We start from the raw sequence: 92,299 nt of genomic DNA, 5'->3' as shown, positions 1-92,299 counted from the left end.
TCGTTGCCCTTGGGTCGTGCTTCGGCGCGGTCCGGGGGTGGGGGTCCGGGGGGTCGTCCCCCGAAAAAACAAAGGACGACCCTGCTCGCACGTGAACGCGCGAGCAGGGTCGTCCTGAGTCCGTGGAGGTGGCGGGAATCGAACCCGCGTCCTTCAGCAACGAGCCAGGGCTTCTCCGGATGCAGTCTGTGGTGTCGTTCTACTCGGCCTCAGCGCTTGCACAGACACATCGCTGACAGGCCCAGCCACGAAAATGTCCCACTCAGGCCCCGTGGCCTGATCTGAGCGGTAAGTCATCTAAATGGTGCCGGATCCCGAGCCGATGACGAGCCCGGACCGACAGAGTCACAATCGCTTAAGCAGCGAGAGCGAACTCAGTGCGCTTAGAATTGGCACTTGAATTTATGCGAATGCAGGATTAACGAGGTCACACACGCAACCCTCGATCCGCTTCCCCTGGAACGACTACCGAAGTCGAAACCGATCACCCCCTGTGAAGTTGTCAAAGCCTACGCGGAACCCGTACCTACGGGGCCCGTGTGGGCCGACATGCGAGCGGCGAACCACTTGCGTGTTCGTCACTCTACCGCGTCAACGTTGTAGGGACCAAGCTGATTCCCGGTGCGGGGGACGAAGTCAGGGAGAAACCCCCGTGAGGCGGACTCAAGATCTGGTCGACGCGGCTCACGGGGGCGGTCGGCAGGGTCTGGCCGACCTTGGGAAGCGGCAGGGCCTCCCCCGAGACGAGGTCCTGCCTCATCTAACTGGTCCGCTACCCCCTGATGCGGTTCCAGTTACCCGTGAAGACGCCGCCGGAGCATCCGTGGGTTGCTCCGGCGGCGTCTTCTTTTTTCACGGCATCAGTTCAGGTCGGATTCGGTCTCCGGCATGACCTCCGCGAGCGGCTGGTCGTCGGTGAGCGGCTGCTGCTGCCCTTCGGGGTCACCGGCGAGGAAGCCGGTGGCGGAGGTGACGGCGTACTGCTGCCACATGGTCATCTCCGGGTCCACCTCGGCGAGCACGGCGAAGGCGACGTCGCCCTGGTAGCCGACGAACCAGTGCAGGGCGGTGTCGCCCTGTTCGGCGCGGGCGGCCTGACCGTACACGGGTTCCTCACCCGAGCCGACCTCGGGGAAGCGGTTGACGACGGCGTCGCGCATCCCTTCGCGGATCACTTCGAGGTGGGCCTCGTCGAGGTCTCCGACGCCGGCCGGGGCCGGCCCCTCCTCACGGACGAGGGTCGGTGCGTTCCAGGTGCCGTCGGCGATCGCCGCGGCGGCCAGGGCCATGGAGAGCGGGCTCACCTGGACACCGTGCTCGCCGACCATGGCGGCGGCCACGTCCGCTTCGTCGTCGTTGATCTCGACGGTTCCGGAGTCGGCCGGCAGGGGCAACTGCCAGTCGGCGCCCAGCCCCAGGGCGGCCGCTGATTCGGTGATCTGGTCACCGCCCACGTCGGAGGCGATGTCGACGAAGCCGACGTTGCACAGGAAGCTCAGGTTGCGGCTCAGGTCCGGTTCCCCGGCCAGGAACCCACTGCTGGGGTTGGTGAAGGTCCGGTCACCGATGTCGGACTGGTAGCCGCAGGGCATCGGGCTGCCCGGACTGACCGCTCCGGAGTCCAGGGCCGCCAGGGAGGACACCAGGGTGAAGGCGCCGCCGGGCGTGTAGCCACCGGTGAACGCACCATCGTCCGAGGCCTGGCCGGAGGCGTTGGCCGCGGCGAGCACATCGCCGCTGCCGATGTCGACGGCCACGAGGTAGCCGTTGCCCGGCAGGTCCTCCAGGGCGCTCTCCGCGGCGTTCTGCAACTCCAGGTCCAGGGTGGTCTCGACGCCACCGCTGCGCACGCCTTCCCAGGACTCCAGGACGGCGGTCTGCTGCCCGTCATCGCCGAGGGTCACCACCTGAGTGGTGGCGGTCCCGGCGAGCTCGTGCTGGAAGATGTTCTGCAGACCGCTCAGTCCGACGGTGTCGCCGGCCTGGTAGGCACCGGCGACACGGGAGGACACCCGGTGCTCGGCGGTACCCGCGACCTCGCCGAGGAGGAACGGTGCCACCCGCGGCGACAGGTTGATCTCGATCTCCTCGGTCTGCACCCCGGAGATCTTCCCGGCCTCGTTCAGCAGGGTGCCGTCGACGCTGTTGTCGCGCATCAGCACCAGTGGCTGGAACTGTTCGGGCGGGGCGGAGCGCACCCGGTTGAGCAGTGGATCGGGGTCCTCGTCGAGGAGTTCGGCGAGTTCGGTGACCCCGGCCTCCTTGTCGTCCATCTCGGCGGGAAGGACACCGAAGGCGGTGACGCTGTCGCCGGAGACGAGTGGTTCGCCCTCCCGGTCGAGGATCTGGCCGCGTTCCTCGATCTCGTAGCTGACGGCGAGCCGCTCACCGTCCTCCAGTTCGGGGTGGATGACGCTGGGAGACCAGTCGATCTGCCAGCCCTCGGGGCCGTCGGTGAGCGGCATGCTGCCGGTGTAGGTCCACACCGGGTCACCGATGCCGAGGTCGGCGGAAGCCTCGAACTCCGCGACGGCCTGGTCTCCGTCCTGGGAGATGCCGCCCAGGTCGAACCGGACCGAGGCCAGGTCGAGCTGGTCGTGTACGTCGGCGAGCGCCGCTTCCACCTCGGCCGGGTCACCGTTGGTGAACCGTGCGGCGCCGGCGTGGTCACCGCCCTGCCAGGAGAGCAGGAAGGACCTGACGGCCACCTCCGGGCTGGGGTGGGTCGTACAGGCCACGAGGGACAGGGCGACGACCAGGCCGCTGCTTGCGGCCGCGATCCTGCGGCCGAGGGGACGGGGGGACACCTTGTGTGTTCCTTTCAGGCGCCTCAACGAAGAAGACCGCTATCGCCGACGGCGAAGCGCGCGTTCCATGTCACGCTTGGCTTCACGTTCGGCGATGGCGTGGCGCTTGTCGTACTCACGCTTACCGCGCGCCAGAGCGATCTCGACCTTGGCCCGGCCGTCACTGAAGTACAGGGACAACGGGACCAGTGTGCGTCCGGGCTCCCGGGTCTTGCCGATCAGCCGGGCGATCTGCTCGCGGTGCAGCAGTAGTTTACGTGATCTGCGGGACGAGTGGTTGGTCCAGGTCCCCTGGGTGTACTCCGGGATGTGCACACCTTCGAGCCACACCTCACTGTCGTGGATGTGCGCGAAGCCGTCCACGAGCGAGGCGCGTCCTTCCCTGAGGGACTTGACCTCGGTCCCGGTGAGGACCAGGCCCGCCTCGTAGGTCTCGTCGATGTGGTAGTCGTGCCGCGCCCGACGGTTCTGGGCGATCAGCTTGTGCCCGGTTTCCTTGGCCACGGATGTATCCCTTCATGAGTCCGGGGGGCCACTGGCCCCCCGGTGTCCCGCGCCCGCCCATCCGACGGTGGAGCCGTCAGACCTTCAGGTAGCGGCGCAGGGTGAGGAACGAGGTCACGGTACACAGGAGCACACCGAGGATCATCGACACACCGATGACGGACAACAGTGGCCCTGTGCCCAAGGCCACGTCGAACTGGAACCACTCCTCGATCTGGGTCAGCAACGAGAACCTGGTTGCCACGATGAACCCGGACGCGACCACACCACCGATGAAACCGGAGATGGCGCCTTCGAGGAGGAAGGGCAGTTGGATGTAGAAGTTCGACGCACCGACCAGACGCATGATGCCGGTCTCTCGACGGCGGCTGTAGGCCGACAGTCGGATGGTGTTGCCGATGAGCAGCGCGGCGGCGGCCAGCTGTACACCGGCGACCATCAGCGCGGCCCACTTGAGACCGTCGAGCAGACCGAAGAACTGCTCCAGGACGCGCTGGTCATTGGAGACGGAGTCGACGCCGTCGGCTCCGTCCACGGCCGCGCGTACCGCGTCGTAGTGGTTCGGGTCGGTGAGCTGCACCCGGTAGTTGTCCGGGATGTCACCTTCCTGGGCGGCCTCGGCGAGGGCTTCGTTGGAGGAGCCGATGCGCTCCTGGAAGTCCTGCCAGGCTTCGGCCTCGGTGAGGTACCGGTAGGTGTCGACCTCGCTGAGCGAGTCCAACTGCTGCTCAAGGGCCTCGCGGTCACCCTCGCCCGCGGCGCCGTTCTCCTGGCACGCCGTGGTCGGCGAGATGTCGTTGCACATGTAGATGGTCAGCGTGATCCGCTGGTCCCAGTAACTGCGCATCTCGGCAACCTGCTGGTTGACCAGCAGACCGGCACCGAACAAGGTGAGAGAGATGGCCACCGTCGTGATGACGGCGATGGTCATCGTCAGGTTGCGACGCAGGCCGATCCACGTCTCGGAGAGAACGAATTGTGCTCGCATGATCTGTTAAAGGTCCATCCTTCGGGGCTTCGCCATGCCGCTGGTCTCGGGGTCGCCGACCGAGGCCCGGCGACGAACGTACCAGGGGTCAGTACGCCTGGCCGTAGACGCCACTCATCTGGTCGCGCACTACCAAGCCCTCTTCAAGCTCGATCACACGCTTGCGCATGGAGTCGACGATGGCGGCGTCGTGCGTCGCCATGACGACGGTCGTTCCCGTGCGGTTGATTCGGTCCAGCACCTTCATGATGCCGATGGAGGTCGCGGGGTCGATGTTGCCGGTGGGCTCATCGGCCAGCAGGATCTGCGGGCGGTTGACGAACGCGCGGGCGATGGCCACACGCTGCTGCTCGCCACCGGAGAGCTCATTGGGCATACGGCCGGCCTTGCCCTCCAGGCCGACGAGTTCGACGACCTCGGGCACGACCTTCTTGATGAACCGCCGTGGCTTGCCGATGACCTCCAGAGCGAAGGCGACGTTCTCGAAGACGTTCTTGTTCGGCAGCAGGCGGAAGTCCTGGAAGACACAGCCGATGCGGCGACGCAGGTGCGGGACCTTCCAGTTGGAAAGTCGCGCCAGGTCCTTGCCGGCGACGTGTACACGGCCCTTGTCGGGCTTCTCTTCCTTCAGCACCAAGCGCAGGAAGGTCGACTTACCCGAGCCGGACGGGCCGACCAGGAAGACGAACTCGCTCTTGTCCACGTCGATGGAAACACCGTCGAGCGCGGGGCGCTTCTGGGTCGGGTACTGCTTGGTGACGTTATCGAAGTGGATCACAGGCGCATCACAAGGCTCTCGAAGGTATGGGCACCCGGCGGAGGTGCTCCGCACGGGATCGTACCGGCCGCATGGCCACCGACAGTTTAGAGGGGACAGCGGCCCGGATTGTCCAGGTCCCGTCACGCCCAAGTGATCTGTGGAGATCAGTGCACTATCGGACAACAGCCACGAGCATATCGGAGGTGTCAACCGATGATAACGTTCACATATAGCAGTTTCGGTAAAACTGCGGAGTCGCGGTCATCACCTTTGGGACACATCACCCCGGTTCGCCCATTTCGACGACCCGGGGTGACCGACTCACGACCGGGCGTCCCCCTGTCGGTGAGAGGGGACACCCATGGGAGTCCGGGGCGGCTCGCCCCTACTCTTCCTTCTCCTGGTTGCGCATCCAGCGGATCTCCGAGTCGATGAAGCCATCGATCTCACCGTCGAGCACCGCCGTGGGGTTACCCGTCTCCATGCCGGTGCGCACGTCCTTGACGCTCTGGTACGGGTGCAGGACGTAGTTGCGCATCTGGGTGCCCCAGCTGCTCACCGAGTCACCGCGGATCTCGTCCAGGGCCGCCTGCTCCTCCTGACGCTTGCGGGCCAACAACTTGGCCTGGAGCATCGTCATCGCGGTCGCCTTGTTCTGGAGCTGGGAGCGCTCGTTCTGACAGGAGACCACGATGCCGGTCGGCATGTGGGTGATGCGCACCGCCGAGTCGGTCGTGTTGACGCCCTGACCACCGGGACCGCTGGAACGGTACACGTCCACGCGCAGTTCGGACTCGTCGATCTCGATGTGGTCGCTCTTCTCCACCATCGGCACCACGTCCACACCCGCGAACGAGGTCTGTCGCCGGTTCTGGTTGTCGAACGGTGAGATCCGCACCAGTCGGTGGGTGCCGTGCTCCCCGCGCAGGGTGCCATAGGCGAAGGACGTCTTGACCGCGAACGAGGTGGACTTGATGCCCGCCTCCTCCGCGTAGGAGGTCTCGTAGACCTCCGTGGGATAGCCGTGTCGCTCCGCCCAACGCAGGTACATGCGCTGGAGCATCTGCGCCCAGTCGGCCGCGTCGACACCACCCGCCTGGGAGTTGATGGAGACGATGGCCTCGCTCTCGTCGTGCGGGCCGTTGAGGAGCGTACGCACCTCTAGTTCGCCGATCTCCTTGCGGAGCTGTTCGAGCTCACGATCCGCCTCGGCACGGGTGTCCGGGTCGTCCTCGGCCTCGGCGAGCTCGTAGAGCACACCGACGTCGTCGAGACGCTGCCCGATGCCGTTGACCTTGTTGACCATGGACTCCAGTGTGGAGAGTCGACGCGTCACCCTCTGCGCGTTGTCCTGGTCCGACCACAGTTCGGGGTCGGCGGACTGCTCGCGCAGTTCGGCCATCTGCGTCTGCATCGCCTCCAGGTCCAGCACCGCGGTCACACTCGCCAGGGTCGCCGCGAGTTCCTTGATCTTCTCTACCGGGTCCATTTCTGCCACGCACCCAGTGTAGGACCCAACGAAGGAGCGGGCCCCACACCGGACGGTGCGGGGCCCGCTCGGGACACTTCCCTAGATGATCAGGGAACGGATGGAGCGCAGGGCCACGGACAGGGTGGCCAGGTCGAAGCGTTCGTTCTCCTGGATCTCCGACAGGGTGATCCCGGCCCGCTCCACGGCCTTCTCGTTCTCCTTCGCCCAGTCGGAGATGAGCTCACCGCCGGAGGCGGAACCACCGGACTCCAGGACCCGGGCGGTCAGGTCGGCGTGCGCGGCGTACAGGTCGTCGCGCAAGGCCCCTCGGGCCATGGTCGCCCAGCGGTCGTCGCGCGGCAGGTCGATGATCCGCTCACGCCACCAGCTGAGGTTGAACCGGTCGGCCAGTTCGAAGTAGAGCGCGGCCACCTCGCCGACCGGGCGGCCGGTGCGGTGCGCGATCTCCACCAGGTCCAGGGTGGAGTAGGCGGGCACCATGACCGCGATGCGTTCGGCGAGCCCGGTGGGCACCCCGTGGGAGACGTACCGGTCGCGGCGCTCCTCGAACGCCTCCCGGTCCCGGCCGCGCAGCAGGTCGACCAGCTGCGGCAGCACCTCGCCCACACCCTCGGCGAAGAAGCCGATCTCGGTGCTGATGTCGAACGGGAAACTCCGGTTGCGCAGCAGCCACCGGGTGGAACGCTCGGCGAGCTTGCGGGCTTCCAGCGACAGGACGAGTTGGCTGTCCACGGAGATCTCGTGGTCGAGTTCCTCGATCTCGCTCCACAGCCCCCGCAGCCCGAGCACCTCCTGGACCACCAGGTAGGCCCGGGCGATGTCGGCGGCGCTGGAACCCAGCTCCTCGTTGAGACGGAACGCGTAGGTGATCCCGGACCGGTTGACCAACTGGTTGGTCACCTGGTTGACGATGATCTCCTTGCGCAGCGGGTGCGCCGCCACCTCGTCGGCGAAACCCTCCGCGCGCAGCGGCGTCGGGAAGTAGCCGGTCAGGGTCGGCGCCAGGTAGGGGTCGTCGGCCAGGTCCGAGAGAGCGATCTGTTCCTTGAGGCTCATCTTGGTGTAGGAGAGCAGCGTGGCGAACTCGGGGCCGGTCAACCCCTTGCCCGCGGCGCGGCGCTCGGCGATCGCCTTGTCGGAGGGCAGGTCCTCCAGCTTGCGCTTGAGGACCTTGGTGCGCTCCAGGTGACGCATGTAACGGCCGTGGACGTGCAACATCTCGTAGCTCTGCTTGCGCGCGGCGGCCAGCACCGTGTTCTGGGCGTAGTTGTTGTCCAGGACCAGCGAGGCGACCTCGTCGGTCATGTCGATGAACAGCCGGTCGCGCTCGTCCTTGTCGAGCTCACCCGCCCGCACCTCGCGGTCGAGCATGATCTTGATGTTGACCTCGTGGTCGGAGGTGTCCACACCGGCGGAGTTGTCGATGAAGTCGGCGTTGAGCCGGCCGCCGTTGCGGGCGAACTCGATCCGCGCGGGCTGGGTCATGCCCAGGTTGCCGCCCTCGCCGATCACCTTCACCCGCAGGTCCGTCCCGTTCACGCGCACCGGGTCGTTGGCCTTGTCGCCGACCTCCGCGTGGCTCTGGGAGCTCGCCTTGACGTAGGTGCCGATGCCGCCGTTCCACAGCAGGTCCATCGGCGAGGTGAGGACGCGTTGGATGAGCTCGTCCGGGGTGAGTTCGGTGACGCCCTCGTCGATGCCCAGGACCTCACGGACCTGTGGAGTGACCGGGACCGACTTGGCCGTACGCGGGTGCACGCCGCCGCCCTCGGAGATCAGGTCGGCGGAGTAGTCCTCCCAGGTGCTGCGCGGCAGGTTGTACAGACGCTCCCGCTCGACCCAGGAGGTGTGCGGGTCGGGGGCGGGGTCGAGGAAGACGTGCCGGTGGTCGAAGGCCGCCACGAGTTTGATCCGCTTCGACAGCAGCATGCCGTTGCCGAACACGTCACCGGACATGTCGCCGATGCCGACGGCGGTGAAGGGCTCTTCCTGGACGTTCACGCCCATCTCGCGGAAGTGGTACTTGACCGATTCCCAACCACCGCGCGCGGTGATGCCCATGCCCTTGTGGTCGTAGCCCACCGAACCACCGCTGGCGAAGGCGTCGCCGAGCCAGAAGCCGCGTTCGGCGGAGATGCCGTTGGCGATGTCGGAGAAGGACGCGGTGCCCTTGTCCGCGGCCACCACCAGGTAGGAATCCTCACCATCGTGCCGAACGGTGCGCTCGGGGTGGACGAGTCGTCCGTCGACGAGGTTGTCGGTGATGTCCAGCAGGGCGCTGATGAACTGCTTGTAGCAGGAGACGACCTCGGCCATCACCTCCTCACGGCCACCGCCCGAGGGCAGGCGTTTGCAGACGAACCCGCCCTTGGCGCCGGCGGGCACGATGATGGAGTTCTTCACCATCTGGGCCTTGACCAGGCCGAGGACCTCGGTGCGGAAGTCCTCGAAGCGGTCGGACCAGCGCAGACCACCGCGGGCGACGGTTCCGAAGCGCAGGTGGACGCCCTCCACCCTCGGCGAGTAGACGTACATTTCGAGCCGGGGACGCGGCTGGGGCAGGTCCGGGATCTGCTGCGGGTTGAGCTTGAACACCAGCCGTTCCTCGGAACCGTGCTGGTAGTGGTTGGTGCGCAGGGTGGCCTGGATGACGGCGAGGAACGAGCGCAGGATGCGGTCGTGGTCCAGGCTGGCCACGCCCTCCAGTTCGGCCTCGATCTTGGCGACCAACGTGTCGGCGCGCTCGGTACGGCCCTCGTCGGGCCGATCCGGGTCGAAGCGGGCCTCGAAGAGCCGCATCAGCAGGTCGGTGACCCCGGCGTTGGCGACGAGGACATCGGCCAGGTAGTCCGGGGTGAAGGTGGATCCGGTCTGGCGCAGGTACTTGCCGTAGGCGCGCAGGACGGTGAGTTGGCGCCAGTCGAGTCCGGCCCGGGCCACCAGGGCGTTGATGCGGTCGGATTCGGCCCGGTTGCGCCAGGAGGCGTCGAAGGCCTCCTCGAAGAGCGCCCTCAGGCGCTCGGGGGAGAGATCCGAGACGGGGAACGCCCCGAGCCCGAAGTCGTAGATCCAGATCCTGCCCACGCCCTCCACTTCGAGGGAGTAGGGGCGTTCGTCCACCACCTCGACGCCGAGGTGTTCCAGGACCGGCAGAACGCGGGAGAGCGAGAGGGGCTCGTCCAGACGGACCAGGCGGAACCGCCAGGCGGAGTCGTCCCTCTCGTCGTCCCGGTAGAGCGCGGCGGAGAACTCGCCACTGCGCTCGGCGGCCGGGACCCGCTTCAGGAGGTCCTCGATGCGCTCGATGTCCTTGGCCGCGGTGACCGGGCTGTTGTCGACCTTGTAGGCCTCGGTGAGGCTGGCGCCGTAGCGCTCCTTCAAGCCGGTGGCGCGGGTGGGTCCGAACTCGTCCACGAGCGCGTCGTCGAAGTCGACGTCCCAGGACCTGGCGGCCTCGCGGACCTTCTCCTCCAGGGCGACCTGGTCGATGTCGGCGAGGGTCTGTCCGTGCTCGGCCCGCGCGACCAGGTACAGGCGCGCCAGCGGCGCGGCGCCGATCATCACGTTGTGGTCCATCGTGGCGCCTTGGAAGGCGTCGGTGAGGACGTTCTGGATGTCCAGGCGCACCCGGGTGCTGTACTGGTCGCGCGGCATGTACACGAAGCAGGACATGTACCGGCCGCCGTAGGGGTCGCGGCGCATGAACAGCTTGGTGCCACGGCGTTCGCGCAGGCGCAGCACGCCCCGGACGATGCTGTAGAGCTCCCCGACGGGGATCTGCAGGAGCTCCTCGCGGGGGAAGGTCTCCAGGAGCTCGATGACGTCCTTGCCATTGTGGCTGTCGGCGTCGAACCCGGCCCGGGAGAGGACCTCGGCCTGCTTGCGGCGCAGGATGGGGATCTCGCCGATGCCCATGGTCTCGGCCTGGGAGGTGAACAGGCCGAGGAAGCGGCGCTCACCGATGATGCTGCCCTGGGCGTCGAACTTCTTGACGCCGATGTAGTCGAGGTACTTGGGGCGGTGGACGGTGGCCCGGGAGTTGGCCTTGGTGAGGACCAGGATGTAGGGCTCGCGGGCCTTGGCGCGGATCTCCGGCGGCAGGGCCGCGAAGCCGGTGGAGGACGGCGAGTCCATGCGCAGGAGGCCCAACCCGGTGCCGGGCTCCGGACGCAGGGAGTCGTCCCCGTTCTCGTCGGTGACCAGGGAGTACTCGCGGTACCCCATGAAGGTGAAGTGACGGTTCTCGATCCAGCGCAGGAAGTCGACGCTCTCGTCGGCCTCGCGGGGGTCGACGCCTCCGGCGGCCAACCGGTCGGGGTGGGCGGAGAGCTCGTCGGCGATCCGGGCGACCCGGTCGCTCATCTTGGCGGAGTCCTCGTCCACCTGGCGGACATCGCCGAGGACGGTCTCCAGACGTGAGGTGATCTCCTTGACGCGCTCCGGATCGCTCTGCCGGTCGATCTCGATGTGCATCCAGGACTCGTCGATGGGCAGCAGGCCGTCGCCACCGGCCTCCGGGTCGACCTCGATCAGGTGGCCGGAGAGGTCGCGCCCGACGGTCATCTGGGGGTGGATGACGGCGCGAACGCCCGCACCGAGATCGGCGAGGGCCATGGTCACCGACGAAACGAGGAAGGGCGCGTTGTCGGTGATCACCTCGACGACACTGGACTGCTGCTCCCACCCGTCACGTTCGAGGTCGGGGGTGTAGACGCGGACCTTGGCGCGCCCGGGGGTGCGCTCGGCGCCGAAGGAACGGTGCGCCTCCGCGGTTCCGCAGATCTGTTCGGGGGAACGGCCGCTGATCTCCTCAGGGTCCGTGTGGCGGTAGTAGAGGGGAAGGAAGCGGCGGACCGTGTCGGCGGCCTCGGGACTCAGACGAGTCCCCGGTTTCCACCGAGAGGCCGCGTCTTTGAGCAGCTTCTGGAGAATGACGTCGGATTGCCCGGACATAGGGATCTCTCACTCCTTTGTGAGCAGCGTCGGACGAGCGTCGCGAAGAACAGCCGATCATGTGACGTGTCGGTCGGTCGCCCCACCGAACCGTCGGATCCGTGAACTTCTGCGCTGGGTTGTGAGTTCTCGTGAACCCTTCGGGCGCAAGGGGCCCGAAGCCGTCGTGGTCGGGTCGCCACCTGCGCGCAGGTGGCGTGAAGCGAGGCCGGAACTCCGTTGTTCCCACCTCAAGGGACCCCGCGGACGGGAACCCGGCCCCCACCGTAGCGGGGCCCCGACCAGGCTACTGGGTTTCGTCGCCGAGAACAGAACCGACACCGTTACACGGTGGTTACCGTTGCTGTGGACGGAATTGCGGTGGTTCACACCAGCGCACAAACGGGACACGACCTTCTCTCCGACGATGCTCGCTGTCGTTATGGAGACGTTACCCCGGATTGACGTTCCGGGGGTCGATCGGGGCCGGGACGATCGGGACGACCTGTGGCTCCGAGCCGATCGCGGAACACGCCCTAACGGGTGGTGGCCTGGTGCACGGCGGTCATCACGGCCCGAGGGTCGCTCAGGTCGGGCAGGACGATCTGCGCCCCGGCGTCCCGCAGCTGCCCCTCGGTGGACGAGTCGCTGAGCACCGCGATGGGGGTGGCCCCACCGATCAGCGCGGCCCGTACGTCCGGGACGGAGCCGGCGATGAACACCGTCTCCTCCTCCGTGTAGGCCCGCCCGCCCTCGCCCGAGGCGTGCAGGCGGATGGACTGGATCAGGCTCGCCTTGGGGTAGTTGACCGAGCCGAACCCGCCCACGGCCAGGTTGAGGTAGGTGTCCAGGCCGAAGGCCACCAGCTTGGCGGTGGCGTTGACCCGGGTGCTGCCACTGACCACCGTCTGGAGGGTGTCGGGCATGGACGCCACCGCGGCCAACGACGCCGAGGCACCGGGCAGGGCCCGGCCCTTGGCCAGCAGTTGGTCGCCACGGGAGGCGAACGCCGTCTCCAGGGCGGCCAGGAATTCGGCCAGCGTCTCGGTGTCGGGTTCGAGGTCGACGTAGTTGCGGGCACAGAACTCGAAGAACATCTCCGAGTCGGTGCGGCCCGCGGCCGACGTCAGGTAGACCAGCGGTTCACCGGTGACCTTCTCGAAGGCCTCCGCGTAGGCGACCCGCGTGACCTGACCGACGTCGAGGAGGGTGAGGTCGATGTTCCATAGCACCAGGCGGCTGATGGCTTACTCCTCGGCGTTCGGGGGTTCGGGACGCATCCATTGTGCCGGATGGCCGCATAACAGGGGAAACCGCGTCCGGCTCCGGCCAGAGCGCCCTGTGGACCAGGGCCCCGGTGAACGGACCACGGTGGTGCGGCCGGCGCCCGCCGGGCTCGGCCGTCACCCGCGGGTCACCCGTGGGAGCCCTCGACCAGGTAGCGGATCTCCTGGACGGCGAACCACAACAGCTCGTGGTCGTCGGCCGCGCCGGACCCGGGGTCCTCGATCGCCTTCGCGACGTCCGTGACGGCTCGCTCATCGTCCACGTGCGCCGACTTCAGCTTCTTGTAGGGGATGGTGGCCCGGACGCTCACCCGGGCCACGCCGTCGTCGTGACGGGCCTCGTGTTCGACGACGTGGTCGGGCATCTCCGCGGTCAGGACCACGCGACGGCGAGGGGCGTCGGGGGTGGCGGCCAACAACCGCAGCGACTCCTCGGCGGCCGCGTGCATGGCCTCGTACTCGACCTCCTCGGGGTCGCCGTCCGGCCCCGGGTCGGCTGTGAAGGCGGTCAGGGGTTCACCCTCCAAGCGCCCCTCGTCGAGAAGGGCCGCCAGGGCGGGGACGGTGCTGGGCAGGAAGACGTACATCGAGACTCCAAGGCGCGATCGGGTTCACCACGAGTTTCCCAAAGAACCCGAGGTGACCGGACCCGTGCCCGCCCCCGTTCCCATCGTGGATCAGGCCGGTTGGTGCTCGTGGTCGCCCTCGGGGGTGAGGAAGCGGTCCAGCGCCGCTCGGGTGCTGTCCACGTCCGTGTGCAGGATGCCGGTCATGCCGAGGGACTCGGCCGTGGTGACGTTGTGTTCGAGGTCGTCGATGAAGACGCACTCCTCGGGCGCGAGTCCCAACCGTTCACAGGTGTGCAGGTAGATGCGCTCCTCGGGCTTGCGCATGCCCACCTCACCGGAGATGACGACGGTGTCGAAGGTGGCCGAGAAGCGCTCACGCGGGTAGCCGTTCCCCCACGAGTTGGACAGCAGCGCCGTGGCGTGCCCGCCCGTCCGGGCCGAGAGGAGCGTTTCGTACATGGGGTGGATCGGTTCGAACCGGGAGAACATCCGGTGGATGAGCCCCTCGGCCTCGATCGGGCCACCGTGGGTGGAGCGCAACAGCGCGGCCAGGTCACGTTCGAACTCGGCGGTGTCGATCTCGCCTCGTTCGAGGGCGTGCACGGGGTTTTCGGCCAGGCTGCCGTCGAAGTAGGGCCGCGTGACCTCGTAGTAGTGGTCGATGTCGATCCGGTCGGACAGGAGCCAGGCCCGGATCCCGTCGGGCAGTGGCGGGGTGAGCACGCCGCCCCAGTCGGAGATGACCCCTCGTCGGGTGGTGCGGTTCATCCGATCGCCTCCTCAGGTGAGCCGTAGGAACCACCCGCCCGACTCCTCCGTGATCCGAGGGGCCGGGCGGGCAACCGTTCTTCCCGTTCCCCGCCCGGTTCAATCTCGCGGACGGAGCGGAGCATCCCGAGGACTCCGTCGGCGGGCCTCAGTAACCGAGACCCGTGCCGGCGCTCACGTCCGCGCCGGGGATGTCCACCGGAAGCTCGCCCGACGGGGAGACCTCTCCGGTGATGACCTTGGCCGCGGCCGCTCGGGAGACCTCCACCGCCGAGTACAGGGCGAGGTAACCCTCGACCTCGGGGAAGGCTTCCAGGTCGTAGGGGCCGCCCTGGGACACCGCCACGACCGGGGTGCCCGCGCCCTGCGCCGCGGAGACCAGGCCCTGCTGTTCGGTGGAGCCGCCGGCGCCCTCCGTGCCCACGACGAGCACCTCCTCGCCGCCGTCCACGACCTCCAGGCCCGCGTCGGACAGGGCCGGGGCCAGACTTTCGGAGCCCACCCCCGCCACCCGCACCTTGGTGCCCTCCGCGAGCGGCAGGAGGTCGCCCACGTTCTGCACGAGGGTCACCGACGCCTCGGCCACCCGACGGGCGGCCTCGGCGTGCTCGGGGGCCTCCATGACCGCGGCGGCCGCGGTGGGGTCGACCGGGTCGGCCTCCAGGATCCCGCGCTTCTCCTTGAGGGTCAGAACCCGCAGCACCGACTCGTCGATGCGCTCCTCGCTCAATCGACCGCTCTCGACGGCCTCGCGGATCGCGGAGACCGCCGCGCCCGGGTCCGGCGGCATGAGGAGCTGGTCCACGCCCGCCTCGATCACACGGACCGCGACCTCCCCGTCGTCGTGGCGCTGACGCACGCCCTCCATGTTGAGGGCGTCGGTGGTGACGACCCCGTCGTAGCCGAGCTCGTCGCGCAGGATCCCGTCGATGATCGCCGGTGAGAGCGTGGCCGGGTCCGGGTCCTCGGAACCGTCCAGCTGCGGCATGAGCACGTGGGCGGTCATGATCGAGTCCACCCCCGCCTCCACCGCGGCCCGGAACGGCGGCAGGTGCTCGGCCTCCCACTGGTCCCGGGGCAGGTCGATGACGGGCAGCCCGGTGTGGCTGTCCACGTCGGTGTCGCCATGCCCGGGGAAGTGCTTGGCGACCGGCACCACACCGCTCTCGGCGTAGGCACCCGCCTCGGCCAGCACCATCTCCGACACCTTGTCCGGGTCGGAGCCGAACGAACGGATGCCGATCACCGGGTTGTTCGGGTCGGTGTTGACGTCGGCGTCCGGGGCGTAGTTGAGGTTGATGCCCACCGCGGCCAGCTCGGTGGCGGTGGTGGTGGCGCGCAGGGCCGCGAGTTCGGTGTCGCCGGTGGCCCCGACCGCCATCGCGTCGGGGAAGTGCGTGCCCACCGGCATGCGCACGACCCGGCCCTGTTCCTGGTCGATGCCGAGGAACAGGGGAATTCCCTGGCCCTGTTCAGCGGCCATCTCCTGGACCCCCGCCGACAGTTCCGCGATCTGTTCGGCGTCGCTCAGGTTGGCGTCGAAGTAGATGAGCCCGCCGGGGTTGTAGGACTCGATCAGCTGTGCGTTGTCCGCGGCCGTGGTGCCCTGGGCGGTGAGGACCATCAGCTGGCCGATCTTGTCGTCCAGGTCCATTCCGGCCAGGAGTTCGGGGGCCAGGACCGGTTCGAAGGGCTCGGCCGAGGCCTCCGGTGACGGTTCGTTCTCTTCGGGCGAGGGTCCCACCTCCTCGGGTGTCGTGGTGCAGGCGGTGATCATCAGGGCGAGGCCTGCGCAGACCGGGGCCAGGGCGTGCGGTTTCATGTGGGGTGTCATCTCCGACGGATCGCTTGGTGCGGCCGGAGAATACCCTGTCGAGCGTGGTGTCCGTGCTCACCCCGCCGTGGGCCGGGTGCGGTCTCGGATCATTCGGTGCGGCGGGTGGTCAGGATCTAAGCCGGGGTCCACACGAAGAGTTCGTCTCCGGCGGCGACGGCGCCGTTCACGCTCTCGCTCAGTGCGTCGGCGCCGGCGTCGAGCGCGACCACCGGCACCACGGAGGGTTTGCCCAGGGAGGCGACCAGCCCCGGTGACCACTCGATCACCGGGGTGCCCGCCGTGACCTCGGAACCTTCCGCGACGAGGAGGTCGAACCCCTCCCCCGCGAGTTGCACGGTGTCGATGCCCAGGTGGACCAGGACACCGCGTCTGTTGTCCGGAGCCATGACCACGAAGGCATGGGGATGGAGCTTGACCAGGGTCCCGTCGATGGGGGCCACCGCCTCCTGTCGGGCCTCCTGGCCGCCCTCCTGACCTGGTTCGGGGTGCACGGCCAACCCGGGGCCGACCATGCTCTGGGAGAACACCGGATCGGGTACGGACTCCAGGGACATCGCCGTCCCCGGGACGGGGGAAAGTACGCGCAGCGCACTACTGTGGTCTGACATGGAGGAGATCTTCCCTACGGACGCGACTTAATCCAGGATCACACCGACCAAAAGGGCCTAAGGGCCCTTGTTTTCTCCCCCCACCTCATCCGACCCGATCCGACGGTCTCCCCGGCGGTTGTTCCGGTGCTCGGACCAGGGCTTACTCCAGCAGGTCCTGGATGTCGTCGGTGAGGCTGTCGGCCTCGGGCCCGACGACGACCTGGACGACCCTGCCGGAGACCAACACCCCGTGCGCGCCCGCCGCCTTCAGGGCCTCTTCCTTCACCAGCCCCGGGTCGGCCACTTCGGTACGCAACCGGGTGATGCAGGCCTCGATGTCCTCGATGTTGGCCGCTCCGCCCAACCCGGCGACGATCGCCTCAGCCTTGTTGGCCATGTACCCCTCCGCGCTCTGCTCTCGCGTGCCCGACGGGCACGTTCACGAATCTGAGCCGAGCTTAGAAGGTGAGCGACCGCACACGCCAGGGCCGACGCCGACCGGTGCCCGGCGAAAGTCCCCCGGGCACCGGTCGGCGGGGTCGGTCGGTGGGGTCAGTCGGCGGGGTCCTTACCGGTCCCGGTCGATCCACCGTCCCCCTTCGGTCCGCTCGTCCCGGCACGGTTCTCCTCGTCGGCCGCCGAGGTGGTGTGCGCGGCGACGTTCTCCTCCGGATCGGTCTCCCGACCCGGGGTGGGGATGTTCAACTTCTTGATCAGCAGGTAGAAGATCCCGAAGTAGACCAGGAAGTACAGCACCCCGAACAACAGCAGGATGCCCAACCCTTCCGTGTTGCCCTTGGTGGCGTTGAGCAACAGGTCGATCAGACCCGCGGAGAAGCCGAAGCCCAACTGCACGTCCAGCGCGTTCAGCACGGCCATGGAGATACCGGTGAGCACGATGTGCACACCGAACAGCAGCGGGGCCACGAAGATGAACGCGAACTCCACCGGTTCGGTGATGCCCGTGACGAACGCGGTCAGCGCGGCCGGGATCATGATCGAACCGATCTGGGCCCGGCGGGCCGGGGACGCCGTCAACCACATGGCCAGAGCCGCACCCGGGAGACCGAACATCAGTACGGGGAAGAACCCGGACAGCAGGCCGCCGGCGTCGGGGTCGCCCGCGAAGTAACGGGTGATCTCACCGTGGGAGACACTTCCGTCGTCCGCCGTGTAGCTGCCCGAGACGAACCAGATGAACGAGTTCACCACGTGGTGCAGGCCCATCGGCAGCAGGATGCGGTTGATGATCCCGTAGATGCCGGCGCCCAACGCGCCCGCGCCGATGATGGTCTCGCCCAGGTTCTGGATCCACGTGCCGACGATCGGCCAGATCAGGCCGAGGGCCACGCCCAGGAGCAGGCCGGCCAGGGCGGTGATGATGGGCACGAAGCGGCGACCGCCGAAGAAACCGAGCCAGGTGGGCAGTTTGATCCGGTGGTAGCGCTGCCAGAGCACGGCGGCGATCAGACCGATGGCGATGCCGCCGAGCACGTCGGTGGGGTTCTTGACCGCGTGGTCGATCATCGGGGCGACCGCGTTGACCGACTCGGGATCGGTGACGGGTTCCCGGGTGACCGGGTCGATCGCCAACGGATAGGCGGTGACCTGCGAACCCAGATCGCCCTGGGGTCCGTCGAAGGTGGCCATCGTCCAGGTCGAGACCCGGTCGAAGACCAGGTAGCCGACGACCGCGGCCAGCGCGGTGGAACCGTCGGCGCGCTTGGCGAAACCGATCGCCACACCGATGGCGAAGAGCAGCGGCAGCGCCTGGAAGATGGCGTCACCGGCGGTGCCCACTGCCCCGGAGACCGGGTTCATCCAGGACATGCCCGGCAGCCCACCGAGCCCCTCGGCGCCGAGTAGATCGTCCTGGCCGAGGCGGAGCAGGATCGCGGCGGCGGGCAGGACCGCGATCGGCATCATCAGGCTGCGGCCGAGGCGTTGGAGGAGGGCCAGCGCGGACGAACCGCGTTTATCCCCTCCCCCGGTACCACCGGATGGTTTCGGTGGGGTGTTGGCGGCTGTTGGGTCCGACATGGCGGGGGGCCTCCCTTAGCGGCGCGCCGACGGGCGCGGGGGTGTCAGTCGCCGTGTCGCCGCGGGTCCAACCTGGAGTGCAGCTGGTAGCGGTCGGCACGGTAGGTGGACAGTGCAAGTTCCACGCACTGTCCCTTGGCGAAGCTGCGGCGCTGCATGATCAGCACCGGGCTTCCAGCGGGCAGACCGAGGAGACGGGAGTCGGCCGAGTCGCAGATCCCGGCCTCGATGGTCTGTTCTCCGGAATCCAACAGGATGTCGAACTCGTTTTCCAGAACCTCGTAGAGAGATCTCTCGGCGAGGTCGTAGTCCTCCAACCCCGGCACCATCGCGGCCGGGATGTTGGAGCGTTCCACCGCCATGGGTTCATCGTCCGCGGTACGCATGCGTTCGATGTGGTGGACGAGGGTGCCGGGACCGATGTCGAGCATGCGCGCGGTGTGGCCGCTGGCCGGGATGACCTGGCGGATGAGTTCGCGGGCGCCCGGTTCGAAGCCGCGGGCCCGCATGTCCTCGCTGTAGGAGGCCAGGACCAGGGACATCTCGATCTTGGGGCGGGCGACGAAGGTGCCCTTGCCGGGGACCCGGTAGATCTTGCCCTCGGCGACCAGGAGGTCGATGGTCTGGCGCACCGTCATCCGGGACAGGCCGTAGACCGCGCTGAGCTCACGTTCGGAGGGGATCATGTCGTCCACGCCCAGCCCGGTCGACGTGATCCGGTCCAACAGCAGCTCGCGCAGTTGCACGTACTTCGGCATGGGGTTGGTGGGATCGATCGACATGGGCGACCTTCTGTTCTGCGGTCGGGGGTCGGCGTGGAAAGACCCTAACTCGCGACCCGCCTCCGCATTCGGGCTTCTCCGGGCAATTCATCTCTGACTGGTATAGTCCGGACTAGACCATAGCCTTCGACTCCGTGTCAATCCATTGCCGGCGACGTCGAGGCGGGCGCGGAACCAGCGGAACCACGGGTTCCTCGCCGTTCACCGATCTTCGGTGCGGCACCCGACGCCCGTCCAGGGCGACCCGCACACACCCTGGGAAGGTTGTTGCACATGACCACCACGACGAGCGTGATGCGAGCGGAGATCGCCGAGCAGCCCGATGCTCTGCGCCGCACCTTCGCCGAACTCCTCCCCCTGCGCGGGGAGATCGAGGCGCTGGGCCGTCGCACCAAACACGTCCTGTTCATCGCACGCGGTTCCTCCGACAACGCCGCCGTCTACGGCGGCTACCTGCTTCAGGCCCACACCGGCCGTCTGGCCACCCTCGGCTCCCCGTCCATCGCGACCGAGTACGGGGCGAAGGTCGACCTGTCCGACGTCCTGGCCGTGGCCATCTCCCAGTCCGGCAAGACCGAGGAGATCGTCGAGACCATGCGGTGGGCCGCGAGCTGCGGAGCCCGGACCCTGGCCGTCACCAACGGCGCCGACTCGCCGCTCGCCACGGAGTCCGACGTCGCCCTGGTCACCCGGGCGGGCAACGAGCTGGCCGTGCCCGCCACCAAGACCTACAATTCCCAGCTCGCCGCCCTCGCCGTGCTGGCCCTGGGACTGGGCGCCGACCTGGATCCCGGCGAACTGGACCTGGTGCCCCAGGGTATCGAGGAGACCCTGGCCGCGCCCACGGACGCCCTGGAGGAGATCGTCGAACGGATGGTCGCCGTGCAGGGCATGGTGGTCTCCGGACGCGGCATGGTCTACTCCACCGCCTTGGAGGCCGCTCTGAAACTCAAGGAGGCCTGCTACCTGCACGCGATGGGGTTGTCCTACGCCGACCTGCTGCACGGGCCCATCGCGGTCCTGGGCCCGCGCACTCCGACGCTCCTGGTCGCTTCCTCCAGCGGTCCGACCCTTCAGGGCACGGTCGCCCTCGCCGAGCGGGCCCGCTCGGCGGGTTCCCCGGTGTTCGGTTTCGGCGGTGGCAAGGCGTTGGCCGCCGCCAGTGATCTTTCGGTGGACGTCCCGGACGTACCCGAGTGGGTCTCGCCGATGAACCTCATCGTCCCCGCCCAACTGCTCACCGAGCATCTGGCCCGGCGACTGGGCTACGACCCCGACGTTCCCCGCGGACTCAACAAGGTCACCCAGACCGGCTAGGTTCCTCGGCTCCGGGCCGCCCACGTGCCCGGAGCCGCCGCCCTCGCCCCCGCCCCCGGCATGGGCGTGCCCGGGGTCAGAGCAGGCGCCCCGCCATCAGCCCCACGCCGATGAGCACCATCGCGGCCCCGGAGACCCTGGTGACCACGCGGGCGACCGCGGGCCTGGCCCCCAGCACCTGGCGGGCGAGCACTCCCACCCCCAGGTAGACCACTCCGCAACTGACGGTGTGCACGAGCCCCAAGGTGCCGATCTGCGCGGCCATCGGCCAGCCGCCTTCCGGGTCGGTGAACTGCGGCAGCAGCGCGAGGAAGAGCAGCAACGCCTTGGGGTTGAGACCGCTCACCCCCGTGCCGGTCACCATGCGCGCCACCCACGTTCCGGAGCCCTCGTCTGAGGAACCCGCGCCGGGCACCGACGGACGCGCCAAGGTGGCCACCCCCAACCAGACCAGGTAGAGGGCGCCCAGCACCGTCAGCCCGGTGAGGACGGCCGGGGTACGTGCGACCAACGCGGCGACCCCCGCGGCCACCACCCCGGTGAGCACCACGTAGCCGGTCAGCAGCCCGCCCACCGCCGGCAGCACCGAGCGGTCCCGCAGCCCGGCGGCGATCGCGTAGGCCCAATCGGCCCCCGGCACCAGGATCAGCAGGACGGACACCGTCCAGAACGCCGCCACCGAACCCGCGTCCACAGCGGACCCCCCTTTTCCCCGAAACAGCAGCTCAGGGGGAAGAGTAGCCGGAAACGCACCGAATATGGTTCCACTATTTGCGTCGGAGCCGGGATCACGTGGAAGAATCTTCTACATGGACATCGTCGATCGAAAGATCCTTGCCGAGCTCCAAGAGGACGGTCGGCTGAGCATCACCGAACTCGCCAACCGCGTCGGTCTGAGCGTCTCTCCCTGTCACCGTCGCCTCCGTGAACTGGAACGTTCCGGGGTGATCAGCGGCTACCGGGCGGTGGTGGACGCGGAGGCGGTCGGCCTCGGGTTCCAGGCCCTGGTGTTCATCACCATGCGACAAGGGGACCGCAATACCGTCGCCGCGTTCGAGGAGGCGGTGGCGACCATCCCCCAGGTGGTCAGCGCGGAACGACTGTTCGGCGACCCCGACTACCTCCTGCGCGTGGTCGGTGCCGACCTCGCGGCCTTCCGCGCCCTCTACGACGAGGACCTGGCCACCCTCCCCGGGGTTCGGAACCTGAGCTCGACCCTGGTCATGAAACACATCGTCCAGGAACGCCCCCTGCCCACCTGAGGGCGTCCGGGCACCGGACACGCGTGTGGGCGCGGCCCCCTCGGGGAACCGCGCCCACGCGCTCGATCACTGTTCGGGAACCACCGGCTACTTGACCGAGGCGTCCCCGTGGCACTTCTTGAACTTCTTGCCGGAGCCGCAGGGGCAGGGCGCGTTGCGCGCGGTGCCCGCGTACTCGTCGTTGGCCTCGCTGTGCCGCTCGACCGTGCCGTCCTCGCTGGGAGCCGAGTACTGGAGCCGGCTGGGCCGGTCCTCGCCGAAGCCCGGGACCACGACGTCCTCGGCCGGAGCCTCGGTGTCGGGGGCCTCCGCCTCGGCGGCCTCCTCGTCCTCCGCCACCGCGGTGGCGACGGCGGTCGCGCTCGCGGACCCGCCGACCGTCGCGGCGGTCTGCGCGGCGGCGGTGGCGGTGAGGCTCGGCTCGGCCTTCTTCTGCACCTGGACCTCGACGTTGAAGAGGAAGCCGACCGACTCCTCCTTGATGGCCGCCAGCATCTCCTGGAACATGTCGAAGCCTTCGCGCTGGAACTCGATCAGCGGGTTGCGCTGTGCCATCGCGCGCAGGCCGATGCCCTCCTGGAGATAGTCCATCTCGTAGAGGTGCTCACGCCACTTGCGGTCCATCACCTGCAGGATGACGCGGCGCTCGACCTCACGCATGGCGTCCTCGCCCAGCTCCGACTCGCGGGTGTCGTAGGCGCTCTTGGCGTCCTCGACCACGCTGTCGGCGATGAGCTCCTTGGTCAGCGTGTGGATGTCACCGTTCTCCTCGACGAACTCGTCGACGGTGAAGCTGATCGGGTAGACCTGCTTGAACGCCCGCCAGAGCCGGTCGAGGTCCCACTCGTCGGCGTCGCCGCGGGCGGTCTCCTCGGTGACGTAACCGCGGAGCACCCCCTCCAGCATCTCGATGACCTGCTCGCGCAGGTTCTGGCCTTCCAGGACCTTGTGGCGCTCGGCGTAGATCACCTTGCGCTGGCGGTTGAGGACCTCGTCGTACTTGAGGACGTTCTTACGGATCTCGAAGTTCTGCGACTCGACCTGACCCTGGGCGGAGGCGATCGCCTTGCTCACCATGCCGGACTCGATCGGCTGGTCGTCCGGGATGTTCAGCTGGTTCATGAACACCTCCAGACGGCTGGAGTTGAACAGACGCAGCAGGTCGTCCTGGAGCGACAGGTAGAAGCGGGACATGCCCGGGTCACCCTGACGGCCGGAACGACCGCGGAGCTGGTTGTCGATCCGGCGCGACTCATGGCGTTCGGTGCCGAGCACGTACAGACCGCCGGCCTCGACGACCTTCTCGTGCTCGTCCTCGAACTCGGCCTTGGCCTTCTCCAGGGCGTCCGGCCAGGCCTCCTCGTACTCCTCCGGGGTCTCCAGCGGGCTCAGGCCACGGTCCTGGAGTTTCTCGTCGGCGAGGAAGTCGGGGTTACCGCCGAGCATGATGTCGGTACCGCGACCGGCCATGTTGGTGGCGACGGTGACGCCGCCGAGTTTGCCGGCCCGGGCGATGATCGAGGCCTCACGAGCGTGGTTCTTCGCGTTGAGGACCTCGTGCGGGACACCCTCGCGCTTGAGCATCCGGGACAGCAGCTCGGACTTCTCCACGCTGGTGGTACCGACGAGGACGGGCTGGCCCTCCTCGTGACGCTCGGCGATGTCCTCGGCCAGGGCCTGGAACTTGGCGTCCTCGTGCTTGTAGACGACGTCCTTGACGTCCTCACGGATCATCGGCTTGTTGGTGGGGATGGGCACCACGCCGACGCCGTAGGTCTGGGTGAACTCCGCCGCCTCGGTCTGGGCGGTACCGGTCATGCCGGCGAGCTTCTCGTAGAGGCGGAAGTAGTTCTGGAGCGTGACCTTGGCGAGAGTCTGGTTCTCGTCCTTGATCTTGACGCGTTCCTTGGCCTCGATGGCCTGGTGCATGCCCTCGTTGTAGCGACGTCCCGCCAGGACACGACCGGTGAACTCGTCGACGATGAGGACCTCACCGTCCTTGACGATGTACTCCTTGTCCTTGCGGTACAACTCCTTGGCCTTGAGGGAGTTGTTGAGGAAGCTGATCAGCGGGGTGTTGACGGCCTCGTAGAGGTTGTCGATACCCAGCAGGTCCTCGACCTTGGCCACACCGGCCTCGGTGATGCCGACGGTGCGCTTCTTCTCGTCGACCTCGTAGTCGTCGTCCTGCTTCAGGCGCGGGGCGATCTTGGCGAACTCGGAATACCAGCGAGAGTTCTGCTCGGAAGGACCGCTGATGATGAGCGGGGTACGCGCCTCGTCGATGAGGATGGAGTCGACCTCGTCGACCAGGGCGAAGTAGTGCTCGCGCTGGACCGTGTCCTTGAGGGACAGCGCCATGTTGTCGCGCAGGTAGTCGAAACCGAACTCGTTGTTGGTCCCGTAGGTGATGTCGGCCTGGTAGGCCTGGCGGCGCGCGGCCGCGCTCATCTGCGGACCCACCACGTCGACCTCAAGCCCGAGGAACTGGTAGACGCGGCCCATGTTCTGGGCGTCGCGTCGGGCGAGGTAGTCGTTGGTGGTGATGACGTGCACACCCTTGCCCGCGAGGGCGTTGAGGTACACCGCGAGGGTCCCGGTCAGGGTCTTGCCCTCACCGGTCTTCATCTCGGCGATGTTGCCCAGGTGCAGGGCGGCACCACCCATGACCTGGACGTCGAAGTGACGCTGGCCCAGAGTGCGCTTGGCCGCCTCACGGACGGTCGCGAAAGCCTCCGGCAGGAGATCGTCCAGGGACTCGCCGTCTTCGTGGCGTTCCTTGTACTCCTGCGTCAGGGCCCGCAGTTCGTCGTCGCTGAGATCGACGAAGTCATCCTCTAGGAGGTTGACCTGGTCCTTGAATTTCTTGAGCCGGCGCAGGATCTTTCCTTCACCCGCGCGCAGGAGCTTATCGAGTATGCCTGGCACTTCCTATGCGCTCCTCGCAGATCGCGGTCGTCTCCACCTACGGTGGAGGGTCAGATCTTGGCCCGCTGACCGCACTTGTTCTCATGTGGGAGGTCAGGGGAGAATCCTGGGTCCTCGGGCCTACATCCTAGAGGACCCGACCCGCTCCCCGTCCTACCGACAAACGAGTGGGACGGGGGTGGATGTTCCCGCCCTTTTCACGATGTTCGTGCAGACTCGCGCATTTCTTCGGGTAGTGCAATGGGTACAGGGTGTTCCGAACGCGGGTTCGTGCCCGCACGTTCCCGCGAAGACACCCGGACGGAAAGGCGCTACCGAGGGAGGAGCCATGCGAGCCGGCAAGAAGCACGCGGGATCCACCGCACGGGACTTCGAGAACGAACGTCCACCGGGCCCCCGAACCCCGGCCGACGCGATCGAGTCCGCGGTCGAGAAGCCACACGGGACGCGCTCACGCCCCGCTGAGGAGGACGACCCCGCGCTCGCCTGGGAGCACCACCACCCGAGCGACGACGAACAGAAGCGCCGAGGGCGCATCCGAGGGTTCCAACGTCAAGGCGGCGCGTTGGCGCCGAGCAACGGGCACCGCGGCAGCGCGGCCTCATGGGTCGTCGTGGCGCTCGCCTGCGTGGGGTTCGCCCTGGGTGGTCTGGCGATCGCCCTGGGCGGTTCCCTGTGGCTGTTGGTGGTGGCCGGTCTGCTGATGCTGGCGGCGCTGGTCGTGGCGGTGTCCTGCGACATCCTCTCCGACGTGGTGCTGGACCCGCCCCGTGTGGAATCGGAGGAACCGCACCAGACGCCGTTGCACCGCATCAAGCAGGCGGATGAGGAAGAGCGACCCGAGGGTTCCGACGGTTCCAAGGGAGTCGAAGGCTCCGCGGGCTAGTCACCGTCTCGAAGGTCCGGAGAGGCGATGCTTCGGACCTTCGCTCAGGAACGCGGCGGGCCCGTCCGGGCCCGCCGCGACCGCTACGTCCCCACCCCCGGTATCACCGGTTCCGGGAGCGAGGCCGGAATTCTTTTAGTCGACCAGTCGCAGGACTCCGTAGTCGAAGCCCTTCCTGCGGTAGACGACGCTCGGGGTGTCCTTGACTTCGTCGTGGAAGAGGTAGAAGTCGTGGCCGATCAGCTCCATCTCCATCAACGCCTGGTCGATGCTCATCGGCTTGGCCCGGTGGTACTTCTCCCGAACGATCACGGGAGCGTCCCCTTGGGTGTCGAGTTCGACGAACTCGTCGGAGAAGCGACCGTCGACCGCGAGGCCGTCGATCTCCTCATCCCCACTGCGCTGCGCAGGGGGCGCCGTTTCACCGATCGGGGCGAGTGAGGGCAGGTCTCCAGGGAGGTCGGCGGTCGCGGCCGCCACGGAGACGGGAGTGCGATTGCCGCGGTGCACCTTGCGGCGGTCCGCGGACTTGCGAAGACGGGCCTCGATCTTGTCGAGGGCGAGGTCGAGGGCTCCGTGACGGTCCACGGACGCGGCCTCACTCCTGATGGTCGGGCCGTCGGAGTGGATGGTCAGTTCAACCCGCTCGCGAACATCGGCGAGCTTGGGGTTGCGCTCCTGGGACACCTCCACATCGACGCTCATGCCCTTGCGCTCCCACTTGGAGAGCCTGTCGAGCTTGGTCTCGACGTGCTCTCGGAACTTCTCACTCACACCGGTGCGTCGACCCTTGACGATGATGTCCATAGGACCCCCTTCATCGCATGGCCGCCGTGAAGGCGACGGCCAGGCTGGCTCTGCTCCCTCCCCGGGTAGGGAGGGGTGTGACGCGTCGGCCCCCTTCCGTCGGCGGCGCGAGCCGGTGTACGGCCCGCTTGGAAGTGCGTATACCCATCCGGGGCAGGGTCATCACCCGCCCTGAGAACATGATTGTCCGGGGTAGGTGAGCTGCGAATAAGGACCTTCTCCAGGTTTGGGCCATGTGTGGGCAAGACGCCTGGAACGGTCATGGAAATCCGTAGCGGGAAGAGTGCCCTGACCCCGGTGAAGGACCTGACGTGAACGTCGGTACGGTCGAAGCGATGGGTGTCGGGACCGGCGGGACCACCGCGCTCGTGGGGCACCACGAGGAGCGCGAGGAATCGGGCCCCGGGTAGGGAACGGCAGGGGGCCCACGTCCACGGGGTTCTCACCCCGGACACGTCGGACCCCCGCACGTCGGTATGCCACCCGTCCGGCCGACCTGGTCTTCGTCCCCACATCCGCCTGCTGAGAGTGTCGCCGCTCTTGATCGCGACTACTGCTCTTCTCCCTGTCATGAGGGACATCGGGACCCTCCGCGGGGCAGGACTTACCTCTAAGGCGCACCGTGATCGGTCGACGAAAAGTCGCCTTACGTGGGCCGTTTCGCCTGCGCCTGGCATCGGCTTGCCGGAGGAGCTCCCCGGTGTTCCCGGAGGCTCAGAGATTCCGACGCAACCACGGACCCGGACGGGTGCCATACCTGGACCGTAACCTGTCCAGGCCCGTATGTCAGGTGGAGAACGGACCGTCGACCCGACGACCAGGCCCGCAAAGCCTTACGGAAAGGCACCTTTCGCCTGTTCAGGGACGTTTGTAAAACCTTGGTCTCCGGACATTACCGGTGCCCGAAGTCGCCCCCTCCGACGCGCGTCCCCGTTCCGCCGACACGACCGCGCCCACGACCCGGGCGCCCTCCGCCCGCAGGGCACGGGCCGCCTCCGTGAGCGTCGCCCCGGTGGTGAGGACGTCGTCCACGACCACGACCGGCCGGTCGACCAGTTCGACCCGGCCTCCGTGTTCGAACGTCGCGTGTGGGCGGATCACGAACACGCCTGCCCGGTTGGTCAGACGTCGCGCCCGCCCCAGCCCCACCTGACGTCCGGCCGGGTGTCGGTACCTCAGGACGGGTGCCGTCCCGGCCGTGCCCGAGGGCCCCGCGCCGCGGGCGCACTCCCGCGCCAGCCGTGCCACCCGACCGCTTCCCGCTCTGGTGCCCCAGCGTCCCGGGACCGGGACGAGCAGCACGTCCGGCCCGGACCACCCCGAAGCCCGCAGTGTCCTGGCGAGCCTCTCCCCCAGCACACCGGCCAGCCGCCCGTCCCCGTGTTCCTTGTAGGCGAGCAGGACCCGGCGTTCCCGTCCCGCGTGCCCGCCCGCCGCCCAGGTCGGTGGGCAGCCCGGCCGTGGCACGCAGGGTCGCGGCCCATGGGCCAGCAGTGTCCGACAGTCGGGACACAGCGGCCCGTGAGGCGCCGAGCAACCCGCGCAACGCTGTGGCAGCAGGAGGTCGAGGAGTGCGGTGAGGAGGGCCGACAGGTGGCCTCGGAGCCCGGACAGCAGGCCCGGAGACCACCCTCGGGAGGGTGCGCCGTCGTGGTCCATGTCCTCAAGGGTGCGGGGTCGGAGCCCACTTCACCAGAGCCGATTTCGCGCCTGTGGACAACCCCGCGCCCGGCCATTGCCGAGGCGTGTTCGTCCACGTGGTCCGCGGCTCAACCCGGGAAGGTCGGCGATCCGCCCTCGACGACGTTCTGCCAGTTCAAGGGGTCGTTCGAAGCCCAGATGTTGCCGTCGTCGGAGCCGGCGAGCAGCGGCTGTCCAGGTGCTCCGGAGATGGTGACCATGCCCGCGGCGGGGGTGCCCGCGCTGGCCGCGGGGGTGCCGCCGTCCAACGCCACCAGCATCGCCTGGTGCGTGCCACCGTCCCTGCTGCCCAGCACCACCAGTTGGTCGCTGGAGCGCCATGCGACCGCGGTGACGTCCTCCACCTCTTGGGCGAGGGTGATGAACTCGCCCACGGAGACCTGACCGTCCCGGTCGTCGACCACTCGGCCGACCTTGAGCGCGCGCTCACCGTCCTGCTCCGTGATGACCGCGGCGCGTGCGCCGTCCCGGGAGATGCGGAAACTCACCAGGGAGTGGTCGCGCAAGCCGCTCACCTGGGCTCGGACCACTTCGTCACCGTCGCGGAGCAGCCACAGGGTGCTGTCGCCCGGTTCGGGTGGTTCCTCGGCCCCCGAACCGCTGAGGTTCGGGTCTCCTTCGGCCTCCCGACCGGCACCCTCGTCCTCTTCCTCGTCGTCCTCGTCCTCGTCGGGGGTCTCCTCCACCACCCAGAGGTTGTTGTCGATGTCCCAGGACAGGTCGGTGAACAGGCCCTCGTCGAGGACCTCCCGGGTTCGGGCGCCCGGGTCGGCGAGACTGGTGACGACCTCGCTCCCACCGAGGGTGATGCCGGCGATGGTGCTCTGGTCGAGAGAGACCGCGAACCGGTCCAACTGCAGGTCACCGCGGCCGAGCGGTCCGGGGACCGGTTCGGCGTCGCCGAAGTTCTCGGCGGTCCAGTCGGAGGCCGACCACAGCTGCCCCGCCTGGGTGTAGTAGCCGCGGATGTCGGCGGACGTCGCACCGGGGCTCACCCTCGACCACAGGTCGCTGCCGGGGCGCGGCCGGTCGGCGCTCTCCCCGTCGGAGTCGGGGAACGCGACCTCCTCACCGTTGACCTTGAGGGTGAACTCCTGGACCTCGGGTAGTTGGCGCAGTGTCCAGGCGATCTGGGCCGCCATGTCGTACTCGTCGATCTCGGCGATACCGCTGACGTTGATCACGGCGTGCTCGGAGTCGACCTCCAGACGGGTGACGGCCTCTTCCGGGAACGCGGAGGACACCGCGGGAGCGAGCCAGTCCGTGGGACCGGCGATGAGCTTGCGGAGCAGACGCTCGGCCAGTTGGTCGGGGCTCACGGGCAGGTAGACCGGGTCGGGGACCAGGGCCGTGCGCTCGGAGTTGAAGTAGTAGAGGTTGAACGGGCGGTGGGTGCGTTCGATGTCGAGCGCACTGAGCAGCAGCTCGTCGGGCAGGTCCTGGATCCGCCATTCGCCCTCGGGGTCGCCGTCCTCCCTGACCAGGGTGAACGTCTCCTCCAGGAGGGTGGCCGGGGACTGGGTGGGGACGTACTTGCCGCTCTCGTCGATGGTCGCCACCTGGTTGCTGCGTACCAGGACGTTGGCGGTGAGGCCGTCGTCGCTGATCTCGGCGTCGAAGTCGGCGGCGTCGAGGTCGTTGAACACGCTCACCGCGCCGTTGGGGGACCACGTCTCGGCGGTCTCGGACTGCATGTAGCTGCGCGCCGCCTTGTGGTCCTCCTCGAAGCTGCCCATGTCCTTGAGGAAGCCGTCGACCAGTCCTTCGGGGGCCACCCCGGGCTGCGGGCCCGCGGGCAGCAGTCGCACGTAGCCGTCATAGGGGTCGCCGGAGACGTCGCCGCCCTCACCGGGGACGACCGGTCCGGTCATGGGGACGGTCGCGCACGCCGCGAGGGTCACGCAGGCGAGCGCGGCGGCGGCGAAGCCGCGCGCGGACCGGGACAGCCCCTGCCGGGGCCGTACGCCCGGGGAGAGCGCTCGCGGGAACGACGCGACCCTTCGTGCCTTCTGGCTCACGAGACCTCCTCGTCTTCGGTGCCACCGCGCACCTTGGCGGACGGTTCGCCCAAGGAGGTGAAGTTACGGCCCAGGGCGATCTCCGGCGGCACCAGCGGCAACGGGGAACCACGCAGCTCGGTACCGGAGCGTCGGGGCAGGGACAGCCGGAACTGGGAGCCCTGGCCCGGCATGCCCCACGCCTGGAGCCAACCGCCGTGCAGGACGGCGTCCTCCTTGGCGATGGGCAACCCGAGCCCGGTGCCTCCGGTGGTGCGCACCCGGGAATAGTCGGCCCGCCAGAAGCGGTCGAAGCACAGGTGCTCCTCCCCCTCCTTCAGACCCACCCCGTAGTCGCGGACGGTCACCGCGATGGCGTCGCGGTCACCTGCCGCGGCCACCACGACGTCGCGCCCCTCGCTGTGCTCGATGGCGTTGACCACCAGGTTGCGCAGGATGCGGTTGATGCGCCGGGTGTCGAACTCGGCCATGCAGGGGTCGGCGGGCAGCCGCAGGATCACCTTGATGCCGCGGCGTTCGGCGATCTGCTCGGCGTCGCCGACCGCCTTCATCACCGAGTCGCGAAGGTCGGAGGACTCGATGCCCAGGGTGGCCGCGCCCGCGTCGTGCCGGCTGATCTCCAGAAGATCCGAAAGCAGTTCCTCGAAGCGTTCCACCTGGCTCTGGAGCAGTTCCACGGAACGCCGGTGGGAGCCATCGAGCGTTTCTCGATCGTCGAAGAGCAGGTCACCGGCCATACGGATGGTGGTGAGCGGGGTGCGCAGTTCGTGTGAGACATCGGAGACGAACTGGCGCTGCACCTTGGACAGCTCCTCCAGCTCCTGGATCTTCTCCTGGAGGTTGCCGGCCATGTCGTTGAAGGACATCGCGAGCCGGGCGAGGTCGTCCTCGCCCCGCACGGTCATGCGTTCGGCGAGGTCGCCGGAGGCGAGCCGTTCGGCCGACAGCGCCGCGGACCGGATCGGGGTGACCACCATTCGGGTGACCATGAACGCGATGAGTCCGAGGAGGATCACGAGCAGGGCGCCGACGAGCGCGACCGTGTTCTGGACCAGGTCCAGGATCTCCTGCTCGTGTTGGAGCGGGAACACGTAGTAGAGCTCGTAGGCGTGGGTGAGTTGGGCGCCCACGACCAGGGCGGGTTCGATGGAACCGTCCTCGGTCTCGATCCGCGTGTACGTGTGGTACTGCTGATCGGGCACTTCGGAGTGGCGGACCTGCTCGACCAGGCGTTCGGGCACGCTCTCCTGGACGGTGTCCTCGTCGACGGTCGCCCAGCCGCGTTCGTCGCTGACCGAAGGCAGCACGATGACGCCGTACAGCCCGGTCTCACCGCTGCGGCTGGTCAGCTCGCGCGCGAGGTCGTTGAGCAGGCGGTCGCGGTCGCTGGTCTCGTTCTCCTGCAACTCCGCCACGGCGTAGCTGAGGCCGGCGCGGTGGTCGTTGACCGCCCCGTTCACCTTGGCCTCCAACAGCCCGCCGCGGACCTCGGAGATCAGCACGTAGCTCAGTCCCACCAGGACGAGCATGGACAGGAGCAGGGTCGTGCTGATGACCCGTAGGTACAGCGAACGGCGCCAGTTGCTGTGCACCCCGCGCACCAGTGCGCGCGCGGCGCGCTGGGCGAGGAGGTAGGCACGGGTCAGGCCCGAGTTGGATTCACTCGGAGCGTCCTCGGAAGCGGGCAGCCCTGAGGAGGGGACCGGCCGATCCCCTTCGGGGTCGGCCTGTCGCCCCTCCTCGGGTTCGGACACGGTCATGGGGATCTCGGTCGGATCAGGCGGTACCGGCCTTGTAGCCGACGCCGCGTACGGTCACGACGACCTCGGGGTGTTCGGGGTCCTTCTCGATCTTGGCGCGCAGCCGCTGCACGTGCACGTTGACCAGGCGCGTGTCGGCGGCGTGTCGGTAACCCCAGACCTGTTCGAGCAGCACCTCGCGGGTGAACACCTGACGCGGCTTGCGGGCCAGGGCGACCAGCAGGTCGAATTCGAGCGGGGTGAGGCTGATCTGCTCGCCGTCCCGGCGCACCGCGTGCCCGGCGACGTCGATGTTGATGTCGCCGATCTGCAGGACCTCGGGGGCGGGCTCCTCGGTGCGGCGCAGACGCACGCGCACGCGGGCCACCAACTCCTTGGGCTTGAAGGGCTTGACGATGTAGTCGTCGGCCCCCGATTCAAGTCCCAGCACGACGTCGACGGTGTCGCTCTTGGCGGTGAGCATGACGATGGGCACCCCGGACTCGGTGCGGATCTGACGGCACACGTCGATGCCGTCGGCCCCGGGGAGCATCAGGTCGAGGAGGACCAGGTCAGGCTTGGTCTCGCGGAAGGCTTCCATGGCCTTGTCCCCGTCGTGGACGAACGAGGGCTCGAACCCCTCACCCCGGAGTACGATCCCCAGCATCTCGGCGAGGGCGAGGTCATCGTCGACAACCAGTACACGTCCCTTCATCGGTGTGTCCGGCGCCGTCGGGCCTGCGTCGCCTCAGGGGCGACGCGGGATTTCGGCGCCTACTCCTCTCTCCTGGAACACTCAAGCGGCGTCAGTGGTTCGGTCCCCATGCTCCCCGGTCAGGGGATTTCGGGAACCGCGTTTCATCTTCTCCAACCTTGCCGGCTCCGGGCACGGTGGGAAGTGCGGTCAACGGTGTTGGACCCTTTTTGGCGGTTTTCGGCCACCTGCGGCGTCGCCCCTGGCCAGGAAGACCTGGAAAGCTCCGAGACTTGGCCGGTTGGTAACAGAAAGCATACAAAAGGAATGAAGTGCGTCGGTTGTCATAGGACACACTCCGATACCACTGAAGAGCGGTGGAACCGGCCGGTAGGTTGGTTTCCGACAGATCAGGATGAGAGCGAATACGCTCGCGCAGAGTAACCGAACCTCACGGAGGGCGGAACGGATGAGCCAGGAGGACGGCCACCGGGACACGTCCGGGGAGACCCCGGACGGCACCGAGGAACAGCGGTCGCCCGGCTCCGGGACCCCCGGCGGGTCCGAGCACCCGACCCCGGGCCCCGCCGACCCGAGCCCCGCGGCCCCTTCCGGGTGGGCCGCCCCGGGCCAGGGGGCGACGCCTCCCCCGGAACGGACCGATGGCCCCGGCTTCGCACCCCCCGCTCAGCCCGGATACGGCGCACAACCCGGGCACGGACCACAGGGGTACGCACCCCCGGGATACGGAGCTCCGTCCTACGGTCAGGAGCAGTACGGTCCCGGGCAGTACGAGCAGGCCCAGTACGGACAGGCTCAGTACGGACAGGCCCAGTACGGTCCCGGGCAGTACGGACAGCCGGGTCACGGACAGCCCTACGGCGAACAGCCCTCCTACGCTCCCCCGCCCGGAAACGTCCCGCCAGGTTACGGACCTCCCCCCGGGTACCCGCCCGGTTACGGACCTCCCCCCGGCCACGGACCGCAGGGCGGCTACGGACACGGTCCCGTGCGACCCGACGCGCCCAAGCCCGGTGTGGTGGCGCTGCGGCCCATGAGCCTCGGCGACATCTTCAACGGGGCGTTCAGCTACGTCCGCAACAACCCGAAGACCACCATGGGGTTGGCCCTCGTCGTCATGGCGCTGGCGACCATCCTCAGCTCGATCGCCTCGACGCTCTTCCTGGACGACTACACCACGTTCCTGGACGAGATCATGGCCGATCCGGCGGCCGTCGACCCGAACTCACCGCTCTTCCCGTCCTCACCTCTGGTCATGGGTCTCATGTACCTCGGTGAGCTGATCGTCTACCTGGGCGCGGCGATCCTGCTCGGCCTCCTGGCCGCGGTCGCGGGCATGGCCGTCCTCGGCCACAAGCTCACCCCGAAGCAGGCGTGGGAGGCCGCCCGTGGTCGCATCGGCGCCATCCTCGGCCTCGCCCTGCTGAGGTTGGTCATCGGGTTCGTCATGGGCCTGGTGTTCTTCATCGCCCTGTTCGTCGCGATCCTCGTCGGCGTCATGGTCGGCTACGCCTCCGGCGGTGGGGCCGGTGTGGCCGTCGGCCTTCTGGTCGGTCTGCTCGGAGCGGTCGCGGTGGCCCTGCCCGCGCTCTGGATCTGGATCCGGCTGTACTTCGCCATGCCGATGGTCGTCCTGGAGCGGGTGGGCCCCTTCCAGGCCATGGCGCGTTCCTGGCAGCTCTCCCGGGGCAGCTGGTGGCGCACCCTGGGCTACTGGCTCCTGACCCTGCTCATCGTCATGGTGGTGCAGATGGTCCTGAGCACCCCCGTGAGCCTGATCACCGGCTTCATCGGCGCGACCTCCCCCGACGCGGCCTGGCCCATGATCCTCGCCGGCGCGGTCACCTACCTGCTCACCGTGCTGATCTACGCGGTCACCCAACCGTTCGTGGCCGGGGTGAACACCCTGCTCTACGTCGATCTGCGGATGCGCCGTGAGGGGCTCGACCTGAAGCTGCATCAGGCCGCCCAGCGGGGCGAGTCGAGCGGTCCCGAGATCTACCTGCCGGAGCCGCGCACGTGAGGCCCACGACGACCGCGCCCCTGGAGGTGACCCGGGACGAGGGCCGCCGTCGCGCCATCGAGGAACTCTCCGACCCCCTCTACGGCGAACACGAACCCTCGATCATCGACCGTTTCCTGGCCTGGGTGGAGGAGTGGTTGAGCTCTTTGCTCACGGCAGGCGAGGGGTTCCTGCCCGGCCAGGTGTGGGCCGCCCTGCTCCTGCTGGTCGTCGTGATCGCCGTGGTGGTGCTCATCGTGTACCTGCGTCCGACGCGCAACCGTCGTCTCGACGCCCTCGTCCATGAGGGGACGGTCCGGTCGGCGACCGACCACCGTGCCTCGGCCGACCGACACGAGACCGCCGGCGAGTTCGCCCAGGCGGTCACCGAACGGCTGCGCGCCATCAGCGTGGACCTGGAGGACCGGACCATCATCGCCCCCCGGGCCGGGCGCACCGCCACCGAGCTCGCCGACGAGGCCGCCGGCGTGCTGCCCGGCGAGGCCGAGGGGCTGCGCGAGGGCGCCCGCATCTTCAACGACGTGGTCTACGGCGACCGTGTCGCCACCCCCGAATCCGCCCGCACCCTGCGCGAACTGGACGTTCGGCTCAGCGCCGCCCGTCCGGTGGTCACCGGGGACGAGACCGCGGCGGAGGCACGATGACGTCGACCGCACCGACCACCCCCGCACCCTCCACTCGGGAACGGCCCCGACCCGGAGCCGAACACGACTCCGGCGGCGTCCGGCGACTGTGGCGTTCGGTACGCGTCCCCGTGGTCCTGTTCGCCGCGCTGCTCCTGGTGGGGGTCCTGCTGTCCCTGGGCGGTGAGCAGTTCCCCTCCGGCCGTCTGGAACCGGGCAACCCCGAGCCCAGCGGAGCGCGGGCCTTCTCCCGGCTCTTGGCCGAGGACGCCGACGTCACCGTGGCGCGGGACTCCGCGTCGGCGGCACAGGCCGTGGAACGCACGGGCGAGGACACCGTGCTCCTGGTCTTCCTCGACCACCGGATGCTGCCCGAGGAGCTGGACACCCTGTCCGAGCTGGGCACGGACACCGTGCTCGTACAGCCCTCCCTGCGCTCCCTGGAGGCGTTCGCTCCGGGCACCGACGTGACCGGTCGAGCCGACGACGAGGACTCGCTCGAACCGGAGTGCGCACTGCCCGCGGCCGCCGCCGCGGGATCCGCCGAAGTCGCCGGCGAGTTGTACTCCGCCGACGACGCTGTGGTCGCCCAGACCTGCTATCCGTCCGACGACGGGTCCGCACTGATCAGGGTGGACTCTCCGCACGGCGGCACCACCACCGTGGTCGGCACCGGCACCTTCCTGACCAACCGTGACCTGGACGCCGACGGCAACGCCGCGCTGGCGCTGAACCTGACGTCGGCGGAGCACGTCGTGTGGCTGCGCCCGGACGCTCCCCAGGAGGCCGGCGGCTCCGACATCCAGGACCTGCTCCCGGCCGGGCTGCTGTGGTCCGCGGTGCCACTCGCGCTGACGCTGCTGCTGCTCGCCCTCTGGCGGGGCCGGAGGTTGGGCGCCCTCGTCCACGAGTCGCTGCCCGTCGTGGTGCGCGCCTCGGAGACCACCGAGGGGCGGGCCGGGCTGTACCGATCGCGGAGCGCCCGGGACCGGGTGGCGGCCGCCCTGCGGACCGGTTTCCTGGAACGTTCGGTGCCCAAGTTGGGACTGAACACCGATTCCGGGTCTCAGGCCGTGGTGGCGACACTGGCCGCACGCACCGGCGACGACCCGCACCACCTGGGGCAACTGCTCTACCCGGGGCCGAACGACCCGTACGTGGCCGACGACGACGCCATGCTCGGGCTCAGTGAAGCGTTGGACGAACTCACCCGGAAACTACGGTGACCGGCCACGCCCCCAAGGACCCGGCCCGAAGGGTCGCGCGTTCCCCCCACAGACCAGAACCGACAAGGGATCGAGAGAGGTAGACGGCACGTGAGCGCGTTCACACCCGAGGCACTGCCCTCCGCCGACGAGGCGCGGGCGGCACTGACCGACCTGCGCCGTGAGGTGGCCAAGGCCGTCGTGGGCCAGGACGAGACGGTGACCGGTCTGGTCGTGGCACTGCTGTGCCGGGGCCATATCCTGTTGGAGGGTGTGCCCGGTGTCGCCAAGACACTGCTCGTGCGCACCGTCTCCGCCGCCCTGTCCCTGGACAACAAACGGGTCCAGTTCACCCCCGACCTGATGCCCGGCGACGTGACCGGGTCACTCGTCTATGACCAGCACACGGCGAAGTTCGAGTTCATGCGGGGCCCCGTCTTCACCAACCTGCTGCTGGCCGACGAGATCAACCGGACCCCTCCCAAGACCCAGGCCTCCCTGCTGGAGGCCATGGAGGAGCGACAGGTCACCGTGGGGGGCGATCCGGTAGCGCTGCCGGACCCGTTCATGGTCGCGGCCACCCAGAACCCCGTCGAGTACGAGGGCACCTACCCGCTGCCCGAGGCCCAGCTGGACCGGTTCCTGCTCAAGGTGACGATCCCGCTGCCCGAACGCAACGCGGAGATCGACATGCTGGGCAGGCACGCCGCCGGTTTCGACCCGAGCGACCTGGCCGCCGCCGGGGTGACCGCGGTCGCGGGCGCCGCCGAACTCCAGGCGGCCCGCAACGCCGTCGCACAGGTGCGCGTGGCCCCGGAGGTCCTCGGTTACGTCGTGGACCTGTGCCGGGCCACCCGCTTCTCGCCCTCCCTTCAGTTGGGCGCCTCCCCCCGTGGCGCCACCGCCCTGTTGCGCACCAGCCGGGCGTGGGCGTGGCTGTCCGGACGTGACTACGTGACCCCGGACGACGTCAAGGCCCTGGCCAAGGGCACCCTGCGGCACCGGATCGGACTGCGCCCGGAGGCCGAACTGGAGGGTGCCACCACGGACGGAATCCTGGACGGTGTGCTCGCCTCCGTCCCGGTACCGCGCTGATGGTGGTCACCGGCCGGGCCGTGCTCCTGGCGCTCCTCGCGACGGGCGCGGTGGCGATCTCCGGTCAGATCGGCGAGACCGTCACCTACGTCGCCGTGGGTCTGGTGGTGCTGCTCGTCGTGCTGGACGTGGCGCTGGCGACCTCCCCTCGACGGATGCGACTGACCCGGGAGGGCGAGACCTCGCTGCGCCTGGGCGACTCCGCGTCGGTGTCGGTACTGGTGGGCAACCCGACCAAGCGGCGCCTGCGCGGTTCGGTACGCGACGCCTGGCCGCCCAGTTCGCACAGTGCGCCCAAGGCACGGCCACTTCGTGTGGACGCCGGTGAACGACGTCGGATCACGACCACGCTCACCCCGACCCGCCGGGGTGACGCCCGTTCCGCCGGAGTCACCGTGCGCAGCGTCGGCCCGTTGGGGCTCGCCGGGCGTCAGGTCACCCTCCAGGCGCCGTGGACCGTGCGGACGCTGCCGCCGTTCCACAGCCGTAGGCACCTTCCGGGCAAGTTGTCCCGCCTGCGCGAGCTGGAGGGGCAGCACACCGCGATGGTGCGCGGTCAGGGCAGCGAGTTCGACTCACTGCGCGACTACGTGCCCGGCGACGACGTTCGCTCCATCGACTGGCGCGCCACGGCCCGGAACGACGGTGTGGTGGTGCGGACCTGGCGGCCCGAACGCGACCGGCGCATCCTCATCGTGCTGGACACCGGCCGCACCTCCGCCGGTCGGGTGGGCGACACCCCCAGGCTGGACCACGCCATGGACGCGGCCCTGCTGCTCACCGCGCTGGCGGGCAAGGCGGGCGACCGGGTGGACTTCATGGCCTACGACCGGGCCGTCCGAGCCCAGGTGAAGGCCTCCGGCAAGGGCAGCCAGGTGCGTCGGGTCGTGGAGGCCATGGCGCCGTTGGAGGCCGAGCTGGTGGAGTCGGACCCGGCGGGTCTGGTCAGCACGATTCTCTCCCAGGGCCGTAGCCGTCGGTTGGTGGTGTTGCTGACCGACCTCAACACGACCGCCCTCGAAGAGGGTCTGCTGCCGCGGCTGCCGCTGTTGTCCTCGCACCACCTGCTGCTGGTGGCGGGGGTCAAGGATCCGAAGGTGGAGGAGATGGCCGCCGAACGGGGCAGCGCCGCCGCCCTGTACCGGGCGGCCTCCGCCGAACGCACCGTGAGCGAGCGGCACCGGATCAGCGCGGAACTGCGCCGGATGGGCGCCGAGGTGGTCGACGCCGACCCCGAGCACATCGCACCGGCCCTGGCCGACGCCTACATCAACCTCAAGGCCCAGGGCAGGCTGTAGCACCCAGGTCGTCGAAGAGTCGTCGAAGGAGCCGCTCCCCTCACGGGAGCGGTTCCTTCGTGCACTATGGGGTTCATGGCCTCACCCCCCGACGCCCACAACTCCGCCCACGGCGCCGTCTACGGGCAACTGCTCCAGGTGCACGACATCCACGGTGACATCACCGTGAACCCGCCCCAGGCGCCCACGACCGTCGCGGACGTGTCCCTGGACCCTCCGCGCCCGGCCACCACCGTGCGAGGACGTGACGGGCTCCTGGAGACCCTCCGGAACGCGATGGTGCGCGGGGCGCCCGTGCCCCATGTTCTGACCGGGCCAGGAGGGTTCGGCAAGACCACCGTGGCGGCGGCGCTCGCCGAACACGCGCGCGCCGAGGGATGGACCGTGTTCTGGGTTCGCCCCGACGCGATCCTGCCGAGCATGCTGGAAATCGCCGTGGAGATGGGCGCCCCGCGCACCGAGGCCGATCAGGTGAAGGGCGCCCCTCGATCGGCTGCCCGCTGGGTCTGGCGACACCTCGACGCCGCTCCCCGTCCCTGGCTGCTGGTGCTCGACAACGCCGACCGACCCGAGCTGCTGGACCCGGAGAACCGCCCCGGCGAACAGCGGGGGTGGATGCGCTCCAGCCCCGGCGGATTCGTCCTGGTCACCAGCCGTGTGAACGACCCCGCGCTCTGGGCTCCGGCGAAGGTGCACCGAGTGGAGGTTCTGACCCACGAGGACGCGAGCCTGGCGCTGAGCGACCACGCCGGGGCCGAAGACGTACCCGGGGCCGAGGCCCTCGCCGAACGCTTGGGTGGTGTGCCGATCGCCCTGGCACTGGCCGGACGCATCCTGGCGACCCACGGACTGCTGTTCCCCGACGCCCGATCACTCCTGGAACGGTTGAAGGACGGTGTCACCGGGCTGGACAGACTCGCCTCACCGTTGGTCGCCGGAACGAACAGCGAGCGCGAGCTGCTCTCGGAGGTCTGGAGCCTGTCCCTGCGACTGATCGGTGAGCGTTTCCCCAAGGCCGAGCGGCTGCTCAAGTTCCTGGCCCTCCTGGGTCCCGAAGGCATGCGCGTGTCGGTGCGCAGACTTCCGATCTCCGCGCTTCGGGGCGGGGTCCTCGACGATCCCGCGTCCCCCTTGGACGAGGCGACCCTGGCCCGTTCGATCAACGCCTTGATCGTCCAAGGACTGGTCCGGTCGGACCATGGCAGAGGTGAGCCGGAGGTGCACCTGCACCCCCTCGTGGCGGAGACCGTACTGGAGGGGCTCACCCCGTCGGACGCACCGCTTCTCGACGAGGTCACCTCGCTCCTGCGTCGACAACACGGGCGCGATCCGTTCCAAGAGGCGACAGCCCACCTGAGTGTCCTTCAGCACCGCGTGCGAACGAGGTCCTCCCCGCCGACCGAGGACACGCGTGTTCAGGAGGCCGTAGAGATCGTGCATCTCCTCAATCTGGCGGGCGAACACGAGGAAGCCGAGTCGATGGGGCGAAGATTCGTGCGGAAGATGGAGCAAAGTCTCGGCCCCACCCACGCGGACACCCTCAAGACGCGGCACGGTATCGCCGAAGCCTGGCTCCAACAGGGAGAACTCGCCAACGCCGAAGCGGCCTACCGTGAACTCCTGGAAACCAACCTCGCAGTTCACGGCGCGGAGCACGACGCCACCTTGGACGTGCGTTTCATGCTCGCCCTCATCCCACTGCGCCGCGGTGAGTGGGAGGCGACCATCGCCGGGTTCCGTCCCCTGATCGAGTCGAGAACGCGCCGCTACGGCCCCGAGAACGATCGGGTCCTCCTCGCCCGTGAGAACGTGGCCTTCGCCCTCATGCACCTGGGAGAAGCACGCCGAGCCGAGGGCGAGTTCCTCGCCGTTCGAGAGATCCGACTGCGAACACTGGACGTCGGCCACCCCTTGGTCGCGATGTCCGACTACTACCTGGGGCGGGTGATGTCGATGGCCGGAGACGGAGACCGGGCACGGGAACACCTACGACGCTGCGTCGATGTGCGTGTGCGGACCTTGGGCGACGGCCATCCGGACACCGTGGACGCGCGCGAGTGGCTGGCGAGGGTCAACGAAGGGTCGAACTGACGAAGGCCCGCCATTCCACTCCATCGAAGACCAGAAGATCGTCCTCCGGCCGTCGGGAATCACGCACCAAGATCAGTGCCTCCGAATTCGCCGCTTCGAGGCAGCAGCTCACAGCCGCGCTGTAACTGCTTTTGAACCAACGGAGGGAATCGTTCATGGCTTCGATCCTGCCATCAACGGTGTTCGCCTAGCCGGCGACGGGGACGGCGGCCGGGGCGTTCTCGATGTCGCCGGTCTCGCCCGCTCGGTGGGCACGCTTGCCGACGGTGAACACGTACAGGAAGAACAGCGCCTCCGCGATCACACCGATGCCGATGGCGGCCCAGGTGTTGGTGATCCAACCGGTCACCAGGCCCTCGATGAGACCCGAGATGAACAGCACCACGACCAGCCCCAAGGCCACGCCGATGGCGGCTCGGGCCTCCTCTCCCAGGGCGCGCAACCGGGTCCGGTCGCCCGGGGAGATCAACGTCCACCCGATCTTGAGCCCCACGCCCCCGGCGACGAACACCGCCGTGAGCTCCAGCAGGCCGTGCGGGAGGAGCAGCGCGAAGAAGACATCGCCGCGACCGTGGGCGAACATCATGCCGCCGGCCATGCCCACGTTGACCGCGTTCATGAGCAGCACCCAGAGGGTCGGCAGACCGAAGGCCACTCCGAAGATGATCGCCTGTGCCGCCACCCAGGCGTTGTTGGTCCACACCTGCGCGGCGAACGACCCCGCCGGGTTCTCCGTGTAGTAGTTCGCGAACTCGTACTCGACGTAGCGGGCGATGGATTCGGGCGTACCGAGCGCCGCCAACACGTCCGGGTTGGCGGCGACCCACCACCCCGTGACGGTGGCGATCGCCAGGGTTCCGACGGTGACACCGATCCACCACCAGCGCAGTCGGTACAGCGTGGCCGGGAAGCTTCGGGTGAAGAACCCGCCGACGTCCGCCCACCCGGAGGAGTGCGCTCCGGTCACCGCCGACCGCGCCCGGGCCACCAGGGACGACAGTCGACCCGAGAGCGCCGGATCCTGACCGGAGGTGCGCACCACCGACAGGTGCGTGGAGACTCTCTGGTAGAGCTCGACGAGTTCGTCGATCTCCTCACCCGTGAGCGAACGGCGCTTGCGCACCAGTTCGTCCAGCCGATCCCACTCCTGCGCGTGCACCGCGGAGAACACGTCGATATCCACGCATTGGACACTACTGGATCGTGACGCGACCACCGTGCTCCCCCGCGACCAGGGTCGGCCCGGTCCGGGTAGTGTCGGTGGAACGGTTCCAGAACACCCGGCGAGGGAGCGTGTACAGGTGTCCTACCCCGGCGGCGATGCCCGCGGCGACGTCTACGGCGTGACGCCGTTGGTCACGGGGGACGCGGTGGTGTTGGAACTGCGCCCCGCGGGGTTCGCGACCCGCGTCGCCGCCCTCGCCATCGACGTCATCCTCCAGGTCGTCGCGCTGCTCGCGCTGGCCGTCGTGATGATGCAGATCGGTGCCTCCGTGAACCCGGCGGCGACCGCCGCGATCTCCCTGGGGCTCACGATCCTCATCCTGGTCGGTTACCCGACCGCGTTCGAGTCGCTCTCGCGCGGGCGTTCCCTGGGCAAAATGGCACTGGGCCTGCGGGTGGTCGGTACCGACGGATCACCGGAACGGTTCCGTCAGGCGCTGGCCCGCGCGCTCAGCGGGGTCGTGGAGTTCTGGATGACCTCGGGTGTGGTCGCTCTCATCACCTCGATGATCAACCGGGAGGGCCGCCGCGTCGGCGACTTCGTCGCGGGGACCATGGTGGTGGAGGAGCGTTCGACCTCCCGCAGGCAGCAGGAGATCCCGATGCCGCCGCAGTTGGCCGGGTGGGCGGCCCAGGCCGAACTGTCCGGGCTGTCCTCGGAGACCGCGGACGCCGCCCGTCAGTACGTGCTGCGCTACGGCGAGCTGGCCGAGCACACCCGGCACGAGATGGGCGCGCACTTGGCCGACTCGGTCGCCGCACAGGTCAGCCCGCCTCCTCCGCCCGGGACCACCCCTCCGCTCTTCCTCGCCGCGGTGTTGGCCGAACGTCGCCGCCGTAGCCTGCGCACGATGACCGGGACGGGCCCGAGCGCGGCCGGCCGGCAGCAGCCGGGCCCGCGGTACCCGGCTCCCCACTACCCCGCTCCGACGCACCCGGGCCCGCAGTGGTCCGGTGGCCCTGGTCGGGCGCCGGCACCCGACGGTCACACCCCGCCCCACAGCCCCGAACCACCACGGTGAGTCAGGGGCGCCAGGAGGTCAGGTAGGCCTCCTGTTCGGGCGTGAGGGTGTCGATTCCCACCCCCAGGGCCGCCAGTTCCAGCCGGGCGACCTCGTTGTCGATCTCCTCCGGCACCTCGACCACGCCCGGGGCGAGCTCTCGGTGCGCACCGGCCAACCACGCCGTGGTCAGGGCCTGTACCGCGAAGGACATGTCCATGACGGCGGCCGGGTGCCCCTCGGCGGCGCCGAGGTTGACCAGCCGCCCCTCGGACAGCAGCAGGATGCCCCGCCCGTCCTCGAACACGTACTCGTCGGCCTGCTCCCGTACTCCGTGGTTGACCCGCACGGCCAGCGATTCCAGGGCCGGCAGGTCGATCTCCAGGTCGAAGTGGCCCGAGTTGGCCAGGATCGCGCCGTCCCGCATCCGCGCCAGGTGCTCTCGGCGGATCACCTCCCGGTTTCCGGTGGCCGTGACGAACACGTCGCCGACGGGCGCGGCCGCGTCCATGGTGGCGACCGTGTAGCCCTGCATGACGGCGTCCAGGGCCTTGACCGGATCGACCTCGGTGACGACCACGTTCGAGCCCATGCCTCGGAAGCGTTCGGCGAGCCCACGGCCGCAGTAGCCGTACCCGGCCACGACGACGGTTCGACCGGCCAGCAGGGTGTTGGTGGCCCGCAGGATCCCATCGACGGTGGACTGCCCCGTGCCGTAGCGATTGTCGAACATCCGTTTGGTGCGGGTGTCGTTGACCGCCACCATGGGCAGCCGAAGCTCGCCGGCGGCGCTCATCCGACGTAGCCGGATCACGCCGGTGGTGGTCTGCTCACAGCCGCCCATCACCCCTTCGATCAGATCGGGGCGTTGGGCGTGGACCGTGTTCACCAGGTCGCAGCCGTCGTCCAGCAGCAGGTGCGGACGGGCCTCCAACACGGTGACCAGGTTGCGGTCATAGGCGACGGTGTCCATCCCGGCCCAGGCGTGCACTCCCACCCCGTACTCGGCGACCAGGGCGGCGGCGGTGTCGTCCTGGGTGGACAACGGGTTGGACGCGGCCAACCACACCTGGGCGCCGCCCGCCCGCAGGGCACGCAGCAGGTTGGCGGTCTCCGCGGTGACGTGCAGGCACGCCACCACTCGCAGCCCTTCGAGTGGGCGTTCGGTGGCGAACCGTTCGCGCACGCTGCGCAGTACGGGCATGGAACGTTCGGCCCAGGCCACGCGACGGACCCCGGCCTCCGAGAGGCCGAGGTCCGCGACCTCGTGTGAGGGCGCTGTCATCGGTGGAAGGCCATCAGTAGCGGTAGTGGTCCGGCTTGTACGGCCCGGCCACGTCCACGCCGATGTAGGCGGCCTGCTCCTTGGTGAGCTCGGTCAGCCTGACACCGAGCGCGTCCAGGTGGAGACGGGCGACCTTCTCGTCGAGGAACTTCGGCAGCGTGTAGACGCCGGTCGGGTACTCGTCGGTCTTGGTGAACAGCTCGATCTGCGCGATGACCTGGTTGGTGAAGCTGTTGGACATCACGAAGCTGGGGTGGCCGGTGGCGTTGCCCAGGTTGAGCAGGCGGCCCTCGGAGAGCACCAGGACGGACTTGCCGTCCTCGAAGGTCCATTCGTGGACCTGCGGCTTGATCTCCTTCTTCTTGATGCCCGGGATCTTCGCCAGGCCGGCCATGTCGATCTCGTTGTCGAAGTGGCCGACGTTGCCGACGATCGCCTGGTGCTTCATACGGGCGATCTGGTCGGCCATGATCACGTTGAAGTTGCCGGTGGTGGTGACGAAGATGTCACCGGTGTCCAGCACGTCCTCCAGGGTGGCGACCTGGAAACCGTCCATGGCGGCCTGGAGGGCGTTGATCGGGTCGATCTCGGTGACGATGACGCGAGCGCCCTGGCCGCGCAGCGCGTCGGCGGAGCCCTTGCCGACGTCGCCGTAGCCGCAGATCACGGCGACCTTGCCGCCGATGAGGACATCGGTGGCGCGCATGATGCCGTCCGGCAGCGAGTGACGGATGCCGTACTTGTTGTCGAACTTGCTCTTGGTGACGGAGTCGTTGACGTTGATCGCCGGGAAGGAGAGCGCGCCCTCACGCTGCATCTCGTACAGACGGAGCACACCGGTGGTGGTCTCCTCGGTGACGCCTTGGATCTCCTCGGCGAGCTTCGACCACTTGCCGTTGTCCTTCTTCAGGCTCTCGCCCAGAAGCTTGAGGACGACCGCGAACTCCTCGCTGTCGGCGGTGGAGGGGTCTGGCACGACACCGGTCTTCTCGAACTCGGCGCCCTTGTGGACGAGCATGGTGGCGTCGCCACCGTCGTCCAGGATCATGTTGGGGCCCTCGCCCGGCCAGGTGAGCGCCTGCTCGGTGCACCACCAGTACTCCTCCAGGGTCTCGCCCTTCCAAGCGAAGACCGGGACACCCTTGGGGTCGTCGACGGTGCCGTCGGGGCCGACGACGATCGCGGCGGCCGCGTGGTCCTGAGTGGAGAAGATGTTGCAGCTGACCCAGCGGACCTCGGCGCCCAGGGCGATGAGGGTCTCGATGAGGACGGCCGTCTGCACGGTCATGTGGAGCGAGCCCATGATGCGGGCGCCCTGGAGGGGTTTGCTGTCCCCGTACTCGGCGCGGGTGGCCATGAGTCCGGGCATCTCGTGCTCGGCGAGGCGGATCTCGTCGCGGCCGAACTCGGCCAGGGAGAGATCGGCGACCTTGAAGTCGAATGCCATGCGTTCCTCATTCATCAAGTCGTGGTGGCGACCTCGATTCTAGGGCCGCATCCCGACCCTGGTCACAAAGCTGACGCTCGACCGTCAGATTCTCCCCGTGCACAGGTGGGAGTGGGTTACAGTCGCGTGCATGGCCGCCCGCGACGATCTCTCCAGCGAACCCAGCGATCCCACCGATCCCGCCCCGGTGCCGATCTCGGCGGCCGCCGAACGCGTCGGGAGCACGGCCCGCATGCTCCGCTATCGAGAGGCTCTCGGGCTGCTCCCCCGCACCCAGGACCCGCCGACCGGGCGCGGCCACCGCCACCGCCGATTCACCGAGGAGGATCTGCGGACCATACGCGGCGGACTGGAGCTGGAGCGCGAGTTCGACATCCCTCCGGCCGCCCTCTCCTTCGCCCTGCGGGTCCTGGCCGAGCCCGAGGTGCTGGCGCGGGTACGGGCCCATGGTGAACGTCTGGGCCGACTGACTCCGGCACCCGCGCGTGCCCTGGACTTCGAGAAGGAGAAGGCGATGCGTCTGCTGCGCGTCCGCAGACCGCCCACGCCCGGTACCTAGAGTGCTTTCCGGGGCCTCCTCCGGCGCTTCGGCCCGTGTCCGGGTAACCCCCGTGGTTCTTCACCGATGAGGGCCTGGTTTCCACTGGGCCCCGCTCGTCCCAGGACGCTCTTGAAGCTCTCTGGTTGTCCCGGATCCACGGCCGTCACCGGACACCCAGACCAACCGTTCGGCATGTTTTGGCAAAGTGCCCACGGGCTACGTCAACACTCGTGGACAGCCAACTCGGCGCCCCCGTCCGGCAGGCACTTCCGGACCATGTGCGCGTAGATCTCACGGACGTCGACCGCCTACGGGCGCTCTGGGCCGAGCACCGCCGATGCCAGACCCTGGAGGCTCGGGCCGCGGCCCGACGCACGCTCACCCACGACCGGGTCCAGGCGTGGGGTGGCGAACCGGCCCTCGCGGATCTGCTGCTCATCGACCCGGTCGAAGTCCATCCCCCACTCACCGCGGCCCACATCGCCGCTCTCGCCGGCCGAGTCGGCGAGCCGTCCGCCGCCTCGGACGCACCCGAGGCGCCACTGTCCTCCGAGCACACCCGTGCCCTGGCCGAGGCCGCGATCGTGCCGGCTCACCCGGTGGTGCGCGCCGCCCACGTGTACGCGGAGTGCGCGCGGGTGCTGGACGAGCTGAACGGACCACCCCGGAACGTTTCGGAAGGTGCGCCCTACCGGATCCTGCCGTGGGTACTGGCCTCCCTGGTGCTCCAGCGCGCCGACCATCCACCGCTGCTCCCGGATCCGCGCGCCCCCGCTCCGCGAACGCGGGTCGGCCTGACAGAGGCCGAACACTTCGCGGAATTGGTCTCCCACTTCTCCCGGTTGGTCACCGAAGCGTTGCGCGCGGAGATCGGGTGGGGTCCGAGGGTGGAGCCGGTGCCGGCCGCTCCCGTGCCCCCGCTGAGCGCGGTCACCCGAAGAAGGGTTCTGAGTTACGTGCGTTCCCGCGGCGTCCCGGTCGAGCTCATCCTGCGAGCACTCGACCCGCGGGCCCGCGCCACCGTGACCTCCGGAGACGCCGGCTCCGACGCCGGGATCGCACCGCGAGCGCTGCTCACCCCGGGCGCCGCCCACTGGTGGGCCCGTCTGGACCTGGAGGTCGGTGAGGCGTTCCTGTCCCTGTACGTGGTGGTCCAGGACGTGGGCAGACCGCCCTCGGGTGTGCTGGCGGTGACCGCGAACGCGCGCCTGACCACGACCGACGGTGTACGGGAGGTCCTGGAGATGTCGGGCAGCGACAGCGTCACCGTGATGCCCAGCGACTGCGTCGACGATCGGTGGCCCCAGGTGCGCGACCTGGTGGACGAGGCGGTGTCGCGTTCGATGAACGAGCTCACCCGGTCCTGAGGGGGTGATCCGGCTCCGGGTGCCGGTCAGCCGCTGATCGCGAGGATCAGCACGAGCAGCAGCAGGATGACGATGGTGATGAGCACGAGCGGGATGACCCAACCCTGTTGCAGCACCGAATCCTTCTGTTGCTGCTGGTACCGGCCCCCGTAGGTCTGGTTGGGGTGGAGTCCGCCGGTCAGCATCGGGTTCACGCCGTGCTGTGGTGCCTGCGGCGGCATGGGTTGCCGCGGAGGCTGCGGGCCGAGCATCCCGGGGCGGGGGTTGGACATGCCCGGCTGCATGGCGTAGCCACCGTGCCTGGGATCCGAGCTCATGGGGTGCCCCGGCATCCCCGGCCGCGGGTCGGACACACCGGGGGTGCCCATGCCCGGAGTTCCCATGCCCGGGGTGGGGTTGGAGATCCCGGGGTTCTGGCCCGTTCGCGGGTCGGAGACCCCCGGCGGGTAGGCCATTGCGGGGTACGGTCCGGTCGGCGGGTACGGACCCGGCTGCGGCTGGACCGGGGGCAGGCGCGACCCGTTGAGCAGACCGGTCTGGGCGACCTGTTCACCCCGCTCGAACGCGTCGGAGGTGTCGGAGTCGTCGTCCTCGTGTCCGAGCAGCCGCATGAGGAGCTGTTGGGCGTTGGGGCGCTTGTCGGGGTTCTTGTCCAGGCACGACTCGACGATGCCGCGCAGCAGGTCGTCGATGCCGTCCAGGTCCGGCGGGGCGCTGACCACCCGGTGCACCACGGCGGGCACGGTGTCGGAACCGAAGGGGGCCCGTCCGGTGGAGGAGAACGCGATCACGCACCCCCACGCGAAGATGTCGCACTTGTCGGTGATCCCGCGCCCCTCGATCTGTTCGGGCGCCATGTAGGAGGGCGTGCCGATGATCGAGTTGGTCATGGTGGCGGTGCCGTCGTCGACCCGGGCGATACCGAAGTCGATGACCCGCGGCCCGTCCGGGCCCAGCAGCACGTTGCCGGGCTTGAAGTCGCGGTGGACGATGCCCGCCTTGTGGATGGCCACCAGCGCGGTCGCGGTGGACACGGCCAGCCGCTGGAGCGCCGCCCCACGTACCGCGCGCCCCTTGGCCACGGTCTCCTGGAGGTCCTTGCCCGGAACGAACTCGCTCACCACGTAGGGCGGATCGTGGTCGAGCCGGGCTTCGATGATCGCCGCGGTGCAGAAGGACGCGACCCGCTGAGCGGCCCGCACCTCCTTCTCGAACCGCTTGCGCAGGTCGGAGTCCTGCGACCACTGGTCGTTGAGGACCTTGACCGCGTACTCCTCGCCCTCGGTGTCCTCGACGAGGTAAACGACGCCCTGGCCGCCCTTTCCGAGCCGCCCTGTCACGCTGTAGTCACCGAACGAGGGGGGATCGCTCGGCAGTAGCGATTCGGGACCGGGCATCGGTGTCCTCCAGGGAGGTCGTCTTGTGCGGGGCGCGCAGGACCAGGGTACGGGCAGGGTACGCCGGTTACGCGTGCTGTGACCGGCGGGGCCCGAGGGGCCACCGTCCGACCGGCGTACCCCCTATGACTGCCCAAACGAGAAGAACGTTCCGTTTCGGCCCGTACCTTTTTCGCTCCTGTCGGGGGGTACCTCGTGCAGGACCCTGGGTGAGGGATCAGGATCTAGGGCTGAGAGACCTTGCGCGCCTCGTCGACCAGCAGGACCGGGATGCCGTCCCGGATCGGGTAGGCGAGGCCGCTCTCGTCGCAGACCAGCTCGTCGGTCTCGGGGTCGTGGCGCAGCGGTGCCTGGCTCTGCGGGCAGGCCAGGATCTCCAGCAGCCAGCCGTCGATCTTCGTGCTCATGGTTCTCGTTCCTCGTGTGCCGGCCTCGTGTGAGGTCGGGTCAGGCGCGGACAATGTCCAGGACCTCGTCGCGCAGGCGCGCGACCTCTGTGTCGTCGGCGGCCTCGATGTTGAGCCGCAGGAGCGGTTCGGTGTTGGAGGCGCGCAGGTTGAACCAGGCCCCCTCGGGCAGGGCGACGCTGAGTCCGTCGAGTTCGTCGACGGTGACTCCGTCCCGCCCGATGAACGCCTCGCGTACCGCCGCCATGCGACCGGGAGCGTCGTCGACCTTCGAGTTGATCTCACCCGAGGCCGCGTAGCGGGAGTACTCTTCCGTGATCTGCGAGAGCGGCCGTTGGTCCGCCCCCAGAACGCGGAGGACGTGCATCGCCGCGAGCATACCCGTGTCCGCCCGCCAGAAGTCCCGGAAGTAGTAGTGGGCGGAGTGCTCACCACCGAAGATGGCCCCGGTCTCGGCCATGGTCGCCTTGATGAAGGAGTGGCCGACCCGGGTGCGGAGAGGCTTGCCACCGTGCTCGGTGACGATCTCGGGGACCGCCGCCGAGGTGATGAGGTTGTGGATGACGGTGGCTCCCGGTTCGCGCTTCAGTTCCTGGACGGCTACCAGAGCGGTGACGGCGGACGGGGGGACCGGTTCGCCCCGCTCGTCGATGACGAAGCAGCGGTCGGCGTCGCCGTCGAAGGCCAGACCGATGTCGGCCCCGGTCTCGCGCACCTTGGCCTGGAGGTCGACCAGGTTGTCGGGGTCCAGCGGGTTGGCCGGGTGGTTGGGGAAGGTGCCGTCGAGTTCGAAGTACAGGGGCACGATCTCCAGCGGCAGGTCCCGCAGGACCGCGGGGACGGTGTGGCCGCCCATGCCGTTGCCGGCGTCCACCACGGCCTTGAGCGGGCGGGAGACCGACAGGTCCACCAGGCCGCGCAGGTACTCGGCGTAGCCGGGGAGCAGGTTCTTCTCGGTGACGCTGCCCTTCGGGCCTTCGTGGTCCAGGCCCCCGGACCCGTTCAGGCTCTCCTCGGCGAGACGACGGATGTCGTCCAGGCCGGACTCGCCGCTGATCGGCGCGGCCCCGGACCGGCACATCTTGATGCCGTTGTACTCCGCCGGGTTGTGGCTGGCGGTGAACATGGCGCCCGGCATGTCCAGGGCACCGGAGCCGTAGTAGAGCAGGTCGGTGGAGCCGAGTCCGGCGAACACCACGTCCACGCCTTGGGAGGTGACTCCCTCGGCGAAGGCGTGGGTGAGTTCGGGTGAGGAGGGGCGCATGTCGTGGGCGACCACGACGGAGGAGCCGCCCACCACGCGGGCGAAGGCCGCACCGATCGCTCGGGCGATGTCGGCGTTGAAGGTGTCCGGAATCACACCGCGCACGTCGTATGCCTTGAAGATGCTTCCGAGGTCAGCCACGTCTGCTCCGGCCAGGTCGGTTCTGCCACGAGTTCGGTCCAGCGCCCGGATTCCGGACGCCGTACAAAGCTAGCAAGGTACCGGCCGAGGACCCCACGGGCATCGCCCGAAGGGGCCCCGTTCAGCCGTGTGGTCGGCGAGGGTCTCGCTGTTCGGAACGATCGGACTTGACCACGCGCAGGTGACCGCGGCGCAGGGTCTCCTGGCCTTCACCCACCGGTTCTCCGGGGGACGGCTCGGAGCGCGCGGGCGGCCTCGCCGCTTCACGTACGGCGTCGGCGAGCGCCTCCAGGTCATCGCTGCCGGGACCTCCGCCCGACGTCTCGACCGGGAGCCGGACCACCTCCCACCCACGCGGGGCGGTCAGGCGCTCGGCATGCATGGCGCACAGGTCGTAACAGTGCGGTTCCACGTAAGCGGCGAGCGGACCGAGAACGGCGGTGGAGTCGGCGTAGACGTACGTGAGCGTGAATACGGCAGGCTGCCTGCACGCGGTGCGGGAACAGCGTCGAACATGGCTCACAGCGTTCGACTGTATGCCTTTACCGAGGGACACGCCAGCATCGTGTCATGAGCTGTACGTTTTCCGGTGCCACTTGCCGGCTCCGAGCGTATTCACGGGCTTCACGGCCTCCCCGCACGGCCTCCGGCCCCGAATCCGAGGGGGGCTACGCGAGGGGCCCGTGATGGCTTAGGCTCGAAGTGTGCGACGAGTGCGCCTTTCCAGTGGCCAACCAGATCGAGTCCGGCGCCGGGACCGCCGCGGTCGAGGCATCCGCGGTCCTCTCGTGCCCTCCGACCTGCCGGTATACCGCAGCCGAGCGCAGGCCTTCGACGACCTTGTCCTGGACGCGGTCGAACGCCTCGAACGGTTGTGGGCGCGAGAGCTGGCGAACGTCGACTTCCTCGTGGAGGACGTTCCCCCGGTCCCGCCCCACGGCGAGCTGTCCGAAACGATCCCCTTCTCCCGTTTGGAGACCGGTCCCGAGGACCGGGCCAGAATCGTCGTCTATCGCCGTCCCGTGGAGATCCGGACCAAGGACCCGGACGAGATGGCCCTCCTGGTCCACGAGGCCGTGGTCGAGGAGGTCGCCAACCTGCTCGGGATGGAGCCGGAGTCGGTCGACCCGGAGAACTGAGCCCCCGCCCAACCGTCCCGAATCCGGCCGTGCCATCCCGCGGGACCGGCTCCCACCCCTGCCCGCCCGACCAGGATGCCCGAGGCGAGCACTCCTTCAGGGGACCACGCCGGTCATGCTGTCTCGAACGACCGGTAGGCGGACCTCGGTCGGCGCGGGCCGCACGGGCAGGACACTGATCCCCGAACCCGAGCGCAGCACCCGGGCCACGTACACCGGACCGGAGTCGTCCAACAGCTCCAGGCGCACCGCGTACCCGTCCTCGGGGTCGGCCCCGGGGGGCGGACCCCAGCCGTCGGTGTCCGTTCCGAAGACGTGCGTGGTGCCGGCCGCCACGTCGGCGCGCACCGCGTCGCCCATACTGCCGTCGGCGGAGATGGGGGTGGCCACGACCCTGGCGTCGTGGTCCGGTGCGCCCAGGACGAGCTCCACGTCGACGTCCTCGGGTACGTCCGGGATGACCGCGGTGTCGTCCAGTGGGGCCGTGAGCGGATCCACCGCGGCCGTGTAGGCGGTCTCGACGACGTCCGAATCGTCGTCGGAGTCGACCTCCTCGATGATCACGCCGGCGGCCACCGGGGCGTCGGACTCCACCACGACAGTGCCCGGGAGGCCGCCCAGGGCACTCTCCAGGGTCATCCAGGCGGAAGCGGCGGGCGGCACGTTGAGGACCATCGGATCCTCCGGGGTGCCCTTGCCGTCGTTGCCGTCGTCCTCGGCTTCCTCTTCCTCCTCTTCGTCACCGTCCTCGTCGGAACCCTCCTCGGGGACCACGTACGCGCGGACCTCGACGGGTTCGTCGCCGGGAGCGGCCACGATCAGACGTCGGACACCGTCACCGGCGGGCAGCCCGGGGATGACCTGTTCGACGTCGGGGGCCCGGGTGGGGGTGACCCAGTCGGTGTGCCCCTCGGGGTGCTCGGCGAGCAGGGACGCGGCGACGCGTCCCGTGCTGGTGCGCACGTGCACGCCGATGGAGCTGGTGTTCTGGATGAGTCCGGTGACGTCGACGGTGGTCGACTCCCCCGGTTCCAGACCGATCCCCCGACTCTCCGGTGAGTACGAGGGCCCCTCGGCGGTGTAGATGTCGATGCTGGTGGTGGCCCGGAACTCTTCGGGGTTGGTCAGGTGCACGGTGAGGGTGTCCAGTTCGACCCCGTCGGCGCCGCCGGCGCCGGGCAGGGCGAACCAGGCGCCGATGCCGGGTTCCCCGCAGCGGACCTCGGTGACGGCGTCGTCGGACACGGTGGTCTGGGCGACGTCCAGGCCCGAGGCCAGGGAGCCCTCGGCCTTCAGCGCGGTGGGCAGGGAGACGTCCCCCGTGTCGGTCCGCCAGATCTGGCCGGGTTCGGTGAGTTCCTCGCCGATGAGGTCACCGCGTTCGTCGGTCTCCTCGTCGCCGGCGCTCGGGGACTCCTCGTCCCTGTCGCCGGTGTCCTCGTCGTCGGAGTCGGCGTCCTCCTGCGGGGCCCCCTCGATGGGGACCGCCCACAGGGCTCCCTCGTCGTCGCGACCGACCCGGGGCGCGAAGGCGGCCATCGAACTCTCCGCACCGTCGTCCTCGGACTCGTGGGGCGCCGGGCACACGCGTGTGGCGAGCTCCGGGCGGACGGTGTCGGATCGGGACACCCCGAGTTCGGGGTTGACCGGCCGGATGACGAAGGCGACCCCGAACAGGGCGAGCAGGGCCAGCGCGACCAGTCCGAACAGGGCGAACCGGTTCTCCACGATCAGCCGCATCTAACCCTCCTTCTCATCGTCGGTGGTGTCCGCGTCGTCGCGGGACTCGCTCGTACCCCCGGTACGGCGTTTCTTCGAAGCCCTGCGGGTACCGGCACGCCTGGTGCCGCGTTTGCCACGGCGACGGCCACCGACCACGGGAATGGATCCGGTGGTGGTGGGCTCGACGTCGGGCTCGTCCTCGGTGTCGTCCAGGGAGATGGGCTCCGTGGCGGTGTCCTCCGGTGAGGTCGCGTCCTCGACCGTCGTGCCCCTGCGGGCTCGTCGGCCCCGACCCGGTGTCGGCGGCCCCTTGCGGGGGCGGCGCGGACTCGGCATCGGGGTGGCCTCGATGAGGCGACGTTCCTCTTCGGTGCGCACGCCGGGCGCGGCCAGCACCGTCACGAACAGCAGCAGTACGCCCTGGGTGAGGACCCAAGCCCGCTGCACCAGATCGGTGTGCCAGACCCTCAGTTCGCCGCCGTGCACCGGCAGGGTCCAGGCCTGGGTGCCGTTCTCTGTGTTCACCGGGCTGAGCTCGACACCGTCGAGGCTGGCCTTCCAGCCTTCGGCGGCGGTTTCGGCCAGGGCCAGACGCCGACCGGTGTGCCCTTCGTCGATCTCGGCGCTGAGGTCGTCGGCGGCACCGTCCACCGTGAGCGCCTCGGCGGTCACTCCGTCCTCGGAGACCACGCGCAGCGCACCGGCGGGTTCGGCGATCCGCCAGAGACCGTAGTGGTGGGAGAGCGATTGCCGGCCCAGGCCGGGGGTGCCGTCGAGGATGTCGACCATGGTGGCGTCCGCGGGGCCGCCCAGTTCGGGCCGTGGGTAGAGCACGTACTGGATGCCGTGATCGAGCAGGGCGACCAGCTGGTCACCCTGGCCGGCGGCGAGTTCGGCCACCGCCCGATCCATGACGGCGCGGGTCTCCGGTTCGGGCACGAGCCGTTCCTCGCCCAGGTGGGGTTCACGGCCTCGCGCCACCACGTAGTCGAAATCGCCGTCCCCGGTGGGGGTGACGATGAGTGTGCGAGGTTGGGTTCCGTCACCGCTGACGCTGATCAGGGCGCCGGGGACGGCAGGGGTGGCGTCCGCGGTGAGGGGTCCGTCGACCCCCTCCCACATCCACAGGCCGGCCGCGGTGAGCGGGGTGGCCAGGGCGAGGGTGGCCACGCCCAAGGCGAAGTACCGCTTGAGCCCTCCTCCCTTGATCATGTTGCCGAAGGCTCGGGCCGCCGTGGCCGCCGTGAGCAGCACGGCGGTGGCGGCGAAGGCGAGCGCGACCCCGGGCCAGACCTGGGCCGGGGGGCCACCGAAGTAGGGCTCGATCACGATCCGACTGGTGAGGATCGCGATGAGCAGACCGAACAGGGCGAGCGACCAGCCCGCCGCCACGATCATCCGGTTGCGGAGCAGCAGCAGTGAGCACAGCGCCGCCGCGATGAACCCGGCGGTGACCCAGTACGGCGGGGTGCCGGGGCCGCCCGGGGACAGCATGAGCAGTTCGACGGGGGTGGCCCCGGGATCGGACAGCTCGGGCCGGTGCAGCCCCGACTCCAGCAGCCACAGGCTCGGATGCAGCAGCAGTTCGAGGGACCACGGCATGAGCAGCACCAACGGCACACCCAGACCGATGCCGATGCTGACGTAGACGCGGCGGCCCAGGTGACCGAAGGCCACTGCGACGAGCACACCGGTGACCAGACACAGGAGCCATACGAGTGGAACGAAGGCGGTGGCCACGGTCAGGGTCAGACCGAGCCCCCAGGCGGCCCGCCGGGACGACTTGGGCGGCATGGACACGAGCCGGACCAGCAACAGCCCGAGCACCGGCAGGAGGGCGTGCACCAGGGCGGTCCCCAGGCGGCCCTGGGCGACCGCGCCGGTGGCCATCGGCAGCAGCGCGTAGGCGCCGGCCATCCACAGGCGGGCCGGACGGTAGCCCAGCACCTCCCGGGCGAGCAGGTAGGCGGTCAGACCGGCCAGGGGCACGCATCCCAGCAGGATCACCATGACGGCGACCCAGGGCTGCCCCAGGGTGAGGGTGGACAACAGCGCCAGGAAACCCACGTAGGGCGGGACCGGGCCGTCGACGCCCACACCGCTGTCGGGGTGCCCGGACAGGTACAGGTTCCACAGGTCGGCGGCGTTGCCCGCCACCGCCGGCAGCGCGCCGCCGGCGAGCAGGGTGCCGAAGAAGAGCGAGCGTTCGGCGATGATCGTGACCACGGTCAACCCGATGACCAGCATGGGACCGGGTTGCAGGATCACCCGTCGCAGGAACGAGGTGGAGTCGTCGGCCACCCCGTCCTCTTCCTCACCGGGTGGAGTGGTCACGGCCTGGTGCCGGCCGGCGGTGTTGGTGATGGGTTCGCCGGTGAGGACTCCGGTGAGCGCGTCGGCGAACTGCCGGGCGGCCACGCCACGGGCGAGGAAGGGGCGGATCGCGCTGTAGGTGCGCCGACGGTCGCGCCGGCGCCGGTACCGGGCCTTGACCAGCCGGAACGGCCTGCCGTAGACCAAGGTGATCGCGGCCGCCTCGTCCAGTGCGTTCGCCGGCTGCTTGATGAGCAGGTACAGCAGCACGCGCAGCAGTGAGGCCACCGAGTTGCGCAGCAGGGCGAACACCATGCCGCCGACGGGCAGGTTGGCGAGCAGCACGAACACCGCGTGCCTGCGGTCGACCCGGCGGGGATGGTTGCGGGTGGCCGTGATGCGCCTACGACGGCGGGACGAGGCCTCGGCGTGGTAGGCGACGGCCTCGGTGACCAGGCGGACCCGTAGCCCGGCGCCGCCCACACGCCAGCAGAAGTCGATGTCGTCGCGGAACAGGGGTAGCGCCGGGTCGAACCCGCCGAGGCGCTCCCAGACGTCGCGGCGGACCAGCATGCCCGCGCTGGAGACGGCCAGCACCTGGCGGGTGCCGTCGTGTTGACCATGGTCGAACTCACGCTGTTCCAGGCCGGTCTCGCGACGGCCGGCCCCATCGATGGTGACCCCTGCCTCGACCAGGAGCCTGCGGTCGAACCAGTCGCGGAGCTTGGGACCCAGGACCGCGGTGCGGGGATCGTTGTCCGCGGCGGTCAGCAGCTGTTCGAGGGTGTCCTTCTCCGGGGTGAGGTCGTCGTGGATCAGCCAGATCCATTCGGTGGCGTCGTCGTCGAAACCGCGTACCCCGGTGGTGGAACGCGGTAGGTCCAGGGCGGCCCGGATCGCGTCGCCGTACCCGGTGTCGTCGGGCAGGTCGATGATCGCGTCGTCGGGCAGGTGGTCGGCGAGGACGTCGGTGCTTCCATCGGTGCTGCCGGTGTCGGCCGCCACCACGCGCTGGACGGGTCGGGTCTGGGCACGCAGTGCGGACAGGGTCTCCGGCAGCCAGCGCGCGCCGTCGTGGGACACGATGACAGCGGTGACGACGTGACGGGCGGAATCCAGGTCATGCACGACTGTGGTGGGTTCTCTCCGGGAGAAGGGGCGGCGCCCGTGCTGCACGGGGCCGGGAATGTACTACGGCCGAACCGGCCGGACCGGCCGGTGAGCGCGTGGGTGCGCCGGGCGACTCGCGAGCGCGAACGCGGGACATCACGATACGCCACGTCCGACCATTACGGGCCTATTCGGACCGAGGTGACGGGGCGACCATATCGGAGCATTCATGTCATCGGTGGATGGAGGGTGCCGCCCACGGGAACATCCCGGAGCGGCCCCGACAAGAGAAAGGCGCGCCCGGGCTCGTGGCCCGGACGCGCCATGGCGATCGCTCCTCAGAGCATGTCCGCCAGGAAATCGAAATCTCCGCCGGCGGCTTTCTTCAGCCTTCGGCGCTCGCGCTCGGAGAGTCCCCCCCAGATGCCGAAGCGTTCGTCATGCTCCAGCGCGTATTCCAGGCACTCCGCACGTACCTCGCACGACTGACAGACCTTCTTGGCTTCCCTGGTCGAGCCGCCCTTCTCGGGGAAGAACGCCTCCGGGTCGGTCTGCGCGCACAAGGCACGTTCCTGCCAGCCCAGATCTTCATCCGAGCCGTGCGCCAGCGGGATGACCTCGCTCATGCGCACCTCCTGTAGCCCCCCAATAGATGTCCCGACCCTTTACATCCCCCGGGTCGGGCGGAAATTCCACATTGGAATTACACGTGAGTGCTCGACCTGCGGTCGAGCGCCCTGCGTGGTAATCCACTGAATATCATGCAACGAGCCTCCAACGGCAGGCCCGCGATGTCCGTTCTGTGGATTACCACGCCATTCACGTACCTTCCAAGGTGCGCTACTGGGAGGCGAACCAGGGTGGATCAGCGCTGACCGTCGTTGCCGTACCAGTTCTGTTGGTTGTCGGCCCCGCCCTGTCCTTGCTGGTCAGAGCCGTAACCGGCGCCCGATCCGTACTGGCTCCCGTAGGTGCCGGCGTTCGGATCCGACGACTCGGCACCATTGTTCTCACCGGAGTTAAAGAATCCTTCAACTCCACCCTCGGCGGGCGGCTCCTGTCCCGCCGGGGCCTGGTTCTGGTACCAACCGTTCTGGATGGCGTCCTGAGCCTGCTGGTCGGCGGCCGGCTGGCCCTCGTAGGGCTGCGGGGCGTACTGGGAGGGGTCATAGCCCTGCCCGTACTCGGCCGGCTGCGCGGCCTGCTGGGCGCCCGTGCCGTACTGCTGGCCATAGGCGTCGGCGTTGTACTGCTGCCCGTAGGAGTCGGTCCCGTACTGCTGGCCGTAGGCGGCCTGCTGCTGCGCGGCCGGGTCCTGCGGCTGGCCATAGGCGTCCTGGCCGTAAGCGGCCTGCTGAGCGCCGGTTCCGTACTGCTGCCCGTAGGCGTCCTGACCGTAGGCCTGCTGAGCACCGGTCCCGTACGCCTGCTGGGCGCCGGTTCCGTACTGCTGCCCGTAGGCGTCCTGGCCGTAGGCCTGCTGGGCGCCGGTCCCGTACTGCTGGCCATAGGCGTCCTGGCCGTAAGCGGCCTGCTGAGCGCCCGTGCCGTACTGCTGGGCCGGGTCCTGACCATAGGCCGCCTGCTGCTGCGCGGCCGGGTCCTGCGGCTGGCCGTAGACGTCCTGGCCGTAAGCGGCCTGCTGAGCGCCCGTGCCGTACTGCTGGGCCGGGTCCTGACCATAGGCCGCCTGCTGCTGCGCGGCCGGGTCCTGCGGCTGGCCGTAGACGTCCTGGCCGTAAGCGGCCTGCTGCTGAGCGGCGTCCTGGCCGTACTGCTGCGCGTAGGCCGCCTGCTGGGCCGGGTCCTGACCATAGGCCTGGGCCGGGTCGGCCGAGGGGTAACCCTGCTGGGCGAAGCCCTGCTGCTGGAAGCCCTGCTGCGCGCCGGTGGCCGGCGGGAACTGCTGCGGGTACTGGGCCTGCTGCGGCTGCGCGCGCGGCACCAGGTTCGGGTCGTTGAACGCCTTCAGCAGGGCGAACCCGAAGAATCCGAGCACGGCACCGAAGGCCGCCCTGGACAGGAAGCCGGCGAACGCCAGACCACCGTTGTTCATGTCGATGAACCCGCTGATCAGACCGATCAGGCAGAAGAGCAGCCCGACACCGACCATGATCATCGCGGTGAGGACCACCGGGAAGGAGTTCGGACGAGTGCGCTCACCGGTCAGCACCAGGGCCACCGCCGCGACCAACAGCAGGGTGACGTTGATGCCGTAGAAGGAGGAACCGGCCCCTCCCATGGCACCGGCGAAACTCCCGCCGATCTCGCTCGAAATGATGATCAGATCGATGAGACCTGAGAGCATCGTGACACCCACGGCCCCCAACAGGACCCAGGCCCCTGGCAGGCGCAGGCGTTCTAGTGTTTCGTTTTTCAAGAGAGGTTCCCCTCTGCTGCTGCTTCGCCATCGGGTCGGAGGAAGCTTGGCATATCGTCGGACTGTCGGGTGAATCGGCTCGACCGTGCGTGGGCGGGACTTAAGGGACACCGAACGCGGAGCCGATGGGGTGGGATGGTGACCGCCGCCAGAAGGTTCGCAAACCGCTTGCACCGGATCGGTCACTATGGATCGCGCCCACCATGGGGCAGACGACCCATACACCTCACCAGCCTGCCAGACTTGGGCGCATGCGGATAGTCGTACCGGCCGGCGGTATCGGCGGCGCACGTTTCCTCCGCGGCCTCAAGGCCGCCCTCGGAACGGACGCGTCGACCGGCCCGGACCAGGCCACAGACCACGAGATCACCGTCATCGGCAACACCGGTGACGACATCACCCTCTTCGGCCTCCGGATCTGTCCGGACCTGGACACCGTGATGTACACCCTCGGCGGTGGGATCAACGAGGAACAAGGCTGGGGCAGGACCGACGAGACCTTCACGGTCAAGGAGGAACTCGCCGCCTACGGGATGAAGCCCACCTGGTTCGGGCTCGGTGATCGAGACACCGCCACGCACATCGTACGGGCGCAGATGATCGCCGCGGGTTTCCCCCTCTCCGCGATCACCGAGGCGCTGTGCGACCGCTGGAAGCCGGGGGTGCGACTGCTCCCGATGACCGACGACCAGGTCGAGACGCACGTGGTCGTCGAGGACGAGCAGGGACGCCGGGCCATCCACTTCCAGGAGTGGTGGATCAAGCACCGGGCCGCACTGCCCGCCGCGGAGATCATCGGTATGGGAGCGGACACCGCCAAGCCCGCCCCCGGTGTGCTGCGCGCCATCGCCGACGCGGACGTGATCCTCCTGCCGCCGTCCAACCCGGTGGTCAGCGTGGGTTCCATCCTCGGTGTCCCCGGGATCCGCGAGGCCCTCGTCGACAAGACCGTGGTGGGCGTCTCCCCCATCATCGGCGGTGCGCCGGTACGCGGGATGGCCGACGCCTGCCTCACCGCGATCGGGGTGGAGACCAGCGCCAGGGCGGTCGCCGAGCACTTGGGTTCGGACCTGCTGGACGGTTGGTTGGTCGACGATGCCGACGCCGGCACCGAGGTCGACGGGATCGAGGTCCGCTCTCGGCCGCTGTACATGAACGACGCGGAGACCACCGAGGCGCTGGCCCGCGCCGCCCTGGACCTGGCCCTGGAACTGCGCGGGGACGAGGTCCGATGAACGGCGCGTTCCGGGTACGCGGCCTGGCCGGGATCCCCGAGGTACGCGAGGGCGACGACCTGGCGGCCCTGGTCGTCGACGCGCTGGCGGCCTCCGACGAACCCTTGGTCGACGGCGACGTGTTGGTCGTCACGTCCAAGATCGTCAGCAAGGCCGAGGGGCGCGCGGTGCGGATGGACCGCGAGGAGGCCATCGACGCCGAGACCGAACGGGTGGTGGCCCGCATGGGCCGGACCCGGATCGTGCAGACCCGGCAGGGTCTGGTGATGGCCGCCGCCGGGGTGGACGCCTCCAACGTCGAGCCCGGGACGGTGCTGTTGCTGCCCGAGGACTCCGACGTCTCCGCGCGTGCCCTGCGCGCCGGGATCGCCGAACGTCTGGGCGTGCGCGTGGCCGTGGTGATCTCCGACACCTTCGGCCGGCCCTGGCGGGTGGGACAGACCGACGTGGCGATCGGGGTGGCGGGACTGCGCGCGGTGCAGGACCTGCGCGGCACGGTCGACACCCACGGCAACCTCATGGAGGCCACGATCAACGCGGTCGCCGACGAGATCGCGGGCGCCGGCGAACTGGTCAAGGGCAAGACCAGCGCGGTCCCGGTGGCGGTGGTGTCGGGACTGGGCGACCTGGTCACCCGGGAGGACGGACCCGGCGCCGTGGAACTGATCCGTCCGGCCGACGCCGACCTGTTCCGGTACGGGTCGCGGGACGTGGTCCCGGCCCGACGGACCGTGCGGTCCTTCTCCGACCACCCGGTCGACCCGGCGCTGGTACGCCGTGCCGTGGCCACCGCGGTGACCGCGCCGGCCCCGCACCATACGACCCCGTGGCGATTCGTCCTGGTGGAGTCGGCCCCCACCCGCAAGCGCCTGCTGGACGCGATGTTGCGGGCGTGGGTGGCCGACCTGCGCGGTGACGGGTTCACCGAGGAACAGATCGCCCGACGGACCAGGCGCGGTGACGTGCTGCGCCAGGCCCCGTACCTGGTGGTGCCGTTCCTGGTCGCGGACGGAGCGCACCCGTACCCGGACGAGCGCCGCGCCGACGCCGAACGGTCGATGTTCCAGGTGGCCATGGGCGCCGGTGTGCAGAATCTGCTGGTGGGGCTGGCCATGGAGGGGCTGGGTTCGGCCTGGATCTCCTCCACCATGTTCTGCGCGGACGTGGTCCGCGAGGTGCTGGAGGTACCCGACGACTGGCGTCCGATGGGATCGGTGGCCGTGGGGTACGCGGCCGAGCCGCCCAAGGACCGCCCGCCCCGGGACCCCGACGACTTCGTCGTGGTGCGCTGAGCCCTCGCGCCTTCCGCTTCCCCTGACACATGTCGACGCGCCGCCCGGTCCACGGGCGGCGCGTCCTCGTGTCGTGGCCGCCCGACCGCTGCATGCTGGTCCGGTGCGCGACCGACGTTAGGGGGTCCGGGTGCGCGTGGAGGAGTACGTGATCGCCACGTTGGTCGTGGTGGTGGCGGTCATCGTGGGGAAGGTCGTCTCCGGGCGGATTCGGGTGCCCGGCGCCGTGGTGCTGGTGATGCTGGGGATGCTCCTGGGTGTGGTCCCGTGGATGCACTCGCTGTCGATCACCCCCGAGATCATCCTCCTGGTCTTCCTGCCGCCGCTGATCTACAACGCGGCGTTCTTCTCCTCGCCCAAGGACATGCGCGACCTGCTGCGGCCCATCATCGTGCTGTCGGTGGGGATGACCCTGGCGACGGCGTTCGGGTTGGCCGCCATCATCCACCTGCTGTTGCCGGACACCGGATGGCCCGCGGCGATCGCTCTGGGGGCGGCGATCGCCCCGACCGACGCCGTGGCGGCCTCGGCGATCCTCAAACGCGTGGGCACCCCGCGCCGGGTCCTGACGATCCTGGAGGGCGAGTCCCTGATCAACGACGGGGTGGCGCTCACCCTGTTCGGTCTGGCGGTCACCGCGATGGCGCACCCCCTCACCCCGGGGGACGCCGCCTTGGAGCTGGGCAAGGTCGTGGTGGGCGGGCTGGCCTACGGGGCGCTAGTGGCCGTGACGGTCGCCTGGGCCCGGGGCCGGATCCGGGACGCCTCGTCGCAACTGATGGTGTCGCTCGTCATCCCGTTCGTGGCCTACATACCCGCGGAGATGGCGGGCTTCTCCGGGGTGCTGGCGGCGGTGGTGGCCGGGTTCTACCTGGGCACACACGGGGAGGGCCTGTTGCCGCCCCGGGTGCGGGTGAGCGGCCGGACCATCTGGGGCACGTTGGTGACCCTGTTGGAGGCGATGCTGTTCGTCCTCCTGGGGTTGCAGTTGGACGCGGTGGTCACCAGCGTGCGGGAGAGCTTCGACTTCCTGTACCTGGCGTCGGTGGCGTTGGCGGTGACCGCGACGGCGATCGTGCTGCGCGTACTGCTGATGCTGTTGATCAGCCCCCCACGGCGTCTCGTACCGCGGCTGAGATCGGACCTTCCATCGTTCCGTGAGCGCGTCGCGATCGGGTGGAGCGGCATGCGCGGGGCGGTGTCCTTGGCGATCGCGCTCTCGTTGCCCGCGACCTTGGACGGGGACCCGTTCACGGATCGGGGCGGGCTCATCTTCGTCGCCGGCGTGGTGGTGATGGTGACGCTGGTCGGGCAGGGGACGACACTGCCGTGGTTGCTGCGCCGGTTGGGACTGACCGACGAGGGGACCCGGCGCAAGGAGTACCTGCGGGCCGAGTACGAGATGGACTGCGCGGCGGTGCGCAAGGTCGACGAGCTCCTCACCGAGGGCGACATGGAGGACGAGAAGGCGGACGTGGTTCGGGAGAGGTACTCACGGCGGATCGGTCGGTTGAAGAGGCTGCTCGACACCGAGGAGGACGACCTGGACCGGATCAAGCGGGACGCCCGGGACCGGGGCGCGGCGCTCGGCCAGATCGACCAAGCGCGCCGGGACGCGTTGATGGCGCTGTACCGCTCGGGGGAGATCGACCACGACGTGTTCACCGAGATCGGCAGGGAACTGGACCTGCGCGACAAGGGCGGCGGTTTCACCCCCTGATCACGGTCGGTACCGAGTACCCAACAAAACTACAAACTTTCTTAACCGTTTCCGTTGACGGGCCTGGACAGCAACTCTAAGGTTTCCTAACAATTACCGGATCACCGAGCACCTTCGTCTCCCCGCTCGACGAAAGGAACGACCCCCTCATGCTCACCAACCGAAAGGCCCGGCTCACCCTCATCGGTGGCCTCGCCGCGGTCACCACCGCGCTCGTCTCCTCCTGCGGCGCGACCGCCGAGCCGGCCGAGAACGTCGCCAACGCCGAATCCGTCGAGGTCCAACAGACCGACCAGTGGCTGACCGGTTACTGGCACAACTTCGACAACGGCTCCACCGTGATGCCGCTCGGAGACGTGCCCTCCGAGTACAACCTGGTACCGGTGTCCTTCGCCGACAACCACCCCGAGCTCGACGGCGGCATCACGTTCGACCTCGCCACCGACGAACTCGGCGGGTACACCGACGAGCAGTTCCGCGAGGACATCACCTCCCTGCAGGCCGAGGGCCGCAAGGTGATCATCTCCGTGGGCGGCGAGCTCGGCCACGTCGACGTCACCAACCCCACCCAGGCGCAGAACTTCGCCGACACCACCTACGAGCTCATGCAGGACTACGGGTTCGACGGCGTCGACATCGACCTGGAGCACGGCATCGACGCCCAGCACATGAGCGACGCCCTGCACGACCTCAGCGGCCAGGCCGGTCCCGACCTGATCATCACGATGGCCCCGCAGACCATCGACTTCCAGAGCCCGGACGCCGGGTACTACCAGCTGGCGGAGAACATCTCCGACATCCTCACCATCGTGAACATGCAGTACTACAACTCCGGTTCGATGCTGGGTTGTGACGGCAACGTCTACGAGCAGGGCACCAGCGACTTCGTCGCGGCGCTGGCCTGCATCCAGCTGGAGATGGGCCTGAGCGCCGACCAGGTCGGCCTGGGTCTGCCCGCCACCTCCGACGCGGCCGGCGGCGGGTACATGCCGCCGAGCGACGTCGTCGCCGCCCTGAACTGCCTCCAGACCGGCGAAAGCTGCGGCGCGTACTCCCCGGAGAGCCCCTACGGCCAGATCGGCGGCGTGATGACCTGGTCCGTCAACTGGGACGCCGCCAACGGCTACGACTTCGCCCAGACCGTGTCCGCGGCCCTGGTCTAGAAAAGGACGATCCGCGGGACCACTCCCACCCGCGTCCCCGTGCGGCCCGCGCCTCCCATCCCGGGGCCGCACACCACAAGGGGCGGGACGCCATCACCGGCGTCCCGCCCCTTCGGGTTCGGACCTCAGACCACCGGGAGGCCGCGGCGCAGGATGCTCGGGGCGACACCGTCGCTGGCCTCGGCCACCTTCTGGCGTTCCTCCGGAACCGGACCGTAGGTGGTGGTGCGCTGGCGCACCGGGCGGCCCGTCGGCTCCACCAGGGCCTTGATGTCGCTGATCGTCTTGTACGAACCCTGCCCGGAACCCGCCATCCGACTGATGGTCTCCTCCATGAGGGTGCCGCCCACGTCGTTGACACCGCCCTGGAGCAACTGCCGGAAGGTGCCCTCGGCGAGCTTGACCCAGGAACCCTGGATGTTGTCGATCTGCCCGTGCAGCAGCAGCCGGGCCAGGGCGTGCACCGCACGGTTCTCCCGCACGGTGGGACCGGTACGGGCCAGCCCCGCCAGGTAGATCGGGGCACTGGTGTGCACGAACGGCAGCAGCACGAACTCGGTGAAACCGGGCCGGCCGTTGCGTTCACGGGACCGTTCCTGGAGGGAACGCAGCAGCTTGATGTGCGCCACCCAGTGGTGTGGGGAATCCACGTGCCCGTACATCATCGTGGACGTGGTGGGGATCCCCAGGTCGTGCGCGTTGGTGATGACGTCGACCCACTCCGAGGCGGGCAGCTTGCCCTTGGTCAGGACCCACCGGATCTCGTCGTCGAGGATCTCCGCGGCGGTGCCGGGGATGGAGCCGAGGCCGGACTCGCGGGCGCGGGTCAGCCAGTCCCGGACCGACATGTTCGTGCGGGCGGCGCCGTTGACGACCTCCATCGGGCTGAACGCGTGGACGTGCATGTCCGGGACGCGTTCGCGGACGGCCGCGGCGATGTCGAAGTAGGCGGTGCCGGGCAGATCCGGGTGGATGCCACCCTGCATGCACACCTCGGTGGCGCCCGCCTTCCACGCTTCCTCCGCGCGGTCGGCGACCTGGTCCAGGGAGAGCGTGTAGGCGTCCGCGTCGGTGCGACGCTGGGCGAAGGCGCAGAACCGGCAGCCGGTGTAACAGACGTTGGTGAAGTTGATGTTCCTGGTGACGACGTAGGTGACGTCGTCACCGACGGTGTCACGGCGGACCCGGTCGGCCAGACCGGTGAAGGCCTCCAGGGCGTCGCCGTCGGCGTGCAGCAGGGCGAGCGCCTCGGCGTCGCTCAACCCGGCGGGGTCGCGTTCGGCGCTGCGCAGGGCGGCGGCGATCTCGGGGTCCGTCCGACGGGGCACCGCGCCTTGGCGGTCGACGATGGGGGTGAGTTCGTCCCAGTCCCCGTAGACCGCGTCGAAGTCACTTCGCCGGTCCTCGGTACGGCCCTCGGTGTCGATGTCGGTGTGCAGGTCAGTGCGGCCCGAGGAGACCATGACCGCCTCGGGCGCCTGCCAGGGGCGGCCCACCAGGGGTGCGTCCTCGCGGGCCAGGCCGGTCTCGGGGTCCACCAGGGCGTCGACGTGCGCGCGCACGCGCGGGTCGATCCAGGGTTCGCCGGCCCGGATGTACTCGGGGTAGACGGTGAGGCGCTCGCGGAGCGTGAAGCCCTGGGCCGCCGTACGGGCGGCGAGGTCGTCGATCTGGGGCCAGGGGCGTTCGGGGTTGACGTGGTCGGCGGTGAGCGGGGAGACCCCGCCCCAGTCGTCGATACCCGCGCGGATCATCAGCGCGTACTCGTCCACGCTCCCGTCCTCCGCGCCGATGAGGTTGGGCGGTGCCTGGATGTGCGCCTTGGGCCCCATGACCAGGCGGGTGACGGCGATGGTGGCGGCCATCTCCTCGCGTTCGGCGTCGGGGCGGTGCATCATCGCGGTGTCCGGCTTGGCGCGGAAGTTCTGCACGATGACCTCTTGGAGGCCGCCGTAGCGGCGGGAGACCCCGCGCATCGCGAAGATCGAGTGCGCCCGGTCGGCGAGCGTCTCGCCGATGCCCAGCAGCAGGCCGGTGGTGAAGGGGACACTGGAGCGACCGGCGTCCTCCAGGGCGCGCAACCGGACGGCCGGGTCCTTGTCGGGGCTGCCGTAGTGGGCCTGGCCCTTCTCCTCGAACAGGCGCCGGGAGGTGGTCTCCAGCATCATGCCCATCGAGGGTGAGACCGGCTTGAGGCGTTGGAAGTCCGACCAGGTGAGCACCCCGGGGTTGAGGTGCGGCAGCAGGCCGGTCTCCTCCAGGATCATGATCGCCATGGCGCGCACGTACGAGAGGGTGTCGTCGTAGCCGCGCGAGTCGAGCCATTCGGCGGCCTGCTTCCACCGGTCCTCGGGGCGGTCGCCCAGGGTGATGAGGACTTCCTTGCAGCCCATCTCGGCGCCCTTGCGGGCGATCTCCAGAACCTCGTCCGGGGACATGTAGGGGGATTCGAGCCGGCCGGGGACCGTGGCGAAGGTGCAGTAGTGGCAGCGGTCCCGACACAGTCGGGTCAATGGCACGAAGACCTTGCGGCTGTAGGTGATGACGTTTCCGCGCCCGGAGGCTTCCAGGCCGGCGTCGCGTACCCGTCCGGCGTGGTCGAGGAGGAGGTCGAGGTCTTCGCCACGGGCGTGCAGGAGGATCTCGGCTTCGGTGGGGTCCAGGGTCTTGCCGTCACGCGCTCGGGCCAGCGCCCTGCGCATGGCGGACGCCGTGGGCGTGGGGATGGGCTCCGGGTCGTTCGCACCGCTCATACCGGCCCACCCTACGCGTCGGTCTTTCACGGATCCTGGCCGCCACCCGCTGATCCCCCGGAAAGGTGGGATGACCGGGCGGGGGGTCGGCCTGTGGACAACCCGGTTCGGTCGGGTGCGCGCCGTTAGGCTGGCCGGGTGCTGACTCGGCTTCGACGTAACACGTGGGTGCGGCTCACCCTGCTGCTGGTGGTGTGCGCCTGCGCCGGGATCGCCTTGTACGCGAACTGGAATCAGGCGCGCGAGGCCGTCGCCGAACTCCCCCTGTGGGTACTGCCGACCGCCGTCCTGGCCGGGATGCTGGGGTTGGCCGCGCAGATGCTGGCCTGGCGTTCGCTCCTGGCCGGGCTGGGTTCACCACTGCCACGTACGGTGGCCGCACGCGTGATGTTCGTCGGTCAGCTCGGCAAGTACCTGCCGGGTTCGGTGTGGGCCTTCGTCGCCCAGGTGGAACTGGCCCGGGACTGGAACGTGCCCCGCTCACGTGGTGCGGCGGCCACCCTGGTGGCGATCGCGGTGACGGTGGCGGTGAGTCTGGCCGTGGCGGCGGTGGCGCTGCCACTGTCATCGGCGGAGGCGGCCCGCCGCTGGTGGTGGGCGCTGGCCGCCGCCCCGGTGTTGCTCGCCTGCCTGCACCCACGGGTGTTGGGGTGGGGCATCGGGCTGGCCGCACGGCCCTTCGCCCGCTTCCGAGAGGTGGCCGAGGCCGGTCCACTGCGGATCAGCGGGGGCGCCGTGGCCGCCTCGGTGGGGTGGACCCTGGTGGCGTGGGTGCCCTTGGGCGCGCACGTGTGGCTTCTGACCTGGGCGGTGGGTGGGAACGCCCTGGCCTCGATCGGTCCGGCGGTGGGCGCCTACGCGCTGGCCTGGACCCTGGGTCTGCTGGTGGTGTTCGCCCCGGCCGGGCTCGGGGTGCGCGAGGTGGTGTTGGTGGTCGCGCTGGCCCCGGTGGTGGACGCGGGCGCGGCCCTGGTGGTGGCGGTGTTGTCCCGCCTGGTGATGACCGTGGCGGATGTGGGCTGGGCGGGTCTGTCGCTGTTGCTGTCCCGCTCCTCGATCCGACCAGCCGCGCACGACCCGGCCTGATCGGGTGAAGTCCCGTCACCGTCGCCCACCGCTCGGTCACCGACCCTGCCCCGAAGGTCGCCGAGCAGCGGCTCGTTCGCGTGCTGCGCCCCTCGACTCGGGCCATGCCCAGAACCCTGTACCTGGTGTTGCCCGGAGCCCTACAGGTACGAACTTCCACGACAGAGATCGGCTCCCGAGCTCCGGAGGTGCTCACGTGAGCGGGCGTACCCCGCGCACGCGGCCCTCGGCCATCAGCGGGCGAAGCGTTTGAGCGGCTCGGTGCCCAGGACGACCCCGGTACCCGGGATCGGGACGGCCTCGCCGTAGGGATGAGTGCTGCGGTCCAGGTACTGACCCTGAACGGGGCGGCTGTGGACCACGAGTGCGTTGGCGTCGCGATCCACCAGCAGGTAGACGCCGATGTCCGTCGCCGCGTAGGCGGCGGGCTTCTCGACACGGTCCCGGGCGTGGGTGTCAGCGTCCCAGGAGGTCACTTCGACAACGGCGAGGACACCTTCGGGGTCGGCCCATACACCCGCGTCGTCGAAATGGCCGACCGGAGCGAGGATCCCGTCAGGGCGGGCCCGACCTTTGCGGTAGGTATCGACCTTGAGCCCCAACCCACTGGTGATGAGGTCGAGGTCGGGACGATGAGCGATGAACCCGCGCATCAACCACGTGAGGATTCCGGCGTGCGCCCCCTCGGTCGCCTTGTGGACCCAGACCTTCCCGTTGAACATCTCCATGCGAACGCGGTCGGCCTCGAACGCCTGCCGGGCCAAGCGCTCGAACAATTCAGGGCTCATCGGGAGCGCCGGGGTCTCGGGTGGTGAGCGATGTTCGGCGATGGTCATGCGGCTCCTTGAGCGGTGCCAAGAATCGGCGCCATGAGTCATGACCCCGGCCCGGCAAGCGTCGGAACGAAAGCCGGGGGCAGCGACCAACCCTCCTCAGGAGTCGAAGCGTAGATCCGGGATACCGGACAGGTCGATGCCGTAGCGGTCGTAGACCTTCGTGGTGTTCTCACCTGTCAGGGACGACTCATCGAATCCGAGCAGCGCGGCAACTCGCACCACCTCGGTCCGGCTATCTGCCTCGATCTCCAGATACACGGGGATACGCGGCCAGGTGTCGATCTCCAACTGGGCACCTTCCAGCGTGAAGCTGTGGCGCCGGTTCTCCTGGTAGGCCTTGGGGGCGTAACCGAGCTTGCCCAGCAACGTGTTGGCGGTCTCGAAGTCGCCGACTTCCGTCTCGGTCTCGCGGGTGCCGCCGATGGCGTCCGAGTCGATCTCCTTCACCGTGAGCGTGACCTGGCTGCCGGTGTCGCGTAGACGCGCCCACCGGGACGCGTCGCCAGGTTCGATGTCATACACGTAGCGCCGCTGAAGCACCTCGCCCAGGTCGGCACCGCCCTTGTCGAGAATGGTCCGGGCCACCTGTTCGGGGTCGATGTCCAAGACCTTGGCCTCGTACTCGATCATGCTCATGTCGTTGAGTTCCCTTCCTTCCCTGGGTTCAAGGCACCCGTTCACCCAGAGAGTCGGCCCGGTCCTTGTAGATCAGGCGTAGGTCCCGCCGGTCTTATGAGCAGGGCCGAGGCTCCCTTCCTGTGGTTGATCACCGACCAGATCGTGCCGGCGCGGCGATCCGATTTCCCGGAGATTCAACGAGTGCGTCGAAGCCGAGAGCACCAGGCCGGGGCCGATGTGCGGAACACCCGAAACAGGGAGTCGGGCCACCTGTCCTTCACTCGCGAGGAGTGGAGCACCTTCGTAGAGACCATCTTGCACAGCCACCGGCAACCCGTTAAGCGACGACCTCACCACTTTCCAGGTAGATCGTGGTCCCCTCACGCCGGGCGCGGTCCCCCTGAACGATCCTGCGAGCGAGCCGGGGGATCGTCACCGTCTCTGCTGAGGACACATCGTGGAACTCGTACCCTGACAGTTCGGCCGGGTCGAGGACGACCTGGTCCAGCCACTGCCGGCCGAGCACTCCCCCATCGAAGACGAACAACTGTTTGTCTCCTTCAGAGGGGTTGGGCGCCCAGTCCACGACCAGAAGTCGGCCGATTGGCGGGGCGATCCCCAGTTCCTCCTTCACCTCACGTACCGCAGCCTGGGTCGGTGTCTCTCCGTGTTCGATGTAGCCACCGGGAATGTCCAGATAGTCCTTGTAGGTGGGGACCACCATCATCACCCGACCTCGCTCATCGAAGAACAGGGCTCCGGCCGCAACCCGGGGACGAGCGAAGGATTCAGTGGGATCAGAGACCATGCTCCGACACTAACGGTCTCCGAATCAGAACATCCCCATCCGATGGGCCAAATCCGCCAGCCTCCTGTCCCGCCTACCTGTCTTGGTCCGCATCATGCGTCCCACGATCTGATGGCTCATCACGTGCTGGTGGACTTGGGATGCTGCCAACCTCTCCGCTTCCAGCATCCGCTCAATGGCCGACGGGATCTCGTTGACGCTGGTGAATGCCCCTGCCACGTCGAAGAGGTGACGTACCCGTCTCTCCCGTGGCAGCGCCGCGGTATCGACACCGGCCCCCAACTTGAGGACAGCACGGGGATCTCCCAAGCCGGCGGCAACGGTCACTCTGTGTAGAACCACGTTGGTCGGCCCGAACGCCGTCCACAAATGATTGGCATCTTGCCCCAACCGAGAGGCGATGCGCTCGGCCTCGTCCAGATATGCGACCGCACTGGCACGATCCCCGTGGCGTGCCGCCGCCACGGCTCCCGGTAACAACAAGGTGCCGTAGACGGACAACAGGCGCGCGGTGCTGGGACGACCACCCTGTTCGCGACGCAGGTACGAGACGGCTTCCCCAGTCAGTGCGACGGCCGTCTCATGTTGCCCTCGCGAATGGAGGGAGTGCACCCCCGAACGCATCAGAGAGCCCTGTAGAGCCAGGTCGTCGCAGTCGAAGGCCGCTTTCATCCCTCTGTCGGTCGCGATCCAAGCCAGGTCAGGTTCTCCAACCTTAGTGAGGATCATCGCGCACGCTTGACATGCCATTGCGAGTAGAGCTCCGGCACTCCGTCTCTGTTCTCCCCCGTATACACACACAGCGGCCTGGGTCTGGGAAAGGAGGTCAGGGAGTCTACGCAAAACGCGGCCATAGTCGGATGCCTGGTAAGCATCCATGACCGTTTCCACCTGTTTGCGAAGGAAGCGAAGGTCAGGCTTCCCTTCCTTGTTCACTGCGAACGGAAACCCCGGCATGATCTGCCGGTAGTCCATCAGGGTCGATCGAATCTCCTCGACATGCACATGTTGATTTCCATGATGGCCCTGGTCCGGGCGATCTCCGATCAGCATGGAAACCGGAACACCGAGTGCATCGGCCAGCGACCGGATCACCGAAAGTCGATCCAAGGGTGCACGGTCGTTCTCGACCTTGCCCAACCAGTCAGTAGTTCGCCCGACCAATCCGGCCAGCACTTCCTGTGACAGGCCACGTCGAAGCCGGTGCCAGGCGACCCGCTGGCCAGGGCTGAGCTGAGGGGAATACGGAGGCATCGGGATTCTTCCTGGACACCCCGGATTTTTTCTCCGGGTCATGTGGAGGACCTGACCTTAACTTCCTAACACCAACCTTCCCGAAAAGGGGGCCCGGCCAACTCCGTTGCCAGGCATTCCTTGAGATCGTTCACGGTCATGATCAAAGAGGAGTCAGTCCATGCGCCTCACCTACCAAGAAGAGCATTTCCCCGCAGAAAGCTCCGGCTTCAACGTGGTCGAACGCAAAGGCATCGGCCACCCTGACTCGCTCGCCGACCTCATCGCGGAGGAGTTCTCCCGCCGCTACTCGCTTCACGGACTCGACCTCTTCGGCGCGGTCCCGAACCACTGGGTGGACAAGGTCGCCCTGGTCGGCGCTGAGGCGGAGGTCGGCTTCGGCGGCCACACGATCCGCAAGCCCATCAGCGCCTACCTGTTCGGCAAAGTGACGCGCGCGGTGGGCACCGAGGCCCTCCCCGTCGAGGACCTGTTCAAAGCAACGGTCGAAAGCGTGCTGGTGGAAGCGACCGGCTGCGACCAGATCATCGGCTCCGTGCGCAGTTTCGTGGAGAACACCGCAGGTGTCGGAGTAGACCATCCTGCCTCGTTCTACCGTCCCTCGGCTCATGACGAGTGCCGCCTCGCCACCGTGAACGCTCTGGCCAATGACACGGCCTTCTGTAGCGCCTACTCACCGGCTGATCCTCTGGACGTCTTGGCAATCGACGTGGAGAACCACGTCAACAGCCCTTCCTTCAGGAATGCGATCAGCAGCCTGGGTTCCGACGTCAAGGTGATGTTGACCAGGGCGGCGGATGTTCTGGAAGCGACGGTCTGCTTGCCGGTGTATCCCCATGCGGTCGGCTCGCACCGTGAGTACACGACCCTGATCTGCGAAGCGTATGAGCGCCTCGACAGCTTCATCAATGAACACCCGGCCGTGCGACAGCGTCCGTGGCTCACGCGGCTGAGCGTCAACACCAAGGACCACGGCAGCGGCGCCTATCTTGCGCCGTTCGGCACCTCCTTGGGCAAGGGCGACTGCGGACTCGTCGGACGCGGCAACAAGGCCAACGGAGTGATCTCCGCCAGCGGCGGCGCGGGGGTCGAGGCCCTGGCCGGAAAGAACCCGGTGCACCACACCGGCAAGCTGTACACGCTCGCCTCCGCGCAACTGGCGGACCGCATCCACGCCAAGTTCGGCCTACCCAACGAGGTCGTACTCGTGTCGCGCAACGGTGACCGCCTGGACGACCCGTCGTTCGTCGGTGTCCGGATCGCACAGCGAGGCAACCGCCTCGACCGCAGCGCTATCGAGGAGTTGACCGCCCAGACCCTGGCCGAACTTCCCCTACTCTCCGAGCGCCTACTCGCGTTGTCCCCGATCGACCGTTTCCGAGACCCGTCTCTGATACTGGAGGTGTGAGGCGATGACGAACTCCGATCTGGCCGACCGCAGCGTCGTCCTCGTCACCCTGGACTCCTGCCGCTACGACGTTGCGGCAAGTGCCCGGACCCCGAACCTGGCAAGGCTCGGGCCACTACTGCGGGCCGAGAGCGCGGGGACCTATACGCTTCCCGCCCACGCCGCGTTGTTCAACGGCTACCTGCCCCGCCCGGTCTCGGGGCCCTTCACACTCGGCGGGCGCGTCGTGGACGCGATCTGGCGTTCAGCGGCGGCCCGACCTTTCAAACGGCACTCCGCCATTCCCTTCGGTGGCCCCACCTTGATGGATCACTACAGCCAGAAGGGTTACAGGGTGCTCGGGGCGGGCGGTGTCACCTTCTTCAACGCCTCCGACCCCGCCAACAGCCTGCCGAGCCTGTTCCCTGAGTTCCTCTATTTCGGCCACCCCTCACGATCGGCCGGAACCGCGCAGAGCCGCATCCTCGATCGCGAGGAGCAACTATCTCTGTCCCACACACTCAAACTCGCAGACCTGTGTTTGGAGGCCAAACGGTTCTTCCTCTTCGTCAACTGCCCCAGCACCCACGTCCCCTATACGACACCGTGGAGCCCTCTCACCGAACGAAACCGGGAACTCCTTCGACACCTCTATCTGCTGCATGACGGTAAGGTCGGCAGGTCGAGGGCGGACGTTCTGGGGGTCGAAGACGTCCAGATGCTTCTAGAGATGCAGAGGCAGGCCCTGGAGTGGGCTGATTCTCGTCTGGGCGACCTTTTCTCACGGCTGAGCGGGAGACGCCCTCTGGTCGTGGTCTGCGCCGATCACGGCGAGGAGTTCGGGGAAGGCGGCAGGTTCGGTCACGGGCACCCACATCCGACGGTCTCCACCGTGCCCCTGTGGTGCGGTCTCCTGGGCGAGGGGTGACAAGGATGGCCTCCCTCAGCTCATGGTTCACACATCCAGCGCTCACCCATGCGGGCTCAGAGGAGATTCGCACCCGGTTGGGCATCTCACCCAACCACTCCTCGTTCCGAACCGGAGTGCTGCGTACCCACCTCCTCACCGCCCTGTTCACTCACAGCGCCGCACGACACCTCGGCTCTCGGGCACACGTGGTGGTCCGGTGGGATGACAGTGACAACCGACGCAGCCGCGACGAACACCGGCAGGATCTTCTAGACGAGCTCACTCAGATCGCGCGGGTACCGATCGTTGGGGAGGAGAACGCCTTTCGGCAGAGCCGACGTGGTGACCGCTACCGCGAGGCGCTACGGCATCTGGCCGCGTTACGGCTCCTGGTTACGGTGCGAGGGCTCCCCTGCCTCGATGTGGCCGCCGTCGATCGGTTCATGGAGGCGGAAGGGGTCTGCCCCGAGTCTCTGACCGCGTGCACGTCCGTGAACGCCTCCGTCCCCCGCGCTCCCGCCCAGGACATGGTGCCTCTCATGCGCAGCGACGGCCGTGCCCTGTGGCACCTGGCCACGGTGGTGGACGACATCGACAACCGGACCAACCTCGTCATCCGGGGAACGGACAAACGCGGTGCCACACCCATCCAGGTCCGCCTGTACTGGGTTCTCAGCGGTGGGTGGATCCCTCCGGCCCACCTGTTCCTACCCAAACTGCTGGAACCAGGACCTGCGGCACCGCGCGTCGCCGACCTCCTCGGGCAAGGTATTCGTCCCTCGGCGCTGCGTTGCTTCCTAGCCCAGCCGTACCTGTCCGACTCGACGCAGACCACGGGAGGTACGGATTTCTCTGCGTTGGTGGACCGGATGCGCACCATTTTTCCGTTGCGCGGCGATAGTTACCTGGATGAAGAGCACCTCCGATCCTTAGATCGGAAGGTCTCGGCGGCTCTGAATCCGGAGGAGGCCCAGCAGGAACTACGCACCCTCTGCCCCGGCCGCCCCTTACATGTCATCGCGTGGGTGGCCCGTCACCATCCGAGGCCACTCCCCCAGCAGAGTCGGCTGTGCCGAGCACTCACCGATGCGGTGATCGACTACGAACCACCCCCGAAGCGATCCGAAGAGGCTGTGCGATGGCTGGATGCCTGGTCTCGTGGACGTGCGAAGGGCCCAGTTCCGCATCCGGTGCGCTGGGTGCTCACCGGTCAGCGGAACGGGCCCCGAGCCTCAGAACTCCTGGAGGTCCTTCCTGCTCAACTGCTGTCCGTACGTCTGGTGTCGGCTCGTCAGGCGTTGAGCCGCTCCAGCGCTGCCCGGAGGCGCTCCAGTGTGCGTTCCCTGCCCAGCAGTTCCAGGGATTCGAAGAGCGGCAGCCCGACTGTGCGGCCGGTCACCGCAACTCGCACGGGAGCCTGAGCCTTGCCAAGCTTGAGCCCTTGGGCGGCCCCGGCCTGCTCAAGGGCTCCCTTGAGGGTCTCAGCCTCCCAGTTCAAGGACTCGTCAGAGTAGGTGGCGATCGCTGCGGTGAGCATCTCCGCACCGATGCCGGGCTTCATGGCCTTGGCCCAGCTCTTTTCGTCGAAGACCGGGGTAACCAGGAACAGGAAGTCGACGTTGGGCACGACCTCGCTGAGCACCGCCACCCGGCTCTGCGCCAGCGGGGCGATCTGCGCGAACACATCCGGATCGAAGTCCTCCGGGCGCCACGGCACGTCCTCCCCTTCCAGGTAGGGAGCACAGCGCTTGACGAACTCGCCGGAGTCCAGGGCTCGGATGTAGTCACCGTTGAAGGCACGCAGCTTCTTCTCGTCGAAGAACGCCGGCGAGGAGTTGACGTCGGCCAGGTCGAAGAGCGGGATCATCTCCTCGATCGGCATGATCTCCCGGTCCTCGCCCGGGGACCAGCCCAGCAGCATCAGGTAGTTGACCATGGTCTCAGGCAGGAAACCCTCGGCCTGGTAGGACTCCATGGCGACCTTGTCACGCCGCTTGGACAGCTTCTGGCGCTTCTCGTTCACCAGCACGGGGGCGTGCGCCCACACCGGCGCGGTGTGGCCCAGGGCCTCCCACAGCAGTTGCTGCTTCGGGGTGTTGGACAGGTGCTCCTCGCCCCGGATGACGTGCGTGATGCCCATCTCGACGTCGTCCACCACGTTCGCTAGGACGAACAGGGCGGTGCCGTCGCCACGGGCGATGACGAAGTCCTCCAGGGCCTCGTGCGGAAACTCCACCCGGCCCCGGATCTGGTCCTCGACCACGGTCGGGCCACCCTCGGGGATACGGAAGCGCAACGCCCGCCCCGGTCCGGCCTCCAGACCTCGGTCCCGACAGAAACCGTCGTAGCCCAGGTTGGGGTTGTCCCGGCGGGCCTGGACCTGCTCGCGCCGGCAGTCGCAGTAGTAGGCCGGCCCTTCCTTCAACAGGCGCTGGGCGGCCTCGGTGTGCTTGTTCGCGTAGTCGGTCTGGAAGTAGGGGCCCTCGTACTGGGTGGAGTCCACTCCCAGCCAGGCCATCGCGGAGAGGATGCCTTCGGTCCACTCCGGGCGGGAGCGGGCGGCGTCGGTGTCCTCGATCCGCAGCACCATCGCGCCGCCGGATTGTCGTGCGACCACCCAGTTCAGCAGCAGGGACCGGGCGTTGCCCACGTGGAACATGCCGGTCGGGGAGGGTGCGAACCTGGTGCGAATCGAGGTGTCAGTCACCCCACAAACCCTAGCGCGATCCACAGCCGTAACAGGTCTGAACAGCTTCCGGTCCACCTATCCACTGAAGTGGCACGGCTCCAAGAACTGATCGTCACCCCGCAGCGGTCATACGGCCTCGATAGCATCGGCGGTACTACCGAGCCGTCAGAACCCACGTCTACAGGTACATCCCGGAGGTTCAGCGTTCATGGCCCCCAGCAACGCTGGCAATGCGATCGATCAGCTACGCAAGCACCTGACCGGCGCTACACGTCTGGACACACTTGCAGAGTCGTTCTCCCTTTTCGTTTATGAAGCGCTACAGAGCGAGCTGGCCCAGGTCGACCTGCGTCTGCTTCTGCATCAAGAGAGCCAGGAGGGCTTCACCCTCAACGGTCGCGAGAAGGAGAACCTCAAGCGTGCTCGGCTCGATCAGCACCGGCTCGCCCAAGCGTTCGTCGGCTGGGCCGAAGAACACCTCCGGGTAAGGGCACTCAACCGACGGACACGCAACACTTGGACCAGCATTGAGGGGCCATTCCCTTACGCGGTCGAACAGGCCGGATTCGATGCTGAGAGTCTCGGTCTCGTGGCATCTGATGATCTGCACTTCCTTCACCCGTTCACCGACGCGGACAAGGTAGAGCAGACCGTCGTCAACTTCGATCGGATGTGGCACGACGACGCGAACTCTCAGCCGATCCAGGAGGAGTTCCTCGAGGCCGCTCGAGCCCTGTTCGAAGATCGAGCCCCAGAGTCCGTCTACCTGCGCATCCTGATCGCCTTGTTCAAGGACTTCGTCGAGGAATCCGGTGAAGAGACCGCCGAACGCGGTAAGACGGGTTTCTATGACTCCGCTGTCTGGAACAAGCTCTACAAGTTCCAGCGTGACGGTGTACTCGGCGCGATCGAGAAACTGGAACGGCACAACGGCTGCATCATCGCCGACAGTGTCGGCTTGGGGAAGACCTTCGAGGCACTCGCAGTCATCAAGTACTACGAGCTTCGGAACAACCGGGTCCTCGTTCTGGCTCCCAAACGGCTCAGGGAGAACTGGACGATCTATCGATCGAACGACACCCGCAACCCATTGAGCAAGGATCGTTTCCACTACGACGTGCTCAACCACACCGACCTCAGCCGCACGCACGGGTTTTCGGGCGACATCGACCTCGCCAACATCAACTGGGGCAATTACGACCTCGTGGTGATCGACGAGTCCCACAACTTCCGAAATAACCCGCAGGTCAAAGACCGCAAGACACGATATTCGCGCCTCATGGACGAGGTCTTTAGAGCTGGTGTCAAGACCAAGGTCCTCATGCTCAGCGCCACACCGGTCAACACCCGCCTGGCCGACCTGAAGAACCAGGTCCTGTTCGTCACGGAAGGCGACGACCAGGCGTTGGCCGATGACGGGATCAAAAGCATCGGTTCGACCCTGTCCAAGGCCCAGCGGCACTTCAACAACTGGCAGAACACACCCGCACAAGCCAGGAGCGCGAAGTCTCTGGTCAACACACTCGGCATGGACTACATCCGGCTGCTGGACCTGGTCACGATCGCCCGTTCACGCAAACACATCGAGAAGTACTACGGGATCGAGGACGTGGGGAAGTTCCCCGAGCGTCTGGCCCCGATCAACCTCAGCCCGCCGATCGATTCGGACAACGCGATGATCCCCCTAGAGGAGATCAACCAGTCGATCCTGCGCCTGAACCTGGCAGCGTATAAGCCCATCTCCTACGTCAACGCGAAACACGTTCAGCGTTATGCGCAAAAGTACGACCAGCGGGTGCGTACGGGCGGTCAGCGGGTGTGGAAGCAGACCGACCGCGAGAACAACGTGGTGCACCTGCTACGGGTGGGGCTCCTGAAACGCCTGGAGTCCTCCGTCAACTCCCTGGGCGAGACCCTCGGTAAGATCCTCGGCACCATCGATATGGCGATCACGAGCATTGACACCTTCGAGGCGTCCGGTGCCAAGGGAACTTCGATCGACGGTTTCGCCGGCTTGGAGCAGATCGACCTCGATGACCCCCAGTTCGAGGACACCGTAGGCGGCAAGGTCAAGGTGTTCCTGGCCGACATCGACCGGATCCGCTGGCGGCAAGAGCTGGAACAGGACCGCAAGACGGTGGAAGCCCTGTTGACCGAAGTGCAGACCGTCGAATCCCCTCGCGACGCCAAGCTCGCCGAGCTCAAGCGGTTCCTTCGTGACAAGGCCGAGCACCCCACCAACGGCGACAACCGCAAGGCCCTGGTGTTCACCGCGTTCAGTGACACGGCCGAATACCTCTACCAGCACGTGGCCGGCTGGGCCCGTGACGAGCTGGGTGTACACGTAGGGCTGATCACCGGGCAGACCTCCCGAACCACTCTCCCGATGAAGCGCAAGCACATGATCGACGTGCTCACCGCGTTCTCCCCTCGTTCCAAGGGCGGCGAGCCGGACTCCCCGCAGATCGATATCGTGATCGCCACGGACACGATCTCCGAAGGTCAGAACCTTCAGGACTGCGACACCGTGATCAACTACGACATCCATTGGAACCCCGTCCGCATCGTGCAACGGTTCGGGCGCGTGGACCGGTTGGGTACCACGAACACCAGCGTCCAGCTGGTGAACTTCTGGCCCAACATCGATCTGGACGCCTACATCAACCTCGAATCCCGCGTATCCAGTCGAATGACACTCCTCGACGTCTCCGCCACCGGCGAAGAGAACCTCCTGGACGTCAATTCCGACGATATGAACGACCTCGACTACCGGCGCAAACAACTCGAGCGGATGCAGGCCACCGCCCCCACCATGGAAGACCTCGCCGGAGGTCTGAGTATCACCGACCTCACCCTCTCCGACTTCCGGATGGACGCGGCGGCACGCCCGCGCAAGGAGGTCCAGGAGATCGCGAGGTGGCCCAAGGCACTGTTCGGCGTCACCCGCTTCGACAAGACCCTCACAGACGACGGCCTCTCCCCCGGTGCGGTCTTTCTACTGCACGTGCGCGACGACGCCTTTACCTTCTCCAAGGCCTACCCGCTGGCCCCGTACGTGCTCGCCTACGTGACCGACGACGGCGAGCTCGCGCATCCCATCGAAGAGCCGAAGATGGCCCTCGACGTACTGCGCCGCCACTGCCACGGCAGCACCGAACCCGAATCCACCGTCCTCGCTGACTTCACCAAGGCCACCAGGTCCGGAAAATCCATGCAGCACTACCGCGACCTGCTGGACGCCGCGATCCGGGCCGCCTCCGGCAAGGCCGAAGAGAGCATGGTCGCCTCTCTCTTCTCCGCGGGCCCCTCCCAACTGGGCGCGGAGAAGGCCGTACCCGGGCTGGAGGCCGTCGACGTGATCGCCTGGGTGGCGGTGATCCCATGAGTGACGTTTCCGCAGGTCGCAGCGCCGCAATCCTGCTAGGTTTGCCGGATACGGCGCGGCTACGGCAACGCGTCACCAAAAGGATGCTCGCCGCGCAATTCGAAGAGCAATCCCCGGCTGACGCACGGCTGATCAACAAGGCCGTTCACTCGGCGTGGGTGTCCGGCATGCTCCGCCCTTCGACCATCCAGGTGTCTGCGTACGAGGATGACGAACGCGCCATCACCGACATCCCGGTATTGGACATCTCCCTGGCCGACAAGGTCACCGGTAGCAAACGCAACCGTGTGATCGAACTGATCCACCGCAGCATGGCCAGACCCGTGGTGTTACTCGTTTCCATGCCCGACGGCACAGAAATCCTCTCCCTCGCACTCACTCATGTCAGCCGGACCGACCCCACTCGTTCCTCCTCTGTCATCGAGGAACACCTCATCGTGCCGACCGATCAGATCGCTCCCGGCTCCCTCCACCTGGAACGACTCGACCGCTCGAACATGTGGGCTCTGTACCGTGACCTCGCCCGCACGGCCGCAGCCGATGGTCACCCCGCGAGCGCGGCTTTGCAGGCCGACGCAGCCATCGGGTTACGCAGACAACTGACCGAGCTGGAGGCTGAGATGGTAAAACTCCTGCGTGAAGCCGGTCAGGCGAAGAACACACAACATCGCATCGATCTGAGAATTCAGTCGAAGCAGACTCGCGCGAAGATCGATCGTGTCAGGGGTCTCCTCTACCGTCCTGACCACAACGATGACCGCCCCTGAGGGACACTCCCTCGCCCCATATCAGCACAAGAAGGACACCCTCGTGACTCTGGAATTCGAACCGGTCAGCGATCTGTCCGGCCCGGGAGAGGCCAAGTCGAACCTCGATCTTTTGGCTCGCCTGTTCCCTGACGCGATGGTCGACGGCACCGTAGACCTCGACGTACTCCGGGACTTGTTGGGCGAGGACGCTTCTTCCCCCAGCACCGAGGCCTTCGGGCTGCGCTGGCCGGGGATGGCCGAGGCCCGGCGCCTGTCGACGGTCCCCGCCACAGGAACACTTCTGCCGAAGCCAGAGGAATCCGTGGACTGGGACGCCACACGAAACATCGTGATCGAAGGTGACAACCTCGAGGTCTTGCGCCTGCTGCGCCGTGGCTACACGAACAAGGTCGACGTGATCTATATCGATCCGCCCTACAACACAGGCAACGACTTCATCTACGACGACAAGCGCACCACCACCCAGGCCGAGCACGAGACGGCAGCCGGTCAGCGAGACGAGGAGGGCGTCCTCCAAACCGGTGTGGGATCCGACCGCGCCGAGGATCGTAAGGCCGGCGCTTCCAAGCACAGTGCGTGGCTGTCGATGATGTATCCGCGCATGCTTGTCGCTCACCACCTCCTCAAGGAGACAGGTGTCATCATCGCGGCCATCGATGACACCGAACACGCACGCCTCAAACTGCTGATGGATCGAATCTTTGGCGCCGAGAACTTCGTTGCCAGCGTGACTTGGGAGGGTGGCCGCAAGAACGATGCCCACCTCCTATCACCTTCCACCGACTACATGCTGATTTACGTCAAAAATATCAGCACCCTATCGGATGTGCGATGGCGAGAGCCAAAGCCCGGACTCGAGTCAATCCTGGCCGCCGGGAAAAAAGCCTGGGAAGATTCGGGAGAAAATGAGTCCGACGCGACAAAAATAATGAAAGAATGGTGGAAAAGCCTCGATCCAAATGACCCTCGCCGGGCATCCGAACACTACAATCAGGTGGACGGCAACAGCGGCCGACCAGGAGTCGTTTACTTCCGTAGTGATCTGAGAAGCCCTAACCCCCGAGCCAACCTGTGCTACGACCTTCTCCACCCGGAGACAAAGCAACCCGTTAACATGCACCCAAACGGTTGGGCATTCGAGAAGTCACGGATGACGCAGATGCTCACAGAGGGACGTATCAGGTTCGGATCCGATGAGACAACACGTCCTACATTGAAGCGTTATCTCGACGAAACCAGCACCCAGAGCGTGCTACCAGTTTTCTACATGGACCGGAGAGCGGCATCAAAGCGACTGGATTCCCTTTTGGGAAAGGGAATATTCACCTTCCCCAAGGACGAGAGTGTAATCGCCCGTTGGGTCAATCTTGTCACGCAGTCAAAACCCGAAACCCTTGTCCTTGACTTCTTCGCGGGATCTGGGTCAACAGGCCATGCCGTTATGGACCTCAATGCTGCCGACGGTGGCAACCGCCGTTACATCCTGGTTCAGCTCGATGAGCTCATCGATCGGGACGGTTACAAGACCATCGCGGACATCACCCGCGAACGACTGCGCCGCGCTGGAGCTCAGATTGCTTCAAAACTGACCCTGGACACCGCGCACGTGGACACCGGTTTCCGCTCCTACCGCCTGGCATCCAGCAACGTAAAGCCCTGGGACGGCTCCCCAGACCAGCTCAACCTGTTCAAATCCGTCGACAACCTTGTCGAAGGCCGCACCACGAACGACCTCCTCGTCGAGATGATGCTGCGCCTGGGTGTCGATCTGACCACTCCCGTGGAAACCCGTGAGGTTGCGGGCAGCACCCTCTACAGCCTTTCAGGTGTTCTGTTCGCTTACTTCGGTACTCAGATGAACGTTGACCGGGCCAACGAGATCGCCAAGGCTTTGACTACCTGGCGCGACGAAGATCCTACGGACGTCGATACCACGGTCGTTGTTCGTGACACGGGTTTCATCGACTCCGCCGCCAAGCTCAACTTCGCTGCGGCTCTCGAACAAGCCGGGTTCACCAAATTGCGGAGCATCTGATGAAGTTCTCCTTCGATGCGGACCTCGACTACCAACGCCAGGCCATCGACGCCGTCACCGGCCTTTTCAAGGGCCAGGAGACCCTGAGCTCCCAGTTCACCGTGCACGCTCACCCCTCTGCCCGTGCGGGGATCGAGGGGATGTCCGAGCACGGTCACGGCAACATGCTGCACCTGGACCCCGAGACAATCCTGGCCAATATGCGGGAGGTACAGAACCGTACCGGCCTCGTACCGGAACCATCGCTGGACTCGATGAACTTCACCATCGAAATGGAGACCGGCACCGGTAAGACGTACGTCTATTTGCGCACCATCTACGAACTAAACCAGATCTACGGGTTCACCAAGTTCATGGTGGTGGTGCCCTCGGTGGCCATCAAGGAGGGTGTCGAAACATCCATCCGAATGCTACGAGACCACTTCGCAACCTTGTACGGCAATCCCCCGATGAACTCTTTCCAGTTCGATGGTGGCAACCCGTCCCGGGTGCGTTCGTTCGCTACCTCGCCGAGCATCGAGATCATGATCGTCACGATCGCCTCGATCAACAAACAGAGCAACAAGGTCTATCAGCCAGCCGAGGATCTCGACTTCGAGGTTCCCGCTGATCTGATTCGCGCCACGAATCCGATCATCATCGTAGACGAACCGCAGAGCGTGTACGGCGACACCGGAAGCGGCAAGAAGACGGGCGCGGGCCGGAAGGCGTTGGAAGGGTTCAACGCTCTGGCCACACTGCGCTACTCGGCGACCCATTCCAGGGACGACAAGGCCAACCTCGTCTACCGTCTGGACGCCATCGCCGCCTACGAGAAGCAGCTGGTCAAGCAGATCGAGGTCGATTCCCTGGAGACCTCCGCCAGTGGAACCATCCCTTACGTCAAGCTGCTTGATGTGAAGCGAAACCTCACGGCTCGTGTCCAAGCGGATGTCGAACAGGGCAACGAGATCAAGCGCAAGACCATCACGGTCGATACCGGGACACGCAGTAATCTCGCGGACGTGACCGGCCGTGACCTGTACAAGGACCTCACGGTAACCGCCATCAACGCGGCCTCAGGACAGGAAAGCATCTCCTTCGATACCGTCGCGCGTCCGTTGAGGGCCGGCGACAGCATCGGTGACGAGGTCAGTGTCGAAGAACGCGCGCGTCAGATGATCGCCCAGACCATCCGGCAGCATCTGCGCAAGGAGCAGGATTTCGCTCTTCACGGGCGCGAGATCAAGGTCCTCAGCCTCTTCTTCGTCGACTCCGTTGCCAAATATCGCGAATACGGACCCGACAACGAACCGCTTCCTGGCGAGTACGCGCGGATCTTCGAGGAGGAGTACACACGCATCGCCTCCGAACCAGAGTTCAACACCCTGTTGGGCGAATCCGCAGCCGAAACGGTCGCGAGACAAGCACACCAAGGGTACTTCTCCGTGGACCGCCGCAAGGGTGGCGCCGAGGTTCTGGTGGACACCAAGGAGAGCTCGGAGAAGGGGCGTCAGCAGGCCGGTCGCGCCTATGAGCAGATCATGCGGGACAAGGTCGGTCTGACCACACCAGGTACCCCGCTTCGTTTCATCTTCAGCCACTCGGCCTTGCAGGAAGGGTGGGACAACCCCAACGTCTTCCAGATCTGCGTCCTGCGGAACATGGGCACCGAGCGATGGCGGCGTCAGTCCATCGGCCGTGGCCTACGCCTGTGCGTGGACGGTTCCGGCGATCGTGTGCAGGGCTTCGACGTCAACCGCCTCACTGTGATCGCGAACGAGTCATACGAGGAGTTCGCTGACCGCCTCCAGCACGAGATGGCTGAAGACCTGGGCATCCGTTTCGGGTACATCAGCATGGAGGGCCTCTCCCGTCTACCCGTGAAAACCGAGGACGGAAGCAGCGTGCCCGTGGGTGCGGCCGCCGCAGAGGGTCTGTACCAGGCGCTGCTGCATGAGGGCTACATCGATGGCAAGGGGAAGGTTCAGGAAAGCCTGCGTCTCACTGTGCGGGCGGAAGACTCGAACCTCGAAAATCTCGTGAGTGGTGTTGTGGACTCCCCGGCCGCTGTCAATGCGGTACTCGGGTTCATCAAACGTCTGGTCCGTCCTGTCGACGTGAAGAAGGCTGGGGAACGTGTCCCCGTACCTCTCGTCAAGGAGCGGCTGGAGAGCCCGGAGTTCCAGGAACTGTGGAACCGCATTCGGCACCGCACGGAGTACCGTGTCGAAATCGACGAAGCGGATCTGCGTGCCTCGATGCTCAAGGCGCTGCGCGACATGCCCGCGGTGCCCAAGCGTCGGGGTGAATGGACCACGCACCGCGTGGAACGGATCGATCAGAGCGGGCTGGCTTCGGAGGCCTCCGAGACACGGCGCGCGGACGTCACCTACGCCGACAGTGAGAACCTGCCCGACATCCTCTCCGTTCTCTCAGATCGCACTCAGCTGACCCGTGCCACTCTCGCCCACGTACTCACGGAGTCCGGTACGCTCCCACAGTTCCGCTACAACCCGCAGGCCTACATCGATCAGGTGACCCGACTCATCAATGTCACCAAGGAGAACTTCCTGGTCGAGGGGCTGCGTTACGAACTGGTGGACGCCTCACGGCCAGATTCCGAACGCCGATACGCGCTCGCTCTGTTCAGCGAATCCGAGACCGCCGGCTATACCGGTGTTGGAGGCAACATCGTCTCCGACGCCGACGGTAACGCCATCTCCTTCGAGAAGAAGTCCGTCTATCAGTACCTGGTCGTCGATTCGAAGACTGAGAAGGACTTCGCGCTAGAGCTGCTAAAACGCTCCGAGGTCAAGGCGTTCGTCAAACTTCCAGCCTCGTTCACGATTCCCACTCCTCTGGGACGCTACAACCCCGACTGGGCGTTGACGGTGGAACGTACCGACGGAAGTCGGTACATCGTGTTCGAGACCAAGGGCGTCAGCGAGGAAGCCCTCCTTCGCCCTATGGAACAGGGCAAGATCGCCTCCGCCCGCATCCACTTCGATGCGGTGAAGGACGGCGTCGGCATCAACGATCTTGAGTACGCGGTCGTCAGCGGTATCGAGGGAGCAACAGCGGTGATGGAGTAGCGCCCAACGCTGCCGCACCACAAGTTCCTGTGGTTGGGGTGCCTCGTCGTAGCCGAGCAGCGCGGCACCCAACCCGCACCACCTCGGCCCGCTGCCCGCGTCCAAGGCGTTCAACCAGATCGCGGAAGTGTAGCCGACGCTGGTGGTCGACGGTCAGGTGGTCGGAACTTGGGTGTGAGACCAGAAAGGCCGTCGGGTACGCCACAGGCTCATACCCGCGCCGATGCCCCAAAGTGCTCGTCTCCAGGTTCGCGCATCCACACAACGGATGAGTGCGGTCCTTCGTGCGGGCCTGGAACTAAAGGAGCCGCTGCCCGTTCCACCCTCTCTTCATCTGCGAGCACACCCCGACGCCTGCCTTGGTATAACGGGCGCCGGGGGTACCGGGTCGGTCAGTGTTGGAACTGGAGGTTCCGGGGCAGTAGGCGGCTCTGGGATTGGGCCCACAGGTGGGCGAGCAGGTCATCGAAGGTTTCGGCCTCGTACATGCCCGTGGCTGAAGCGACCCAGAAGGATTGCGTGGCCTCGCCCCACCACACGAGCAAACCCCGGTGGCGGGCCTGGAGCGCGGCGGCCTGGTGGTGTTCGCGGGCGAACTCGGCGCGGTGTCCACCCAGGCGGGGCAGGGTACGGGCGCGCCTGGTGCGGCAGGTGGGGTGAGTGCAGGAGACACAAGCCGCCGGGGCGGGTTGAGTGATCGGCTGGGCCGAAGCAGCGGGTCGCGTGTCCACGGGGCGACGGGGCGCGGGGATAGGGTGGCTCATCAGATCCTCTTTTCCTTGCATATGAGCATGTGTGGGTTTTGGGGGTTCAGGGCCCGGAAGAGCGTTGGCGCGCTCTCCTGGGCCCGTCTCATGTCCGTGACATGTCGTTTAGTTGGGGTTGTTCCAGGCGCTTTCAGCCAGGTCGTAGGCCAGGTACAGCCACACGGTGCGGTACTCGACGTTGCCGTTGTCACCCCATGAGGTGGCCAGGGCATCGACCATGGCCAGCCCGCGCCCGGATTCGGCGCCCAGCCCAGCCCCCTGCCGGGTGGGGGCCAGGTGGGTGGCCCGGCCGGTACGGGTGGTGCGGGCGCGTAGTGCTCCTCGGTCGTGGCAGGTCAGGCGGAGCCCTTCCTTGTCTCGGTGAACTCGCAGGGTGTAGCTGCCGCCCGGGTATCCGGAGAGGCTGTGTTGGATCGAGTTGGTGGCCAGCTCACACCCCAGCAGAGTGAACAGGTAGCGGTAGTCGGCCGTTTCGGTGGCCGCACACGTGTCCAGGAACGCCCGAACCAGCGGCAACAGGGCGGGCAGGCCCGCGAAGTCGTAGCTGCGCGCCCGGTAGTTGGGACGCTCGGGCAAACGTGAGAAGTAGTGGCGCTGGAAGGGCCGGATGAAGCTGGCCAACGGAACCAGCGCTTCCCCTTCCACCGGGACGGGCACCACGGGTGTGAGGACGGTTTCGGGCATGACGAACACACTCCTTGACATGGCTGCACACATGAGTCGGGGGATCGTTGCCGGATGCCCGTTGGAGGAGTCTCACGGAGGCCGTGATGCGCGGAACGGGCAAGGCATAGCCTGACCAGATGAACCCTGAGTGATCCACCGATCACTGGCTACATCTCCATCATGAGGCGCGATATACAAGATGTCAACACTAATTCTCGATATACGAAAAAGTTTTGGATAGGCTTCGCTCATGAACCATCCGATCAGCCCCACCGTGCGACGACGAAGGCTCGCCCGGGAGCTCCGCCGCTTGAGAGAGGATCGCGGCCTCCAACTCTCCGCAGCCGCCAAGGAAGCTTCCGTCCCTCAGTCCACACTGAGCAACATCGAGTCCGCTGAAGCCCGCCGCATCAAGCCCCGCGACATCGATGCACTCGCTGAGCTTTATGGAGCCTCCAGCGACATACGCGCCGCCCTCCAGGAACTGGCCCGGGAGTCGAAGGAGAAGGGCTGGTGGTCCAGCTACAAGGACGTGTTCGGCGGTAACGCCCTGCCAGACTTCGAGGTTGAGGCTTCGATGATCCGCATGTACCAGTGCCAGGTCATTCCTGGCCTGCTTCAGACGCCCGACTACGCTGAAGCTGTCTTCCGTGGCGGAGGTGCCTACACAGATGAAGAAGTCAGGCGCCATGTCGACGCTCGCATCCAGCGTCAGCACGTTCTCTCCAGGCACAACCCGCTACACCTGTGGGCGGTAATCGACGAAGCAGCCTTCCACCGGCAGGTGAGCAACCCGTCTGTGATGCAGGAACAACTTCAGCACCTGGTCAACATGGCGATGCACCATAACGTGAACATCCAGGTCCTACCGTTTCAGGCTGGCATGCATGCCGCGCTATCCGGGTCGTTCTTTCTCCTGGACTTCCCTAGCGAGCCCGACCCGAGCATCGTCTACACCGAGACATCAACGGACAGCCTCTTTGTCCAAGAGAGTGCATCCGTGCAGCGATATGTAACGATCTTCTCGAACCTGAACGCAGCCGCTCATCGCCCAGCAGAGAGCATCCAGTTCCTAGAACAGAGCCTGGAGTCATACAAACAGCATGCCCACGAATGACGGTTTGACCTTCTTCAAGTCCAGCTACAGCGGCGACCGCGCGGAGTGCGTCGAAGTCGCACACATCCCCACCGGCTTCCGAAAGAGCAGCTACAGCGCCCAGGACGTCAACTGCGTCGAGGTCGCCGAGCTCCCCTGCGGCGCGGCCATCCGCGACTCCAAGCACCCCGACGCCGGGCACTTCCCCTTCCCCGCCTCCGAGTGGACCGGCTTCCTCAGAAGCGCTCTGCGGTAGTCGGCCAGAACCCCGTCTGCGGTGGGCCCTCCCCCACCGCAGGCGTCTCACCGCCGGCGTTCAGGCTCGTAGGAGACGGTCGGTGTAGTCCTTCCAGTACGGAGCCGCCTCCACCGGGCGCACGCCCGCGCGCAGCTTCTCCGGAACACCGGGCTGGTAGAACTCACCCAGGACCCGGGCCAGGTCGGCGACGTCGCCCGGCGCGCACAGGAGCCCGTCCACGCCCTCACGCACGTGGTCGGCCAGAGCACCCGCCCGGGTGGCGATCACCGGCAGACCGTGCTCGTGGGCCAGCCACACGTTCTGGCTGGCGGTGGCCGAACGGTAGGGCAACACCATGGCGTCCGCGCCCGCGAACAGCTCTGGCAACTCCTCTGCGGGCACGTAGCCCTCGCGGAAACGGACCCGGTCGGCGATCCCCAAGCCACGGGCCAGGGCGGCCAGGTCGGCCGAACCACCCCAGAACTCGCCGGCCACGGTGAGCGTGACGTCGTCCGGCACGCCCTCTTCGGCCAGGGCCCGCAGCAACACGTCTACGCCCTTGTAGGGACGCACGATCCCGAGGAAGAGCAGGTGGCGCCGCTCCCCCGGGGCCGGTTCGTGGCGGGCTCCGGTCTCGGGCAGGTGCGGGGGCATCGGCGCCACCACCGGGCGCTCACGTCCCGGGCCGAGGAGCCCCTCGGCCAGGTGGGCCTGTTCACCCGAGTGGGTGAGCACCCCGTCGACGCGGCGCAGCAGGGCGCGGACCAGGGAGACGTCCACGGACCGGCGTTCGTGCGGCAGGACGTTGTGGCAGAGCACCACCACTCGGGTCCGAGAGGCACGCGCCGACCGCACCCCGGACAGGATCCCCAGGTAGGCGGGGACCTGGACGGGCGAGAACAGGGTGAACACCACCAGGTCCTCGGTGCGGGCCAGCCGCCGACCCCTCGTGAACCAACCATCGGGCCGGTACCAGGCCAGGTCGTGCCGGGTGTCGGGGAAGGGCTCGCCCTCGGGGTCGGCGACCGTCTGTTCCCCCGGGTAGAGAGCCGCCGGATACTGGGCCAGCCAGGACTCGATCCGGGCCTGGTGTCCCTGGGCGGCCAGGCGGTGGGCGAGTTCGGTGGTGTGCCGTGCCCCACCGCCCTTGTAGGGGTGAGCGGGCCCGACGAGCGTGATCCGCCGGTTCACGAGTGCTCCCTGGAGCGCACGATGAGGTCGGCCAGCAGCGCGATGGCCACGAGGATCAACCCCGTCATGAGGATGAAGACCGTGTTGCTGGGCAGGTAGAACAGGTTCCGGGTCTGGTCGAAGACGAACTTGGCCACGCCGATGCCCAACAACCACAGCGCGGGCGGCATCAGGACCTTGAGCGGGTTGAAGTACATGACCATGCGCAACACCTGGAGGATGTACCGGTAGGCGTCGCTCACGAAGTGGAACTTGGAGACCCCGGCGCGTTTGGCGTACTCGATGGGCACGTACCTGATCTGGTGCTGGTTGGACAGGAACGCCAGCGTGAGGGTGGTGACGCAGGAGAACCCGGGCGGCAGCAGACGCAGGTAGGGGCGGGCGACGTCCTTGCGGAACACCCGAAGCCCGGAGTTGAGGTCGGGGATGCGGGTGTTGGTGAGGCGTTCGGCGGTCTTGCGAATCATCCACTTGGCGGGGACCCGAAGCGCCTTGTGGGTGCCCATTTCCTGGGTACGCGCACCGACGACCTGGTCGATCTCGGGGTCGGCTTCGAGCATGGCGACCAGTTCGGGGATGCGCTCATTGGGGTAGGTCATGTCGGCATCGGTCCACACCACGAACTCGCCCCGGGCCCGCATGCTGCCGATCCGTCTGACGGTGCCCGCCCCTCCGTTGTGGCCGAAGGCCACCACCCTCATACACGGGAAGAGGTGCTCGACCTCGCGCAGACGGTCCAGGGTGCCATCGCGTGAGGCGTCGTCCACGGCGAGCAGTTCGTAGCCGTACCCGGAGGTGTCCATGGCCGAGCAGATCCGCTTGACCTCGTCGACGACGTGGTCCTCCTCGTTGTAACAGGGCAGGACGATGGTGACCCGGACGGGAGGTTCGTCGGCGCGCTCGCGCGGTTGTTCGGTGTCGGCGTGACTCATGGTGTTCTTCTCGACGGAGCGGGTTTGTCGGAGTGGCGAACGGCGGTTCGGGGGCACCGCCGTGGAGGACCGGAAGGTCTCATTCGGGGGGCGATGGGACGACCGTCCAGACGCTGCCGTGGAAGTCCCAGGAACCGGTGGGAGGTTTCATGAGCGTACTCGGGTCCATGTCGGCGATGACGTGGAACTCGCGTTCGGCCTCCTCGGCGTCGTCGGTGGTCTCCTCCAGCACGTGCCACTCCGGTGCGGCGAGCACGGGGGTGCGGTCCCGTTCGTACACGGCGGCCACCACCCGGTCGACCGATTCCTCGTCCGGTTGATCCATCGACGCCGTGGGCGCCCCGCACACGTTGCGGATCAGCGGCATATAGGCGCCCGCCATCCCCGAGTCCACCACGATGACCGAGGCGTCCTCCGGTAGCGACGCGCACAGGCGTTCGGTCGCCGCGACCGTTCCGACGTCCTGCCGGTACCCCATGATCCCGGCCGCGGAGGTGACCAGGGTGGGGCCGAGCAGGGCGACGGCCGCCCCGGCGGCCACCACCGTCGGGAGTGAGCGGACGAGCGGGCCACCGCGACCGTGTCGGACGGAC

General features: G+C 67.7%; 69 protein-coding genes, 1 other RNA gene and 1 pseudogene (1 of these 71 cut by a window edge). 26 read left to right on the top strand and 45 right to left on the bottom strand.

The features are described 5' to 3' along the window. Positions 1 to 120 precede the first annotated feature (120 nt). The 15 genes and pseudogenes from ssrA to BQ8420_RS21705 all read right to left on the bottom strand — a co-directional run bounded on the left by ssrA (position 121) and on the right by BQ8420_RS21705 (position 19,355). Positions 121 to 492: a transfer-messenger RNA gene (gene ssrA / locus BQ8420_RS21775) on the bottom strand. A gap of 368 nt (positions 493 to 860) precedes the next feature. Next, entirely contained in the window at positions 861 to 2,807 is a 1,947-nt protein-coding gene (locus tag BQ8420_RS21770) for a penicillin-binding transpeptidase domain-containing protein (RefSeq protein ID WP_087101001.1), read from the bottom strand. A 39-nt stretch (positions 2,808 to 2,846) separates the two neighbouring features. After that, entirely contained in the window at positions 2,847 to 3,311 is a 465-nt protein-coding gene (gene smpB, locus BQ8420_RS21765) for an SsrA-binding protein SmpB (RefSeq protein WP_087101000.1), read from the bottom strand. A 76-nt stretch (positions 3,312 to 3,387) separates the two neighbouring features. Continuing rightward, on the bottom strand, positions 3,388 to 4,299 hold the full coding sequence (gene ftsX, locus BQ8420_RS21760) for a permease-like cell division protein FtsX (RefSeq protein WP_235006404.1): 912 nt from the start codon (positions 4,297 to 4,299) through the stop codon (positions 3,388 to 3,390). An 88-nt stretch (positions 4,300 to 4,387) separates the two neighbouring features. Then, the gene (ftsE, locus tag BQ8420_RS21755) at positions 4,388 to 5,077 is read right to left on the bottom strand and encodes a cell division ATP-binding protein FtsE (RefSeq protein WP_087100999.1); all 690 of its coding nucleotides are present in this window, start codon (positions 5,075 to 5,077) and stop codon (positions 4,388 to 4,390) included. A gap of 367 nt (positions 5,078 to 5,444) precedes the next feature. Next, a complete protein-coding gene (gene prfB, locus BQ8420_RS21750; protein ID WP_369825528.1) occupies positions 5,445 to 6,548 on the bottom strand; it encodes a peptide chain release factor 2 in 1,104 nt (367 codons plus the stop codon). 81 nt (positions 6,549 to 6,629) lie between these two features. Continuing rightward, complete coding sequence (locus tag BQ8420_RS21745) at positions 6,630 to 11,504, bottom strand: NAD-glutamate dehydrogenase (protein ID WP_087100997.1); 4,875 nt, start codon at positions 11,502 to 11,504, stop codon at positions 6,630 to 6,632. Between the two features lie 515 nt (positions 11,505 to 12,019). Continuing rightward, complete coding sequence (locus BQ8420_RS21740) at positions 12,020 to 12,715, bottom strand: HAD family hydrolase (protein ID WP_087100996.1); 696 nt, start codon at positions 12,713 to 12,715, stop codon at positions 12,020 to 12,022. A gap of 182 nt (positions 12,716 to 12,897) precedes the next feature. Next, positions 12,898 to 13,356 (bottom strand): DUF6912 family protein, encoded by a 459-nt coding sequence (locus BQ8420_RS21735; RefSeq protein ID WP_087100995.1) that lies wholly within the window; start codon positions 13,354 to 13,356, stop codon positions 12,898 to 12,900. Between the two features lie 90 nt (positions 13,357 to 13,446). Then, positions 13,447 to 14,106, bottom strand: a complete 660-nt coding sequence (locus tag BQ8420_RS21730) for an HAD family phosphatase (protein WP_087100994.1) — start codon at positions 14,104 to 14,106, stop codon at positions 13,447 to 13,449. Positions 14,107 to 14,254: 148 nt separating this feature from the next. Continuing rightward, positions 14,255 to 15,928: a glycoside hydrolase family 3 protein gene (locus BQ8420_RS21725; protein WP_087100993.1), complete on the bottom strand. Its 1,674-nt coding sequence runs from the start codon at positions 15,926 to 15,928 to the stop codon at positions 14,255 to 14,257. Positions 15,929 to 16,056: 128 nt separating this feature from the next. After that, positions 16,057 to 16,551 carry a PTS glucose transporter subunit IIA gene (locus BQ8420_RS21720; protein WP_087100992.1) on the bottom strand — a complete coding sequence of 165 codons (495 nt, stop codon included), beginning with the start codon at positions 16,549 to 16,551 and terminating at the stop codon, positions 16,057 to 16,059. A gap of 142 nt (positions 16,552 to 16,693) precedes the next feature. After that, positions 16,694 to 16,942 (bottom strand): annotated as a pseudogene (locus tag BQ8420_RS21715) (glucose PTS transporter subunit EIIB); the annotation flags it as partial. 143 nt (positions 16,943 to 17,085) lie between these two features. After that, positions 17,086 to 18,573: a PTS transporter subunit EIIC gene (locus BQ8420_RS21710; RefSeq protein ID WP_143847448.1), complete on the bottom strand. Its 1,488-nt coding sequence runs from the start codon at positions 18,571 to 18,573 to the stop codon at positions 17,086 to 17,088. Positions 18,574 to 18,617: 44 nt separating this feature from the next. Then, positions 18,618 to 19,355 (bottom strand): GntR family transcriptional regulator, encoded by a 738-nt coding sequence (locus tag BQ8420_RS21705; RefSeq protein WP_087100990.1) that lies wholly within the window; start codon positions 19,353 to 19,355, stop codon positions 18,618 to 18,620. Between the two features lie 273 nt (positions 19,356 to 19,628). On the opposite strand from BQ8420_RS21705, the gene BQ8420_RS21700 reads away from it, so the two are divergent. Beyond that, positions 19,629 to 20,672: an SIS domain-containing protein gene (locus tag BQ8420_RS21700; RefSeq protein ID WP_087100989.1), complete on the top strand. Its 1,044-nt coding sequence runs from the start codon at positions 19,629 to 19,631 to the stop codon at positions 20,670 to 20,672. A gap of 76 nt (positions 20,673 to 20,748) precedes the next feature. Here the strand turns inward: BQ8420_RS21700 and BQ8420_RS21695 are convergent, their stop codons facing one another. Next, positions 20,749 to 21,366: a LysE family translocator gene (locus BQ8420_RS21695; RefSeq protein WP_087100988.1), complete on the bottom strand. Its 618-nt coding sequence runs from the start codon at positions 21,364 to 21,366 to the stop codon at positions 20,749 to 20,751. Positions 21,367 to 21,481: 115 nt separating this feature from the next. Between BQ8420_RS21695 and BQ8420_RS21690 the strand changes: the two genes are divergently transcribed. Next, positions 21,482 to 21,934, top strand: coding sequence for an Lrp/AsnC family transcriptional regulator (locus BQ8420_RS21690; protein WP_087100987.1), 453 nt, complete (start codon positions 21,482 to 21,484; stop codon positions 21,932 to 21,934). Positions 21,935 to 22,021: 87 nt separating this feature from the next. Here the strand turns inward: BQ8420_RS21690 and secA are convergent, their stop codons facing one another. Beyond that, positions 22,022 to 24,862 carry a preprotein translocase subunit SecA gene (secA, locus tag BQ8420_RS21685; RefSeq protein WP_087100986.1) on the bottom strand — a complete coding sequence of 947 codons (2,841 nt, stop codon included), beginning with the start codon at positions 24,860 to 24,862 and terminating at the stop codon, positions 22,022 to 22,024. Between the two features lie 328 nt (positions 24,863 to 25,190). On the opposite strand from secA, the gene BQ8420_RS21680 reads away from it, so the two are divergent. Next, a complete protein-coding gene (locus tag BQ8420_RS21680) occupies positions 25,191 to 25,748 on the top strand; it encodes a hypothetical protein (RefSeq protein WP_143847446.1) in 558 nt (185 codons plus the stop codon). 135 nt (positions 25,749 to 25,883) lie between these two features. On the opposite strand, the gene hpf is transcribed toward BQ8420_RS21680, so the two are convergent. From hpf to mtrA, 5 genes are all read right to left on the bottom strand, one after another. After that, the gene (gene hpf, locus BQ8420_RS21675; RefSeq protein ID WP_087100985.1) at positions 25,884 to 26,555 is read right to left on the bottom strand and encodes a ribosome hibernation-promoting factor, HPF/YfiA family; all 672 of its coding nucleotides are present in this window, start codon (positions 26,553 to 26,555) and stop codon (positions 25,884 to 25,886) included. A gap of 858 nt (positions 26,556 to 27,413) precedes the next feature. Next, positions 27,414 to 28,214 carry a ComF family protein gene (locus BQ8420_RS21670; RefSeq protein ID WP_087100984.1) on the bottom strand — a complete coding sequence of 267 codons (801 nt, stop codon included), beginning with the start codon at positions 28,212 to 28,214 and terminating at the stop codon, positions 27,414 to 27,416. 110 nt (positions 28,215 to 28,324) lie between these two features. Continuing rightward, entirely contained in the window at positions 28,325 to 30,202 is a 1,878-nt protein-coding gene (locus BQ8420_RS21665; RefSeq protein ID WP_235006408.1) for an LpqB family beta-propeller domain-containing protein, read from the bottom strand. 68 nt (positions 30,203 to 30,270) lie between these two features. Continuing rightward, positions 30,271 to 32,034 (bottom strand): MtrAB system histidine kinase MtrB, encoded by a 1,764-nt coding sequence (gene mtrB / locus BQ8420_RS21660; protein WP_087100983.1) that lies wholly within the window; start codon positions 32,032 to 32,034, stop codon positions 30,271 to 30,273. 16 nt (positions 32,035 to 32,050) lie between these two features. Continuing rightward, the gene (gene mtrA, locus BQ8420_RS21655; protein ID WP_087100982.1) at positions 32,051 to 32,728 is read right to left on the bottom strand and encodes an MtrAB system response regulator MtrA; all 678 of its coding nucleotides are present in this window, start codon (positions 32,726 to 32,728) and stop codon (positions 32,051 to 32,053) included. A gap of 448 nt (positions 32,729 to 33,176) precedes the next feature. Between mtrA and BQ8420_RS21650 the strand changes: the two genes are divergently transcribed. The 6 genes from BQ8420_RS21650 to BQ8420_RS21625 all read left to right on the top strand — a co-directional run bounded on the left by BQ8420_RS21650 (position 33,177) and on the right by BQ8420_RS21625 (position 41,063). Next, positions 33,177 to 34,751 carry a glycerophosphoryl diester phosphodiesterase membrane domain-containing protein gene (locus BQ8420_RS21650; RefSeq protein WP_087100981.1) on the top strand — a complete coding sequence of 525 codons (1,575 nt, stop codon included), beginning with the start codon at positions 33,177 to 33,179 and terminating at the stop codon, positions 34,749 to 34,751. Next, positions 34,748 to 35,395 (top strand): DUF4129 domain-containing protein, encoded by a 648-nt coding sequence (locus tag BQ8420_RS21645; RefSeq protein ID WP_087100980.1) that lies wholly within the window; start codon positions 34,748 to 34,750, stop codon positions 35,393 to 35,395. Before BQ8420_RS21650 ends, BQ8420_RS21645 begins: the two co-directional genes overlap by 4 nt. After that, positions 35,392 to 36,600 (top strand): DUF4350 domain-containing protein, encoded by a 1,209-nt coding sequence (locus BQ8420_RS21640; protein WP_087100979.1) that lies wholly within the window; start codon positions 35,392 to 35,394, stop codon positions 36,598 to 36,600. The genes BQ8420_RS21645 and BQ8420_RS21640 overlap by 4 nt, the downstream gene beginning before the upstream one ends. A 90-nt stretch (positions 36,601 to 36,690) precedes the next feature. Next, a complete protein-coding gene (locus tag BQ8420_RS21635; RefSeq protein ID WP_087100978.1) occupies positions 36,691 to 37,674 on the top strand; it encodes a MoxR family ATPase in 984 nt (327 codons plus the stop codon). Continuing rightward, a complete protein-coding gene (locus BQ8420_RS21630) occupies positions 37,674 to 38,972 on the top strand; it encodes a DUF58 domain-containing protein (protein ID WP_087100977.1) in 1,299 nt (432 codons plus the stop codon). Before BQ8420_RS21635 ends, BQ8420_RS21630 begins: the two co-directional genes overlap by 1 nt. A gap of 75 nt (positions 38,973 to 39,047) precedes the next feature. Beyond that, complete coding sequence (locus BQ8420_RS21625; protein ID WP_087101015.1) at positions 39,048 to 41,063, top strand: tetratricopeptide repeat protein; 2,016 nt, start codon at positions 39,048 to 39,050, stop codon at positions 41,061 to 41,063. On the opposite strand, the gene BQ8420_RS21620 is transcribed toward BQ8420_RS21625, so the two are convergent. After that, on the bottom strand, positions 41,044 to 41,220 hold the full coding sequence (locus BQ8420_RS21620; RefSeq protein WP_200816035.1) for a DUF397 domain-containing protein: 177 nt from the start codon (positions 41,218 to 41,220) through the stop codon (positions 41,044 to 41,046). The two genes, BQ8420_RS21625 and BQ8420_RS21620, sit on opposite strands and share 20 nt — an antisense overlap. 30 nt (positions 41,221 to 41,250) lie before the next feature. Continuing rightward, entirely contained in the window at positions 41,251 to 42,246 is a 996-nt protein-coding gene (locus BQ8420_RS21615; protein ID WP_087100975.1) for a stage II sporulation protein M, read from the bottom strand. Between the two features lie 118 nt (positions 42,247 to 42,364). Here BQ8420_RS21615 and BQ8420_RS21610 point away from each other — a divergent pair, with 118 nt between their 5' ends. Next, entirely contained in the window at positions 42,365 to 43,309 is a 945-nt protein-coding gene (locus tag BQ8420_RS21610; RefSeq protein WP_087100974.1) for an RDD family protein, read from the top strand. 1 nt (position 43,310) lies between these two features. On the opposite strand, the gene ahcY (BQ8420_RS21605) is transcribed toward BQ8420_RS21610, so the two are convergent. Both ahcY (BQ8420_RS21605) and ahcY (BQ8420_RS21600) read right to left on the bottom strand, forming a co-directional pair. After that, a complete protein-coding gene (gene ahcY / locus BQ8420_RS21605; protein ID WP_087100973.1) occupies positions 43,311 to 44,573 on the bottom strand; it encodes an adenosylhomocysteinase in 1,263 nt (420 codons plus the stop codon). A 13-nt stretch (positions 44,574 to 44,586) separates the two neighbouring features. Further along, positions 44,587 to 46,020 carry an adenosylhomocysteinase gene (gene ahcY / locus BQ8420_RS21600; RefSeq protein ID WP_087100972.1) on the bottom strand — a complete coding sequence of 478 codons (1,434 nt, stop codon included), beginning with the start codon at positions 46,018 to 46,020 and terminating at the stop codon, positions 44,587 to 44,589. Between the two features lie 130 nt (positions 46,021 to 46,150). On the opposite strand from ahcY (BQ8420_RS21600), the gene BQ8420_RS21595 reads away from it, so the two are divergent. Then, positions 46,151 to 46,579, top strand: coding sequence for a MerR family transcriptional regulator (locus BQ8420_RS21595; protein WP_087100971.1), 429 nt, complete (start codon positions 46,151 to 46,153; stop codon positions 46,577 to 46,579). Between the two features lie 260 nt (positions 46,580 to 46,839). Then, positions 46,840 to 47,928, top strand: a complete 1,089-nt coding sequence (locus BQ8420_RS21590) for a hypothetical protein (RefSeq protein ID WP_369825527.1) — start codon at positions 46,840 to 46,842, stop codon at positions 47,926 to 47,928. A gap of 26 nt (positions 47,929 to 47,954) precedes the next feature. Here the strand turns inward: BQ8420_RS21590 and BQ8420_RS21585 are convergent, their stop codons facing one another. The 4 genes from BQ8420_RS21585 to BQ8420_RS21570 form a co-directional block, all read right to left on the bottom strand. After that, on the bottom strand, positions 47,955 to 49,325 hold the full coding sequence (locus BQ8420_RS21585; RefSeq protein ID WP_087100969.1) for a serine/threonine-protein kinase: 1,371 nt from the start codon (positions 49,323 to 49,325) through the stop codon (positions 47,955 to 47,957). Between the two features lie 224 nt (positions 49,326 to 49,549). After that, complete coding sequence (locus BQ8420_RS21580) at positions 49,550 to 49,732, bottom strand: Trm112 family protein (RefSeq protein WP_087100968.1); 183 nt, start codon at positions 49,730 to 49,732, stop codon at positions 49,550 to 49,552. 40 nt (positions 49,733 to 49,772) lie between these two features. Further along, positions 49,773 to 51,137 (bottom strand): phosphomannomutase/phosphoglucomutase, encoded by a 1,365-nt coding sequence (locus tag BQ8420_RS21575; RefSeq protein ID WP_087100967.1) that lies wholly within the window; start codon positions 51,135 to 51,137, stop codon positions 49,773 to 49,775. Positions 51,138 to 51,258: 121 nt separating this feature from the next. Continuing rightward, positions 51,259 to 51,660, bottom strand: coding sequence for a DUF3499 domain-containing protein (locus BQ8420_RS21570; RefSeq protein ID WP_087100966.1), 402 nt, complete (start codon positions 51,658 to 51,660; stop codon positions 51,259 to 51,261). Between the two features lie 265 nt (positions 51,661 to 51,925). On the opposite strand from BQ8420_RS21570, the gene BQ8420_RS21565 reads away from it, so the two are divergent. Continuing rightward, positions 51,926 to 52,276 carry a metallopeptidase family protein gene (locus BQ8420_RS21565; protein WP_087100965.1) on the top strand — a complete coding sequence of 117 codons (351 nt, stop codon included), beginning with the start codon at positions 51,926 to 51,928 and terminating at the stop codon, positions 52,274 to 52,276. A gap of 96 nt (positions 52,277 to 52,372) precedes the next feature. Here the strand turns inward: BQ8420_RS21565 and BQ8420_RS21560 are convergent, their stop codons facing one another. From BQ8420_RS21560 to BQ8420_RS33165, 4 genes are all read right to left on the bottom strand, one after another. Beyond that, entirely contained in the window at positions 52,373 to 54,016 is a 1,644-nt protein-coding gene (locus BQ8420_RS21560) for a DUF5719 family protein (protein WP_087100964.1), read from the bottom strand. Next, a complete protein-coding gene (locus tag BQ8420_RS21555; RefSeq protein ID WP_087100963.1) occupies positions 54,017 to 57,439 on the bottom strand; it encodes a glycosyltransferase family 2 protein in 3,423 nt (1,140 codons plus the stop codon). 320 nt (positions 57,440 to 57,759) lie between these two features. Further along, positions 57,760 to 58,047 carry a WhiB family transcriptional regulator gene (locus BQ8420_RS21550; protein ID WP_014908913.1) on the bottom strand — a complete coding sequence of 96 codons (288 nt, stop codon included), beginning with the start codon at positions 58,045 to 58,047 and terminating at the stop codon, positions 57,760 to 57,762. Between the two features lie 239 nt (positions 58,048 to 58,286). Next, entirely contained in the window at positions 58,287 to 59,801 is a 1,515-nt protein-coding gene (locus tag BQ8420_RS33165) for a hypothetical protein (protein ID WP_087100962.1), read from the bottom strand. A 251-nt stretch (positions 59,802 to 60,052) separates the two neighbouring features. Between BQ8420_RS33165 and cofD the strand changes: the two genes are divergently transcribed. From cofD to BQ8420_RS21525, 4 genes are all read left to right on the top strand, one after another. Continuing rightward, positions 60,053 to 61,036 carry a 2-phospho-L-lactate transferase gene (gene cofD / locus BQ8420_RS21540; RefSeq protein WP_087100961.1) on the top strand — a complete coding sequence of 328 codons (984 nt, stop codon included), beginning with the start codon at positions 60,053 to 60,055 and terminating at the stop codon, positions 61,034 to 61,036. Next, complete coding sequence (locus tag BQ8420_RS21535; RefSeq protein ID WP_087100960.1) at positions 61,033 to 62,328, top strand: coenzyme F420-0:L-glutamate ligase; 1,296 nt, start codon at positions 61,033 to 61,035, stop codon at positions 62,326 to 62,328. Before cofD ends, BQ8420_RS21535 begins: the two co-directional genes overlap by 4 nt. 130 nt (positions 62,329 to 62,458) lie before the next feature. Beyond that, on the top strand, positions 62,459 to 64,048 hold the full coding sequence (locus BQ8420_RS21530; protein WP_087100959.1) for a Na+/H+ antiporter: 1,590 nt from the start codon (positions 62,459 to 62,461) through the stop codon (positions 64,046 to 64,048). Positions 64,049 to 64,197: 149 nt separating this feature from the next. Beyond that, positions 64,198 to 65,211: a chitinase gene (locus tag BQ8420_RS21525; protein WP_087100958.1), complete on the top strand. Its 1,014-nt coding sequence runs from the start codon at positions 64,198 to 64,200 to the stop codon at positions 65,209 to 65,211. A 125-nt stretch (positions 65,212 to 65,336) separates the two neighbouring features. On the opposite strand, the gene BQ8420_RS21520 is transcribed toward BQ8420_RS21525, so the two are convergent. Then, positions 65,337 to 67,964, bottom strand: coding sequence for a bifunctional FO biosynthesis protein CofGH (locus BQ8420_RS21520; protein WP_087100957.1), 2,628 nt, complete (start codon positions 67,962 to 67,964; stop codon positions 65,337 to 65,339). 138 nt (positions 67,965 to 68,102) lie between these two features. On the opposite strand from BQ8420_RS21520, the gene BQ8420_RS21515 reads away from it, so the two are divergent. After that, positions 68,103 to 69,050 (top strand): lysylphosphatidylglycerol synthase domain-containing protein, encoded by a 948-nt coding sequence (locus BQ8420_RS21515; RefSeq protein ID WP_087100956.1) that lies wholly within the window; start codon positions 68,103 to 68,105, stop codon positions 69,048 to 69,050. Between the two features lie 233 nt (positions 69,051 to 69,283). Here the strand turns inward: BQ8420_RS21515 and BQ8420_RS21510 are convergent, their stop codons facing one another. The 4 genes from BQ8420_RS21510 to BQ8420_RS21490 form a co-directional block, all read right to left on the bottom strand. Continuing rightward, positions 69,284 to 69,886 (bottom strand): Uma2 family endonuclease, encoded by a 603-nt coding sequence (locus tag BQ8420_RS21510; RefSeq protein WP_087100955.1) that lies wholly within the window; start codon positions 69,884 to 69,886, stop codon positions 69,284 to 69,286. Between the two features lie 96 nt (positions 69,887 to 69,982). Further along, positions 69,983 to 70,522 carry a class IV adenylate cyclase gene (locus BQ8420_RS21505; RefSeq protein WP_087100954.1) on the bottom strand — a complete coding sequence of 180 codons (540 nt, stop codon included), beginning with the start codon at positions 70,520 to 70,522 and terminating at the stop codon, positions 69,983 to 69,985. A 319-nt stretch (positions 70,523 to 70,841) separates the two neighbouring features. Continuing rightward, entirely contained in the window at positions 70,842 to 71,312 is a 471-nt protein-coding gene (locus BQ8420_RS21495) for an NUDIX hydrolase (RefSeq protein WP_087100953.1), read from the bottom strand. A 24-nt stretch (positions 71,313 to 71,336) separates the two neighbouring features. Next, positions 71,337 to 72,566 carry a helix-turn-helix domain-containing protein gene (locus tag BQ8420_RS21490; protein ID WP_087100952.1) on the bottom strand — a complete coding sequence of 410 codons (1,230 nt, stop codon included), beginning with the start codon at positions 72,564 to 72,566 and terminating at the stop codon, positions 71,337 to 71,339. A gap of 160 nt (positions 72,567 to 72,726) precedes the next feature. Between BQ8420_RS21490 and BQ8420_RS21485 the strand changes: the two genes are divergently transcribed. Both BQ8420_RS21485 and BQ8420_RS21480 read left to right on the top strand, forming a co-directional pair. Beyond that, entirely contained in the window at positions 72,727 to 73,974 is a 1,248-nt protein-coding gene (locus BQ8420_RS21485; protein WP_087100951.1) for a methionine adenosyltransferase, read from the top strand. 4 nt (positions 73,975 to 73,978) lie between these two features. Further along, entirely contained in the window at positions 73,979 to 74,881 is a 903-nt protein-coding gene (locus tag BQ8420_RS21480) for a sulfatase-like hydrolase/transferase (RefSeq protein ID WP_087100950.1), read from the top strand. A gap of 1,273 nt (positions 74,882 to 76,154) precedes the next feature. Here BQ8420_RS21480 and gltX read toward each other — a convergent pair. After that, on the bottom strand, positions 76,155 to 77,570 hold the full coding sequence (gene gltX, locus BQ8420_RS21475; RefSeq protein WP_087100949.1) for a glutamate--tRNA ligase: 1,416 nt from the start codon (positions 77,568 to 77,570) through the stop codon (positions 76,155 to 76,157). 190 nt (positions 77,571 to 77,760) lie between these two features. On the opposite strand from gltX, the gene BQ8420_RS21465 reads away from it, so the two are divergent. The 4 genes from BQ8420_RS21465 to BQ8420_RS21450 are packed head-to-tail and all read left to right on the top strand — an operon-like array spanning position 77,761 to position 86,816. Beyond that, positions 77,761 to 80,937, top strand: coding sequence for a helicase-related protein (locus tag BQ8420_RS21465; RefSeq protein ID WP_235006403.1), 3,177 nt, complete (start codon positions 77,761 to 77,763; stop codon positions 80,935 to 80,937). Next, positions 80,934 to 81,704, top strand: a complete 771-nt coding sequence (locus BQ8420_RS21460; protein ID WP_087100946.1) for a DUF4391 domain-containing protein — start codon at positions 80,934 to 80,936, stop codon at positions 81,702 to 81,704. The genes BQ8420_RS21465 and BQ8420_RS21460 overlap by 4 nt, the downstream gene beginning before the upstream one ends. Positions 81,705 to 81,747: 43 nt before the next feature. Next, positions 81,748 to 83,742 (top strand): site-specific DNA-methyltransferase, encoded by a 1,995-nt coding sequence (locus BQ8420_RS21455; protein ID WP_160049382.1) that lies wholly within the window; start codon positions 81,748 to 81,750, stop codon positions 83,740 to 83,742. Then, positions 83,742 to 86,816: a DEAD/DEAH box helicase family protein gene (locus tag BQ8420_RS21450; RefSeq protein ID WP_087100944.1), complete on the top strand. Its 3,075-nt coding sequence runs from the start codon at positions 83,742 to 83,744 to the stop codon at positions 86,814 to 86,816. Before BQ8420_RS21455 ends, BQ8420_RS21450 begins: the two co-directional genes overlap by 1 nt. A gap of 392 nt (positions 86,817 to 87,208) precedes the next feature. On the opposite strand, the gene BQ8420_RS21445 is transcribed toward BQ8420_RS21450, so the two are convergent. Continuing rightward, complete coding sequence (locus tag BQ8420_RS21445) at positions 87,209 to 87,580, bottom strand: hypothetical protein (RefSeq protein ID WP_087100943.1); 372 nt, start codon at positions 87,578 to 87,580, stop codon at positions 87,209 to 87,211. 108 nt (positions 87,581 to 87,688) lie between these two features. Next, positions 87,689 to 88,267: an ATP-binding protein gene (locus tag BQ8420_RS21440; protein WP_087100942.1), complete on the bottom strand. Its 579-nt coding sequence runs from the start codon at positions 88,265 to 88,267 to the stop codon at positions 87,689 to 87,691. A 232-nt stretch (positions 88,268 to 88,499) separates the two neighbouring features. Here BQ8420_RS21440 and BQ8420_RS21435 point away from each other — a divergent pair, with 232 nt between their 5' ends. Next, positions 88,500 to 89,366 carry a helix-turn-helix transcriptional regulator gene (locus BQ8420_RS21435; protein ID WP_087100941.1) on the top strand — a complete coding sequence of 289 codons (867 nt, stop codon included), beginning with the start codon at positions 88,500 to 88,502 and terminating at the stop codon, positions 89,364 to 89,366. After that, positions 89,353 to 89,601 carry a DUF397 domain-containing protein gene (locus BQ8420_RS21430; protein ID WP_087100940.1) on the top strand — a complete coding sequence of 83 codons (249 nt, stop codon included), beginning with the start codon at positions 89,353 to 89,355 and terminating at the stop codon, positions 89,599 to 89,601. Before BQ8420_RS21435 ends, BQ8420_RS21430 begins: the two co-directional genes overlap by 14 nt. Positions 89,602 to 89,661: 60 nt before the next feature. Here BQ8420_RS21430 and BQ8420_RS21425 read toward each other — a convergent pair whose 3' ends face one another. From BQ8420_RS21425 to BQ8420_RS21415, 3 genes are all read right to left on the bottom strand, one after another. Further along, positions 89,662 to 90,774 (bottom strand): glycosyltransferase family 4 protein, encoded by a 1,113-nt coding sequence (locus BQ8420_RS21425; protein ID WP_087100939.1) that lies wholly within the window; start codon positions 90,772 to 90,774, stop codon positions 89,662 to 89,664. Next, positions 90,771 to 91,706 (bottom strand): glycosyltransferase family 2 protein, encoded by a 936-nt coding sequence (locus BQ8420_RS21420; RefSeq protein WP_087101014.1) that lies wholly within the window; start codon positions 91,704 to 91,706, stop codon positions 90,771 to 90,773. The genes BQ8420_RS21425 and BQ8420_RS21420 overlap by 4 nt, the downstream gene beginning before the upstream one ends. 79 nt (positions 91,707 to 91,785) lie before the next feature. Further along, a protein-coding gene (locus BQ8420_RS21415; protein ID WP_087100938.1) for a hypothetical protein crosses the window boundary here: on the bottom strand, positions 91,786 to 92,299 show its 3' end. It continues 1,535 nt past the right edge of the window; only the last 514 of its 2,049 coding nucleotides appear in the window; its start codon lies off the right edge, out of view; its stop codon occupies positions 91,786 to 91,788.

Source organism: Nocardiopsis sp. JB363, from assembly GCF_900143625.1.
In the GTDB taxonomy this organism is placed as follows: domain Bacteria; phylum Actinomycetota; class Actinomycetes; order Streptosporangiales; family Streptosporangiaceae; genus Nocardiopsis.
This window is presented reverse-complemented; position numbering and strand designations above follow the sequence as displayed.

Excerpts from the sequence above, each read along its gene's own strand:
- ftsX (WP_235006404.1), bottom strand. The coding sequence starts at position 4,299 with ATGCGAGCACAATTCGTTCTCTCCGAGACGTGGATCGGCCTGCGTCGC.
- prfB (WP_369825528.1), bottom strand. The coding sequence starts at position 6,548 with ATGGACCCGGTAGAGAAGATCAAGGAACTCGCGGCGACCCTGGCGAGT.
- BQ8420_RS21745 (WP_087100997.1), bottom strand. The coding sequence starts at position 11,504 with ATGTCCGGGCAATCCGACGTCATTCTCCAGAAGCTGCTCAAAGACGCG.
- BQ8420_RS21735 (WP_087100995.1), bottom strand. The coding sequence starts at position 13,356 with ATGTACGTCTTCCTGCCCAGCACCGTCCCCGCCCTGGCGGCCCTTCTC.
- BQ8420_RS21730 (WP_087100994.1), bottom strand. The coding sequence starts at position 14,106 with ATGAACCGCACCACCCGACGAGGGGTCATCTCCGACTGGGGCGGCGTG.
- BQ8420_RS21725 (WP_087100993.1), bottom strand. The coding sequence starts at position 15,928 with ATGAAACCGCACGCCCTGGCCCCGGTCTGCGCAGGCCTCGCCCTGATG.
- BQ8420_RS21720 (WP_087100992.1), bottom strand. The coding sequence starts at position 16,551 with ATGTCAGACCACAGTAGTGCGCTGCGCGTACTTTCCCCCGTCCCGGGG.
- BQ8420_RS21710 (WP_143847448.1), bottom strand. The coding sequence starts at position 18,573 with ATGTCGGACCCAACAGCCGCCAACACCCCACCGAAACCATCCGGTGGT.
- BQ8420_RS21705 (WP_087100990.1), bottom strand. The coding sequence starts at position 19,355 with ATGTCGATCGATCCCACCAACCCCATGCCGAAGTACGTGCAACTGCGC.
- BQ8420_RS21700 (WP_087100989.1), top strand. The coding sequence starts at position 19,629 with ATGACCACCACGACGAGCGTGATGCGAGCGGAGATCGCCGAGCAGCCC.
- BQ8420_RS21690 (WP_087100987.1), top strand. The coding sequence starts at position 21,482 with ATGGACATCGTCGATCGAAAGATCCTTGCCGAGCTCCAAGAGGACGGT.
- BQ8420_RS21680 (WP_143847446.1), top strand. The coding sequence starts at position 25,191 with ATGCGAGCCGGCAAGAAGCACGCGGGATCCACCGCACGGGACTTCGAG.
- hpf (WP_087100985.1), bottom strand. The coding sequence starts at position 26,555 with ATGGACATCATCGTCAAGGGTCGACGCACCGGTGTGAGTGAGAAGTTC.
- BQ8420_RS21670 (WP_087100984.1), bottom strand. The coding sequence starts at position 28,214 with ATGGACCACGACGGCGCACCCTCCCGAGGGTGGTCTCCGGGCCTGCTG.
- mtrB (WP_087100983.1), bottom strand. The coding sequence starts at position 32,034 with ATGACCGTGTCCGAACCCGAGGAGGGGCGACAGGCCGACCCCGAAGGG.
- mtrA (WP_087100982.1), bottom strand. The coding sequence starts at position 32,728 with ATGAAGGGACGTGTACTGGTTGTCGACGATGACCTCGCCCTCGCCGAG.
- BQ8420_RS21650 (WP_087100981.1), top strand. The coding sequence starts at position 33,177 with ATGAGCCAGGAGGACGGCCACCGGGACACGTCCGGGGAGACCCCGGAC.
- BQ8420_RS21640 (WP_087100979.1), top strand. The coding sequence starts at position 35,392 with ATGACGTCGACCGCACCGACCACCCCCGCACCCTCCACTCGGGAACGG.
- BQ8420_RS21630 (WP_087100977.1), top strand. The coding sequence starts at position 37,674 with ATGGTGGTCACCGGCCGGGCCGTGCTCCTGGCGCTCCTCGCGACGGGC.
- BQ8420_RS21625 (WP_087101015.1), top strand. The coding sequence starts at position 39,048 with ATGGCCTCACCCCCCGACGCCCACAACTCCGCCCACGGCGCCGTCTAC.
- BQ8420_RS21620 (WP_200816035.1), bottom strand. The coding sequence starts at position 41,220 with ATGAACGATTCCCTCCGTTGGTTCAAAAGCAGTTACAGCGCGGCTGTG.
- ahcY (WP_087100973.1), bottom strand. The coding sequence starts at position 44,573 with ATGACAGCGCCCTCACACGAGGTCGCGGACCTCGGCCTCTCGGAGGCC.
- ahcY (WP_087100972.1), bottom strand. The coding sequence starts at position 46,020 with ATGGCATTCGACTTCAAGGTCGCCGATCTCTCCCTGGCCGAGTTCGGC.
- BQ8420_RS21595 (WP_087100971.1), top strand. The coding sequence starts at position 46,151 with ATGGCCGCCCGCGACGATCTCTCCAGCGAACCCAGCGATCCCACCGAT.
- BQ8420_RS21585 (WP_087100969.1), bottom strand. The coding sequence starts at position 49,325 with ATGCCCGGTCCCGAATCGCTACTGCCGAGCGATCCCCCCTCGTTCGGT.
- BQ8420_RS21580 (WP_087100968.1), bottom strand. The coding sequence starts at position 49,732 with ATGAGCACGAAGATCGACGGCTGGCTGCTGGAGATCCTGGCCTGCCCG.
- BQ8420_RS21560 (WP_087100964.1), bottom strand. The coding sequence starts at position 54,016 with ATGCGGCTGATCGTGGAGAACCGGTTCGCCCTGTTCGGACTGGTCGCG.
- BQ8420_RS21550 (WP_014908913.1), bottom strand. The coding sequence starts at position 58,047 with ATGAGCGAGGTCATCCCGCTGGCGCACGGCTCGGATGAAGATCTGGGC.
- cofD (WP_087100961.1), top strand. The coding sequence starts at position 60,053 with ATGCGGATAGTCGTACCGGCCGGCGGTATCGGCGGCGCACGTTTCCTC.
- BQ8420_RS21535 (WP_087100960.1), top strand. The coding sequence starts at position 61,033 with ATGAACGGCGCGTTCCGGGTACGCGGCCTGGCCGGGATCCCCGAGGTA.
- BQ8420_RS21525 (WP_087100958.1), top strand. The coding sequence starts at position 64,198 with ATGCTCACCAACCGAAAGGCCCGGCTCACCCTCATCGGTGGCCTCGCC.
- BQ8420_RS21520 (WP_087100957.1), bottom strand. The coding sequence starts at position 67,964 with ATGAGCGGTGCGAACGACCCGGAGCCCATCCCCACGCCCACGGCGTCC.
- BQ8420_RS21510 (WP_087100955.1), bottom strand. The coding sequence starts at position 69,886 with ATGACCATCGCCGAACATCGCTCACCACCCGAGACCCCGGCGCTCCCG.
- BQ8420_RS21505 (WP_087100954.1), bottom strand. The coding sequence starts at position 70,522 with ATGAGCATGATCGAGTACGAGGCCAAGGTCTTGGACATCGACCCCGAA.
- BQ8420_RS21495 (WP_087100953.1), bottom strand. The coding sequence starts at position 71,312 with ATGGTCTCTGATCCCACTGAATCCTTCGCTCGTCCCCGGGTTGCGGCC.
- BQ8420_RS21490 (WP_087100952.1), bottom strand. The coding sequence starts at position 72,566 with ATGCCTCCGTATTCCCCTCAGCTCAGCCCTGGCCAGCGGGTCGCCTGG.
- BQ8420_RS21485 (WP_087100951.1), top strand. The coding sequence starts at position 72,727 with ATGCGCCTCACCTACCAAGAAGAGCATTTCCCCGCAGAAAGCTCCGGC.
- BQ8420_RS21480 (WP_087100950.1), top strand. The coding sequence starts at position 73,979 with ATGACGAACTCCGATCTGGCCGACCGCAGCGTCGTCCTCGTCACCCTG.
- BQ8420_RS21465 (WP_235006403.1), top strand. The coding sequence starts at position 77,761 with ATGGCCCCCAGCAACGCTGGCAATGCGATCGATCAGCTACGCAAGCAC.
- BQ8420_RS21460 (WP_087100946.1), top strand. The coding sequence starts at position 80,934 with ATGAGTGACGTTTCCGCAGGTCGCAGCGCCGCAATCCTGCTAGGTTTG.
- BQ8420_RS21450 (WP_087100944.1), top strand. The coding sequence starts at position 83,742 with ATGAAGTTCTCCTTCGATGCGGACCTCGACTACCAACGCCAGGCCATC.
- BQ8420_RS21445 (WP_087100943.1), bottom strand. The coding sequence starts at position 87,580 with ATGAGCCACCCTATCCCCGCGCCCCGTCGCCCCGTGGACACGCGACCC.
- BQ8420_RS21440 (WP_087100942.1), bottom strand. The coding sequence starts at position 88,267 with ATGCCCGAAACCGTCCTCACACCCGTGGTGCCCGTCCCGGTGGAAGGG.
- BQ8420_RS21435 (WP_087100941.1), top strand. The coding sequence starts at position 88,500 with ATGAACCATCCGATCAGCCCCACCGTGCGACGACGAAGGCTCGCCCGG.
- BQ8420_RS21430 (WP_087100940.1), top strand. The coding sequence starts at position 89,353 with ATGCCCACGAATGACGGTTTGACCTTCTTCAAGTCCAGCTACAGCGGC.
- BQ8420_RS21420 (WP_087101014.1), bottom strand. The coding sequence starts at position 91,706 with ATGAGTCACGCCGACACCGAACAACCGCGCGAGCGCGCCGACGAACCT.